Genomic DNA, 115,343 nt, shown 5'->3' with positions numbered 1-115,343 from the left:
GTTGGCGTCCGCGCCCCAGCCCATCAGGGCCAGGCACGCCAGTCCCGTGAGCGCGATGCCTGCGCCCACGCCGGCGTACGTCACTGCGGACGCCGAGGCCTCGCGCGCGTCGCCGGCGGGGACCGGCCGCCACGCCACCACGCAGATGAAGGCGCTGGCGCTGGCATAGCCCGCGGCCAGCCGCAGCGCCGACCAGCCGGCCACGTTGTTCACAAGCGGCATGGCAAGCGTCAGGGCGGCCACCGCGGCCAGGCTGGCCGCCAGCGTGGCGCGCAGCCGGCGTACGGGCCAGACAATCGCGGCCAGCGCGCCCAGCAGGTAGCCCGCGTAATTGGCCGAGGCCATCCAGCCGCCCTGCGCGAGCGACAGACCAGACTCCTGCGCCATCAACGGCCAGACCGGCGTGAAGGCGAAGCGTCCGATGCCCATGGCGGCCGCCAGCGCAAGGGCCGCAGGCCACGCCAGACGGGTGGCGCTGGCCGAGGGGTCGAGGGAAGGGTAAGCAGGCGTTGACATGGCCTCACTCTACGGCTGTACTAATATCTTGAATAGTGAATTATTAAGAACGTGAGTTCCCAAAATGAGAAACTTGGATCTCGACGCGTTGCAGATCTTCAAGACGGTTGCCGACCAGGGCGGGGTGGCGCGCGCCGCCGCGCACCTGAACCGGGTGCAGTCCAACGTCTCGACTCGCCTGAAGCAGTTGGAGACGTCGCTGGGAACGCCGCTCTTTCGCCGGCAGAACCGCCGCCTGGTGTTGTCGGATCAGGGTCGGGTGCTGCTGTCTTATGCGGACCGGCTGCTGCGCCTGTCCGACGAAGCGCAATCGGCCGTCCGGGACGGCGCCCTGCAAGGCGTGCTGCGCATCGGCACCATGGAAAGCACGGCGGCCGCCCGCCTGCCGCCCATCCTGGCGGCCTATCACGAGGCCTGGCCCAAGGTGCGTATCGAACTGGTTACCGGCACGTCGGGCGCACTGGCCGCAAAGGTGCGCAATTACGAGATCGAGGCTGCGTTCGTGGCGCAGCCCTTTCCCGCGGACGGCCTGGCAGCGATGGATGCGTTCAAGGAAGAATTGGCGCTGATCTCACCGCTGGCCTGGGCGCCCATCCGCAGCGCGAAAGATCTGGTCAACCGCAGCGTCATCGCCTTTGCGGCGGGCTGCTCGTACCGGCGGATCCTGGAGTCGTGGCTGAACCAGGAGGGCATTGCGCCGGACAAGGTGATGGAGTTTGCGTCGTATCACGCCATCGTGGCGTGTGTGGCCGCGGGGACCGGCGTGGCGATCGTGCCGCGGTCGGTGCTGGCGGTGCTGGGGGCGGAGCATTCGGTGCGCGTGGGGGCGCTGTCTGGTTCCCACGGGCATGCGCTGACCCAGCTTGTCTGGCGTGCCGATGATGACACGCCGGCGTTGCAGGCCCTGCGGAGCCGGCTGCAGGCGCCGCAGGATTGACCGATGCGCGCGAGGCCGCGCGCATCGTCAGGGGCCGCGATCAGAAGCGGTAACCGATGCCCAGCGTGGCCACCCACGGATCGATCCGGGCGGTGCCGACGCGTTCGCCGTCCAGCGTCACCTTGGACTTGATGTCGATATAGCGGATGTCGGCGTTCATGAACCAGCGATCGTTGATCTTGACGTCCGCGCCCAATTGCGCGGCCACGCCCCAGGAATCGCCCAGCTTCAGGTTCGAGCCCTTCAGCGCGCCTTCGCCCTTGGTGTCGAAGAAGTGCGTGTAGTTGATGCCCACGCCGATGTACGGCTGGATCATGCTGTCGGGCAGGATGTGCCATTGCAGGCTGAGGGTGGGGGGCAGTTGCTTGGTGGAGCCGATCTTGCCCAGGTTGCTGCCGTTGACGTCATGCTGGAAGGGCCAGGCGCCCAGCAGTTCGATGCCGATGTTGCGGGTGGCCATGTAGGCCAGGGTGAAGCTGGGGCGCACGTTGTTGCTCACATCCAGCTTGACGCTGCCGTCGAGCACCGAGCCATTGTTTTGCGAGGGGCGGACTTGCGTCACGCCAACGCGGAACAGCACGTCGCCCGCTTCGTGGGCATGGGCAGGTGCGGCAAATGCGCCGGCAGCGATCAAACCGGCAATGGCGGTGGCGCGGATACGCCCGTTCAGCGAAAACATTTTCTTCTCCGATCTTTCCGTGTGGGGTGAGCCGACAGGTTCTCAGACCGCCCCGTCCCCCAACTTGACGTGTGTCAAATCGTGAAAAGACCGTTTTTAGAAAGTGGTTATGCCGCAACAGGAATGTGTGTTTTCGCCGCACAAAACAAACGCCGCCGGCGCGCAAGGCGTCCGGCGGCGTTGATAGGTCGTGTTGCGATCAACGCGGCAGATCGCTGCTTCCCATGAGGTAGGCGTCGACCGAACGCGCGCACTGGCGGCCTTCGCGGATGGCCCAGACGACGAGCGACTGGCCGCGGCGCATGTCGCCGGCGGTGAAGACCTTTTCCACGCTGGTGCGGTAGTCGTCGGTGTTGGCGCGCACATTGCCGCGGCCGTCGCGATCCACGCCGAACGCGTCCAGCACGTTCTGCACCGGCGACACGAAGCCCATGGCCAGCAGCACCAGGTCGGCCTTGATCTCGAATTCCGAGCCCTCGACCTCGCGCATCTTCATCTGGCCGGTGGCGTCGTCCTTGAACCATTCGACGCGCGCGCCGACCAGTTTTTCGACCTTGCCGTTGGCGCCCTTGAGCAGCTTGGTGGTCACCGACCAGTCGCGCTCGCAGCCTTCCTCGTGCGAGGACGACGTGCGCATCTTCAGCGGCCAGTACGGCCACGTCATGGCCTTGTTCTCGGACTCAGGCGGCTGGGGCATCAGTTCGAACTGCGTGACCGACGCCGCGCCGTGGCGGTTGCTGGTGCCGACGCAGTCGGAACCCGTGTCGCCGCCGCCAATCACCACCACATGCTTGCCCTTGGCCAGCGTCTGGTTGGTGAGGCGGTCGCCCGCCACGGCCTTGTTCTGCTGGCGCAGGAAATCCATGGCGAAGTACACGCCTTCCAGCTCACGGCCAGGCACGGGCAGGTCGCGCGGCGTCTCGGAGCCGCCGCTCATCACCACGGCGTCGAATTCGGCCATCAGCGATTGCGGCGTGCGCACGGTCAAGCCATCGGCCACCGGATCCTTCGGGTTGCCGACGTAGGTCGACGGCGCGAATTCCACGCCCTCGGCTTCCATCTGCGAGATGCGGCGGTCGATCTGGTGCTTTTCCAGCTTGAAGTCGGGGATGCCGTAGCGCAGCAGGCCGCCAATACGGTCGCTCTTTTCGAACAGCGTCACCGAGTGGCCCGCTCGCGCCAGTTGCTGCGCGCACGCCATGCCGGCAGGGCCCGAGCCTACGACGGCGACCTTCTTGCCCGTCTTGCGCGCCGGCACTTGCGGCGCCACCCAGCCTTCGGCCCAGCCCTTGTCGATGATCGCGTGCTCGATGGACTTGATGCCCACCGCGTCGCTGTTGATGTTCAAGGTACAGGCGGCTTCGCAGGGCGCCGGGCAGATGCGGCCCGTGAACTCCGGGAAGTTGTTGGTGGAGTGCAGGACGTCCAGCGCGCGGCGCCAGTCCTGCTTGTACACCAGGTCATTCCAGTCCGGGATGATGTTGTTGACCGGGCAGCCGTTGTTGCAGAACGGGATGCCGCAGTCCATGCAGCGTGCCGCCTGCTGCTTGGCCTGGTCATCGGTCAGGTGCAGCACGAATTCGCGCCAGTTCTTCAGCCGCTTCTGCGGGGCCTCGGAGGCCTCCTGCAGGCGCTGGTATTCCATAAAGCCAGTGATCTTTCCCATGGTATCCCTCACGCAGCCATTTGTTGCGGGTTGGCTGCACGCCACATTTCACCCAATGCGCGGCGGTAGTCCGTCGGCATGATCTTCACGAATTTGCCGCGCGAGGCTTCCCAGTCGCCCAGGATCTCGCGAGCACGGTAGCTGCCGGTGTAGCGGAAGTGGTCTTCCACCAGGCGGCGCAGGATGGTCTCGTCCGTCTCGCGTTCGCCACCGCGCTGCGCGCTGTGCCAGATGTCGATGTTGTTCAGCGACTGCTGCTCGGCGTGCGGCACGACCGATTCCAGTTCCACCATCGACAGGTTCACGCGGTGCTTGAGCGTGCGGTCCGGATCCCAGACGTACGCCACGCCACCGGACATGCCCGCCGCGAAGTTGCGGCCGGTGGAACCCAGCACCACGACGGTGCCGCCAGTCATGTATTCGCAGCCATGGTCGCCGGTGCCTTCCACCACGGTGGCAGCGCCCGAGTTGCGCACGGCAAAGCGTTCGCCGGCCACGCCGTTGAAGAACGCTTCACCGGCCAGCGCGCCGTACAGCACGGTATTGCCAGCGATGATGTGGTCGGGACCGAAACCGCGGAAGTCGTTGGGCGAGCGCACGATGATGCGGCCGCCGGACAAACCCTTGCCCACGTAGTCGTTGCCTTCGCCCACCAGGTCCATCGTGATGCCGTGCGCCAGGAACGCGCCAAAGCTCTGGCCGGCGGTGCCGTTGCACTGGATGTGGATGGTGTCGTCGGGCAGGCCCTCATGGCCGTAGCGCGAGGCCACGGCGCCCGACAGCATGGCGCCGATCGTGCGGTTGCGGTTGCGCACCGGCACGATGAACGAGACCTTCTCGCCCCGCTCCAGCGCCGGCTTGCTGCGCTCGATCAGCAGGTGATCCAGCGCACCCGCCAGGCCGTGATCCTGCTCTTCGGTCTGGTGCACTTCGGCGTCGGACTGGGTCTGGTGGAACACGCGGGTGAAGTCCAGCCCTTGCGCCTTCCAGTGCTCCACGCCCGAACGCATGTCCAGCAGATCGGCGCGGCCGATCAGGTCGTCGAACTTGCGGATGCCCAGCTGGGCCATGATTTCGCGCACTTCCTCGGCGATGAAGAAGAAGAAGTTCACGACGTGCTCGGGCTTGCCCTGGAATTTCTTGCGCAGCGCCGGATCCTGTGTGGCCACGCCCACCGGGCAGGTGTTCAGGTGGCACTTGCGCATCATGATGCAGCCTTCGACGACCAGCGGCGCGGTCGCGAAGCCGAATTCGTCGGCGCCCAGCAGCGCGCCGATGACGACGTCGCGGCCGGTCTTCATCTGGCCGTCGGCCTGCACGCGGATACGGCTGCGCAGGCGGTTCAGCACCAGTGTCTGCTGCGTTTCGGCCAGGCCCAGTTCCCAGGGCGTGCCCACGTGCTTGATGGACGACACCGGCGAGGCGCCCGTGCCGCCGTCATGGCCGGCGATCACGACGTGGTCGGCCTTGGCCTTGGCAACGCCCGCGGCCACCGTGCCCACGCCGACTTCGGACACCAGCTTGACCGAGATCGAGGACTTGGAATTGACATTCTTCAGGTCGTGGATCAGCTGCGCCAGATCTTCGATCGAGTAGATGTCATGGTGCGGCGGGGGCGAGATGAGGCCCACGCCCGGCACCGAATAGCGCAGCTTGGCGATGTACTCCGACACCTTGTGGCCAGGCAGCTGGCCGCCTTCGCCGGGCTTGGCGCCCTGCGCCATCTTGATCTGGATCTGGTCGGCGGACGACAGGTACTCGGCGGTCACGCCGAAACGGCCCGAGGCCACCTGCTTGATCTTCGAACGCAGCGAGTCGCCCTTCTTCAGTTCGACGTCGGCTTCGATGCGGTCCGTGCCCAGCACCGAGGCCAGCGTGTCGCCGTCCTTGATGGTGCTCTTGCCTTCGCGCATTTCGGCGCGGTAGCGCAGTTCGTCCTCGCCGCCTTCGCCGGTGTTGGACTTGCCGCCGATGCGGTTCATGGCCACGGCCAGCACCGAGTGCGCTTCGGTCGAGATCGAGCCCAGCGACATGGCGCCGGTGGCAAAGCGCTTGACGATTTCCTTGGCCGGCTCGACGTCGTCCAGCGGGATGGCGCGCGACGGATCAAAGCGGAACTCGAACAGGCCGCGCAGCGTCATGTGACGGCGGCTCTGGTCGTTGATGATCTGCGCGTACTCCTTGTACGTGCGGTAGTTGTTGGCGCGCGAGGCGTGCTGCAACTTGGCGATCGAATCCGGCGTCCACATGTGCTCTTCGCCGCGGACGCGATAGGCGTATTCGCCGCCGGCGTCCAGGTCGTTGGCAAGCACGGGGTCGGCGCTGAAGGCGGCGCGGTGCTGGCGCAGCGCTTCCTCGGCAACCTGGAAGATGCCGATGCCTTCGATGTTGGAGGCGGTGCCGGTGAAGTACTTGTTCACCAGGGCGCTTTGCAGGCCGACGGCTTCGAAGATCTGCGCGCCGGTGTAGGACATGTACGTGGAAATGCCCATCTTGGACATGACCTTGTTCAAGCCCTTGCCCAGCGCCTTGATGTAGTTCTTCACGGCCTTTTCGGGGTCATTCATCTTGCCCAGCGATTCGAGCGCCAGGTAGGGGTGAATGGCTTCGGCGCCGTAGCCGCCCAGAAGCGCGAAGTGGTGCACTTCGCGGGCCGAGCCGGTCTCGACGACCAGACCCGTGTTGGTGCGCAGGCCGGCGCGGATCAGGTGCTGGTGCACGGCCGAGGTGGCCAGCAGCGCGGGGATGGCCACGCGCTCGCTGTCGACCAGGCGGTCCGACACGATCAGGATGTTGTAGCCGCTGCGCACCGCATCGACGGCGCGCGCACACAGTGCCGCCACGCGGGCTTCGATGCCTTCGGGGCCCCAGGCGGCGGGGTAGGTGATGTCCAGTTCGAAGCTGCGGAATTTCTTGCCCGTGACCTGGTCGATGTCGCGGATCTGCGCCATCGCAGCAAAGTCCAGCACCGGTTGCGACACTTCCAGGCGCAGCGGCGGATTGACGTTGTTGATGTCCAGCAGGTTCGGCTTCGGACCGATGAAGGACACCAGCGACATCACCAGCTGTTCGCGGATGGGGTCGATCGGCGGGTTCGTGACCTGCGCGAACAACTGGCGGAAGTAGTTGTAGAACGGCTTGGCGCGGTCCGACAGCACGGCCAGCGGGGCATCGTTGCCCATCGAGCCGATCACTTCCTCGCCGGTCGAGGCCATGGGTTCCAGGATGAACTTGTAGTCTTCCTGGGTCCAGCCGAACGCCTGCTGGCGGTCCAGCAGCGACACGGCCGATTGCGTGGCCACGGCCACCTGGCGCGGCGCCGGCAGCGATTCCAGCTTGATCTGCAGGCGTTCGATCCACTGGCGGTACGGACGGCTATTGGCCAGCTGCAGCTTGATTTCGGCGTCGTCGATGATGCGGCCCTGTTCCAGGTCGATCAGGAACATCTTGCCCGGCTGCAGGCGCCACTTCTTGACGATGCGGTTTTCGGGGATCGACAGCGTGCCGGCTTCCGAGGCCAGGATGACCATGTCGTCATCGGTGACCAGATAGCGGGCGGGACGCAGGCCGTTGCGGTCCAGCGTGGCGCCGATCTGGCGGCCATCGGTGAACGCGACCGCTGCCGGGCCGTCCCACGGCTCCATCATGGCGGCGTGGTACTCGTAGAAAGCGCGGCGGCTTTCGTCCATCTGCGTGTGCTGTTCCCAGGCTTCCGGGATCATCATCATCATGGCGTGAGCCAGCGAATAACCCGAATTGACCAGCAGTTCCAGGCAGTTGTCGAACGTCGCGGTGTCCGACTGGCCTTCGTAGACGATGGGGTAGAGCTTCTTCAGGTCGTCGCCCAGCACGGCCGACTGCATCATGCCTTCGCGGGCGCGCAGCCAGTTGAAGTTGCCCTTGACCGTGTTGATTTCGCCGTTGTGGGCAATCATGCGGTACGGGTGGGCCAGGGGCCAGGCGGGGAACGTGTTGGTCGAGAAACGCTGGTGAACCAGCGCCAGCGCGGACACCGTGCGGGTGTCGGCCAGGTCGCGGTAGTAGCGGCCGACCTGGTCGGCCAGCAGCAGGCCCTTGTAGACCACGGTGCGCACCGAGGCCGAGGGCACGAAGTATTCCTTGCCGTGCGCCAGGTGCATGTTCTGGATGGCGTGGCTGGCGGTCTTGCGGATCACGTACAGCTTGCGTTCCAGCGCGTCGGGCACCATCACGTCGGCGCCGCGGCCGATGAAGAGCTGGCGGATCACGGGTTCGCAGTCGCGGACGGTGGGCGACATGGGCATGTCGACATCCACCGGCACGTCGCGCCAGCCCAGCACGACCTGGCCCTCGGCGCGCACCGAGCGCTCCAGTTCCTGTTCGCAGGCCAGGCGCGAGGCCGTTTCCTTGGGCAGGAACACCATGGCCACGCCGTACTCGCCGGGCGGGGGCAGGATGATGCCTTGCTGGCTGAGTTCGTCGCGGTACAGCGTGTCGGGGATCTGGATCAGGATGCCTGCGCCGTCGCCCATGAGCTTGTCTGCGCCGACCGCGCCGCGGTGGTCCAGGTTCTCAAGAATCTTCAGACCCTGCTGGATGATCGCGTGGCTTTTCTTGCCCTTGATGTGGGCAACGAAGCCGACGCCGCAGGCATCATGTTCGTTCTTGGGGTTGTACAGGCCCTGGGCCGAAGGCAGGCCGATGCGGGTTGCATCGATGGCAACTGCCTTGGAGGTGGGACAGGATTCGGTCGGGGTAATTTGGGGCATGGCGCGCTCCGCAGTGGGCCTGCGTCTAATGTTGCAGTGCAGGAGTCGGACAATACCCCCGACGCAAGTAGGGTGCAACAGGAACAAACGGGGTATGACCCTAATTAAATAGGTGCGCCGTCATAGTGCATGAATATAGGGACATAACAACAGCCGCGCCGTTATTGGCTGTCGCCGGAGCAGGTCTTTTGTCGCAGTGACTCGGGCGTCCAAAGCGGTGCAAAATCACGCTATACGTCCCTATTTAAAAGCATGTTTTTCTGCGCGCGATCAACCTCAGGTGTGGGGAAATTGCACCTTTTCGTCGCGCAGATCCCGCAATGATGTGAGTCAAGCGCGCGCGCGGATCGCGCTTTTGCGGCGCAGATGTCGCCAAGCGCACGAGCAGATCGTGTTTTTGCGGCGCCGACTCCGCGGGTTGCCCGAATGCCTTGCGGCGGCAGCGCGGCAACCGCAATGTCCGGACGCAGACAAACAAAACCCGCCGTGATGGCGGGTCGGGGGGTCAGGAGTTGTTGACCGGTGGCGTGGTGGTCGGTGGCGTCGGCGGGCTGGACTCATTGTCCGCGGGCGCCGCGGCCGGTTTCTTGCGGGGCCGGCCACGCTGGCCGGGCGCCACACGCCGGCTGGCCGTATGAGCCAGGCTGGCAATGAAGCTGGGACCGCCCAGCGCCCACTGGCCAGAGACCGCCTGGTCGATGCGTTGGGTTTCCTCGCGCGACAGCCCATCCTGAAGCCGCTTGCGGTAATTGGCCTGCCGGTCGAACGGCGTGTTGCCGCAAGCCCAGTAGTCGGCGTGATCGGACTGCCATTGGGCCGGCGCGGCGCTGGTGTTGCCGGTATGGCTGGACGCGGACGACCAGGGCCACGAATCGGGGTCCTGCGAAGCGCCGCTGCGAACCGGATACGTTTCCAGCCAGACCAGCGAGGGCAGCACCCACGCGCCGGGTTCCAGCAACGCCGACCGGTATCGGCCGGCGAACACCCGCCCGCCGCGCAGCCGCGCCGCAAGATTGCGGCCCAGCGTCTGCATCAGCCGAGGCAGGCCTTCTTCGTCTGCGGGCGTGGCAAGCAGCAGGATGCGGTCGTTGGCGAGGAGCCAGCCGTGCACCGATACGCGGTGCCGCTGGGCCGACTCGCCCAGCCACGTGGCGAGCTGATTCAGGATGTCGGCGGGCGCGGGTTGCGATGGCGCCGCCAACGGCTGAATAAAGTTGGCCTGCACCAGTTGGGGCAGCCCAGGGGCATACAGACGGGGCAGACGGGCCATAGTGTCAGGGCTTGCGTATCAGGAAGAACGGGTTGTCTTCACACACGGTATATAAATAGTGCCACGGTGGGCGCTGGTCAAGTGCCGTGATCACAATCTGAGCGCGGAATCGTATTTTTTTGTGGCGAGCGCTCATTGAGGGGCAGGTTAACATTCGGCGACGGAACGTCGCACCGTGGATTCCCCTAACCCGCCGACGTTTTATCCACCTCGATTTATTCTTTTCCGGAGCAAGCCCATGGCCGCGTCCCTCGAACTCATCTCGCAGCATCGGTGCTTCGGCGGCACGCAGCGCTACTACCGCCACGACTCCACCGAGATCGGCCTGCCCATGCGGTTTTCCGTGTACGTGCCGCCGCAGGCCGAGCACGGCCCGGTGCCGGTGCTGTTCTACCTGGCGGGCCTGACCTGCACCGAAGAAACGTTCATGATCAAGGCCGGCGCGCAGCGGCTGGCATCGGAATTGGGCGTCATGCTGGTGGCGCCCGACACCAGCCCCCGCGGCGCGGGCGTGCCCGGCGAGGACGAAAGCTGGGACCTGGGCACCGGCGCCGGCTTCTATGTCGACGCCACCACGACTGCATGGCGCGATCACTACCGCATGTACAGCTACGTCACGCAGGAACTGCACGGCATCGTCACCGGCGGCGCACTGCCGGGGGATGCCTCGCGAACCGGCATCTTCGGGCACTCCATGGGCGGCCACGGCGCGCTGGTGCTGGCGCTGCGCAATCCCGGCAAGTTCCGTTCGGTGTCGGCGTTTGCACCGATCGCGGCGCCCAGCCAATGCCCGTGGGGCAAAAAGGCGTTCGGCGCTTACCTTGGCGCGCAATCCGAAGACTGGGCGGCCTACGATGCGTCCGCCCTGATGCGCGGCCTACAGCAGCCCTTCCCCGGCGGCATCCTCATCGACCAGGGCGAAGCCGACCAGTTTCTGGCCGAACAGTTGTATCCCGAGGTATTCGAGGCGGCCTGCGCCGCCGCCGGACAGCCGCTCACCCTGCGGCGCCAGGCCGGCTACGACCACGGCTATTACTTCATCTCGACCTTCATCGAGGATCACATCCGGTTTCACGTCGAACGGCTTGGAAAACCGGGCGCCTGAAGACGCGCTTCTATACTGGGAAGCCTGCCGCGGCGGGTGGCGGCTTCCTGCGCCCGCCGCGCTGTGCGACGCGGCGGCTTGAATAGGAACGCCTGATTTGATCAACGGAATTGCTCCCTTCGCCTGGATCCTGCTGGGCGCCGTCATCGTCCTGTTGCCCGGCATCGTCATGCTGCTGGGCAGGGGTGGTCCCCGCGACGAACGCGGACGCCGCATGTTCCAGTTCCGGCCGGTGCGCCGCGCATGCGGCCTGCTGCTGGTATGCCTGGGATGCGTATCGGGCCTGCTCGCGCTGTCGCTGGTGCAGTTCGTTCGCCTGACTACCGACCAGCCGGTCGCCCGCATCGACATCCGCCAACAGGCCGAGGGTCAGTTCCAGGTCAATGCCAATGCCCCGGGCATCGGCGACAAGCAATATGTACTTTACGGCGACCAGTGGCAGATCGACGCCCGGGTCGTCCGCTGGAAACTGCCGGCGCTCATGGCCGGTGTGCCGCCCCTGTATCGGCTGGAGCGCCTGTCGGGCCGCTACAGCGATGCCGCCCGCGAAGCGACGGCCACGCGCTCGGTGCATCCCCTGGACGACTGGCCCGCGCCGGACCTCGGATCCCTGAAGAAAAGTTTTCCGAACTGGTTCCCCTTTGTCGATGTCCAATTTGGCAGCGGCGCATACATGCCCCTGTTCGACGGGGCCCGTTACCAGGTCTTCATGGACCCGCGCGGCGCGCTCTTCATCCGTCCGGACGGCGAAGCCACCGCCGAAGGGCTGAAGCGCCTCGGGTGGTGAACCGCCCCGGCTCTCGAATAAACGGGGACGCGTCGCGGAAATGAAACTTTGACGCGTCGCAATAGTCGAATTAGCACTCCTATTACTTGAGTGCTAACATCGAATTCATGTCGTTTTCTCGCCATCCGGAGACCCCCGCTATGAAGCAACCCAGTACCTCGTTGACCGCCTCCGGCAACGCTCTGGCGTTGGCCATCGCCAATCCGGGCGCTCTCGGTACGATCGACGCTTATATTTCCGCGGTCAACCGCCTGCCGGTGTTGTCCGCGGATCGCGAAACGGAACTCGGCCGCCGCCTGCGCGACCAGGAAGATCTGGGCGCCGCCCGCGAGCTGATTCTTTCGCACCTGCGTCTTGTGGTGTCCGTGGCCCGTCAGTATCTGGGTTACGGCCTGCCCCACGCCGACCTCATCCAGGAAGGCAACGTCGGCCTCATGAAGGCCGTCAAGCGTTTCGACCCCGAGCGCGGCGTGCGCCTGGTGTCCTTCGCGGTTCACTGGATCAAGGCCGAAATCCACGAATACATCATCCGCAACTGGCGGCTGGTCAAGGTGGCCACGACTAAGGCGCAGCGCAAACTGTTCTTCAATCTGCGCAGCATGCGTCCCGACGGCCAGACCCTGGATCCCGAACAGGTCGACCACATCGCTCGCGAGCTGAACGTGCGCAACGAAGACGTGAGCGAAATGGAAGTCCGCATGTCCGGCCGCGACATGTCGCTGGAAAACCAGGACGACGACGACGACAGCTACGCGCCGATCGCTTACCTGTCCGATGAAGGCCGCCAGGAACCCACGCGCGTGCTGGAGCGCGCTGCGCGCGATCACCTGCAAAGCGCCGGCCTGACCACCGCGCTTGAAGCGCTGGATCCGCGCTCGCGCCGCATCGTCGAAGCCCGCTGGCTGCAGGACGACGGCGGCGCCACCCTGCACGAGCTTGCGCAAGAGTTCGGCGTGTCGGCCGAACGCATTCGCCAGATCGAAGCGGCGGCGCTCAAGAAGATGCGCGGCAACCTCGCCTCGTGATGGCTGTCCCGCGCATGAAAAAGGCCGCACATTGCGGCCTTTTTCTTTGGCGCCTGACATTGCGCGCCGCTTTCAGCATCCGGCCGATGACAACGGGACGGCCAATAAATTGATACAAATTCGGGGTCAAATTTTCTGCGTTCGCAGAAACTTAATGAGGAAGGCGCCGCCTAACTTCATGTAGACCGCGAACTTCGGTTAGCAGTCTTGTCATCCGTCTCGGCTTCTCCTCTTTCCCCTCCCCTATGAGACGGATGCTTGCGGGGCACCTAGCATATCGGTGCCCCGTTTTTTATGCGCGCTCGGAACGCAGCGCCCATAAAAAACGGCGCCTGTTTCGACGCCGTCCTCGCATAGATCAAGCCGCGCGCGCGCTGTCTGGCGGTTGCAGCGCGGAGTGCCACAGCGCGTCCTGCACGCGGCGCACGCCGGTCGCCATCGATCCATCCTGATAAAGCTTGATCCACCGGTAGCCCGGCGCCATGTTGTCGACGATGTGCTTGCCGTCGCGGATGCTGAACTGAAAGCATGTGGACGGCGTGGCCAGCATGCGCAGGTTGTGGCGGCGGCGGTCGAACTCGTGGTGCACATGGCCCCACAGCAGCACGCGCACCTGCGGAAACCGTGCAAGCAGTTTGAAGAGCGCCTGCGGGTTGTCGATCATCATCGAGTCATGCCAGTGGCTGTCGATCTGCATCGGGTTGTGGTGCATCGCCACCAGCGTGTGGCGGTTGGGCGCCTGGGCCAGCGCCGCTTCCAGCATGTCGAGTTCACTGTTGCACAGATGGCCGGCGTTCGAGCCGGGCACCGTCGTGTCCAGCGTGACGACGCGCCATGCGCCCACGTCCGTCACCGGCATCGACCAGTCGGACAATTCCTGGCGCAGGACGGACGGTTGATCGTGATTGCCCGGCAGGCAACGGATCGTTGCACGATCCAGCGCGGCCGATTCGGACAGGATACGCGCAAAGCGCTGGTAGCCCGCGGCCTCGCCATCCTGCGACAGGTCGCCGGTGGCGAGCAGCAGGTCGGGATGTTTGCCATCGGCCTCGATCTGGCGCAGCACGGCGCGCAGGCTCGCGTCGGTATTGACGCCCAGCATCGACGTTTCGGGCTCGCCGAACAGATGGCTATCGGTCAACTGGACGAGCATCGCGGGCGCGTCGTGGCGCCGGGTCAAGGTGTGGATGCGTGCCACGTGCCGCTCCTGCAAAAGTTCGCGTGATGCCACATTACCCAAAAAACATGGCGCGGCACGTTTCGCAAGCGTCCATTGGGGTAACGAAACGTGCATTCTCCACGATTCCCGTCACGTCCCGACCGCGAGCGCCGGAAAAAAGCCGCTATTCTTGTGGAACTTTCCACACGCACTACGATCGGGACGCGGCGCTACCCATGGATGTTGGTTTTCTTGTATTTGGTCTTGCGGGCCTGCTCACGCTGGTCTGCTTCATGCCGCCCCTGGCCGGCCGCGTCAAGCTGCCCTATTCGGTGCTGCTCGCCATCGTTGGCTGTCTGCTCGGGATCGTGATTCACGTGCACGGCTGGGCGCCGGCCTGGATCGGCGACTTTCTCGATTCGCTGGAGCGCTTCGAGATCTCGTCAGAGACCTTCCTGATGGTGTTCCTGCCGGTGCTGCTCTTTGAGACGGCGCTGTCGATGAACGTGCGGCGTCTGATGGACGACATCGGTCCGATCCTGATGATGGCCATCGTGGCCGTGGTCGTCTGCACGGTTGTGGTCGGCGTGACGCTGGACGCCATCTCGCCTTATGGATTGGTGGTGTGCCTGTTGCTCGGCGCCATCGTGGCCACGACCGACCCGGTGGCGGTGGTTGGCATCTTTCGCGAAGTGGGCGCGCCCAAGCGACTGACTACGCTGGTCGAGGGCGAGAGCCTGTTCAACGATGCGGCGTCCATCGCGCTGTATTCCGTGCTGCTGGCGGTGCTGAGCGGCAAGGGCGAATTGTCCGTCAGCGGCATCTTCAACGACTTCATCGTGCACTTCATCGGCGGCGGCGTGGCCGGCTTTGCGATGGGGCGTCTGGCCTGCTTCCTGTTTGCCTGGCTGCGCGGCTTTCCTACTGCCGAGATCACGCTGACCCTGACGCTGGCCTACCTGTCCTTCTTCATCTCCGAGCATTACCTGAACGTCTCGGGTGTGGTGGCCACGGTGATCGCGGGCCTGGTGGTGGGTTCCACCGGCCGCACGCGCATGTCGCCGACCACCTTCGAGCATCTGTCCAGCGCGTGGGAGCAGTTTGGCTTCTGGGCCAACTCCCTCATCTTCCTGTTTGCGGCCATGCTGATCCCCAAGCTGATGGCCGCGGCCGATTGGCAGGAACTGGTGCTGGTGGGCGTGGTGTTCGTGGTGACGCTGGTGGCGAGGGCGATTGTGGTGTTCGGGCTGCTGCCACTTTTGGGTCTGACGCGGCTGGGCACCAAGGTCAGCAATCCGTACAAGGTGGTGATGCTGTGGGGCGGCCTGCGCGGCGCCGTGTCGCTGGCGCTGGCGCTGGCGGTGACCGAACAGACCGGCGTGCCTGAAGAGGCGCGCCAGTTCATTGCCGTGGCGACCACGGGCTTCGTGCTGATGACCTTGTTCGTCAACGGCATCAGCCTGCGGCCGCTGATCCGGATGCTGGGGCTGAACCAGCTGTCGCCCGTCGAGCGCACCATCCGCAACCAGGTGCTGGCCGTGGCGCTGGAAGACCTGCAGGGCAAGACCGAGGAAGTGGCCAAGGCCGAGCATATCGGCAACGAAGTGCGCGACCGCATCCGTGCGGTGTTCGACGCCAGCCTGGCCAGCGTGCACGACGGCCGGGTCAGCCAGATGACCGACGAGCAGCGAGTGGCCGTGGGCTTGGCGATCGTGGCGCAGCGCGAAGAGGAAATGTTCTTCGACATCCTGAAGGCGCAGATCGTGGACTGGCGCATGGCGGAAACGCTGCTGGCGCGGGCCGAGCGGCTGGAAGACGCCATTCGGCTGGGCGGCGTGGAGGGCTTTGAGCGCGCTATTGCTGCCGACGTCCGCTATTCGACGGGCTTCCGGCTGGCGCTGCGGCTGCATTACGTATTCGGATTCCAGGGATGGCTGGCGCGCGAGCTCGGCCAGCGCTTTGCCAACCTGATGAGCAAGCGGTCGGTCGCGCAGCGCCTGATCGGCTTTGCCCGCGAACAGATCACGCCGCTGCTGGGCGAAGAGGCCACGCAGCGCATCGTGTCGCTGCATCAGCGCCGCCTGGACCTGATCGAGAACGCGATGCAGGCGCTGAACCTGCAATATCCGTCGTACGCCCAATGGCTGCAGGAAAGTTACTTGGGCCGCGTGGCGCGCGAGCTTGAACGCATCCGCTACCGCGACATGCTTGAGCAGTTCCTGATCAGCGGCGAAGTCTATGCCGACCTGACCGAGCAACTGAAAAGCCGCTGGGCGCACATCGACAAGCATCCGCCGCTGGACATCGAAATGAGTGCGGCCGAACTCATCAAGCGCGTGCCGCTTTTTGAAGGCCTGTCGCCCGATTCGCTGCGCGCCATCAGCAAGCTGCTCAAGCCGCGCCTGGCCCTGCCCGACCAGCGGGTGTTGACCAAGGGGCGGCACGGCGAAGAGATGTGCTTTGTGGCGTCGGGCGCGGTGGCGGTCCATCTGCCCGACAACACCATGATCGAGCTGGGTAGCGGCGAATTCTTTGGCGAACTGGGTCTTTTGGGCGAAGAGCAATTGACGCCGGACGTGACATCGCTGGGGTACAGCAAGCTGCTGATGCTGTCTTCGCGCGATTTCCATGCGCTGCTGGCCCGCGACGAAAACCTGCGCGATCGCATTCAGGTCGTGGCCAAGCAGCGTCTGCGGGCGATTGAAGTCTGGAAGCAGTTTTCGCAGGCTTCCGCGGCGGCGGCGGCCACGCCCGCGCCGGTGGCGGGGCCTAGCTCCGCGCAGGCGGCCGAAGCGGCGGAAGCGGCTGGCGCAGGGGGGCCGCCGGAAGGCGAGGACCTGCGGGCGGCGCGTGAACTGCGCGGCGAGCCGGCTGACGGCGGAGAGGTGCTGGGCGCCAATGCGTCGGGCGCCGGTGCCCCTGGTGTCAAGGCCCCGGTTGCCAATGCACCCGTTGCCAGCGCGCCGGACGCCAATGCCCCGGACGCGAACGCCCCGGGCGCCGACGCGCCGGGCGCCGCTGCGCCGAGCGGCCCCGTGCTGGGAACGCCGGAACCAGCGTCCCGCTAGCCGCACTCTGCCGGGCGCGCCACCGTGCGCGTGCCGGCAGTTTCATATGAAGGTGACTGGGCCCGCCCCGTAGGCGTGACCCGATTCAGCGATTCAGATCGTGATGTCGCCGGCGGCCTGGCGCCGCATGATGTCTTCGACCAGCACCAGGGCCGCTTCCAGCGTGAATTCGCCTTCGGCGATATGGTGCAAGGCCGTCGCGACGTCGACGGTGGCGATTTCCATGACCTCGCCATCACGGTTGGCGGGCCGCGCGTCCGGCGCAAGGATGCACGTGCTCGTCAGCACATCTTCCACCTGATAGCCCTCGGGCAGCCGGCGGTGGATGCGCAAAATCGTGCGCAGCGGCGTGCGGCGCGCGAGGTCGGGTTCGTCCAGGCCGGCTTCTTCGCCGCATTCGCGCACCAGCGCCAGTTCCAGATCCTCGCCCCTTCCTGCCAGTCCGCCGACCAGCGTGTCCCACATACCGGGATCGGTCGACTTGCTGAGCGAGCGCCGGGCGACCCACAGCTTGCCGTCGGGCGTCCACGCATTCAGATGCACGGCCTTGGTCAACAGACCGAGCGGCCGCACGGCGGCGCGTTCGATGACGCCCAGCGGCTCGTCGCCATCCAGAACGTCCAGCAATTCATCGCGCCAGCCGCGCAGGCAGTTGGCTTGGCGCAACAGTTCCGCGGCCTGTTCCAGCACGGCGTCCAGCGCATTGCCGGGGGCAAGACCCTCGCCGATGCGCAGCGCAGTGTCGTCCGCGTGCGTTTGCGGCGCATCGCGCAGCGCATCGCAGGCTGCGTGCGTGGCCCAGCCGCAGCGGCGCCCCGCTATATATAAAGCGCGCGCGCCTTCTGGGGCGGGCTCCTGCGCGCGGGCGCACAGGGCGGCATACAAATCGGGCAACTGCTTTTGCATCGTGGCGCCAAGGAGATGAGGTTGCTGGCGATTTTAAGCCACCCGGTTTACGGCCCGTAGTCAAGGGGCGAGCGCACATGGGGGCGGGCCGCATGAATTCAAGAGCACTAAATTACATCTGTTTGCGCGTCCGCTATAATCCGCCAGTTTCTTTGTGATTTCGAGAGGGAACGACAGGGCCGCTCTATCTCCCTGCATCGCCCTGCCATCTAATAATTGCGTGTTGCCCGTATTCCGGTGACTTCCGCCACCAGCAAATGGGCCTTCGCGCCGTATTTCGAGGTAAGCATGAAGAAGTGGAGAGGGATACTGGGGGCTTGTGCGATGCTGATTGGCGGCGTGGCCGGTGCCCAGGTGCAAAACATGCCCGGCGGTCCGAAGGTCAATCAGCTGAACCTGCATGAAGGCGTCACCGCGATTTCGCGCGACATCATGTGGCTGCATTGGTTGCTGCTCACGATCTGTATTGTGATTTTCATCGGCGTCTTTGGAGTGATGTTCTACTCCATCTGGGCGCACCGGAAGTCCCGCGGCCACAAGGCGGCGACCTTCCACGAACACCTGGGCGTCGAAGTCGCCTGGACCGTCATCCCCTTCATCATCGTCATCGCCATGGCGCTGCCGGCCACCAAGACGGTCGTCGCCATGAAAGACACTTCCAGCGCGGACCTGACCGTCAAGGTCACCGGCTACCAATGGAAGTGGGGCTACGAATATCTGGACGGCTCGGCCGCCGGCATCAAGTTCCTCTCCACGCTTTCCACGCCGCGCGCCCAGATCGAGAACCGCGAGCCCAAGGGCGAGTTCTATCTGATGGAAGTGGACAACCACCTGGTCGTCCCCGCCAACAAGAAGATCCGCATCGTTCTCACGGCGGCCGACGTCATCCACTCGTGGATGGTTCCGGACTTCGGCGTGAAGCAGGACGCCATCCCCGGGTTCCTGCGCGACACCTGGTTCAACGCCGAAAAGCCTGGCATCTATCGCGGCCAGTGCGCGGAATTGTGCGGCAAGGACCACGCCTTCATGCCCATCGTCGTGGAAGTCCTGGCGCAGCCCGACTACGATAAGTGGGTTGAAGACCAAAAGAAGAAGATGGCGGCAAACGCCGACGATCCCAATAAAGAGTGGACGGAAGCTGAACTGGTTGCCCGCGGCGAAAAGGTTTTCGCGGCAAATTGCGTGGCCTGCCACCAGGCCAACGGCAAGGGCATTCCCGGTTCCTTCCCGCCGCTCGACGGAGACAAGGTTGTTCTGGGCCCCAAGGGGGAGCAGATCAACACCGTGCTGAAGGGCAAGCCCGGCACCGCCATGGCGGCGTTCGGCGGGCAGCTCAACGATGTCGAGATCGCAGCGGTCATCAGCTATACGCGCCATGCCTGGAGCAACGCCGGCAAGGGGCAGGACCCGACGGTTCTTCCGAAGGACATCACGCCCGCGCGCTGATTGCGCGTGGGCCGTTCCTTCACCGGTAGAACCGGTTCCGTTTAGTCAGAGATACCCTGCCGCCCCGTTGAACGGGGCTGGCACTCAGCAGGAAGGAGTCCATCATGAGCAGCGTCACTGTAGACCACGTGTCGCCGGGCCACGGCCACGGTCACGATGACCACCACCACGGCGTGCCCACGGGCTGGCGCCGGTGGCTTTTTGCAACGAACCACAAAGACATCGGGACGATGTATCTCATCTTCTCGTTCGTCATGCTTCTGGAGGGCGGCACGCTCGCCCTTCTGCTGCGCACCGAGCTCTTCGAGCCCGGCCTGCAGTTCTTCCGCCCCGAGCTGTTCAACCAGTTCACCACGATGCACGGCCTGATCATGGTGTTCGGCGCGATCATGCCGGCCTTCGTGGGCTTTGCGAACTGGATGATTCCGATGCAGATCGGCGCATCCGATATGGCGTTCGCGCGGATGAACAACTTCAGCTTCTGGCTGCTGCCGGTCGCCGCGATCATGCTGACCGCCTCGTTCTTCGTGCCGGGCGGCGCCACCGCCGCGGGCTGGACGCTGTACGCGCCGCTGTCGCTGCAGATGGGCCCCGGCATGGACCTGGCCATCTTCGCCATCCACATCATGGGCGCGTCGTCCATCATGGGCGCGATCAACATCATCGTGACCATCCTGAACATGCGCGCGCCCGGCCTGACGCTGATGAAGATGCCGCTGTTCTGCTGGACCTGGCTGATCACGGCGTTCCTGCTGCTGGCTGTGATGCCGGTGCTGGCCGCGGCCATCACCATGGTGCTGACCGACCGTCACTTCGGCACGGGCTTCTTCAATGCCGCCGCCGGCGGTGACCCGGTCCTGTACCAGCACGTGTTCTGGTTCTTCGGGCACCCCGAGGTCTACATCATGATCTTGCCGGCGTTCGGCATCGTGTCGGCCATCGTGCCCGCGTTCGCCCGCAAGAAGCTCTTCGGCTACGCCTCGATGGTGTACGCCACCGCCTCCATCGCCGTGCTGTCGTTCATCGTGTGGGCGCACCACATGTTCACGACGGGCATGCCGGTGACCGGTCAGCTCTACTTCATGTACGCCACCATGCTCATCTCCATCCCGACCGGGGTGAAGGTGTTCAACTGGGTCGCGACGATGTGGCGCGGTTCCATGACGTTCGAGACGCCGATGCTGTTTTCCATCGGCTTCATCTTCGTGTTCACGATGGGCGGCTTCACGGGCCTGATCCTGTCCGTGGCCCCGATCGACATCCAGGTCCACGACACCTATTACGTGGTGGCGCACTTCCACTACGTGCTGGTGGCCGGTTCCCTGTTCGCGCTGTTTGCCGGCGCCTACTACTGGGTGCCCAAGTGGACGGGCCGCATGTACAGCGAAAAGCTGGGCAAGCTGCACTTCTGGTCGACGCTGATCTCGTTCAACGTGACCTTCTTCCCGATGCACTTCCTGGGTCTGGCCGGCATGCCGCGCCGTTACGCCGACTACGCCGCGCAGTTCACGACGTTCCATCAGCTCGCCACCATCGGCGCGTTCTGGTTCGGCCTGTCGCAACTGATTTTCCTGGTTGCGATCTTGCGCTGCTACATGGGCAAGGGCGAACCGGCCCCGGCCAAGCCGTGGGAAGGCGCCGAAGGACTGGAATGGACGGTGCCGTCGCCCGCGCCGTTCCACACCTTCGAAACGCCGCCCGAAGTGAAGTAAATCCCTATCCATGTTCCAGGTAGCACAGCAATGACACCCGAGCAGCGCCGCCGTAACAAGATCGCAGGACTGGTTCTTCTGGTTTTCGTCGTTGCCGTGTTTGCCTGGACGGTGATCCGCGGTTCGGCCTTGCTGACCGGCAAGGCCGTCGGCTAGGAGCCGGGGCCATGAGCGACGACCTTCGCGAAACGTCTCAGCGCAAGCTGAGTTTCCTTCAGACGATGAAGGCGGTGGCGTGGGGGTTCTTCGGCGTGCGCAAGGGCGCGGGCTACCGTGAGGACAGCGCCAAGCTCAATCCGGTTCACGTCATCGTGGCCGGACTGCTGGCAGCGGCAATCTTTGTGACTGTGCTGGTTTTAATTGTTCGTTGGGCCGTATCCAGCCTGACTTGAATTACCTAAATCTAAATCTGTACCAGGGAGAAAGCCATGAGTGCAAGCCACTCGGTTCAAGGTAAAGAGGCACCGTACTACTTTGTCCCCGCCGACTCGGGCCATCCCGTGCGCATGGCCGTGGCACTGCTCTTCATGGGTCTGGGAGCCGCGGCCTGGGTCAACGGCGCGGACTGGGGCAAGTGGTCCGTGCTGGTGGGGTTCATCGGCGTGGTCATCGTCATGTATTACTGGTTCGGCGATGCCATCCACGAGTCCGAGACCGGGCTGAACAGCAAGCGCATCGACGGTTCGTACCGCTGGAGCATGAGCTGGTTCATCTTCTCCGAGGTCATGTTCTTTGCGGCGTTCTTTGGCGCGCTCTGGTACACGCGCACGATCACGACGCCGTGGCTGGGCGACATCGACCACCGCCTGATGCTGTGGCCGGATTTCCAGGCCGCGTGGCCGAACCTTGGTCCGGCTGGCGTGGTGGAACCGTTCCAGACCGTGGGGCCCTTCTGGCTGCCCACGATCAACACGGCCCTGCTGCTGAGCTCCGGCGTCACGCTGACCATCGCCCACCATGCGCTGCGTGAAAACCACCGCGGCAAGGCGAAGTTCTGGCTGGCGGCCACCGTCATCCTGGGCTTTGTGTTCGTGGCCTGTCAGGCGTTTGAGTACATCCATGCCTATCAGGACCTGAACCTCAAGTTCAACTCGGGCGCGTACGGGTCGCTGTTCTACATGCTGACCGGCTTTCACGGGTTCCACGTGATCCTGGGCGCCACGATGCTCACCGTCATCCTGATCCGCCTGATCCGCGGCCATTTCACGCCGGACCATCACTTCGGGTTCGAAGGCGCGGCCTGGTACTGGCACTTTGTCGACGTGGTGTGGCTGGGCCTGTACCTGTTCGTGTACTGGTTCTGACGTCGTGGTTCTGATCGCGGCCGGCGGCGCCGGCTGCGGTTGCAGCACGGGAAAGCGCGAAGGGATGGCTGGGCGGCAAGCCGGCATCCATCGCGCTTTCAGGCTATTTGGAGGGGCGCGCCGGCAATGCGGTGCAGGACCCGGGGAACCGGGACCCGCGCGGCCTATCTAAAACCGGTGCTTTCGATCCAGCCCATGTGATGGGCGAACAGCACGAACAGGAACAGGGCGACCGACAGGCCGATGCGGACCGTCAGCGCGTTGACCGTGCGGTTGGTGGTACCTTTGTCCCGCATCAGGTAGACCAGGGCGGATGCCAGACTGGCCAGTATCCCGATGAAGGCCAGAACGACGAAAACGCGCATTGTGGTCTCCCGACTATTCAGATTCAGCAACGACAGATGTCCCGACCGCATTCCACCCGCTACACGGTAGCCGCCTTATTGCTGCTTGGCCTGGCCGTGATGGTCCTGGTGTCGCTGGGGCAATGGCAGTTGCGCCGCAGCGATGAGCGACGCGCCATTCTGGCCTCGATCGAAGCGGGCCGCAAGCAAGCGCCGCTGGCGTTGACGCCGTCAACGCCGCCCGCCGACATGACGCCCTGGCGCGTGGCGCAAGCAAGCGGCACGTGGCTGCCGCAATTCAGTGTACTGCTGGACAATCGCAACCATGAAGGCCGGCCGGGCTACTGGCTGGCCACGCCGCTGCTGCTGGACGCGGCCACGAATCGCGCGGTGCTGGTGCTGCGGGGCTGGCTGCCGCGCGTCATCCAGGGCCAGGGCGAGCCGCAACTGCCGGCCACGCCCGAGGGCGTGCAGACCGTGCAGGGCGAGCTGTCGGTCCGCGTGCCGCGCATGTTCGAGCTGTGGTCGCTGAGCGGCGCGGAAACCTCCACCCTGCCCGCGGCGCTGCCGGTGGCGGGCGGCACGGTGCCGCAGGTGCAGAACCTGCCGCTGGACGCCTATGCCCGCGCGACCGGACTGAATTTTTTGCCTACGGTGCTGAGCCAAGGCGGCCAGGCCGATGATGGCCTGGTGCGCGACTGGCCCCAGCCCTCTGTCGATTTCCAGCAGAACACGTCGTACGCGGTACAGTGGTTCGCTTTTGGCGCAATTGCCGCCATTGCATGGCTGGTGGTGCTGGGGGGCGCCATCCGCCGCTCACGCCAGCGCGTGGACCAGCAGGCCCAGGCGCGCATGCGTGCGCGCAGATGACCAACGCTAATCCAGGATAAAAAGTGGCTCGCGACATTCCAACCAACAAGCCTGCAGTCAAGCGTTCGCTGACGCCCATGGTGCTGGTGTTCCTGTGCTCGCTGGCGCCCATCGTGGCGGCGTTCGTGGTCTACCTGAACCCGCAGTGGTGGCCCACCGATTCCAGCAATTACGGTACGCTGCTGTCGCCCCAACGGCCCATGCCCGCGGCGTCCGAACTGCGTCTGACCACGCTGGACGGCAAGCCCTTCGATCTGGAAAGCCTGAAGGGCAAATGGCTGCTGGTGGCCGCCGACGGCGCGGCCTGCCCCGAAAGCTGCGCGCGCAAGCTGTTCATCACGCGCAACAGCCACGCCAGCCAGGGCAAGAACGTGGATCGCCTGGCGCGCGTCTGGTTCATCACGGATGACGCGGTGGTGCCGGACAAGGTGCTGGAGGCCTACAAGGGCACGGTGATGGTGCGCGTGGATCCGGATCAGCTGGCGCGGTTCCTCCTGGCGCGCGACACGGCCGCCGGCCAGCCCGGCCTGCAGGATCCGATCTGGGTGATCGATCCGCTGGGCAACCTGATGATGCAGTATCCCGCCGAGGCGGATGGCGTGCGGGTGCGCAAGGACATCAGCAAGCTCGTCTATAACTCGCGCATTGGTTGAATGTAGGTTTTTGATTTGAATATGGAACGCATCAAAGCGCGTTATCGCAAGCTCGTCTTCTTTACCTGGTTCCTGACGCTGGACCTCATCATGTTCGGCGCCTTCGTGCGCCTGACGGATTCCGGCCTGGGCTGTCCGGATTGGCCCGGCTGCTACGGCAGCGTCACGCCGATCGGCGCGATGGGCGACATCCACGAGGCCTCGCAGGCCATGCCCTTCGGGCCGGTGACGTTGTCCAAGGCCTGGATCGAGATGATCCACCGCTATGTCGGCGCCATCCTGGGCATGCTCATCATCGGCATCGTCTACATGGCGTGGCGCTATCGCCGCGAACTGGGCCGTTCGCCCGCGCTGGCCATCACGACGCTGGTCGCCGTGTGCGTGCAGGGTGCGTTCGGCGCCTGGACCGTGACCCACAAGCTCATGCCCGCTGTCGTGACGGCCCATCTGGTCTTTGGCCTGTCGGTGCTGGCGCTGATGACCTGGCTGTCTTCGCGCGAGCGTCCGCATCTCCCGGTGAGCGCGCAGGCCGTGCGCTGGAAACCGTGGGTGGCGGTCGGATTCGGACTTCTGCTGGTGCAGGTCACCTTGGGCGGCTGGGTCAGCACCAACTATGCGGCGCTCGCCTGCATGGACTTTCCCACCTGCCACGGGGTGTGGGTGCCGGAAATGGACTTCCACGGCGGCTATTCCGTCATCCGGGGCCTGGGCGAGCTGCCTTCCGGCGAAATGATCTCGCAGCCCGCGCTGACGGCGATTCACTGGGTGCACCGCAATTTCGCTTTCGTGGTGTTCGTCTACCTGGGCATCCTGGCGTGGCGGCTGCGCGCCGCCGAGCCCGGCCTGCGCGGCCCGGCCACGCTGATGCTGGCCCTGTTGGCCGCGCAGCTCTTCACGGGACTGACCACCATCTTCTTCCAGTGGCCGCTGCTGATCGCCGTGCTGCACAATGGGGGCGCTGCGGGACTGACGCTGGCGGCGGTGGTTTTGATGGTGCGGCTGGCGTCGGCCGGCCGCGAGCCGGTGGGGCGGTACGACCCCAATTTGGTGCGCGTTTAAAATGAGGTCCACTATGACCAGTCTTGCCGCTCCTCAATCCGGATTGCTCCGCCAGTACCTCGTTCTCACCAAGCCGCGCGTTACGCAGCTGGCGGTGTTTTGCGCCGTGATCGGCATGTTCCTCGCGGCGCCCGGCATTCCCGACATGCGCCGTGTGCTGTTCGGCACGATCGGCATCTGGCTGCTGGCCGCTGCCGCGTTCGCCATCAACTGTCTGATCGAACAGGAAGTCGACGCCCGCATGCTGCGCACCGCGCGCCGGGCCACGGCGCGCGGCACCATTTCGGCATTCCAGGTGCTGAGCCTGTCGGGCCTGTTGGGCGGCGCGGGCATGTTCGTGCTCTACAACATGGTCAACCCGCTGACCATGTGGCTGACGTTCGCCACGTTCGTGGGCTACGCCATCATCTACACCATCATCCTCAAGCCGCGCACGCCGCAGAACATCGTGATCGGCGGCCTGTCGGGCGCAATGCCGCCCGCGCTGGGCTGGGCCGCCGTTGCGGACTCGGTGCCGGCCGAGGCCTGGGTGCTGGTCCTCATCATCTTCATCTGGACCCCGCCGCACTTCTGGGCGCTGGCGCTCTATCGCAATCACGATTACGCCAAGGCCGGCCTGCCCATGCTGCCGGTGACGCACGGCAACCAGTTCACCCGGCTGCACATCCTGTTGTATAGCCTGGCCCTGATGGCGACCACGCTGTTGCCCTACGCCATCCGCATGAGCGGCGAACTCTATCTGCTGTCCGCCCTGGTGCTGGGCGGCATGTTCGTGTCCTACGCCTGGCGCCTGTACCGCGCGTACAGCGACGAGCTGGCCCGCAGCATGTTCCGTTTTTCCATTCTCTACCTGGCGCTGCTGTTTGGCGCGCTGCTGGTGGACCACTGGGTCGGCCTGTTGCGCTGATCCCCTGGAGGTTGTTGATGTCCGTGTTTTCCGCCAGCCGCCGGCTGGCCCTGCGACTGGGCGCAGCTGCCGCCGTCGCCGCCGCCCTGGCTGCCTGCGGCGAAAGCAAACCCGTGTTCAAGGGCAGCGACATCAGCGGCACGCAGTTGGGCCGCGCCATGGAACTGCCCGATCACAACGGCAAGATGCGCCAGCTGTCGGACTTTTCCGGCAAGGTCGTGGTCGTGTTCTTCGGTTTCACGCAGTGTCCAGACGTGTGCCCCACGTCGCTGGCCGAACTGACCGAAGTCATGAAAAAGCTGGGTCCGGACGCCGATCGCGTGCAGGTGCTGCTGATTTCGGTGGACCCTGAGCGTGATACGCCCGAGGTGCTCAAGCAGTACGTCACGGCATTTGATCCGCGGTTCCTGGGGCTGACCGGCACGCCGGACCAGGTGAAGAAGGCGGCGGCGTCGTTCAAGGCGTATTACGCCAAGGCGCCCACCAAGGACGGCAACTACACGATGGACCACACGGCCGCGTTCTACCTGCTGGACGGCAAGGGCGAGTCGCGCGTGCTGGTCAACAACAATGTCGGGGTTGACGCCCTGACGCATGACATCCAGGCGCTGCTCAAGGGATAACGGCGGGGTCGATTGCGGCGGAACTGGCCGCCAGCCTGCTCAGGCCTTTGCAGCCGCCCAGGCCGCCCGCGCCGCGCGCGCTTTATCGCCGAGTTCGGCGGCGGCGATTTCGCGTTGATGGCTGATGATCATCAGCGCATAAGGGGTGGCCAGCGCGGCCGCCTCGGGGCACAGGCGAGACTCTTCTCCCACTGATGGCGACGTGTTGCGCCAGTAGTTGATTGCCTGTTCCAGTTGGGTCAGCGTGATCGAATCCATGGGGCCTATTGTCCACGAATGCCCCACCCTGTCCACCCTCCATCTGCCCTGCAATGAAGGGTCACCATCGCAACATGCCGAAACCGCGCGCGGGTGCTATACCACTGCCGGTTAGTTACGATGGAGCATCGTCATGAATACCTCGACCTCTTCCGCGTCGCCGCGCCGCGGCTTGCATCCGCTGCTTGCCGCCGCGGCGATCGCCGTCATCGTCATGTGTTCGGTAGGCGTCGCTGCCGTGCTGGGCTGGCTGCCGTCGCCGTCGGCCAATCCGCACGCGGAGGCCGCCGTCGCCGAGGCCGGGCCCGAGGACGCCAACCTGGCGCCGGCGCCGGCTGCTGAACCGCCCACCGCCGCGAATACCGCACCGCCGGGCGCGGGCAGGCCCGCCGGCCAGATGCATCAGGCGCAGCAATCGCAGCCATCGCAACCCGCCCAGCCCCAGCGTGCGGCCGCAGCGCCGGCGCAGCAGGCCTGCGCGACCTGCGGCGTGGTCCAGACCATCCGCCAGGTGCAGGTGCCCACCAAGGACGACAGCAACCATCTGGTCGGCACCATCGCGGGCGGCGTGGCCGGCGGCGTTGTGGGTAATCAGTTTGGCGGAGGCAACGGCAAGACGGCGCTGACGGTGCTGGGCGCGGTCGGCGGTGCTTTGGCAGGCCGTGAAGTTGAGCGTAATATCAGACAGCAACAAACAGTGACGCACTATGAACTCACGGTGCGCATGAATGACGGCAGCACGCGCCAGTTCCGCAGCGCGCAGCCGTTCGCGTTCGCCTCCGGCGACCACGTGCGCGTGGAGAACAATCAACTGCTGCCCGGGTGACCCCGGCCGCCGGCAGCAAGCACCCGACTATGGAGACACCTGGAATGAGCGACCAATACAACAACCCGTTCGTCCTGCCCGGCATGGGCCAGAGCTCTGATTTGTCGGGCAACCCGCTGCTGGCCAGCATGGAGATGATGCGTCAGGCGTGGGCCGGGTTGACCGGTCCCGGCGGCCTCGCCAGCAGCCTGCCCATGGCCCCGCCGATGAATTTGGAAGACCTGGACCGCCGCATCGCCGAGCTTCGCTCGGTGGAAAACTGGCTGCGCATGAATCTCAGCATGCTCTCGAGCACCATCCAGGGCATGGAAGTGCAGCGCTCCACCATCAGCACCTTGCGCGCCTTCGTGGACAGCGCATCGCGTATGGATATGGGCGCAAGCCAGGACGGCGCCGCGGCGTCGCCGCTGGAAGTTGCGCTGGGGTTGAAGCCGGCGCCAAAAACGGCGGGGTCTGCCAGTGCCGCTTCTGCGCAGTCCAGCAATGCGACCCCTTCAAGTGAAAAGGAAAACGGCGCCGCGCAGTCGGGTGCTCAACCGGAAGGCGCGGGCGCATCGGCCGGGAGCGGACCGGAATCGGCCGCCGCCATGAGCGAACAGATGGGCGCCGCGGCGCAGTCGGCGTCCAAGGCGTGGTGGGACCTGCTGCAGCAGCAGTTCAATCAGATCGCAGCGGCTACCGCTGCATCCATGCCGGCCGGCGCACCGGGCGCAGCAGGCGCGCCGGACGCCGCAAAGTCCAAGTCCAAGTCCGACTCCGAGGCCCCCAAGGCGTCGGCCCAGCCGGACGCCAAGACCGGAAAGCCGTCCGCCAAACCCGCCGCCGCGCGCAAGCCGGCCGCCGCCAAGCGCACGGCCAAGACCGCCAAGAAAAATGGGCCTGCCGACGGCAAGCCCTGAACCCATCCTTCAATCGACACGCGGGTAGGCCGCAAGGCCGCCCGCCCGTCTCTCAACCTACTGGAACCTATGCTTAATGTTGTGATTCTTGCCGCCGGACTGGGTAAACGCATGCAGTCCGACCTTCCCAAAGTGCTGCACACGCTGGCCGGCAAACCCATGCTGTCGCACGTGCTGGACAGCGCGCGCCAACTGAAGCCCGCGCGCATCATTGTGGTGGTCGGCCATGGCGCTGAACGCGTCAAGCAGGCGTTTGAAGGCCAGCCGGACCTGCACTTCGTGCTGCAACAACCGCAACAGGGCACGGGTCACGCCGTGCAACAGGCCGTGCCGCTGCTGCTGGAAGGCGACGGCAAGGACGACGTCACGCTGGTGCTGTATGGCGACGTGCCGCTGGTGCAGCCCGAAACGCTGCAGCGTTTGCTGGACGCGCGCGGCCAGGGCGCCGCCGTGCTGACCGAAGTGCTGGCCGATTCCACCGGCTACGGCCGCATCGTGCGCGACGCCAACGGCAACGTGTGCCGCATCGTCGAACACAAGGACGCATCCGACGCCGAGCGCGAGATCAAGGAAGTGAACACCGGTATTCTCAGCGCGCCCACCGCGAAGCTGAAGAACTGGCTGACCCGCATCGACAACAACAACGCCCAGGGCGAGTACTACCTGACCGACGTGGTTGGGCTGGCCGTGGTCGACGACGTGCCCGTGGGGGCGGCCCAACCGGGCGCCGGCTGGGAAACGCTGGGCGTGAACAGCCGCGTGCAGCAGGCCGAACTGGAGCGCCGCTGGCAGGCCGAGCAGGCCCGCCGCCAGCTCGAAGCCGGCGTCACGCTGGCCGACCCGGCGCGCTTTGACGTGCGTGGCACGCTCACCTGCGGCCGCGACGTGTTCATCGACGTGGGCTGCGTGTTCGAAGGCCAGGTCTCGCTGGCCGACGGCGTGCGCGTGGGCCCGCATTGCGTGCTGCGTGATGTCAGCGTCGGTGCGGGCACGCAGATCGAAGCCTTCAGCCACCTGCAGCAGGCCGAAGTCGGCCGCGATGCGCGCGTGGGTCCTTATGCCCGCCTGCGTCCCGGCGCCGAACTGGGCGACCGCAGCCACGTCGGCAACTTTGTCGAGATCAAGAAAAGCGTGCTGGGCGCTGACAGCAAGGCGAACCACCTGGCCTACATCGGCGATGCCGACATCGGCGCGCGCGTGAACGTGGGCGCGGGCACCATCACCTGCAACTACGACGGCGTGAACAAGCACCGCACCGTCATCGAAGACGACGCTTTCATCGGCTCTGACACGCAGCTCGTCGCGCCCGTGCGCGTGGGCCGCGGCGCCACGCTGGGCGCCGGCACCACCCTCACGCGCGACGCACCGGCCGACAAGCTGACGGTGTCGCGTCCCAAGCAGGTCACCGTCGACGGATGGCAGCGCCCGGTCAAGAAGTCGTGACGCAGGAACAGGAAGCGGCCGCGGGCGGCGGGGTCAAGCCCGCGCCGCCCGACGGCCTGCCGGCGCCGCGCCGGTACTGGGCGGCGGCCACCGTGATGACGGGCATCAGCCTGTCGGTGCTGGACACCACCATCGCCAACGTGGCGCTGCCCACGATCGCCAAGGATCTGAACGCGCTGCCCGCGCAGGCGGTGTGGATCGTCAACGCCTATAACCTGGCCGTCGTGATGGCGCTGTTGCCGCTGTCCGCGCTGGCCGAGCGCATCGGCTTTCGCCGCATGTTCACGTTCGGACTGGTGCTGTTCACACTGGCCTCGCTAGGCTGCGCGCTGGCCGGCACGCTGTGGCAATTGACCGCCGCGCGCGTGTTCCAGGGGCTGGGCGCCGCCACGCTCATGTGCATGTTCGGCGGGCTGGTGCGCAACATCTATCCGCTCAAGATGCTGGGGCGGGGCATCAGCATCAACGCCACCACGGTGGCGGTGATGTCGGTCCTGGGCCCCACCATCGGCTCGGCGATTCTGTCCGTCGCGCCGTGGCCGTGGATCTTTGCCGTCAACCTGCCGATCTGCGCGCTTGCCATGTTTGGCCTGCGCCATCTGCCCGAAGTGCCGCGCAACGATGTGAAGCTGGACTGGATCAGCGCGCTGCTCTGCATGGCGACGCTGGGCGTGTTCATCTCCGGCGTGGACATGATGGGCGAGGATCTGCTGCGCGGCATCGGTCTGGTCGCGATTTCAGCGGTGGCGGGTATTGTGCTGGTGCGACGCGCCAGCCAGCAGACCGCGCCGCTGGTGCCGGTGGACCTGCTGCGCATCCGGCCGCTGGCGTTCGCGGTGGGCGCGTCGGCGTGCACCTTCGCCGCGCAGATGGCCTCGTATGTGTCGCTGCCGTTCTACTTCCAGCAGGTGCTTGGCCGGCCGTATCTGGAAGTGGGCATGCTGATGGGCGCGTGGCCGGTCGGCACGGCCATCATCGCGCCGCTGGCTGGACGCCTCTCCGACCGCTATTCCGCCGCCACACTCAGTGGCATTGGCGCGGCCACGATGGTCGCGGGCATGCTTTGGCTGGCGCTCCTGCCGTCCACGGTGTCGAACTGGCCGGTCATCGCCGGCATGTTCGTGGCGGGCGTGGGCTTCGGTTTCTTCCAGACGCCGAACAACCGCGCGCTGCTCTCTGCCGCGCCCCGGCTGCGCAGCGGCGCGGCGGGCGGCTTGCAGGCCACCACCCGGGTTTTCGGGCAGAGCTTCGGCACCGCGCTGGTGGCCATTGCCTTCAGTGTCAGCGCGGCCCACGGGCCGGGACTGGCGCTTGTGCTGGGCACGGTGTGCGCGGCGCTGGCCGTGGTGGTCAACACCGTCCGCTTCAACAAGCTGCGGACTTAGCAGCCGCTGGCGCCGGCTTGAACCCGCTCGGACCCTCGGGCGCGGGCCGCTTCTATAATGGCGGCCGGCGCCCGGTTTCACTTTCCGGGCGCAAAGATTACCTATTTGAAGGCGCACAGGCATGAAAATCACGGTCGTGGGTACCGGTTACGTAGGATTGGTGTCGGGAGCGTGCCTGGCCGACATGGGCAACGATGTCATGTGCCTGGACGTGGACGCGGCCAAGATCGCGCTTCTGCGCCAGGGCGGCATTCCCATTTACGAGCCGGGCCTCGAAGACCTGGTGCGCCGCAACGTGCAGGCCGGCCGGCTGCATTTCACTGATGACGTCGCCCAGAGCGTGGCGTTTGGCGACGTCCAGTTCATCGCCGTGGGCACCCCGCCCGGCGAAGACGGTTCCGCGGACCTCAAGTACGTGCTGGCCGCCGCGCAGAATATCGCCCGCCACATGACCTCGCGCAAGCTGATCGTGGACAAGTCCACGGTGCCCGTCGGCACGGCCGACAAGGTGCGCGCCGTGGTCGCCAAGGAACTGGCCGAGCGCGGCGTGGACCTGCCGTTCACGGTGGCGTCCAATCCGGAATTCCTGAAGGAAGGCGCGGCCATCAACGACTTCATGAGCCCCGACCGCGTCATCGTCGGCGCCGACGACGACTACACGATCGGCGTCATGCGCCGCATCTACGAGCCCTTCCAGCGCACGCACGACCGCCTGATGGTGATGGACGTGCGCTCCGCCGAACTGACCAAATACGCCGCCAACGCCATGCTGGCCACGCGCATCTCGTTCATGAACGAGATGGCGAACCTGGCCGAAGTCCTGGGCGCCGACGTCGAACAGGTGCGCCGCGGCATCGGCGCCGATCCGCGCATCGGCTATCACTTCCTGTATCCCGGCGCGGGCTACGGCGGCTCGTGCTTTCCGAAGGACGTGCAGGCGCTGGTCAACACGGCGTCCGAGCACGGCCTGCCGATGCGCGTCATCGAAGCCGCCGAAGCCGCGAACCACGCGCAGAAATTCCGCCTGTCCGAGAAACTGGTCGAGCGCTTCGGCGAAGACCTGCGCGGCCGCAAGATTGCGTTGTGGGGCCTGTCCTTCAAGCCCAACACCGACGACATGCGCGAAGCGCCCAGCCTGACCGTCATCGCCGAACTCACGCGCCGCGGCGCCGAGGTGCGCGCCTACGATCCGGTGGCCATGCACGAAGCCGGCCGCGCGCTGGCTGGCCATCAGGGCGTCAGCTTCGCCACCGACATGTACGACGCGCTGGACGGCGCGGACGCCCTGCTCATCGCCACCGAATGGAAGGTCTTCCGCGCGCCCGACTTCGATCGCGTCAAGGCCCTGCTCAAGACGCCGCTCATCATCGACGGCCGCAACCTGTACACGCCGGCCGACGTGCGCGGCCTGGGCTTCGAGTATTCAGGCATCGGCCGCGCATGAAGATCCTGCAACTGAACTTCGAGAAAGGCTGGCGCGGCGGCGAGCGCCAGACGCTGTATTGCATGCGCGCGTTCCGCAAGGCCGGGCATGACGTCGAAGTGATGTGCCGCGAAGGCGCGCCGCTGGCCGAGCGCGCCCGCCAGGAAGGATTCGTCGCCCACACCGTGCGCAACGTGCCCGGACAGCTCGCGTTTCTGGCCGGCGCCGGCCGCTACGACATCATCCACGCGCAGACCGCCAACACCATCACGTGGGCCGTGCTGACCAAATGGCTGCACCGCCGGCCGGTCGTGTTCTCGCGCCGCACGTCGTTTGTCGTCAAGCCGGGCGACGAATGGAAGACCGGGTACAAGTGGCGCCACACGGATCTGTTTGTGGCGATCAGCGAGATGGCCGCCGGCGAACCGCGCCGCCTGGGCATCGAACCCGTCATCATCCGCAGCGCCGTCGAACCGCATCAGATCAACACTGAGAACGTCGCCAACCTGGTGCGCGAGTTCGACCTTGAGGGCAAGAAGGTCATGGCGACCTCCGCCGCCCTCATCCGCGACAAGGACCCCGTTACGCTGGTGCGCGCTGTCGGCGAACTGGCCAAGACGCGCCGCGACTTCGTCTTCCTGCATTTCGGCGCCGGCGGCGACCGCGAACAGCAGGCCAAGGACGAGGCCCGCAAGCTCGGCATCGAAGACGTCTACCGCTTTGCCGGCTTTCGCAAGGGCGTGGAAGACTTCTACAGCATCCTCGACGTCTTCGTCATGAGCTCCGAGGAAGAAGCGCTGGGCAGCAGTGTGCTCGACGCCTTCCTGCAACGTGTGCCTGTTGTTTCCACCGACGCCGGCGGCTTGAAGGAAAGCCTGGCCGACGGCCGCGGCGTGCTATGCGCCGTGGGCGATCATCAGGCCATGGCGGCCGGCATGGCGCGCTGCCTGGATGATGCGGCGTTCCGGCACGAGGTCACCGAACGTGCGTATGAGTACGTGCGCAATGAGCACGACGTGCAGAAGATGGGGAACCGGTATCTGGCGCAGTTTGAGCGGTTGGTGGGGCGGAAGTAGGCCGCTTCATCTGCCGCGTTTCTCTGCGGCTGTTGATAGCCGCACCTTATGCCGGCACTTCACCCCCGCACATCAATCCGCGTCTCGAACTTGGCGCGATGCACAGAGAAAAACGTGCGCACGTTGCGCACGTTGGCCTGCGCGGTGAAGGCGCGGTGCACCAGCGCGTGATACGCCGGCATGTCCTTCACCTGCGCGATCACCACAAAATCCGGACCGGGCGATACGCGGTAGCACTGCAGCACCGCCGGCTCCGTCAGCATGCTTTGCTCGAATGCATCCAGGCTTTCAGCCGCCTGCACGTCCAGCGTGATCTCCACAATCGCCGTCAGCGTGCTGCCCAGCTTCTCGGCCGACAGGATGGCCACCTGCCGGTCGATCACCCCTTCTTCCACCAATCGCCGCACCCGCCGCAGGCAGGTCGGGGGCGAGGCGTGCACCCGCGCGGCCAGATCCTGGTTGGTCAGCGAACTGTCTTCTTGTAACTGTTCAAGAATGCGCCGGTCCAGATCATCCAGTTCAGGCAGGGGAATGGACGTGTTTTGCATGATTAATTCAAAGTATCGATCTTGGCGAAAGATAATTTAATCACATTTGTGTAAGGGAATTAACTGCCAGATTGGCGCATATAAAGAAATCAAATTTCTTTAAGGGTCGCGCACAATGCGTCGGTACTGAACTTACCCGGAGTCACTCCTATGTGCGGCATTGTTGGCGCCGTCGCCCAGCGCGACATCACCCCGATCCTCGTTGAAGGCCTGAAGCGCCTGGAATACCGCGGCTATGACTCCTGCGGCGTCGCCGTCTACGCCGACGGCCATCTGCGCCGCACGCGCAGCACGCAGCGCGTGGCCGAGCTGGCCGACCAGGTTGCGCAGGACAAGATCCAAGGCTTCACCGGCATCGCCCACACCCGCTGGGCCACGCACGGCGTGCCCGCCACGCACAACGCCCACCCGCACTTCTCGCACCTGGGCAACGACGAGCCGCGCATCGCGCTCGTTCACAACGGCATCATTGAAAACCACGACGAACTGCGCGCCGAGCTGCAAGCCGTCGGCTACGTCTTCGAAAGCCAGACCGACACCGAGGTCATCGCGCACCTGGTGAATCACCTGTACTCGGGCGACCTCTTCGAAACGGTGCAGAACGCCGTGCGCCGCCTGCATGGCGCCTACGCCATTGCCGTGTTCTGCCGCGACGAACCGCACCGTGTGGTCGGCGCGCGCCAAGGCTCGCCGCTGGTGGTGGGCGTGGGCCAGAACGAGAACTTCCTTGCGTCCGACGCGCTGGCGTTGGCCGGCACGACCGACCAGATCATCTACCTGGAAGACGGCGACGTCGTCGACCTGCAGCTCTCGCGCGTCTGGATTGTGGATGCCGCCGGCAAGAACGTCGATCGCGAAGTGCATACCGTGCACGTGCACACGGGCGCCGCCGAGCTGGGCCCCTATCGCCACTACATGCAGAAGGAAATCTTCGAGCAGCCGCGCGCGGTCGGCGACACCCTTCAGGACATCGAGTCCATCACGCCCGAACTCTTTGGCGACGAGGCCTACAAGATCTTCAAGGAAGTCGATTCCCTGCTGATCCTGGCCTGCGGCACCAGCTACTATGCCGGCCTGACCGCCAAGTACTGGATCGAATCCATCGCCAAGATCCCGGTCAACGTCGAAATCGCCAGCGAATACCGCTACCGCGACAGCGTGCCGAACCCGCGCTCGCTGGTCGTGACGATCTCGCAGTCAGGCGAAACCGCCGACACGCTGGCCGCGCTGAAGCACGCGCGCTCGCTGGGCATGGAAAACACGCTGACCATCTGCAACGTGTCCACCAGCGCCATGGTGCGCGAGTGCAAGCTGTCGTACATCACGCGCGCCGGCGTCGAAATCGGCGTGGCCTCGACCAAGGCCTTCACCACCCAGCTCACTGCGCTGTTCCTCTTGACGCTCGCGCTGGCGCAGACGCGCGGCAAGCTCACGCATGAGCAGGAAGCCGAGCACCTGAAGGCCCTGCGCCACCTGCCGTCCGCCATCGGTTCGGTGCTGGCGCTGGAACCGCAGATCATGGCCTGGGCCGATCGTTTCGCGTCCAAGGAAAACGCGCTGTTCCTGGGTCGCGGCATGCACTACCCGATCGCGCTGGAAGGCGCGCTCAAGCTCAAGGAAATCAGCTACATCCACGCCGAAGCCTACCCGGCGGGTGAGCTGAAGCACGGTCCGCTGGCGCTGGTCACCGAGCACATGCCGGTCGTCACCATCGCGCCCAAGGACGAGCTGCTGGAAAAGCTGAAGTCCAACATGCAGGAAGTGCGCGCGCGCGGCGGCGAGCTGTATGTGTTTGCCGACGCCGACAGCAAGATCCAGAGCGCCGAAGGCATGCACGTGATCCGTATGCCCGAACACTACGGCAAGCTGTCGCCGATTCTGCACACGGTGCCGCTGCAGTTGCTGTCGTATCACACGGCATGCGCGCGGGGGACGGATGTGGATAAGCCGCGGAACCTGGCTAAGAGCGTGACGGTGGAGTGATGCGGTAGCGCTGCGCAGCGCTTATCCAAATGTGAACAGGGCCGCGTATACGCGGCCCTGTTCACATTTGGCACGTGGATTTGCTCAGCATGAAAACGACAAATAAAGTCGATCGCGCGTGCCTCAAGGTTGCTTTGCCTAACTACGTGCGGCATCGTCGACGCCAGCCTCGACTACATGCATCCCCAGCTCACGCGAGCGTTTGCTGAGATTGCCGAGTCGTACCGTGGCGGGGAGTTTTCGCAGGAACAGGGGGTGGGACTGGAAACAGCGGCGCGCGCTATGCAATAATTGATAACGATTCCTATTTGTTTATAGCGCAGCCCGTGGCCTCGACACGCGATAGCCGGTTTTCCACCATTTATAAGAATGACCACCCGTGGCTGGAGCGGCGGCTGCGCAATGGCCTGCGCAACCGCGAGGACGCGGAGGACGTGGCGGGCGAGACGTTTACGCAGTTGCTTTGCCTGCCAGCGTTGGAGCAGCTAAACGAGCCGCGGGCCATGCTGGTCACGATCGCCCGGCGCATTACGTGGCGGCTGTGGCGGCGGCGCGAGCTGGAGCAGGCCTGGCTGGAGACGTTGCGGTTGCAGCCGGAGCCGCTGGAGCCGTCGGCCGAGGAGCGGGTGCAGACCCTGCAAGCCTTGCAGGCGCTGGATGTGGCGCTCGAGGGGCTGTCTGCCAAAGCCAGGATGGCGTTTCTGTATAGCCAGCTCGATGGGATGACGCATGTGGAAATTGCGGCGCGGCTGAAGGTATCGCCGACCATGGTGCGCAAGTACATCGTGCAGGCCTTGAACCGTTGCTGCGAGGTGTTTTGGGTATGACGGCCTTGGATGCGCGCACCCGCGAGGCGGCGATCGAGTGGCAGGTCTGCTTGTCCAGCGGGCAGGCCAGCGATGCAGACCGCGCGGCGTTTGAACGATGGCTGGCGGAGAGCCCGGGCCATGGCGCGGCGTGGCAGCGGCTGAACGCAGCGCTCAATGGTACGTTGCATGCGCTGCGGCCAGGGCTGCTGGCCGACGGCGATGCGCTGCGGCGTTCGCTGGTGGGGCCGCAGCTGGCGCAGCGCCGGCGGCTGGGGAAGCTGGCGCTGGCGGGCGGGGCGCTGCTGCTGGGAGCGGGCGTGGCGGACCGCTATGTGCCGTTGCAATCTCTGGCGGCGGGCTATGTCACCCGCACCGGTGAGCGCCGGCGGGTGGCTTTGCCGGACGGCAACACCATGGAGCTGGATGCGCGCAGCGCGGCGTCGTGGGAGGGGCCGCACGTGGTACGCGTGTCGGCCGGGGCGGCGATTTTTGAGTTGGGGGGCAGCCAGGAGTTGCAGCTGCGGCTGCCGCAAGGCGAGGTCAGGCTTGCCCAGGGGCGCGTCATGGTGCGCTGCGCTGCCGGGCGCAGTTTCTGCCTGGCATTGAGCGGGACCGCCGTGGTGACCACGCTAGCAGGCGTGCGCCAGCCCCTGGCGCCGGGGCAGAGCGTGTGGTTCGATGCGCGGCAGGTGGATGCGGTGCAGAACGGTCAGGCACACGCCGCCGCTTGGCAGAACGGCGAGTTGGAAGTCCATGACGAGCCCCTGCAAACCGTGGTGGATGCGCTGGCCCGTTACCGGGCGGGCTGGCTGCGGATGTCGCCGCAGGCGGCGCGGCTGCGCGTGACGGGGCTGTTTCCGCTGGACGATGGCGACCGGGCGCTGGAGGCGCTGAGGAATACCTTGCCGATCCGGATGCAGCGGGTGAGCCGCTGGTACGTGATGATCGATCTGGCCTGACTATTTCACGCGCCGGGTGTTTTTTTGATGGTGCCGATGCACATACAGGGAACGCGTACTCACGCAACCACGGAGTGATCCATGCTTTCCCTGAGGTTTCCGGCCGCCTGCGTCATCGCAGCCGCCGCCTGCACCGCCCATGCCCAGGCGCTGCGCCAATACGATTTGCCTGCGGGCCGGCTGGATGTGACGCTGACCCAGATCGCGCGCATCGCGGGCGCGGTGATCTCGTTTCGGGCGGATCTTGTGGCGGGCAAGTCCGCGCCGGCCGTCTCTGGCCGGATGTCCTTAGAAGAAGCCACCGCTCGCGCCCTGGCCGGAAGTGGGCTGGAGCTGCGGCGTACGCCGGACGGCAGCCTGTCGGTAGCCCCGGCTAACACGACGACGCTGGCGCCGGTGTCGGTGGAAGCGGACACGCTGGGCGTGACGGAAGGCACCCATTCCTACACCACGACGGTCATGGCCACGGCGTCCAAGTTCGCGCTGTCTCCGCGCGAGACGCCGCAGTCGGTCAGCGTGGTGACGCGCCAGCAGATCGAGGACCGGGGGTTTCAGTCGCTGGACGATGTGGCGCGCGACACGACCGGGCTGACCACGCGCCAGATCGGCGGCGGGGAACGCACGCAGTTCTTCTCTCGCGGGTTCGAGATCAGTTCGTTCCTGGCTGATGGGGTGCCGCTGGGCTACGACTACGACACGCAGGGCGTGGCGACGTTGGCTATGTACGATCACGTCGAGGTGCTGCGCGGCGCGGCCGGGATGATGACGGGGGCCGGCAATCCCTCGGGCACGATCAACCTGGTGCGCAAGCGCGCCACGGCGGTGCCGCAGTTCTCGGTGACGGCGAGCGCCGGCAGCTGGGACAATTACCGGGGCGAGGTCGACGGCTCGGGCCCGCTGAACGAGGCCGGCACACTGCGCGCCCGGGGTGTGGTGGCGTATCAGGATTCCAATACCTTCAAGAAGGCCTACGAGCACCAGCGCCAGCTCTTCTACGGCACCATCGAAGCCGATCTCACGGCAAACACCACGCTCAGCGTCGGCGGCTACTACAACCGCGAGGACAACCCGGGCGCGGACTGGAATGGGCTGCCCACGCGCCGAGACGGCAGCTTCTACGACTTCAATCGCTCGATCCGCTTGTCGCCGGACTGGGCCTATTGGAACAAGGAAAACACCAGCTTCTTCGCCGAGCTCGACCACCGTTTCGAGAACGGCTGGTCCGGCAAGCTCACCGCCCGCACGTTGCGCGCCAGGATGAACATGCTGGGCAGTTATCTGTACCCGCTGGAAGACTCGACGTTCTTCGGGCAGGGCCTGGGCCAGTATGCCTATGACAAAACCCAGTACAGCGTGGACGGCTACCTGAGCGGCCCCTTCTCGCTGCTGGGGCGCACGCATGAATTGGTGTTGGGCGGCAGCTTCCTGAAGAACAAGGACGACGACGGCCCCGGCGGGTGGCCGTTGGACTACAACATGACGGTCGACCCGGAACACTGGAACTCCAGCGCCGTGGAGAAACCCGCGTTCGTCTACCCCTGGTCGCGCAAGGGATACCAGCGCCAGATGAGCGGCTACGCCACCACCCGCCTGAGCCTTGCCGACCCGCTGACGCTAATCCTGGGCGCTCGGTTGGACTGGTATGAGTACGACATGACGCTGAAGTCCGGCGACTACGTCAGCCCGCCTGCGGACTATAAGGTCAAGCACGAGCTGACACCCTACGCGGGCCTGATCTACGACCTGGACCGCCACCATTCCGTCTACACCAGCTGGACCAGCGTGTTCCAGCCGCAGAGCAGCCAGTCAACCAGCGGCGCGCCGCTGGACCCGGTCATCGGCACCAATCTGGAGGCCGGAATCAAGGGGGCGTACTACGACGGACGGCTCAACGCCAGCGCGGCGGTGTTCCAGATCCGACAGCGCAACCGACCGGTCGCGCTGGCCACGTCCGCGTGCAGCCCGGGGGTGATCGAATGCTATGCGCCGTCGGGCAAGGTGCAAAGCCGGGGGGTGGAGTTTGAAGTGGCGGGCGCACTCACGCCGGGCTGGCAGGTGGCTGCCGGCTATACCTACAACCAGTCCAAGTACCTGGAGGATTCGGGCAGCCTCCGGGCGGGCGCGCCCTACGACACGCAGACTCCGCGTCATCTGTTCAAGCTCTCGACCATGTACACATTGCCGGGCGCGCTGAATGCGTGGCGAGTGGGGGGGGCGGTTCGTGTGCAAAGCGCGATCAGTGTGCCCGCGTATAACGTGCGCCAGCCGGGGTATAGCGTGTGGGATGCGGTGGTGGCGTATCGGGCCTCACCAAATCTGGATCTGCGCCTGAACGTCTATAACCTGCTCGACAAGTATTACTACCAGGCGATCGGCAGCACCCAGGACAACAACCACTTCGGCGCGCCGCGGTCGTTCTTGCTGACGGCGAAGTACACGTTTTAAGTGTGACGCAACGTGCGCCTGTACCTCGCCAACATTCGCCAGCCATCGACAGGACGAACGGCTGGGCGTGCTCCCACGCGTTCGTTCGTATTCCTGAAACACCGCTACGTTAGATGTTCGAGCACTCGTTCGATATATGGCGCCGCCAAAGTTCAATGTGCTTTTTTGTGCGCCGTGATTTCGTCTGCAGCAACTTCTATGTGAGCTAGAATCTCTAATGTATTGTTACAATTGGGATTGTCGCTAGCTTGTTTGCAACAGTCAGCGCTGTTTCCTCCCCGCTCATTGCTTGTCTGATCTTAGGAACTACGCATGGATTTGCAAGACGACGATTCTTTGGTCGCCGCAGTCAATCACGTATTGGGTGCCCACCGAGATGACCGACATTATCGGAATTGGACACGGGCGTTGGCTGAACATATCTCCTCAGTACAGCAAGCTGACGAAAGCGTGTTTCGTTCTGAGAGCTTTCAACGAAACGTGTGGGACAGCGAGGCAATTTCAGCGACGGGGCAGGGATTCATATCGACCCGCGCATTTTGGTCGGATGTCGCAATCGTGAATCGCTTGTGGGAGGTTCGGAACCTGAGCGAAGCGCTCGATAAGAGCGCCTTTACCATGGAGTTGCAACGGCTTTGGGACGAACTGGTAGAACGAATAAAGCACCAGGGTTCAAGGGTGCCTCGGCTCAAACTGGCACGTGTGTTTGCGGCGTTGCAGCCGCGGCACTTTACAAGTCTGGCAGATGGGAAGGTGCTAGATAATCTGGGTAAGCGTATGGGCGTGGGCAATCTTAGAGATGGCCGTGCGCTACTCAACCAGCGAATACTGGACCGAATCGATAGCGTCTTGTCACGCATCGAATTTTTGCAGGATGAGCCGCTGGATTTGGTGCGAATGAAGCTACCTTGGTTGCTTTTCAAGCGAGACCGAATTCAGACGGATGATGAGGTCACAATCGACACCGGAGAGGTGTCAGGCCAGGGCCAGTTACGCCCATTACCTGCCGAGCGTCGGCGTCGGGGCATGCTTGCCATTGGAGGCTCCATCTCGTCTGTGCTGGCGATGCTGCAGTTTGTCAAGGACGGCTGCTCGCGCGAGGATTTTCGCGAACATGTGCGCGCGGTAAATCCGAAGTTATCTCCAAGCTCCGTGAACACGAACATTAATGCGCTTATCGCAGAATGGGGAGTGCTGGCAGCTGATAACGACAGAATGACATTGACCTCGCGAGGGATGGCGTTCTTAGAGTCTGGCGATCCCGACGATGTTTCAGATTGGTTGTTAACGCAAATTCTCGGTCTCGACAATCTTCTGATATTGCTAGGCAAAGGTCCTCGAGAGCAGAAGACTTTGATCACCGATCTTCAACAGGTCAATCCGGGCTGGAAGACTAATTTTGCTCCCACCGCAATGTTAGGCTGGTTGCGAGCAATGGAGCTTGTTGAGGCCACCGCCGATAAAAAGTTGGCTCTAACCTCTCGCGGCAGGGAGTGGACAGAGAGAATTCATTGGGTGCCCGGTGTGCTGACTGCGACTCGTACGCCGAGCGAGGAAGGCAGTCCGGAGCAAGAGTTTCCGCTGCGCGCTCTTGTGAGGCCGAGCGTAGACCAGATCATGGCGATGTTTCCTGAAACGTTGGTCTTCGACAGGACGTTAGTGGCGCAATTAGATGCCGCACTGTGGAGTCACGAGCGCCGTCATTTCGTCGTGCTAAGCGGCTTGAGCGGTTCCGGCAAGACGCAACTGGCTCGAAGCTATGGCCATGCGTTGCGCGGGCAATCTTCCTCGGCGACGTCAGACGGCGTTTACGTATTGCCAGTGCAGCCGGGTTGGCACGATCCGAGCCCGTTGCTGGGATACGTAAATCCACTAAACACAGAACGGTATGTGCGAACAAGTTTCTTGAACTTCCTGCTTGATGCGGTTCGTGACCCTGAGCGTCCCTACACTGTCGTGCTTGATGAGATGAACCTTTCTCACCCCGAGCAGTACTTGGCACCGCTGCTTTCGGCGATGGAGACGGGAGATCAGATAGATCTGCATGCTCAGGATGAGGATGTCGATGAAATTCCATCGAGCGTTGCATATCCTTCTAACCTACTGATTGTTGGCACCGTCAACATGGACGAAACAACGCATGGTTTGAGCGACAAGGTACTGGACCGTGCATCGGTTATTGAGTTCTGGGAAATCAATACGGACGCGTATCCTGGTTGGGAAAGTTCCGGCCTAGATCCCACTCATGTCGTTAATCTTCAGCGCGTGATGAAACAGCTATGTGCTGCGTTACGGCCAGCGCGGCTTCATTTCGGATGGCGAACCATCGGCGATGTGATCGGATACGTGCGGGCAGCGCTCGCTGGAGGGGTCATCGAATTTTGGCCGGCGGTTGACCACGCGATTTATGCCAAAATTCTTCCCAAGCTGAGAGGTGAGGACAGTCAGCGTTTTCGTACGGCATTGGCGGAAACCAAGACGCTACTTGCCGACTATCAGTTGCCGATGGCGCAGGACAAAGTCACGCAGTTGTACGATGATTTAAGCCGTTTGGGCAGCGCCCGCTTCTGGCGGTGATACGTCAATGCTCTGGATTGAAGATCTTTCTGGGCAATCATGGCAAGTCCATCCCGGTTGCGTTGCCACGGGGTTTGTGGAGGGCGAAGCTTATTCAATTCGTACTGAGACGCCCCATGCCTCCGTCGTAGTGGACGATCTTCCTCTGACCCGAAACCCAATTCAGCAGACCTGGCGTTGGATGCCTGGTTTCTATGGCGGCAGGGTTGATGCGGAAATACTGGACGAAAAGGGCCGCTCAATAGCCACCTACAGCTTAGAGGTCGGGCCTTCTGGCGAAAAGTTAAGTCAATCTGAGTTCATGTTTATGGTTCATGAAATTCTGGCCGCCATGCCCTCGTTACTCCTCGGGGACGGTGGTGGGCTTCCTCTTTTCGACCAGGAAGGGGATTCCGTATCAACGGAAGTTGCTTATGCTCGCCTGAGGCGCTATCTCGGCCCCTGCCTATCGTCAATGCGAGTGGTTTGCTCGCAACCCTTACTAAAACTCCAATCGCAACGGCGGGTCGTTCGCCCACATCAGATGCGGCGACTAGATGTGAGAGCTGCGCTCGAACTCTCGCGTTCGCCTTTCGCCGCAGAGTTGTCGGGTCCCGATCGGGGCACGTGTGGAGCCCTTCCCCCCGTGACCGCACAGTACGTGCAACACACTTACGACCACGCGGCGAACCGAACAGTCGCTTTCATGGTCGATCGCTTGATAGCCAGAGTGGCGGCGCTACGCGACCGAATCTCTCGTATGTTGAATGATCAGGACCAGGATGTGAGCGCTAGAGCCATCCGTCGCCTCCAAATTTTGATTGAATTTGATAGTCGGCTGCGGGAAGTTAGGCGAGCGCCAGTTTTTAAAGCCGTAACCCGACTTGAGGTTTCAGCGGCGGGCTTAAATGCAATTGCTGCGCAACCGGACTACGCCCAAACGTTCCAGTTGGCGTGGAAATCTCTAAATAGGGGAGTGCTTGGCGGGGATGGAGAGGAGTCGTTACCGATAGGACCAACCTGGCAGATCTACGAGCGATGGTGTTTTCTACAAGTATGCAACCTACTAAAGCAACTCGTCCCAGACGCGGGCTGGCAGTTTTCCGGGCAAGGCGTTGACCGTGAACCCCTGCGCATGCGCGGTCAAGCAGGTGGGGGCACGGCAATTATTCACCTTCAACCCACATTTCACGCATGGGATCAAATGCCCACATCGCGATTCAAAAGTTTGTCGCGCCAGCGTGAGCCGGACATTGTGCTAACAATCGAGTCTTCGCACAGTAGGCGCTTTCTAGTACTGGATGCCAAGTATCGCGCCAGTAGAGGAAACGTCCTGGACGCAATGCAGTCGGCCCACATTTACCGGGACAGCCTAACTTGGCAAGAGGAACGTCCTTGGGCCAGCTACCTCCTGATTCCAAGAGGTGGATCTGTTCGATGGCTTGCAGACACTACATTCCAACGAGAATTTCATGTTGGAACGATTGAACTGGCGCCGGATAAGGATGTCTCTCCCCTTGTCTCTTGTCTACGGCGCTTTTTAAATGCCTGAAGCCGCTCGGAAATCAGATATGCATCTAATACCTTGGTGCGATCAGCGAACGTGGACGGCTCGATAACTCTAAGAAAGCATTGCGAGCCAATGCCCACGGGCGTGTGCGAGCGGTAAGAACGTCGGGAGTTCATCACCCCGCGCTGCCCACAGCAAAACGGCATGGTCGTACGCGTGGGCTGCACGTTGAAAGAACAATGCATGAATTGGACTCGCTTCTAGACGATCCAGCATGCCGGCCGCGTTCCACGGGGCTGCTTACGCTTTTACAACCACCGGCGCCCGCAACAAACGAATGACAGGAAGACGCTCGGGCGAAGGCGATTGCGTTAGCCGATTGCCCTGTGCAGTTTCTGAATGGTCATTGCAGCCCACCTGTCGCAACACAAGCCTTACACCATCGTTCCATAAAAAGAACGATGAAGTCAAAAATCGCCATCTACCGCCAGATTGTCCCGAAGAATATAGTTCTGTTCATCGCAGCAACGCGCTGCAAGCAACACCCCAAACCTACTTCTTCAAGGACACTGACATGACCAACACCACCGCCAAGCTCGAAGTGCTGACCCCCGAAAACAGCCAGATCATCTTCATCGATCACCAACCGCAAATGGCCTTCGGCGTGCAGTCGATCGACCGCCAGACGCTCAAGAACAACGTCGTGGGTCTGGCCAAGGGCGCCAAGGCGTTCGACATTCCGACCATCATCACCACCGTCGAAACCGAGTCGTTCTCCGGCTATACCTACCCCGAATTGCTCGATGTCTTCCCGGAAAAGAAAGTGCTGGAACGCACCTCGATGAATTCGTGGGATGACCAGAAGGTGCGCGACCAGCTCGCTGCCAATGGCCGCAAGAAGGTGATCGTGGCGGGCCTGTGGACCGAAGTCTGCAACACCACCTTCGCCCTATGCGCCATGCTGGAAGGCGAGTACGAGATCTACATGGTTTCCGACGCGTCGGGCGGCACGTCGAAGGAAGCGCACGACATGGCCATGCAACGCATGATCCAGGCCGGCGTGGTGCCGGTGACGTGGCAGCAAGTGCTGCTGGAATGGCAGCGCGACTGGGCCCGCCGCGATTCGTACGATGCCGTGATGGAAATCGTCAAGGAACACTCGGGCGCGTACGGCATGGGTGTGGACTACGCCTACACGATGGTGCACAAGGCCGCGCAACGTACGCAGACGAAGCATGAGGCGATCGCGCCCGTCGCTGCGCCGGTTATCGCTCGCTAAATCCCCAGGCCCGCGGCCGATGCCGCGGGCTTTTTTTCTCGTATTGACCGGCAGCCCCGGAGCCTCCCATGACGACCGCCGACACCCGCCCCGCCGACGCCCAGCCGTCCTCGCCTTTCGCCTATTCCGCCTTCTCCGTGATCTGGGTTGCCACCGTGCTGTCCAACATCGGTACCTGGATGCATGACGTGGGCGCCGGATGGCTCATGACGTCGCTGTCGCCGTCGCCGATGTTCGTGGCGCTGGTGCAGACGGCGGGCGCGCTGCCGGTCTTCCTGCTGTCGCTCCTGGCCGGCGCGCTGGCCGACACGATGGACCGCCGCAAGCTGTTGCTGATGGTGCAGATCGCCATGGGATTCATCGCCTTGGCGCTCGGTCTGGTGGTCTGGTTCGGTCTGACCACGCCGTGGGTGCTGTTGGGCTTCACGCTGCTGATGGGCATCGGCACCGCGTTGTCGGCGCCGGCCTGGCAGGCCATCGTCCCCAGCCTGGTGCCGCGTCCTTCGCTGCAGCAAGCCATCGCGACCAACAGCGTGGGCATCAACGTGAGCCGTGCGATCGGCCCGGCGCTGGCCGGCGTGCTGATCACCAGCCTGGGCGTGGCGATTCCGTTCTTCGTCAATGCGCTGAGCTTCATCGTGGTGGTGGCCGCACTGATCTGGTGGAAGCCGCCGGTTGCCGCCGAAAAGCGTCTGCCCCGCGAGCAGCTGTTTCATGCCATGCGTGCCGGCCTGCGCTTTGCGCTGCACAGCAAGCCGCTCAAGTCCACGCTGGTCCGTGCCGTCGCATTCTTCCTGTTTGCCAGCGCCTACTGGGCCCTGCTCCCGGTGATCGTGCGCCAGGTGCTCAATGGCGGCGCCATGCTCTACGGGATCATCCTGGGCTGCGTCGGTGCGGGTGCGGTGATTGGCGCGATGGTGCTGCCGCCGCTGCGCAAGAAGCTCGGTCCTGACCGCAGCGTCATGGCGGGTACGCTGGGCACGGTGCTCACGCTGGTGGTCTTTGCGGTGATCCCGCATCCCGTGGTGGCCGGTGCGTTCAGCTTCCTGGCCGGCGCGTCGTGGATCATGGTGCTGACCTCGCTCAACGTATCGGCACAGGTTGCCCTGCCGGACTGGGTGCGTGCTCGTGGCCTGGCGATCTTCGTGACGGTGTTCTTCGGCTCGATGACCGCAGGCAGCATGATCTGGGGCCAAGCCGCGGTGCATGCCGGCGTCCCCGCCGCGATGCTGATCGCCGCCGCCGGCTCGGTGATTGCGATGCTGCTGACCCGCAAGGCCAAACTGCAGTTGGGCGCCGACCTGGACCTCGCACCGTCGATGCACTGGCCCGAGCCCCTGATCGATCAGCAGGTGTCGCATGACCGCGGCCCGGTCATGATCACGGTGGAATACCTGATCGATCCGGCACGCGGCACGGACTTCGTGCAAGCCATGCAGCATGCCGGCGCCGAACGCCGCCGCGATGGGGCCTACGCCTGGGGGATCTTTGAAGATGCGGCGCAGCCGGGCCGCTACCTGGAATACTTCCTGGTGACGTCGTGGCTGGAACACCTGCGCCAACATGAGCGTGTGACGCACGCCGACGCGGACCAGCAGGCCGAAGTGCGCGGTTTCCACATCGGAGATGCGCCGCCGAAGGTGTCTCACTTCGTGGCACCGCAGCAGTCCTAAGCATTGTTGTTATCGAATGCGGCTCACTCGAGCCGCATTTTTTTATGCCTGGATGCAATGCGGGGCATCATCTCGGGGTGAAGCTGATCTGCTCAACGTTCCTGAGATAGCGCCTTGAGACTTTCAAGGCGTTCCATCTCCTTTTTCTCTTTCTCTTTTCTAGCGCCTTCGCGATGCGACTTGATGGCGAGGAACATGCACACGCCCAGCACGCCGAGCTTGAACGTACCGAAGGCTAAAGGGACCCAGAAATTCATCATTTCCTCAAAACGCTGCTTGAGCAGCTTGATCGCTACGCGCGGACGCTGAACCGGACCAGGAACGCGTGGAGCGAGTGCTAAAATCCATACAAGATTGCCAATTCTACTGCCAAAATCCATACAAGCAGTTGAATTGTCCGGCCCGTACCTCCTTGCCACCTGCGGAAGTGGCCAAAAACCCAAAAAATCAAACATGGCTCTCTCGCGTCGTCTGAAAAAAGCAAGCCTGTCGTGGGTGCGGCCCCTGACCCCCGGCGCGGGCTCGCGGTATCAGCAAATCGCCACGCAGATCGTCACCGCGGTGGAGGATGGAGTTCTCCGGCCGGGTGATCGCCTTCCCACGCAGCGTGAACTGGCCCAGACATTGGGCGTCGATCTCACGACCGTCACGCGGGCGTATTCGGAAGTTCGCCAGAAAGGGATTCTGGAAGCACAGGGGGCCGGCGGGACTTATGTGGCGTATGCCGGGTCGGCAACAGGCGGCACGATCGATCTGGGGATGAACATCCCGCCGTTGCTCGGCAGTGCCGCGTTTTCGCAGATGCTTGCAGAAGGCAGCGGCTCGACGCAGGCCGCGGCAAGCTCGATGGATCTGATGAGCTATCACGTGGGGGCGGGAGACGCGCGGCACCGCGCAGCCGGCGCGAAATGGCTGCAGCCGGTGCTGGGCAGCGTGGACACTGACCGGATCGTGGTCTGCCCCGGCGCCCAAACCGCGATCGCGGCACTGCTTCTGGCCAAAAGCCAGGCCGGGGATGCGATTGCGTGCGATGCGCTGACCTACCCTGGCTTCCTGGCTGCGGCCCGCCTGCTGCAGCGCGTGGCCGTCGGGGTGGAGTCGGATGCATTCGGCATGGACCCCGCCGACCTCGAGCGCGTGTGCCGAAAACATCGTCCGGCAATGCTGTACTTTAATCCGACGATTCAGAACCCGACCGCGCTGACGCTGTCCTCCGAGCGGCGAACAGAGCTGCTGCGGGTGGCCAAGAAATTTTCGCTGCCGGTTATTGAAGATGATCCGTACTGGCTGTTGGCGGAGCAGCCGCCGAGCACGATGTTTTCGGTGGCCGCCAACACGTCGTCGACGCCGGTTTACTACGTGTCGACGCTATCGAAATGCATCGCGCCCGGCCTGCGGACCGCATACCTGGTCGTACCCGCCAGCGAGCCGTTGACGCCCGTGCTGGATGCCCTGCGCTCGCTGGCGCTGATGCCCACGCCCTGGATGACGGAGATGGCGTCGACGTGGATCGAATCGGGCGCTGCGGATGATTGGATGGCGCAGGTCAAGCGTGAGCTGCAGCATCGGCAAGCCATTGCCGCGTCGATCCTGCCGGGGGAGATTCAGGCCGACCCGAACGGGCTGCATCTCTGGCTGCAGTTGCCGGGTCATATCGATCTGTACCGGCTGATTCAAACCGCGCTTGAACAAGGTGTGAGTGTCACGGATTCGGCGTCATTTTCGACGGGGGCGTTCAGTCCCTTGGCGCTCCGTGTGTCGTTGGGGGGCGCGATTGATCGGACACGTTTGACGCACGGGCTGAACCGGTTGGCGGACTTGCTCCGGGGCGATATGGCCGGGCGGGTTTCAGACATTGTCTGAGTTGCCGAGGCGTTCAGTCCCCGTCCTCGGCTTCAGGCCTTGCGGGAACGCCTTTAGGATTCACGAGCGGTCGATGCGCCCGCGTCGACGGCCCGTTGAATCGCCCCTTCGAATCCCGCGTGGATCGCGGCAGCGCTGCGGCGGTAGTGCCGTTGTAGTCCAGGAATTGGTGGGCCACGTCGCCGGGCTGATGGTGTTCATCGCCAAGTAACTGCGCAGCATCGCGAACCACGTCCAGTGCGGCCCGCAACGCAACGTGCTCGGGCCGCCCACGCGAAACGGCGACATCCGTGTGTTCGATTCAACTCCACGCGGTGAGGGTTAAGGCGGCCGGCTGCCTGGCGTGGGCTGTCGGCGGGACTAATGCATCTGCTCGAAAAAATGGTACTCCGCTCGAGCGTGCACCCGCCGCGTCTCGTTCACAGCGTAGCCATCTGCCCCGGCAACCACAGCGCCAACTGCGGCACTGCCAGCAGCAGCACAATCATCAGCAACAGCATCGCCAGGAACGGCAGCACGCCCACCACCACATCCATGAACTTCCCCTGCCCGCGCACGCTATGCACCACGAAAAGATTCATGCCAAACGGCGGCGTGAGCTGGCCCATTTCGCACAGCACGATCAGCAGCACCCCGAACCACACCGGGTCATAGCCCAGCGCGATGACGATCGGTACGGTGAGCGGCGCGGTGGTGACCAGCATGGCAAGCGTGTCCATGAAGCAGCCGAGCAGGATGTAGAACAGGATGATGGCCAGCATCATGCCGAGCGGCGGCAGGTCCAGGCTGGTTACGGCGTTCACCAGCAAGGTGGTGAGACCGATCGAGGACAGCACGAAGTTCAGGAAGAACGCGGCCAGCGTGATCAGGATGATCATGCCGGTGGTGCGCAGCGTGGCCTCGAAGGCGCGGCCCAGCATTTCCCAGGTCAGCACGCGCTTGTAGGCGCACAGCAGGGTGGCGGCCACTACACCGAGCGCGGCCGATTCGCTGGCGGTGGCGATGCCGCCGTAGATCACGCCGATGACCAGCGCGAAGATCGCGAGCGGCGGCAGCAGGTGCGGCAGGGCGGCGATGCGTTCGGCCCAGGAGACCGCGGGGCGTTTGCCGGCGAGGCCCGGACGCCACAGGCACAGGCCCACAATCAGCGCGATGAACAGCCCGGTGAGCAGGATGCCCGGCAGCGTCGCGGCCAGATAGAGCTTGGGCACCGACACGTTGGCGATCAGCGCGTACACGATCATGTTGATGGAGGGCGGGATCAGGATGCCGAGCGTGCCGCCGGCCGCGATCGAGCCCAGGAACAGCGGCGCGTTGTAGCCCGACTTGCGTTGCTCCGGCAGGGCCAGCGTGGCGATAGTGGCGGCGGTGGCGACGCTTGAGCCGCTGGTCGCCGAGAACATGGCGGAGGCGCCGATGTTGGCGTTCATCAGGCCGCCCGGCAGCCACGAGACCCATTTGGACACAGCGCCATACATGCGGCCGGCGACGCCGGAATGCACCAGCAGCTCGCCCATCAAGACATACAGCGGAATCGCGACCGGCAGGAATTCGGCGCTGGTGCCCCAGGCCAGTTCACCGATGGCGTTGGTCAGTTTCAGCGGGGAATAAACGCCGGCCAGGCTCATGCCCAGCAGGCCCACGGTGGCGGCCGCGGTCACGCTCAGCGCCAGCAGGCCAAGCAGCATGGAAATCGTCATTATCAACATGGCTCACTCCTGGGGTTGCGTGCGCGCGGGCACCGGTGCGTCAGCGGTTTCTTCTTCGATGCCCTCTTCCACCGAGTGGATGCCGATCAGCGCATTGACGGCCTGCCAGCGGCCGCGCATCACGCGGCCCAGCGCGCAGGCGCCGAGCACCACGATGGTGAGCAGGAAGAACGCGTAGCCGGCGAACCAGAGCGACTGCGGGATCCATTGCGGTACTTGCAGCGGCGTGTTGGACACGGACTGGAAGGCGATGGAGTCGGCCAGCACGAACCATGCGTGCCACGTCAGTGTGCCAACGAACACGCCCAGGCAGGCCAGCGCGAACAGGTCGAGCACGACGCGCGTCTTGGCGGGCAGATGCGTGTAGACCACGTCGACCCGGATGTGCGAGCGGCGCAGCAAGGTGATGGGAAAGGCCCAGGCGCTGGCCACCGCCAGCGTGTAGCCGGCCAGCTCGTCGGCGCCGCCGAGCGAGACGCCCGCGATCTTGCGTGCGACCAGGTCGGCCACGATGAGCCAGGACACGAGCAGCAGCCCGAGGCCGCCTATCCAGGCGCCGATGCGGGCCACGCGGTCGAGCAGGCGGAGCGAACCGTGCGTTTCTGTCGTCATGAGAGTTCCTTGAAGTTCAGCGCAACGTCACGCCCAGGGACTGTCCCACGGACGCGCTCCAGTTGGCGGCGCATTCCTCGCCGCAGCGCCGCGCCCAGCGGCTTGCCATCTCGGTGGCGACCTCGCGCAATGTGGCGCGCTCGGCCTCGGTGGGCGCGGTGGCCTGCATGTCGGCCTGGGTGTGGATGCGGCATTCGCCCTGCCCCGTGTTGCAGGCCAGCGCATAGTCGCCCTCGCGGCCGGTCTCGTCCCACAGGCGATCTTCCAGCACCTTCGCCTCCTTGAGCATGAACTGCTGCACGGCGGGATCCAGCTTCTGCCAGCGGCGTTCGGCGATGGCGTAAAAGCCGATGGACCAGTCGATGGGAAGTAGATAAAGGTTCTTGGCGACGTCGTACCACTTTGCGGCGTTGCCCGAGCCGATGCCGGTCACTGCGCAATCGACCACGCCGGTCTGCAACGCAGGAATGACCTCGGCAAACGGTATGGTCACCGGCGACGCGCCCAGCGCGCGCACGTACTCGGCCATGTTGCTGCCGCGGGTGCGCACCTTGCGGCCCTTCAGATCGGCCAGGGTCTTAACCGGTGCGCGGCAGAAGAACACCTGTGCGGTGTACGGCACCGTGGCCAGCAGCCGCACGCCGTGGCGTTTGAGCATGCGCTGTTCCAACACCGGGCGGTAAGCGGCCACCATTTTGCGCGCGGTGGCGTAGTCGGTCGCCATGCCGGGCAGGTCGACGCCTTCGAAGGTGGGGTCGTCGCCGCTGACGAAGGCGAACACGCCCATGCCGACGTCAAGCGCGCCAGCACGCATCAGGCGCACGATCTCAGGGCCTTTCAGGCCGCTCTCGGACAGGCCGATCAGTTCGGCCGTGACCTTGCCGCCGGAGGCTTCGGGCAGGGTCTTTTCCCAGAACGGCTTTTCAACCGCGCCGAAGGTGTAGTTGTGACTGCCGCCGCCGACGACCGCGAAGTGGGTTTCGGGCAAGGCGGCGGTCTGCGCGCGGGCGGGTCCGGCCGCGGCGAACGAGGTTGCCGCGGCCGCCAGCAGCGCCGCCAGAATGCTTCGTTTCATGTTTTTCCCCCTGTTTGTGTATGGGCACGCGCGCCGCGCGCGCCCTGCCACGGCATCGGGTTATGCCGTGGTCGCTTGCGCACGCGTGTCGGCGCGCACGCGATGCCAATCGGAATGACGCTGGAAGACCTCGGCCAGATACAGCGCCAGCCGGTCTTCGCCGCCCGGGCAGAGAATCTGCAGGCCGGTGGGCAGATCCGCGTCGTCGCGGCCGTTGGGCACCGAGACGCCGCACATCTGCAACAGATTGCCGATGCGTGTGTAGTGGACGGGCGCGTTGCCGTGATCGACCTCGTCGAGCGGCAGCGCGGTGGTGAGCGTGGTGGGCGTCAGCAGTCCCGCCACGCCCTGCAGCCGCGACTCCATCGCCGCTTGCAGGCGGTCGCGCTCGCGCAGCGCGGCGAGGTAGCGCAAGGCCGACACGTCGAGGGCAGCAAGCAGGCGAGGCCGCACCGAGTCGTCAACGGGAAGGTCGAGGTCGGTCATCTCGCGCTCGAACGACGCCACGCCTTCGGTCATCATGATGTCGCCCGTCACGGCCTTGAACTCGGACAGCGTGGCGGGCGGCGTGATTTCGACGATCTGCGCGCCAAGGCTCTGATACAGCGCGATGGATGCTTCATAGGCGCGTCGCACGGCGGGCGTGACGTCATTGAGGAACGCCTCCGGCAGACGGCCCAGCGTGGCGCCGGCAATGCCAAAGCGCGACGCGTCGAGCGGCTCGCGCCACTCGCCGGGCTCAACCGGCACCAGCGCGTCGAACACCAGGCGCGCGTCCGCGGCGCTGTGCGCGAAGATACCTACGCTGTCGAGCGTCTGGCTCAGCGTGACCACGCCGTGCGCCGAGATGCGGCCCACGGTCGGCTTGAAGCCCGTGATGCCGCAGTAACTGGCGGGCACGCGCACCGAGCCGCCGGTATCGGTGCCGATGGCGGCCGGCGCCAGGCGTCCCGCGACCGCAACCGCGGAGCCGCTGCTCGATCCGCCGGGGATGCGGTGTACGCGGTCATCCCACGGATTGCGCGGCGTGCCCATGTGCTGATTGGGCCCCCAGGCGCCCATGGCGAACTGCACCATGTGGGTCTTGCCCAGGATGATGGCGCCGGCGCGCTGCAATTGCCGCACCAGCTCGGCCGTGTGCGAGGCAACGGCGTTGGCGTGGATGGGCGAGCCGATGGTGGTGGGCTGGCCAGCGATGTCGATCAGGTCCTTCAGCGCTATCGGCACGCCGTGTAGCGGGCCGAGCCAGATGCCCTGGTCCAATTGCAGGTCGGCTGCGCGCGCGGCGGCCAGCGCCTCGTCGGCGTATACGGCCACGTAGGCGTGCAGCCAGCCGTCGAGCGCGGCGATGCGCGCAAGGTAGTCACTCACCAGCGTTTCGGATCGCAGCTCGCGGCGGCGCAGCCGCTGCGCGAGGTCGGTGATGTCGAGGTCGATGCTCATGCGTTTGCTCCTTGGGCTGCCGCGATGGCGCGTTCGATCAGCGCGCGCGAGCCCACGATGTCGGGGAATTTCTCGCCGGCACGCAGGCGCGCCAGCGTGGTCTGCTCCTGGGTCTGGAAATCGATGGCCTGCTGCGCGGCGGCGCGCACGGCGGCGCGATCAAGCACCAGCACGCCGTTTTCGTCGGCCAGCACGGCCGCGCCGGGCCGCACCGTGACGCCACCGCAGTGGATCGTGCCGCAGAATTCGCCCTCGTGACCCAGCAAGCGCGTGGTGATGGGAGAAGGCCCGCGCGACCACACCGGCATGCCGTGCTGTCGCAATTCGCCAAGATCGGTCACAAGGCCGTCCACAATGATGCCGGCCACGCCGGCCTGCTTGGCGGCGTAGGCCATGGCGCCGCCGAAGGCTGCGGTCACGGCCTCGCCAGCCCGGTCGATCACCAGCACGTCGCCGGGACGCACGCAGGCCATCGCATGATGCAGAATGCCGCCATCGTTGCCGGGCATGCGCACGGTCACGGCTGGCCCGGCGATGCGCACGTCCTGCTGATGTGCGCGGATGTCGCCGCGCATGAAGCCGGTGGTCTGGAAGTGCCCGATGGTGGCCGGCTCCGCCTTCAGCAACAGCGCCAGATCTTCATGCGGCAAGGCCTCGGGCATGGGATGAATCAGATACATCGCTTGTCTTCACTACAATGAAAAAGGCTCGGAAGCCGGTGAAAAAAAGGTATCACGCGGGCTTTCCGGGCCAATAATCAAAGTTTCGGCGCAGTTTGAAAAAGAGTTCTTATCATGCGGATAACCCTAAGCCAGCTTGAGGCCTTTTACTGGACCGCCAAGCTGGGCAGCATCCACGCGGCCGCGCGCCATCTGCACGTGACGCAGCCGGCCGTCTCGGCCCGCATCCGCGAACTTGAAGGCGCGTTGGAGGTGCAGCTGTTTGATCGCTCGCGCCAGCGCGTGACGTTGACCGATGTGGGGCAGTCGGCGTTGCGTCATGCAGAGAGCGCGTTGCACAGCACGCGCCAGCTTGAACACTTTGGCAAGGATCGCAGCCTGGGCGGCAAGTTGCGGCTGGGCGCGGACGAGTGCTCGGCCAACGTAGGCCTGACCGCAGTGATCGCACAGCTCAAGGAACACTACCCCTCGCTCGCGCTGGAGATGACGGTGGACGTGGGGTCGGTGCTCAACAGCAAGCTCAACGCGGGCGAGCTGGACATGGCGCTGCTGACCAATCCGGCCACGGGCGACACCATCACCGACGTGTTCGTCGGCTGGATGACGTTTCATTGGGTGGCCTCGCCCACGCTGCACATCACGGCCGATCCGTTCCGCGCAGAGCACGCGCGCGGCCATCACATCGCCACGCACTCGCCGCCTTCCACGCTCTACACCGTGGTTGAAAACTGGCTGGCGTCGGGCGGTGTCGATATGTCTGGGCCCAGCACCACCAATTCGCTGGCGCTGATCTCGCGCCTGATCGCGGCGGGCCATGCCATCGGCATTCTGCCGGTGCCGCTTTTGCAGGACATGCTGACCATGGGCGTGTTGCGCGCCCTGCCCGCCGATCCGCCGATTCCGCCGGCGCGCTTCTATATCTCGTATCTGACCGCCTCGCATGGTGCGCACATCGACTCGATCGTGGACATCACGCGCGACACGCTCATGCGCCTGAACTTCCTGGCGCCCATCGACGCCGCGCCCGCGAACGCTGGCCAGGCATGACAACGGGGCCGCGCTAGCGGCCCCGATCTGCCTTCAAGTGATCGCGCACGGCACGGGCCGCCCGGACCGTGCAGCGTCACGCATCAATCGATGCGCGCGCCGGACACCCGCACGACCTCGCCCCACTTCTGCACCTCGGCGTCAACCAGCGTCACGAATTGCTTGCGATCCGTAAGCTGTGGAATCACCAAGCCGACGGCGCCCAGCTTTTCCTGAATGGCGGGCGACTGCATGGCGGTGCGGGTGGCCTCGAAGAGTTGCTGGAACACCGGCGCCGGCACACCGGCCGGGGCGGACAGGCCAAACCAGTATTCGGACGAGAAACCCGGATAGCCGCTTTCCGCCACGGTGGGCGTGTCGGGATAGGTGGGATTGCGCTTGGCGCTGCCAATGGCAAGTGCGCGCAGCTTGCCGACGCGCACGTGCGGCAGCGCCGTGTCCTGATTGACGAACAGCACGTCCACGCGACCCGCCAGCACGTCGTTGATGGCAGCCGAGCCGCCGTTGTAGGGCACATGCATGATGTCGAGCTTGGCGCGCTGCTTGAGCATTTCCATGCCCAGATGGCCGGTGGTGCCGTTGCCCGACGAGGCGTAGGAGTATTTGCCGGGCTCTTTTTGCACCAGCGCGACGAACTCGGCCAGCGTCTTGGCCGGAAAGCCGGGTGCGGTCACCAGCACGTCGGCGCCGAAGGCCAGGATCGCGATCTGGTCGAGCTGATCGAGCTTGTAGGGCAGCTTGCTGTAGAGGCCCTGGTTGGTGGCGATGCCCACGCCCGACACGAGTAGCGTGTGGCCGTCGGGGCGCGCCTGGGTCACGTACGCGGTGCCGATGTTGCTGTTGGCGCCGCCCTTGTTCTCGACCACGATGGTGGTCTTGAGCGCCTTGCCCATCTCGGAGGCGAGCAGGCGGCCGATGAAGTCGGTGCCTCCGCCGGCGGGGAACGGCACGACCAGGCTGATGGGCTTGTCGCCCGGGAAGTCCGCGGCCTGGACTGGCGCGGCGGTCATGCCCAGCGCCAACCCGGCGATCAGCGCCGGCGCCATCAACTTCAAGAACGTGCTGCGAACGGACGATGCCATCCCCGCCTTGCGGCATGCTTTTCCCACGGCGTGCATGGTGTGATTCCCTTGAGTGTTATGAAGCGAGCTTTGAATTGCAGGGAAAAATTAGCACGCGGGTTCGGGCGGCAAGTAATCACAATTGGCCGCTGATTTGAGAGATTTTTCTTATTACGGGTAATCCCGGCGTGGGTTGTCCGGTCGGTTGGAACCAGGGTCGCTGGACGAAAAAAAAAGGGGTCGCTCAACCATGAACGGACCCCTTTCCATTGCGCGCGGCGACGCTATCCCGCTGCGCCGCCTGCTGCCTGCTTCATCAACCCGCCAGTTCCCGGCGAATGATCTCCGCACCCGCGCTCAGCGCATTCAACTTGCCCTTGGCCACCGCACGCGGCAACGGCGCCATGCCGCAGTTGGTGCACGGGTACAGCTTGTCGGCGTCCACGAACTTGAGCGCCGTGCGCAGTGTGTTGGCGACTTCTTCCGGGGTTTCGACGGTGTGGTTGGCCACGTCGATGGCGCCGACCATCACCTTCTTGCCGCGAATCAGTTCGATCAGGTCGATGGGCACGTGCGAGTTATGGCATTCCAGCGAGACGATGTCGATGCTGGACTTCTGCAGCTTGGGGAACGATTCCTCGTACTGGCGCCATTCCGAACCCAGCGTCTTCTTCCAGTCGGTGTTGGCCTTGATGCCGTAGCCGTAGCAGATGTGCACGGCGGTTTCGCACTTGAGGCCTTCGATGGCGCGTTCCAGCGTCGCGACGCCCCAGTCGTTCACTTCGTCGAAGAAGACGTTGAACGCAGGTTCGTCGAACTGGATGATGTCGACGCCGGCGGCTTCGAGTTCGCGGGCCTCCTGGTTCAGGATCTTCGCGAATTCCCAGGCCAGCTTTTCGCGGCTCTTGTAGTGCGCGTCGTACAGCGTGTCGATCATGGTCATGGGACCGGGCAGCGCCCATTTGATCGGCTGTTTGGTCTGCCGGCGCAGGAACTTGGCGTCTTCGACGAAGACGGCCTTCTGGCGGCTGACGGCGCCGACGACGGTGGGCACGCTGGCGTCATAGCGGTCGCGGATGCGGACGGTTTCGCGTTTTTCGAAGTCAACGCCGTCCAGATGCTCGATGAACGTGGTGACGAAGTGCTGACGCGTCTGCTCGCCGTCGCTGACGATGTCGATGCCGGCCAGCTCCTGTTCTTTCAGCGCGAGGATCAGGGCGTCCTGCTTGCCTTCGATCAGTTGTTCGTCTTGCAGGCTCCAGGGCGACCAGAGCTTTTCGGGCTGGGCAAGCCAGGAGGGTTTGGGCAGGCTGCCGGCGGTCGAGGTGGGCAAAAGCTTTTTCATGGCGGGTGTCCGTCTGTGTTCGTTTATTGGTGGGAGTGGCTGGCGGCCCATTGATCAAGCACGTGCTTGTACGGCTTGATGAAGTGCGCCTCGGCAAACTTGCCCTGTTTGACGGCCAGTTGGCTGCGTTCGACGCGGTCGTACACGATCTGCGTCAGCGAATAATCCTGGTTCTTCAGGCTGGGTTGGTAGCGCTTCCCGGCCGCGGAATTGGCGTTGTAGATTTCCGGGCGATAGATGCGCTGGAACGCTTCCATCGTGCTGATGGTGCCGATCAGCTCAAGATTGGTGTAGGCGCCCAGCAGGTCGTCCTGGAAATAAAACGCCAGCGGCGCAACGCTGTTCGGCGGCATGAAGTAGCGCACTTGCAGCCCCATCTTTTCGAAGTACTGATCGGTTGGGGAGAATTCGCTTTGCTGATATTCCACGCCCAGGATCGGGTGGTGGTTGTCGGTGCGGTGATAGGTCTTGCTGCTGGAAACGCTGATGCAGATGACCGGCGGCTTCTTGAAGTTTGCCTTGTAGGCCTCGGATTCAACGAAGTGCTTGAACAGCTTGCCGTGCAGGTCGCCGAAATCGTCCGGCGTGCTGAACGTGGATTTGTTGTCGTTGTATTCGGGCAGCAACACGCTGAAGTCGTAGTCGCGCACGTAGGACGAGAAGTTATTCCCGACGATGCCGTCGATGCGGTTGCCGGTCTTCTTGTCGACGATGTTGGTCTTCAGCACCTCGATCAGCGGAAACGCATTGGCATTGCCGTTTGCGCCCAGCGTCATCTCGGCGGTGATGATGTCAAGCTCAACGGAATAACGATCGCCCGTGGGGTTGTCCCAATGCGCCAGGTCATTGAAACGGCTGTCGATCATCTTCAGCGTGTTGCGCAGATTCTGCTCGCGGCTTTCGCCTCGGGCCAGATTGGCGAAGTTGGTCGTGATGCGCGTGCTGTCCGACGGCTGATAGTTTTCATCGAAGCGAAGGCTTTTGATGCTGAAGGTGAAGTCTTTGTTCATGATGGTCGGATGCAAAAGTGCTGCGATAAGCGTGAATTCAGGGTGAACGGGGCCGGCGTTCGCGGAGGCGTTTCTGCGCGGCTTGCTGTGAAAGCCGCTGGGCCTGGGCTTCAGGCCGCGATGGCTTCCACGGCCGCGGCAGATCGCATCTGCCGGGTCAGTTCGACCAGCGGCAGTGCGCGTTGGACGGCCAGTCCGGCACGCTCAATCAGCGCGTCGTTCTTAAGCCGGTAGTCGACGAAGTCCTCGTCGGTGGCGTAGATGCCGAGCGGCAGCGTGCGCGCCTGAAAGAAGCTGAACAACGGCCGCAACTGGTGGTCGATGATCAGCGCATGGCGTTGGCTGCCGCCGGTGGCGGCCAGGAGGACCGGCTTGTCGATCAGCGCGTCCTGATGAATGAAATCGAAGAAATGCTTGAACAGGCCGGTATAAGAGCCGCGATAGACGGGCGTTGCCACCACCAGGACATCGGCTTGCTCCACCGCGGTCAACTCGCGCTCGACCGAGTCGGGCAAGTTCGAGCGCCACGTCGCGCCGGCAAGCTGCGGGGCGATCCGGCCCATTTCGACCAGGCGGGGTTCGCAGGGGATTTCATTGGCGATCAGCGTCAGCAGTTCCTCTGCCAGGGCGGTGGTCCTGGAGGGACGTTGCATGCCGCCGGAAACGGCGACCAAGCGTAGGGGGTGTGTCATCTTTGCTTCCATGAAGCCAATCGGCGCGGAGGGAGTCGACTTGCCATGGAACGTGCGTGTTGATCGGGTCAACGTGCGGAACACAGCGGCAAACAAGAACGCAATGCTAAATATCAAAACCCATGACGTAAAATGGTTTTATTTCACAAATCCATGAATCTAGATCATAAGAATGCTTGAGCGTATCCATCTGAGCATCGTGCAGCAGGTCGAAAAACAGGGTTCGTTGACGGCCGCGGCTGGCGTGCTGAACCTGACCCAGTCGGCGCTGAGCCACAGCATGAAGAAGCTGGAGGTGCAGCTCGGCACCGATATCTGGCTGCGTGAGGGAAGACGTTTGCGCCTGACGCAGGCGGGCCAATATCTGCTGGCGGTGGCGAACCGGGTGCTGCCGCAGCTGGACCTGGCCGAAGAGCGGCTGGGCCAGTTTGCCCAGGGCGAACGCGGCGCGCTGCGCATCGGCATGGAATGCCACCCATGCTATCAGTGGCTGCTCAAGGTGGTGGCGCCGTATCTGGCCGCGTGGCCGGACGTGGATGTGGACGTCAAACAGAAGTTCCAATTCGGCGGCATTGGCGCGCTCTTCGGCTACGAGATCGACCTGCTGGTCACCCCCGATCCGCTGTTCAAGCCGGGGCTGAAGTTCGAACCCGTGTTTGATTACGAGCAGGTGCTGGTCGTGGCCAAGGGCCATCCGCTGGCGTCGGTTTCCTACGTGAAGCCCGAGCAACTGACGCAGGAAGTGCTCATCAGCTATCCCGTCGATATCGAACGGCTGGACATCTACAACCAGTTCCTCTTGAAGGCCGGCGTCACGCCCAAGCGGCACAAGGCGATCGAGACCACCGACATCATGCTGCAGATGGTGGCCAGCGGCCGCGGCGTGGCCGCGCTGCCGCGCTGGCTGGTCGAGGAGTACGCGGTCAAGATGGATCTGGTGCCGGTGCGCTTGGGTCCGCGCGGTATTCCCAAGCAGATCTTCCTGGGGTCGCGCGAGGCGGACGACGCCCTGGATTACCAGCGGGCGTTCATCGAGATGGCGCGTCAGCCTGCCGCAGCGAAGGCCGCCACGCCGGACGTCTAACGGGGACACATAAGCGGGGGGCTTGGCATCCCTTCATCTCCTTAGCGAAAAGAGGAAGTGAGGCTCCTGGCGGGAAATCTGCAGGGCGGCTTCGGCCGCCCGCAGTTAAAGGGGACAAATCTCAACGCTTAAACTCGCAGCATTTGTATCTGGTGGCTGCCCTATGAGGCATGCGACGCAAGCATTGCGCCGCGCCCCGCAAGGAGTCATAGCGTTGAACATTCAAAAATCCGGCGCGCCCTCTGCGATTGTGTACATCGTGGACGATCACGCCGAGGTCAGCGACTCGCTGTTTCGCTTACTGTCGTCCATCGGGATCTACGCCGAAACCTTCGACTCGATCAGCGCCTTTCAGGCGGCGGCGCGGCCGCCGGTGCCTTCCTGTCTGATTCTGGATCTGCAATTGTCGGATGGCGACGGCCTGGCATTGCAGGCGCGTATGCGTGAACTGGGCGATCACATTCCCATCGTGGTGGTCACGGGCTTTGGCGATATCCGCCAGACGGTCAAGGCCATGAAGGCTGGCGCCATCGATTTCCTGGAAAAGCCCATTTCCGAGCAGCGGCTGCTGGATTCCGTGCACCGCGCACTGGAGTCGGACGTCGCGCGTCGCGCAAAGGAGCAGGAGTTCGAAAAGGTCATGGCGCTTTATCGCTCGTTGACCGCGCGCGAGCAGCAGGTGATCGAGTTGATCGCGTCCGGCTGCCTGAACAAGGAAGTCGCCGAGCAGTTGGGGATCAGCGAAGTGACGGTCAAGGCGCACCGGGCCAGCGCGTACCGGAAGATGCAGGCGCGCAGCTTTGCCCAGCTGGTGCAGATGATCATGAAGGTCAATCCGCGCGTGGCCGCGCACGCGCCTGCCTCGCGCGACGATGCCGAGGCCGGCGACGGCGAATGACTCAAGCCTGCGCGGGCAGCGAAAAATAGAACACCGCGCCCGCCGGGCTGTTGGGCCGCGCCCACATCTGGCCGTGATGCAGCTGGATGATCTCGCGGCAGATGGCAAGACCCATCCCCAGTCCCTTGGTCTTGGTGGTGAAGAAGGGATCGAACAGTTTCTTCACCGACGCCGCGTCGATGCCGCTGCCGGTATCCAGCACCTCCACAAGCACTTCCTCGTCTGAGGCAAGCCGGGTGACGACGGTCAGTTGCCGTGCAGAGGGCTCGTGCTTCATGGCGTCGACCGCGTTGACATACAGGTTGAGCAGGACCTGCTGCAGCTGAACGCGGTCCCCGGACGTGTGCAGCGCTCCATCAGCCAGGTCCAGGATCACTTGGACGTCGCTGCAATCGAGCTCGCTGCGCAGCAGCGTCAGCGTTTCCTTCACGAGCCCGTTCAGTTCGATCGGACCAAAGGCCGCCGGCGCCTTCTTGATCAGCGCGCGTACCCCCGAAATGATTGAACCGGCGCGTTGGCCGCTGCGCACGATGCGCCGCAAGGACTCCGCGACTTCTTCGGTGTTGGGCGGCGTGCGCGCAATCCAGTTCAGCGCCGCCTGCGCTTCGGTCAACACGGCCGACACCGGCTGGCTGACATCGTGCGCGATGGATGCCGTCATCGAGCTGACGGTGGTCATGCGCGTGACGTGCGCGAGATCCGATTGAATCTGCTGCATCTTGGCCTCTGCCGCCTTGCGTTCGGACAGGTCCAGGACAAACGACACGCCCTGGTTGTCGTCGGCGGCGAACCGGGCGGAGCCCAGCAGCACGGGCACGCGGCGGCCATCCTTGCGGATCAGTTCGGTCTCGACCGGCTCGGCGGTCTCGCGCAGCAACAGTTCATGCAGGGACACAGCGCCGCTGCGTGACACCAGCGCCGTCCATCGCAGCCGGCCCGCGCCCACGTCCTCGCGGTCGTAGCCGGTCATGGACAGGAACAGGTCATTGGCTTCCAGCACTTGTCCGTCGTCGCGCCAGAACCAGATGCCGATGATGTTGGCTTCGACCAACCGCTGTATCCGGGCCTCGCGCTGCGCCAGATCGCGATACAGGCGCGCGCGTTCGATGGCAATGGCGGCTTGCGATGCCAGCAGGCGCAGCACGGCGGTCCGGTGCGGCGCGAATACGCCGCGCGCCAGGGTGTTTTCCAGGTACAGCACGCCGATGGATTTGGACTGGGTGGTCAACGACAGGCACAACACGGACGGCAGCCGCGCGGCGCGCACGTACGGGTCGCCGGTGAACGCGCCCGTCGCCCACGCGTCGTCGAGGACGATGGTCTCGCCGGTCCGCCAGCCGTAGTTCACGATCTGCTGCGGCAGACCGGCTTCGTCCAGCGATTGGGCGCGCTGGCTGATCGTCACGGAATCGCCGGATGTGGTCGCGATGGCGCGGGCATACAGTTCGCCGTCCGATTGCAAGACAAGCACGCCACGCGTGGCGCCGGCTTGTTCCAGCGCGATCTTCATCAGCTTGTCCAGCAAGGTCTGCAAGTCCAGCGCACTGGCCAGCGCGCGGGAGATGTCGATGACGGTGGCCAGATCCAGGCTTTCTACCGGGGTTTCGATGGTGGAGCCCTGCGCGGCGCTGCTGCGGTCCACGAACAGCGTGGGATACAGGGCGTCGATTTGCCTGACCTTGCCCGAAGCGCCCCAGTGCTGATAGCACGCGCGTGCATGTTGCAGATACGTGTGCGCAATGCGCTGCTGGCCGCGGCCCTCGAAAAAGCGCGCGGCGCATTCATTGGCCAGTCCTTCGACGTGCACGAGGCCGTGGTCGCTGGCGCAGTGGATGGCGTCGTCGTAGCGTTGCATCGCGTCCAGCACGTCGCCATTCAGACGCGCGACTTCGGCGTCGATCAGCAGCTGCTGGCTCTGGAAGTTGGACGGGCTGGATGCGGCCCACGGGCGCAGCTTCTCAAGATGGACCTTTACGGCGACCAGCGCCGCGGCGCGTTCCGACGGACACGCCGGCACGGGACACCAGGCGCGGGCCAACGCGGAATAGAAGTGGAATTCCATCTCCTCGATGAACGCCAGCGACGTCCAGACGAACGCGGAGGCTTCCTGGCTGGCGCGCACGGCGCTGGTGAAATCGCCAGCGAAAACCCGGGCCTGAAGCTTGCGCAGGTAGTGCCAGCAGGCCGTGACGTTCCGGCCGGGCTCGGCCTGGATCTTCCGTTCGAATTCAGCCTCGCTGAAACCGGCGTCGTCCAGCGTGCCGAATTGCGTCGTGAGGCCCTGCAGCATCTTGGCCAGCTGAAGCTGCGACGTATACCGGTCCAGGACTTCAAGACCCGCCTTGCGCGCGAAGGCTAGGCCGCGGCTGGCGTCGGCGCGGATGGTGTTCAGCGCGCCGCCGGTGGCCAGCATGTGCGTGACCATACTGTTCAGCGCGAAGGACGCATAGGTCCAGTCGCCCTGCAGGCTGGCCAGTTCGAAGGCGGTTTGCAGCAGGTCGCGCGCCTGGCTGACGGGCTGCGACCACGGCACGATCTGGCCGCCGAACACCTGATAGACCCGCGCGCTGAAACGGACCTGTCCGCGCTGCTGGACCAGATCGACGCCCAGCTTGCCGAAGGCGTAGCCGTCTGCGTAGTCGCCGGTGCGCGCGGCAAGGATCATGCCCAGCCACGCATAACCAAGGCTGGACGCATCCGTATTGCCATGGCGCAGGCTCAGGTTGGCCATGCGCAGAATGACGCGCTCGCGCAGATTCGCAAAGAGCGTCCAGGCCGGGGGCAGCAGCGCGGTCAGCACGCCCATCGTGCCTTCCGCGTCGGCGTCCTGCATCTCAGGGAGGCCGAGCAGGGCAGCCGCAGGCCGGCCGTCGCGCAGCGTATTGAACTCGGCGTACTCGCTGGAGACGGCTTCATCGGACGGGCTATCCGTCCAGTCGATGCCGGCGCGGCGCAGGTAGTGCAGCCCGGCGTCAATGGCCTCGTGCCGCTCGCCTAGCGCCATGAATACTTCCACGCGCAACTGTGTCACGCGGGCCAGTTCCGGCAATGGCCCCTCGCGCTCTCCCAGCCGGGCCAGCCGATGCTTGGCGCTCGCCACCGCGCCCCTGCGGAACTCGCATTCCGCGCGGGTGATCTCGATGGTGAAGGCCAGCGCCGGTTGATGCTGCCTGCCGTCGTCGGACAGGAACGCCGAGGCGGCCTCCAGATATCGGATGGCCGCGGAATAGTCGGCGGTGTCCTTGGCCAGCGCGCCGGCCAGGGCGTTCAGATGGGCAAGCCGGACGCGTTCTTCCTGGCTGTGCACCAGTTGCCATGCCCGGTTGAACTGGTCGACCAGTTCAAATGCCTGCGCCTTCAGTTGTTCAGGTTCGAGGTCCTGCGCAAGCCGCCGGCCGATCGCCAGGTGCGTGGCCGCGCGCTGCCGTTCGGGAATCAGCGCATAGCTGGCCGCCTGCACGCGGTCGTGCGGAAAGCGGTACACGTCGCCGGTCCGGAACACGAGGCTCTGCCGCTCGCATTCGCGCATGGCGCTGGCCACGTCGAGTCGCGGCCAGTCCAGCGCGAGCGCAAGCTTGTCGAGCGACGTGTCATGTCCCAGGCAGGCCATGTGTTGAATGGCTTCGCGGCTGTCCGCCGGCAACCGCTCGACCTGCTGGATGATGATGCCGACCACGTTGTCGGTATAGGCCTGTTCGCGGATGGCGTCCGCATCCCAGATCCAGCGCTGGCGGCGCGGGTCGTAGTGCAGCAGTCCCTCGGCCGCAAGCGTGGCCAGGAAGCGAAGCATGAAGCACGGATTGCCGGCCGTCTTGGCCTGCACCAGGCTGACCAGCGGATCGATCCACGGCGACTTGCTTTGCAGCGCATCGGCGATCAGGCGGGCGGAATCGCGCTCGTGCAGGTTGGTGAGCGCAATCTCGGTCAGGGGAATCGTGTTGGCGCGCAGGCTGTCAATGAAGGCGGCGAGCGCGTGGCGCGGCGTTATGTCTTCGGCGCGGTACACGCCCACGACCAGGATGTTCTGCAGATCCATCTGCGCCAGCTGTTCAATGACGCGCAGCGTGGCGGCGTCGGTCGACTGCAGGTCGTCCAGGAACAGGATCAGCGGATGGCCTGGCGACGAGAACGCGCAGAACAGATGCTGAAAGGCCAGGCGCAACCGCGCCTTGGCGTCGCCTTCGGCCAGCAGGCCCGACGCGTCCGGCACGATCATCGCCAGTTCGGGAATCAACGCGAGCAAGCTGTCGCCGCCCGCGGAGACCACCACGCGCAGCTTTTCGCGCCACTCGCCCAGATCGCTCTCGTTCTTGGCAAGCACGGCCTGAAGCAGGCCTCGCGCCGCCTCGACCAGCGCGGCGTAGGGACCGGCGTGGCTGTGAGGATCGCCCTTGCCCTTGGCGAGCAGGGTGTACTGGCTGCCGACGACGCGATGCAGTTCTTCGATGAGGATGGACTTGCCGACGCCCGGTTCGCCGGAGATCAGCACCACTTCGGCGCGGCCCGATCCCGCCACCCGGCCCATGGCGCCGAGCAGGATGTCCAGCTCGGTGCCCCGGCCGTACAGCGTGGCCGGCACGCGCACGCGCCCGGGGTGATCGTAGCGGCCCAGCACGAAGTCCGGGGCGGCGCTGGGGCCGGCCGTCAGCGTGGTCAGGCAGCACTGCAGATCCGCGGCAAGCCCTTCCGCCGTCTGGTACCGGTCGTCCGCCGATTTCTCGAGCAGCTTCATGACGATGGCCGAGAGCTCGGCGCAGATGCCGGGGTTGCGCTCGGCGGGCGCCACGGGCAGGCGCGCCGTATGGCTGTGCAGCCAGGTCAGCGCCGATTCGGCTTGGAACGGAAGCTCGCCGGTCAAGGCTTCGTAGAAGACGACGCCCAGCGAATACAGATCGGATCGCGCGTCGGCGCGGTGGCCGGAGCGGCCGGACTGTTCGGGGGCCATGTAGGCCGGGGTGCCGACGATGTCGCCCGGCGTTGAGGCGAGCGCCGTCTGGTAGGCGCCGAGCGGCGTGGAAAACGAAAAGCCGGTCAGGTGAGCGGCGCCGTCCTGCTCGTTGAACAGAATGTGCGCCGGCTTGAGATTCCGATGGATCAGCCCGGCGCTGTGCATCTTGCCCAGCGACATCGACACCGCGATGGCGAAGCGGAGAAATGCCGGGGCGGGCATCGCCCGCGAGTGGTGCATGGCCAGCGGTTGTCCGCCGGGATCCTGCAGGTACAGGACGGTGGAGCCGCCGACGCGCGCCAGCTCGGTCGGCACGGCCGCCCAGGCCGGATGCAGGTAGTCGCGCAGGCCGTATTCCTGTTCCAGGAGGTGCCGCGCGCACTCCGAGCTGTCGTTCGGCCTGAGCCAGACGGCCAGCTTCGAGGCGCCGCGCCCGAAGACCCGGTCGCCATCCACCCACAGAACCTCGAAGCGGGCTCCGTTGACTGCCTCGAAGCGAGGAGCGCTATCCATGTCACACCTAAGCCGCGGCCTCTCGGCGCGCGGCATCAAAATCCCTGTCGGCGCAATTCTAGTCAGGAATCATGCTTCGCTTGTAACGGTGTGTGCGGGCAGCGCCGGTCTCATCCTGCTGCCCGTTATTGCGGGATGGGGGCGACGAAGTGCGACACCCGCGGCGGGATGTCGCCGATGTGGAAGGCGCGCACTTCCGCCTGCTGGTCCGCGTCGGCGTGGGTGACACGCTCGTGCTGGCGCAGGTGCTCCAGCCACGACATCACCAGGAAGTATTCAAGGTAGCGGCCGGGCTGGGCGGCGTCTTCAAAAATGCCCCACGCATACGCGCCGTCGCGGCGGCGTTCGGCGCCGGCATGCTGCATGGCTTGCACGAAGTCCGCGCCGCGTGCCGGATCGATCAGGTATTCCACGGTAATCATCACCGGGCCGCGATCATGCGTGACGTGCTGGCCGATCAGGGGCTCGGGCCAGTGCATCGACGGCGCGAGGTCCAGGTCGGCGCCCAGTTGCAGCTTGGCCTTGCGGGTCAGCAGCATCGCCACGACCGAGCCCGCGGCCGCGATCAGCAGGGCCGTGGGAACACCGGCGCGTACGGCGGTCTGCCCCCAGATCATGCTGCCGGCGGTCATCGAGCCGAAGAACACCGTGACGAAGATCGCCAGCCCGCGTGCGCGCACCCAGTCGGGCAGCGCCACCTGGGCGGACACGTTGAGCGAGGTCAGCACCATGATCCACGACGCGCCCGCCAGAAAGCTGAACGCGCCGGCGACGACGGGATGCGGCACCACCGCAAACACCACCAGCGTAAGCGCCGTGCCCAGCGTGCCGGCCATGACGCTGCGGTCCGGGCCCAGCTTCTTGCGCAGCGGCGGTAGCACCATCGCACCGATCACGGCGCCCGCACCGACGCAGCCCAGGATGATGCCGTAGAGCAAGGCGCCACCCTGCAACACCTGGCGCACGATCACCGGCAGCAAGGCCCAGTAGGCGCTGGCAAACAGGAAGAACGCGACGGCACGGACCAGCGTGGATTTGAGCGGCTTGCTGTGCAGCGCGAAACGCAGGCCAGCACGCATGGCATGAAACAGTTGTTCGCGCGGCAGGCGTTTTTCAGCGGCCGCGGGCGGCTTCCACCAGATCAGTGCGGCCACAACCACGATGAAGCTGACCGCGTTCACAAAGAACGGAATCGCTACGCCCAGGCTGGTGATCAGCACCCCGGCCAGCGCCGGACCAATGGCGCGGCTGACGTTGATGCCCACGCTATTGGTCGCGATGGCCTGCTGCAGCGAAGGACGCGGCACGAGGCTTGGGACGATGGCTTGCCACGCGGGCGCCGACAGCGCCGTGCCGATGCCCATCAGCAAGGTAAAGCCCAACAGCACCCACGGCGTGGTCAGACCAAACCAGACGACCAGGCCCAGCGCCAGCGCGATGAAGCCCATCGCGATCTGCACCATCAGCAACAGCTTGCGGCGGTCCATCGTGTCGGCCAGCGCGCCAGCCAGGAGCGACAGCAGGAACACGGGCAACGCGCCCGCCGTCTGCACCAGCGCCACGAACATCGGCGACGGCGACAGCGAGGTCATGAGCCAGCCCGCGCCCACGTCGTGCATCCAGGTGCCGATGTTCGACAGGACGGTAGCCACCCAGATCACCGTGAAGGCGGAGTAGGCGAAGGGAGAGGAAGGCGGGGCTGGGTCAGCGGGTCGGATGTCGGCGGTCGTCATGGCGGGCAGGCTGCGGAAGAAAGCAAAAAGGCCCGCGGCCGCTGCGAGAGCGGCTGCGGGCCCGTGGGGCATCAGCGGGCGATGACGGGCGCGGCGACGGGCGCGATGGCGTCGTGGGCGGTCTGCGTGCGCTGGCCGGCCTTGTGCACCATGGTGTAGGCGTAGTCCACGCCCATGCCGTAGGCGCCCGAGTGTTCCTTCACGATTTCCATCACGGCATCGTAGGAGTCACGGTGGGCCCAGTCGCGCTGCCATTCCAGCAGCACTTGCTGCCACGTGACCGGCACGACGCCGGCCTGGATCATGCGTTGCATGGCCATGTCATGCGCTTCCTTGGACGTGCCGCCCGACGCGTCGGAAACCATGTAGATCTCGTACTCGCCTTCCAGCATGGCGCACAGGGCGAACGTGGTGTTGCAGACTTCGGTCCAGAGGCCGGCGACGACAACCTTCTTGCGGCCGTTGGCGGCCAGCGCGTCACGCACCTTCTGGTCGTCCCACGAGTTCATCGAGGTGCGTTCCAGGACCTTCTGGTTCGGGAACACGTCCAGCAGTTCGGGGTAGGTGTAGCCCGAGAACGACTCGGTTTCGACGGTGGTGATGGTGGTCGGGACGCCGAAGACCTTGGCGGCCTTGGCCAGGCCGACGGTGTTGTTCTTCAGCGTCTGGCGGTCGATCGACTGCACGCCGAAGGCCATTTGCGGCTGGTGATCGATGAAGATGATCTGGCTGTTCTGCGGGGTCAGGACTTCGAGCTTTGCTTGGGACATGAAAATCACCTGGAAGATTGAATCAGAGGGGGGGACGCATAGCGCCTGGCTGCATGAAGATGCCTCATTCGCCCGCTGTGTCGCGAGCTTTAACGAGAACGTCAGGATATGGGAAACGTTCGCATTTCGACATTGTTCGAAGGTATGGCGCGTCCCCCTTCAAGTAGGGTCAGGCGGGGGGCGCTTGATGCCCAGGGTGGCCAGGGCGGCGACGACGGGCGGCAGGACGAAACACCACATGAGCGACGCCCAGTACAAGAGCGCGGCGACGGCGCAGCCGGACGCAAAGGCCGCCAGGGCGGGCAGCATCTTGCGCAGGCGGCCGACGGCGGCCGTGCGGGCCTCGCCGGAGACGCCCTTGCAGAGGTCGGCAAGGTCGATCATCACCTGCGTGGTGGTGCCGGTCATCAGCGTGGACGGCGGCGCGCTGCCCAGGTGCATGCGCTGGATCGCATTCTGGATGCCCATGGCCGCGACCAGCAGCATGCCGCCCATCACGGCAAAGGGCGCGTCGCTGTCGGAAAACGGGCCGTAGGCGATGAGGACGGCGGCCGCGGCAGCCAGCAGCAGCACCTTCGCGCACATGAGTTTCGACATGGCCGTGTCCGCAGCAGCGAGGCCGGACGCAAACAGGCGCGTCAGGACGACGACGGCACAGAAGAGCGGCAAGGCCAGGAGCTTGGCAAAGGCGCCGGTCGTGCCGTGGACGAAGGCGGCGCCCAGCGTGACGAAGTTGCCGGTCACGTGCGCCGTGAAAAGGCCATTCAACGCCAGGAACCCCGCCGTATCGACGTATCCCGCGTTAAAGCCCAGGAGGCCGGTGAATCGGGGAGATACGGGTGTCTGTTCCATGATGTGCAAGGTAAGCGTGGAAGGCGCAGTGCCCGTTGGACCGGCGGCGCGGCCAGCGCGGCGGGCACTGCGAAAGAGGCCGTTACCGCCGTTCGTTCAGGTCCTGCCAGATCACCAGCAGGAATCCGCCCACCAGACCAAGGTGCTCGAAGAACGAGTTGGCGGCGAAAAAACGCGCCTGGCCGGGCGGCATTTCCCAGAACTGCAGGGCAACGAACGTGGCGATGAGGGTGAAGATCGCCAGCCCCAATGCGCCGATCCAGCGGTGCCAGCCGATCAGGATCATGAGCGAGGCAATGAGCTCCAGCGCGATCACGACCACGGCGAAGAACGGCGCGGGCGTGAGCCCGAAGTGGGTCATTTCCGCGATGGCGCTCGGAAAGTCGGTCAGCTTGACCAGCCCGCCCTGCAGATACGCGGCGCACAAGCCCAGATAGGCGACAAAGCGGGCAACGTGGCCCCCAAGAACGGGGCGCGCGATGCCGGCCAGCGAGGTTGAAATGCTCGACATGGATTCAGTCCCTTACACGGCCCAGCACGAGCAGCCCAGCGCGCCGAAGAACGACTTCTGGTCGGAGGCCGGCACGCTGGACGCCCACGCATTGGCGTGGCTGTGGCCATGCAGGCCGCACGCGCTGGCGCAACCGCACGCGGCGGCAAAGCGCTTGTAGTCCAGCGAATTGCGGCCCGCGCCTTCCGGGTCGCCCCAGGCGGCATAGCCGCCGAACAGGCGCGTGGGCGACCAGTCGGGCATGGCGGGCGGCGGCGCGTTCTCGTCGAGCTTGGCGAAGTCGCCCGCGCCGTAGACCACGCGCCCGCCCACCACGGTCAGGTCGGACGTCAGGAACGAAATCTCTTCGTCCGCCACCGTGAAGTAGTCCTGGGACGGGACCATCAGATCGGCGAATTGGCCCACCTGGATGCGGCCGCGCTTGCCTTCGTCGTTGGAGAACCACGCGACGTTTTCGGTCCACATGCGCAGCGCCGTCTCGCGGTCCAGCAGGTTTTCGTGCGGATACAGCGGCATGCCGCCCACGGTCTTGCCCGTGGTCATCCACGACAGCGAGATCCACGGGTTGTACGACGCGACGCGCGTGGCGTCCGTGCCGGCGGACGTCTTCACGCCCTTTTGCAGGATGCGCTTGACCGGGGGCGTGGCCTGCGCGGCCTTCGCGCCGTAGCGCTCGACAAAGTATTCGCCCTGGTAAGCCATGCGGTGCTGTACGGCAATGCCGCCGCCCAGCGCGGCGATCCGGTCGATCGACTTGTCCGAGATCGTCTCGGCGTGATCGAAGAACCAGTTGATGCCGGTGAGCGGCGTGTCGCGATGCACTTTCTCGAAGACGTCCAGCGCCCGCGAGATGGTTTCGTCGTACGTGGCGTGCAGGCGCCAGGGCCATTTGTTCTGGACCAGGACGCGCACGACCTCTTCCAGCTCGCCTTCCATCTCCGGCGGCATGTCCGGGCGTTCGACGCGGAAGTCCTCGAAGTCGGCGGCCGAGAACACCAGCATTTCGCCCGCACCGTTATGGCGGAAATAATCGTCGCCCTGCTTGTACTTCACCGAAGACGTCCAGTTCAGGAAGTCTTCCTTCTCGTGCTTGGGCTTTTGCGTGAAGAGGTTGTAGGCGAGGCGAACGGTCAACTGGTTGTCGTCGGCCAGCTTCTGGATGACGGCGTAATCGTCCGGGTAGTTCTGATAGCCGCCGCCGGCGTCGATGACGCCCGTGACGCCCAGCCGGTTCAGCTCGCGCATGAAGTGGCGCGTGGAGTTCAGCTGATAGTCGAATGGCAGCTTCGGACCCTTGGCCAGCGTGGAATACAGGATCGTGGCATTGGGCTTGGCCAGCAGCAGGCCCGTCGGATTGCCGTTCGAATCGCGGATGATCTGACCGCCTTCGGGGTCGGGCGTGTCCCGGGTGTAACCCACCACGCGCAGCGCCGCGGCGTTCAGCAGCGCGCGGTCGTACAGATGCAGCAGGAACACGGGGGTGTCCGGCGCGACCGCATTGATTTCCTCGATGGTCGGCAGGCGCTTTTCAATGAACTGGTGCTCGGTGAATCCGCCCACCACGCGCACCCATTGAGGCGCGGGCGTGTTGGCGACCTGGCGGCGCAGCATTTCCATGGCGTCCGCCAGGGACCGCACGCCGTCCCAGCGCAGCTCCATGTTGTAGTTCAGGCCGCCGCGCACGACGTGCGTGTGGTTGTCGTAGAGCCCGGGCAGGACGCCTTTCTTTTTCAGGTCCACCAGCCGGGTGTTCGGTCCCGCCAGGCGCAGGACTTCCCGGTCGCTGCCCACCGCGACGAACTTGCCGGCCTTCACGGCGACGGCGCCCGCTTCCGGGTTGGCGCGGTCCAGCGTGGTGAAACGGCCGTTGTAGAAGATCACTTCCGGGGGGCCGTCCGCCAGCGGCGTGCCGGTCTGGTTCTGCGACCCGGCATTCGCCCGGCCTGCCCACATGCTGTTGAGCGCAAACGCTGAAGCCAGCGAAGACGCCGCTCCCAGGACTTGTCGACGCGAAGCCATGCCACTCTCCTCGATTAATTTCGCGGTGGCTAGGTTTTCATGGCGCCCGCCGGGGCGCAATCCGACATTAGGTTCGTCACCCTATACCATCGACGAATGGCGCAGGCACGGCATGCACGCGTATCGTCTTCCGGTTTGCGTGCTGCCTTGCAGTTCCGGGGTCGCTCGTATCCCGTGCCCATGGGTTCATCGCGCAGGATTCCCACGGAAAGCACAGGAGCATGAGATGAAGGTTGGCCGCGACGCGCGCAAACGGGTTCTGGTTGGTGGATGCGCGGTGGCCGCGCTGTGTGGCGCAGTGGGCAGCGCGACGGCGCAGTCATCCGTCACGCTATACGGCCGGCTGAACACCGCACTGGAATACGCCTGGATCAGCGGCGGCGACAATGCCGGCTCCGGCTCGCGCATGACGAACAACCGGTCGGTTTTCGGCCTGCGCGGCGAAGAGGACCTGGGCAATGGTCTCTCGGCAATCTTCCAGATCGAAAGCGGCATCGCGCTCAACACCGGGCAAGGCGAGATCGCCAGCCGGAACACGCGGCTGGGGTTGGCATCGCCCTACGGCACGTTCTTCCTGGGCAATTGGCACACGGCCTACACCGAGTCGACCATGAAAATGGACCCGTACTATCCGATGACGGCCGGGTACATGGCGCTGATGGGCAACGGTTCGGCCCCCAGCTCGGGCAACGTCGAGAACACAAGTTCGTTTGACCGGCGCCAGAAGAACTCGCTGCATTTCCGGTCGGCCGACTGGCACGGCCTGAGCGCGGGCTTCACCTGGGGCCTGCCGCAGGAGCGCATGACGACGCCGCGCAATCCCCAGCTCTTCTCGTGGTCCGCGGCCTACAAGGAAGGTCCGCTGGCGCTGGTGGCGGCCTATGAGCTGCACAGGAACTACCAGATGGCCGATTCGCACGACGATGCCATCAAGCTGGGCGCCTCGTATTCGTTCCCGACCACCACGATCAACCTCGTCGTCGAGCAGCTGCGCTACCAGACGCCCACCGGCGATCTGCGCCGCAAGGGTTACTACGTGTCGCTGGTGCAGAAGCTGGGTTCAGGCAGCCTCAACGCGTCCGTCGGCTACGCCGCCAACGGCACCGGGCCGTCCACGCAACAGGTGGGCTATGTCCGTAGCGGCGAGAACACCGGCGCGGTCCAATACACGCTCGGCTACGAGCAGCCCTTGTCCAAGCGCACGTCCGTGTATGCGTACTACTCGAAGATCAAGAACCGTTCGAACGCGGCCTACGATTTCGCCATCAATGAACTTGGCGTGACTGCCGGCGCCAGCCCGCAGACCATTGCGCTGGGGTTGCGGCACAGCTTCTAGCCTTGGCGAGGCTTAACGATTCATTAATTGTTGCCTCGCTATAGTCGCGCTCGTCAGCCGGCGCGGCGCCCGTCAGTGGGGCCAGCGCTGCAATAGCGCGAGTAGTCATGAGCCGGTTGCCGATCACAACAAAGGCGAATGATGAATCTTGCAACCATGAAAGTGAGGTCTCGCCTCGCTATCGGTTTCCTCTTGCTTATCCTGGCGCTGCTGGTGCTTGGGGGCCTGTCCCTGTATGCCGTGCGGACGCTGGACAAGTCGATGTCCGACATCGTCAACGTGAACAACCAGCAGTTGAAGCTGGCGTTGCAGATGCGCGAGCTGGTGCAGGGCCGGGCCATCGTGGTGCGCAACATCGTGCTGTACACGGACCCGCAAGCCGTGGCAAATGAGATCAGCCGATCGGAAGACATGGCGACGCGCTATCGCCAAGCCAGCGAACAGCTAGCGAAGATGTTTGCCGAGGACGAAGGGACGCTGCCCGCCGAGACCGATCTGCTGGCCGCCGCGCAGCGTGCGCAGCAGGAAGCGACGCCCATCTACATGCGCGCCCTTGAAGCGGGGCGGCAGAACAATGCGCAGGAAGCCGCCCGGATTCTGCGTGAAGAGCTGCGCGCCAAGCAGGACGCCTGGCTCGACCAGTTGATGGCGCTAGCCAACCTGGAAGCCAAACTCAGTGACGAATCGGCCGCAGAGGCCGCGCAGACGTCAGCGCGCCTGCGCAATGCAATCGTCGTGATCATGGCGATCGCCGTACTGGCCGGTGTGCTGTCGGCCTGGCTGATCACGCGCAGCATCCTGCGTCAGCTTGGCGGCGAGCCTGCCGATGCGCAGAAGCTGGCAGGCGCCATTGCAAGCGGCGATCTCACCACGGCGCTCACGCTGGACGGACGCGACCGGTCGAGCCTGATGTATTCGCTGGAGACGATGCGCATGCAGCTGGCGACGACGGTGGGGACCATCATCAGCGCGGCGGAGTCCATCTCGACGGCGTCCGCCCAGATTGCGGAAGGCAACGCCGACCTGTCGCAGCGTACCGAGGAACAGGCCGCGTCGCTGGAGGAAACGGCCGCCAGCATCGAGGAAATGACCTCGACCGTGCGGATGAACCAGGACAACGCGGCCAGCGGCAGCAGTCTCGCCGTGGATTGCAGCCAGCTCACGGTTGAGGCGGGCCACGTGGTGGGCCAGGTGGTGGACGCGATCGGTGCGATCTCGACCGATGCCGAGCGCGTCGGCGAAATCGTCTCGGTGATCGACAGCATCGCGTTCCAGACGAACATTCTTGCGCTGAATGCGGCGGTGGAAGCCGCGCGGGCCGGCGAACAGGGCCGCGGCTTCGCAGTGGTGGCCACCGAAGTGCGCGCGCTGGCGCAACGCAGCGCGACGGCAGCAAAAGAGATCAAGGGCCTGATCGAGAATTCCAAGCGCGCCGTGCAAGGCGGCGAGTCGCTGGCGGCCACGGCGGGCGACCAGATGCAGAAGGTGCTGGACGCGGTGGCCCGCCTGAAAGAGGTGACGGTGGAAATCGCCTCGGCTTCGGCGGAGCAGACCAGCGGCATCGAACAGGTGAACGTGGCGGTGTCGCAGATGGACACGATGACGCAGCAGAACGCCGCGCTGGTCGAGGAATCGGCCGCGGCGGCAGGCGCAATGGCCACGCAGGCGAAGGAGCTGCTGCAGGCCGTGGCGCGCTTCAAGACGGAGCGGCGAACCACTGCAGCGCATCCGGGCGCGCGCTACGAGCCGCTGGCGCTGGCCGCGCCCGCGCACGCCTGAGCCGGCGGCAGACCTTTATGATGCGGCATGCGCGGCAAGCCCGCCGCGCCGCGCAGAGGCTGCCAACGCCCACACAGGGGAACTGACATGCGGGTGCTGTTGGTCGAGGACGACGCGATGTTCGCGGACGCTCTGACGCTGGCCCTCGAGGAGCTGGACTTTGCGGTGACGTTGGTGCAGGAAGTCGACGCCGCCAAGGTGCTGCTGCTGGAGCATGCCTTCACGATCGTGCTGCTCGATATCGGTCTGCATCGCGGGTCGGGGCTGGACGTGCTGCGCTTTCTGCGCCGGCGTGGCGACGCGGTGCCGGTGATCCTGATCACCGCGCGGGATGCCTTGAGCGACCGCATCAAGGGACTGGATCTGGGCGCCGACGATTACGTCATCAAGCCGTTCGAGCCCACAGAGCTCTTTGCACGCATGCGCGCGCTGCTCCGGCGCAGCGGCGTGGCGGGCGACAAGGTGCTGGCCTGGCGTCATGTGAAGCTGGACCCGGGGCGCCGCGAGGCCTTTGTCGACGAGGCGCCGACGCGCCTGTCCGAGCAGGAGTTCCGCACGCTGGAGATGCTGCTCAGGCATCCCGACCGGCTGGTGTCCACCGAAGAACTGCGCGCGCATCTCTACGGCGTCGACCGGCCCGGCGAAAGCAATACGATCGCCGTGTTCATTCACGCCCTGCGGCGCAAGCTGGGCAAGGACGTCATCGAGAACGTGCACGGCCAAGGCTATCGCCTCGCCCGGGACAGCAGCTGATGCGCCGGGTCACGAATTCGATGCGGGCGCAGATTCTGCTGGGCATCTTCAGCGCGCTGCTGGTGTCTTGGCTGGTGCAGTTCGGTCTGTACTGGAACAGCCTGACGCGGACCGAGTCCGGGGCGCGCGATCATGAGCTGAGGGCGGTAGTCGACAGCGTTGCGTTCTTTCTGGCGATGGTGCCGGTGACGCAGGACATCACCCGCGACCTGCCGGTGCCCCCCTTCCTGTTGCGCCAGTCCATCGGCAAGACCGAGATCCAGGTCTGGGACCGCGTGACGAACCGGCTGGTGCTGGCGTCGACGGACGCGCCGCGCACGCAGATGGCGCAGGTCGATTCCATCGGGTTCTCGTGCGTCCTCTTCGGCGGCGACACCTGGCGCGTTTATGCGGGACTGGACGAGACGGCCCGCTTCGAGATCGTTGCCGCGACGCCGACGCGCGCGTTCTACGCGGGGCTTGCCGACCGCTTCGAGTTGGGCTCGATCATCACGCTGCTGATGTTTGCGGGGATCGGCAGCGTCACGATGTTCGTGGTCTGCCGTTCGACGCGCAAGCTTGGCCGCGCCGGCCGGGAGATCGCGCAGGCCAGCGTGACCGATGGCGTGACGGTTGACGAACGCGCGGTGCCCGCCGAAGTGGGACCCCTGATACGCGCCATCAACGAGCGGCAGCGGCGGGTGCTGACGCTCGTCGAGAACGAGCGGCGATTCATCGGCGACGCCGCCCACGAGCTGCGCACGCCGTTGGCGGTGCTGGCCGTGTACGCGGACACGGCATATCGGGTCAACGATCCCGTCAAAGCGAAGATGCTGATGCAGAAGATCGCCGAGACGACCCGCCGCAGCGCGCGCATCGTCGAGCAGCTGCTGGATTTGGCGCGCACCGACAGGAACGACATCGTGCTCGAACCCGTGAATCTCGCTTCCGTCGTGGGCTTTGTCCTGCGGGACATGCAGGCGTCGTTCGTCCATCGCGGCCAGCAGCTCACCGTCGATGCCGTCCCGGGCCAGATCCTGGGCCAGGTCGACGCGCTGGGCATCCTGGTGCGCAACCTGCTGGACAACGCAGGCCGGTACAGCGGCGACGGCAGTTCGATCCGGGTAGCGGTGGAGCGGGCGGCCGACAGCGTCACGTTAGTGGTGTCGGACAACGGCCCGGGCATCGCACGGCCGCTGCGCGAGCGCATCTTCGACCCGTTCTATCGTGGGCCCGGTGCGCCTAGCCACGGCAGCGGACTCGGGCTGGCCCTGGTGGCAAGGATCGCCCGCTCGCACAATGCGCGCGTCACGTTGGAGGACGGCGCCGAGGGGCGTGGCGTGTGCTTGAGCGTGACGTTTCCGCTGCCGGACGCCGTGGCCGCCGCTTCACCCGCGGAATAGGCGGTTGGAGAGAACATGGATACGCCCGATTGCCGCAGTGAGACACGGCCACCGTTCGACGGGCTGCGCGCTTATCTGCGAGCCGTCCAAAGCCGGGACGACTTGCAGCGGATCCGGCAGCTTGAGCAGCGAAATGGTGGACTGAAGCGGTCCGTGGAACGCTTGATGGCGGGGCACGGCACTTCCACGCGGTGTCCTGAATGCGGCTCCAGAACCGTGAGAATCCGTACGGCTTCTTCACCAGCGGCATTAATCAGCCGACTGAAACGCATTTTTCGCTTGGGCACGCAGCGCCGGCCGGATTAATCAAAAAGGTAATGGTCGACCGATCTGTCGTGTCATTTTGTTTCCGAAACGTAGGTGAATCGCGTTCCGGTAATTGGCACAGGCAGGACAACGGATGGTATCCAAATCGTGCGTTACGCCGCGCAGAGATGGTATCCATTCAACGAATATAAATACTTTGGATAACCTGTCCGTCGTGGTTTCTACAAATATCGGTCGTATGCCGTAGACCTATTTTGATAATTAACGGGATATAACCCCGTTTATTAACGGGGACGTAAAAAGAACCGTTATACAGTGCCTCCTTTTTTCGAGAGCTGACCCTAGATTCACGCCGGCTGCATTATTACTTGCCGATACTTTTTAAACATATCGGCAATGTGTGAAAGGAAGCTCGATTAATCCGGAGGATTGAAGTTTTGGCATACGGCACAAAGAAGTGGCTGACGGCGACGCTCGCCCTGAGCGCGTCCTACGTGGGGAACGTCACCGCTGCGGACCTGACCATCGGGTCGGGCAATACGCAGGTGTTTGACGGGTCGGCCAACTTTCCCGGCGGCATTGATGTCAACGGCGGCACGGCGGTTATCGGCGGCAATGGCGGCGGTGCGGGCGTGGCGATCGGCGGCAACGTCAATGCCACGTCGAACGGCACCGTGGCGGGTTTCGGGTCGATTGGTGGCGACTTGAACGTGACGGGAAATTCCCGCGTTGCGCCGGGATACTGGGTGGACACGCCGACGGGCGTCTCCAACGGCAATCTCGTGGTGAACGGCAATCTGTCGATCAACAACGGCGTCTTTGATTTCGAAACCGGCTACGCCGGACTGCCCATCACGCAACCCGGCACGGGCGACAACATCAAGGTGGGCGGCAACGTTGCCCTGAACAACGCGACGCTGAACGTGAAGGTCAGCACGCACGGGGTCAACGCGGGCTTTTACCGCATCATGTCGTACGGCGGCACGTTGAGTGGCGGCCTGACGCTTGGCACGGTCTCCGGCGACTCGGCGCCGGCCGCGACGATCCAGACGTTGACGGGCGACAAGCACATCAACCTGGTCCTGGGTCCCAGCACCACCAATCTGTGGAACGGCAATGGCGCGGCCTCCGCGGCCACCGCGGGCGGCGGCAGCGGCACGTGGACCGCGGCGAGCGGCAACTGGAGCAGCCCGACCAACGCCACGGGCGCCCTGCCCAGCGGCGGCTACGCGATCTTCACGGGCGCGGCGGGTACGGTCACCGTGGACGGCAGCGCCGGTCCGGTGCGTGCGTCGGGCTTGCAGTTCGCCACGGACCGCTATCGCCTGCAAGGCGCGCCGATCACGCTGGCGGGCACGGGCGGCAACCCGCCCGTCATCGTCGTCGGCGACGGCACGTATGCAGCCGGCCAGTTCGTCGACATCATCGACAACCCGCTGCAAGGCACGGAAGGCTTTGTGAAGACGGGCGTCGGCTCGATCATCCTGAACGGCGACAGCAGCAACCTGACCGGCCCCATCTTCATCGCCGACGGCGCGCTGGAGATCAACGGCAAGCTGAACGGCCCGATGGACATCGGCCGCGAAGTGGTGCTGGCAGGTGTCGGCCAAGTCGGCAGCACGACGCTGTACCCGACGGCGGTGATTTCGCCGGGTAACGACGGCATGCCGATGGGCACGCTGACGGTCAACGGCAATCTCAACTTCGGCCAGGACACGATCTATCGCGTGCACGCCGATCCGACCAGCACGCTGAGCGACCGCATCCATGTGACCGGCGTCGCCACGCTGGACGGCACGGTCGCGCATGTGGGGCCCAATGGCAACTACGCGCCGCGCACGACGTACAACATCCTGACGGCGGACGGCGGCATTCAAGGCCGGTTCACGGGCGTGTCGAGCAACTACGCGTTCCTGACGCCGTCGCTCAGCTATGACGCGAAGAATGCTTTCATGACGCTCTCGCGTAACGACGTGCCGATCGGCAGCGTGGGCGGTTCGGAGAATGAAACGAACGTGGGCGGTGCGCTGGATCAGGAAGCGCCGCCTTCGACCGGCAATGGGTCGGCCTCGGCGGGCAATGGTTCCGCATCGACGGGCAATGGCTCGGCGTCGGCGGGCAACGGCTCCGCATCGACGGGCAACGGCTCCGCATCGACGGGCGATGGCTCGGCGTCGACGGGCAACGGCTCCGCATCGACGGGCAACGGCTCGGCGTCGACGGGCAACGGCTCTGCATCGACGGGGAACGGCTCGGCATCGACGGGCAACGGCTCGGCATCGACTGGCAACGGTTCCGCAACGACGGGCAGTGGCTCGGCGGCGACAGGCACCGGCAACGGCAATGAATCCGCCCCGGTCGTCACCACGCCCGTCACGCCAGTCACGCCCGGCGCCGACTCGTCGCTGATCGCCAGCGGCAATGGCGCAGGCAAGACGACGGGTGCAAGCCAGGTGACGGCGGCCGTGCTGGCCATGTCTCCCGCGCAAGCGCGCGCGGCCCTGAAGCAACTGTCCGGCGAAGCGTACGCCAGCACCGGCAGCGTGCTGCAGGCCCAGGGCGACGCGGTGACCACCCTGCCGCTGTCGCATCTGCGCGGCAACCTCGACGCGCCGATGCGCGCGGGCCGGCCGACGGCGCAGCTGGGCGCGTCGTCATCCGACGCCTTGCCGCAAAGCGGCGCATCGCCGATCTGGGCGCAGGCCTTCGGCAACTGGAGCACCTTCCGTGGCGACGGCAACGCATCCACCGTGCATCAGTCCGCGGGCGGTCTTTTTGTCGGCGGCGACGGCGACGTGGGCGGCGGTTGGCGTCTGGGCGGCGCGGTCGGGTACACCGGCAGCCACAACTCGATCTCCGACGTGTCGTCGCGCATGAGCGTGGACAGCTACACGGCCACGGTCTTCGGCGGCAAGAATTTCGAAGCCGGTCCCGGACATGTGCGCTTTATGGTGGGCGCGGCCTACACCTGGCACGAGATCGATTCCAAGCGCAATATTGCGGCCGGCAGCCTGAACCAGCGCCTCGAGTCGTCGTATAACGCGTCGTCGACGCAGGTGTTCACGGAACTGGGCTACAAGCTGCCGCTGGGCGACGCCTACGCCATCGAACCCTTTGCCGGCGTGGCATGGAACCAGGTCCGCACGCGCGATTTCCAGGAAACGGGCGGCAGCGCGGCCCTGCGCGGCGAGGGCAGCAAGGACGATGTGACGAGCACCACGCTGGGCTTGCGCGGCGCCATGCTGATCGGCACGGATGACGCGCCGGGCCGCCTGACGGCAACGGTGGGCTGGCGCCATGCGATGGGCGATGTCAAACCCACGCAGAAGCTGGCTTTCGAGGGCGGCAGCACCTTCACGGTGTCGGGCGTTCCCATTGCGCAGAACGCGGCCGTGCTGGGCCTGGGCGCAGAAGTGGCGATCACGCGCAACACGACGGCTGGCGTGGCGTACGACGCGCAGTTTGGCGGCGGCAACCGCCAGCAGTCGGGCATGTTCAAGCTGATGACGCGCTTCTAAGGTGCAGGGAGCGCGGCCGGTTCAATGCCGATGCCTGAACGGCAACGGGCTTGAATCCGGGCTCGTTCCTTTGCATGCGCGACGCGCTGAGGGCAGGGTCTTACGGCCCTGCCCTCAGCGCGTTTTCTTTTGGACTTCCGACTTCGGCATTCCGGCCGGCAACGGCAGCCCTTCGGCTCTGGCTAGGCGTTCCATCGCAACTTCCAGGATGGCGCGTGCCTGCCCGGCTGCGCGTCCGAGTTCGCTGTGCAGTTGCGCGTCGTCTTCGTTGCGGGACGCGCACTGGACGCTATAGCGTTCAAAGCTGCCCACCATCAGCAACAGGTCGGCCAGGTGCTTCGGGCATTCGCAGGCAAGGCCGCTACCGGACGCCATGATGGTCAGGAGCGCATGCTCGTCAAAGCGCAGCTCCAGCGTCGGATGCTGCGGCGCGGTCGGCAGCCGCTCGCCCGCCAGCGCGGACCGGCACAACTGCAGCAGCTCGCCGGTGTCGGCGGGAACGCGGGCGGCCAGGCAGCCGTGCGCGCGCAACGCGCGGATGGTCGCGCTGGCGCAGAACCGGTACAGCACCACGACGGCCGCTTGGCCGCATGCTTGCGCAGCGGCCACGATCAGCGGCAAGGCGCTTTCGTGCAACTCGGACTGTTCGATCACCAGAACCTCGACGCGGGTGTCCTGCGGCGTGAGCGCGACCTGTTCAAGGTGGGGCCAGCTATGTTGGACGATCACGTCCAGACCGTCGCGTCCGCTGCCGGCAATGCGCCGCGCCAGGTTGGCGCCGACCACGCCCAGCCTCAACGGCCCGTGCGCCTTGGGCTGGTGCGCGGCGGCGCCCGCCAGTTCCTGCAACTGATCCACGGACATGGGTGCAAGCACGCCGATGGCGTGACCTTGATCGACCAGCTGCTTGAGCAGGCTGAGCCGCCGGACCTGCTCGGCGGAATAGAGCCGCTGGCCACGCGCCGAGCGTTCCGCGCCCGACAGGTTGTAGCGGCGTTCCCAGACGCGCAGGGTTTCGGGCGACAGTCCCGCCAGCCGCGCCGCCACGCCGCTGCGGTAGGTGACGCGGCCGTCATCCGGTTGCTTGGATTCCATGGTTTTAGTTGACCCGATATTGAACCGATAAGTTTGAATAATAGCGGTTCAAAACATGGACGAGAAGCCGTCCGACGCGTAAATTTTCTCCTCAAGCGGTTCACTTTCGATCTCAACGCCGCTTTGCGCAAACCCCGCTTTTCGCGGATGTTAACGGGACAAGGAGTCAATCATGAAACGTCTTCTGGCAGGTATTTCGCTCACCCTGGCGCTGGGCACGGCGCAGGCCGCCGACATCGTCGACACCGCCAAATCCGCGGGGTCGTTCAACACCCTGGTGACCGCCGTGCAGGCCGCCGGCTTGGTGGACACGCTGAAGGGACCGGGTCCGTTCACCGTGTTTGCGCCGACCGATGAGGCTTTCGCCAAGGTGCCGAAGGACAACCTCGACGCGCTGTTGAAGGACAAGGCGGCGCTGACCAAGGTCCTGACCTATCACGTCGTGCCGGGCAAGGTCATGGCCAAGGACGTGAAGGCAGGCCAGGTGAAGACCGTTCAAGGCAGCCCGCTGACGGTGACGGTCAATGGCGGGACGGTCATGGTGGATAACGCGAAGGTCGTGAAGACGGACGTGGTGGCGGATAACGGCGTCATCCACGTCATCGACACCGTGCTGATGCCGAAGTAATTGGGCTGCAACGAAAGGGCTGCAATGCGCGGCCTGCAATGCGCAGGCTGCAACGATGTCGGCCTTGGTAGGCCACCGTGACGGTGCGTGGCCTACCTTTTTTGCTTTAGTCCGTATGCCGGTCCAGCGACATCGTCAGCCGGATATTGGGGCGTATCAGACGACAGCGTGGATCGCGCTGCAAGCGCTAACGGTTCAGGCCGGCGGGTACGGGCGGACGGTTCCATCCGCCTCGCGCTTGCGATGCGCGAAGTTCAGCGTCACCATCAGCCCCGCCACCATCGAAAACAAATGCTTGAGGGTGTGGCCGCTGAGGAACGCGAAGGCATCAAAAATCTGATGATCGAGCAGCTCGGCAGCCTTGGCCAGCACGTAGAACCCGATCGCCGCGCCAAAGTACAGCCGTTCCCGCATGGGTGTGCCGTTGCGCCATTGCAGCAGCGGCACCAGCACCAGCGGCATGAACTGCACGAAAAGGTACGGACGCAGATCGCCCGTCGACGTGTGATCGGTGTACCACCACCACGCCACGCTGCCCACCGCCAGCGTGGTCCACAGCACATCGACCCAGCGGCCGTCGCCCACGGTTTCGCGCCACACGGCGGACAGGATGCCGGCGCACAGCAGCGCAATGGGCAGGCGGTCCCAGATCAGGCGCGCATTGTCCGGCACCAGGTGATACCACCCCGACCCGAAGGCGGTCAGCAAAAGCGCAACGAAGAACACCGTATAGCCAGGCCGGATCGCGTCCAGCGCAGGGTGCCGGCGCGAGTGCAGCACCAGCGCCAGGCCATACCACCCGACCACCGCAAAGCCCAGGTTGGACAGCACATCGCCCGCGTTGGGAATGCCCATCCACGAGCGCTTGTCCGCAAAGTCGTGATAGTGCTCAAGCTGCGGAATCGGCCCGTAGAGCGCCAGGCCCAGCGCCACCAGGATCACCACCGTCCACGGCAGCACGCGGCGCGAGCGGGGGGAGGACATCGTTGCGGCAGATCGAGTGCTCATGCGGATTCATCCCCGGCAGGCGGGTGTGCCGGCTAGCAGTGATAGTAAAGGTGCCGCCCGGCCGCCTCCAGCCCTTCCAGGGCCCGTCCTTCAGCTTTTTTATGTCCTTGTGTATCCGCCCGCGCGGCGCGTACATGCCGACACCCAACGTCCGGCGGCCTGCGCCACAGTGACGTCCAGCAGTCATGTCCCCTTCAACACGACTTTCTGGAGCATCACCATGTCGGAACCGGTAAACGTCCAGCGGCGCCGCCTGCTGGGTACCACTTCTTCGCTGGCGGGCGCCAGCCTGCTGGGCCTCGCGCTCGGCGGCAACGCGATCGCCAAGTCCGTGGCGCAGGCCCCCCAAGGCCTCGTCCCCACGTTCAACAACATCCGGCAGATCCGCGCCGGCACGCTCGACGTGGGCTACGTGGACGCCGGCCCCGCCGACGGCCCCGTCGCCATCCTGCTGCACGGCTGGCCCTATGACATCCACAGCTTCATCGACGTCGTGCCGCGCCTGACCGCCGCCGGTTACCGCGTCATCGTGCCCCATCTGCGCGGCTACGGCACCACCCGGATCGTGTCGCCCGACACCCCGCGCAACGGCGAACAGGCCGTCGTGGCCGTCGACATAATTGCGCTGATGGACGCCCTCAAGATCCGCAAGGCCGTCGTCGCCGGCTTCGACTGGGGCGCGCGCACCGCCTGCATCATGGCCGCGCTGTGGCCCGAGCGCTGCGAAGCGCTGGTGTCCGTCAGCGGCTACCTCATCGGCAGCCAGGAAGGCAACCGCAAACCGCTGCCGCCGCAGGCCGAACTGCAATGGTGGTACCAGTTCTACTTCGCCACCGAGCGCGGCGCCGCCGGCTACGCTGCCAACGTCGACAGCTTCAACAAGCTGATCTGGCAACTGGCCTCGCCCCAATGGCGCTTTGACGACGCAACGTTTGCGCGATCCGCACGCGCCTTCAACAACCCCGACCACGTCGAGATCGTCGTGCACAACTACCGCTGGCGGCTGGGGCTGGCGCAGGGCGAAGCGCAGTACGACGCGCTCGAGACGCGCCTCGCGCAACTGCCCAAGATCGGCATTCCGTCCATCACCATGGAAGGCGACGCCAACGGCGCCCCGCATCCGCCACCCGCTGCCTACGCCGGCCAGTTCACCGGCAAATACCAGCACATCGACGTCGGCACCGGCATCGGCCACAACCTGCCGCAAGAGGCGCCCAAAGCGTTTGCCGACGCCGTGCTCCGCGTCACGCGCCTGTAGCGCAGAAACGCGTCACACCGCATCACACCGCGACACCACGCGCCGCTCAACCGGCGCGCGGCAGCCAGTCCGACACCGTCGCAAGCACCTGCTCGGGCATCTCCCGGTGCGGCACATGGCCGCAGTTCTCGAAGATAACCGGCCGCGCGCCCGCCAATCGCGCAATGCGCTCGGCGTGCACCGTGGACCCGTATTCATCGTTGTCGCCATGCAGCGCCAGCGCCGGACACTTCACCTGCGCCAACTGCGGATCCAGCGTCCAGTCCGCGAAGTCCGGCGACAGCCACGTGTCGATCCACGCGCTCAGCACCCAGGCCGCCTTCTCGCCGTGATACTTCTTCAGGCGGTCCAGCTGTCCCGGCTGCGCGAAAGACTCCCGCGCCTGGCGGATCCCTTCCAATGTGCGTTCCTCGGCATAAACCTGCGCCGACTCGGTAATCAGCGCGCGGCAAGACTGCGGATAAGCCGCAGCGCTGGCAATCGCCATCCCCCCACCCACGCTGTGCCCGAACGCAGCGAACTCTTCCAGTTCAAGCGCCTCGCGCACGGCGCGAAATCCCTCGATAGCCTCGCGCACCACAAAGTCCACGCCCAGCGTGCCCTTGTACGGATCGGACCGGCCGAACCCCAGCCGGTCGTAGGCAATGACCTCGCGGCCCGTTGCGCCCGCCAACCGCTCCGGAAAGTCGCGCCACAACTCCACGCATCCAAGAGAGTCGTGCATCAGCACGATCGGCACGCCGTTGTCGGGAGACGAACCGGACGCAGCGGGCGTCCAGCGCCGCACGAAAAGCTGGCCGCCGGCGGCGGGGACGAAGACATCTTGGGGTTCGACGGAAGACATCAAGGATTCTCACGAAGTAGATGGCACGGGACACGTCAAGAATGCGGCGGCGCTACGCCAGCCGCCTCCCGGGGACAGTGCGAAATAGTAGCGTAGGCGCAGGCCACCGCTTCATCGCAGCCTGCACTGAACCTCATCAGCGGACTGAAGACATCCGCGCCGACGGCCAACAGCACACCGAAGCACAACACTCGAAAGCGCACCACCCCGCCAGCGCGCAGCGCACACCGCCACGACGCCCCACGAACCCGATGCCGGGTTGCCGCCGTCCGGGCGGCAGCAACCCGGCGGCCCCGCAGATTTCCTGCCCTGAACACAGGTCTTGTAGCGCCCATACCAAAGACCCTGGCAGCACGGCGTCGTGGTCACCGGGGAGGCGAGCGCCGTCGATGCGCCCGAGGGAATCGGAAGGCAGTCGCCGGAGGCGACAACGACGATGACGACGGGGGAGTCCGGAGCGAAGGCTCCGGACCGCAATCGTGGGCGATCGCCTCCCCGGTGACCGCGGCGTCGGGCGACCTACGAAGATCCACGTGGCAGCAAGATCACCAACCGCGAAGCCCTCACACGCCCGTCGCCCGCCCGACGTTCAACACCCTCACCCATCACACCGGTATCAAAGCCGTGACGTTAAGAATGCAATTGCTACGGCCTCACGGCGTACGGTGGCCGCAAGCACAACATTTGTCGCATTACACCCGCCGCCCGCACGCCGATCCGCGCCAGCGCGCCGCTACGATGGCCGCACTCACCACCGCACCAGGAGCCAGTCATGAAGATCCCTTTCCGCCACCTAGCCGTCGCCGCAGCCCTCATCGCGGCGCAGTGCTACGCAGGCGCCGCCAGCGCCCAGTGGCTCGATGCCGTAAAGGGACAGATGGAGAGCCAAGGCAGCTCAACCCAAAGCGGTACAACCCAAGGCGGCATCCTGCAAGGCCTAGGCAACAGCCTGCCGCTCTCTTCGCTCACCCCCGCCTCAGCCGGCAACGCAGCCGGCGTGCTCGAGTTCTGCATGAAAAACAACTACCTGGCCGGCGGCGATGCCCAGGCCCTGAAAGACAAACTGATGGGCAAGATCGGCGGCGGCTCAACGCAGAAAGCCAAATCGGATTCCGGATACCTAGCCGGCCTGCAAGGCCTCCTAAACGGCAGCGACGGCAAATCGGTAGACCTGAGCGGCGGCGGACTGAAAGAGGAACTCACCCGCAAGGCATGCGATCAGGTCCTCAAACACGCGAAGTCGTTCCTGTAATCAGGCGCACACAGCGGTGCGCCAGCCTTCGCGCGCCGCCGTCACGTCACCGTCCCAAAAATATCCTCCCGCGCCGCACGGCTCAACGCCACCACCGCCGGATGCTCCAACCGCTGGTCGGTCGTGATCGCGTAGAACTGCTCCTTCACGTCCGCCGCGTGCCCGATCACACGCACCCGATACTGCTTGCATAGATAGGCCGCCGTCGCCGTCGGCGCCACAAACAGCCCCGTTCCCGTCTGCCCGAAAGAATTCATCAGCGCACTATCGTCGAATTCACCCACGATGCGCGGCCGGATGTCATGCTCATCGAACCATTGCAACAGCCGCGGCCGGATCGCGGCGTCTTCGCCCGGCAAGAGGAACGGCGCCTGGTCCAGCAGCGCCGGAAACGTCCCCGTCAGACTGTCCAGCAATGGCGGCGATCCAAAGAACGTCAGCCCGCATTCCCCCAGCAGATGGCTGAACCCCCGCACATTCAGATTGTTCGGCATCGGCCGATCCGCGATCACCATATCGAAGCGATGCACCGCCAGATCCGCCAGCAAATAGGGCAACCGTCCTTCGCGGCAGATCAGCCGCACGTCCTGGTCCAGATGCAATGCCGGTTCGATCATCCGGTACACCATCGCCTTGGGCATCCCCTCAGCCACTCCCACCTTGAATTCCAGCGCACGCCGCGCCGGACGCTCGCGCAGGTCGTCCAGCAGTTCGTCGCCCATCGTGAAAATGCGATCCGCATACAGCAGCGCATGGCGGCCGACATCGGTCAGTTCCAGACCGCGCCCCGCGCGACGGAACAGTTCCGTGCCGAGTGTGGATTCCAGCTCCTGGATCTGGCCGCTGATCGATTGCGGCGTGCGCTGAAGCTGCTGTGCCGCGCGGGCGATGCTGCCCGCCTTCGCGACCGTCCAGAAATAGCGCAGATGCTTGTAGTTGAGAGTGACCATGGCTGATCAATCCAAAAAATCTGACTATCGGGTCATCATAATGCGGATTGTTGGAGGAATCGCCCCGCACTAGACTGGCCTCGTGCGATTGCAGTACCTGTTTTCCCATTGCGTGGCGCACGCGGCGCGATGGAAGGAGGCGCCTCTCATGAACCGGGTCGAAACTTTTGCCACGCTGCCGATGTGGGCGGGGTTCGTGGGATTCGTGCTGATCGTGCTGGCGCTGGACCTCTATGCGTTCGGGGGTCGTCGCGCCCACCGCGTGTCCTCGCGCGAGGCGCTCTGCTGGGTGGGCGCGTGGATGACGCTTGCCACGCTGTTCGGGGGCCTGATGTGGTGGTATCTGGACGCCACCCTGGGCCGGGCGGTCGCACATCAGAAGGCGCTGGAGTTCTACACCGGTTACCTCATCGAACTGTCCCTGTCCGTGGACAACATGTTCGTGTTCTCGCTGATCTTCACGTACTTCGCCGTGCCACTGGAACTGCAGCGGCGCGTGCTGCTGTACGGCGTGCTGGGCGCCATCGTCATGCGGATCAGCATGATCCTGGCCGGCGTGTGGCTGCTGTCCCAGTTCGTGTGGCTGTTCTATGTGCTGGGCGCCTTCCTGATCTTCACGGGCTTGAAGATGCTGTTCACCGCCGGCCGACAGCAGGACATAGCCCGCAATCCGCTGGTGCGCTTTCTGCGATCCACCATGCGGATCACCAAGGACTATCACGGCCAGTCGTTCTTCGTACGCATCGACGGGTTGCGCTACGCGACGCCGATGTTCGTGGTGCTGATTGTCATCGAAGCGACGGACGTGGTTTTTGCCGTGGACAGCATCCCCGCCATCTTTGCCGTGACGACCGATCCGTTCATCGTCTTCACATCCAACATTTTTGCCATCATGGGCCTGCGGGCGCTGTATTTCCTGCTGGCGGACATGGTGGCGCGGTTTCACTATCTCAAGTACGGCCTGGCATCGGTGCTGGTCATCATTGGCGGCAAGATGCTTGCCGAACAATGGGTCCACGTGCCGGTGCACTGGTCGCTTGGGGTGGTGGGCGTGATCCTGCTGGCGTCGGTGGGCGCAAGCTGGGTGATGCCCGGAAGGGGCGCGCACAAGCCCGCGCGCAACGAAGCCAGGAAGTCATGAACCGGAGGTCTGCCATGAACACGATCATTCTTGCCACCGACGGCTCGCTGCACAGCGATGCGGCGGCCCGATTTCTGGTGGAAAGTCCCTTGCTGAACCGCGATTTCGTCGTGCACGTGGTGCACTGCGAGCCCGATGTGGCCGGTGACGTGAAGTCCTTCATCGGCAAGGCGGACATCGACGCCTGGCACCACGAGGAAAGCGGCAAGGCGATGCAATCCGTGGTCGGCATCCTGACCGCCGCCAACGTCGGCCACGAATGCCACGAGCTTGTCGGCTTCACGCCGGAGAAAATTGTCGAGTATGCAAAGCAGATCGATGCCGGGGCGATCGTGATCGGCTCGCATCATCACAGCCCGCTGATCAACGCCATCCGCGGCTCGGTCAGCGGGCGGATCCTGGCGCACTCGCCCTGTCCGGTGATGCTGGTCTGAGGCGGCGGTACGGCGCAGAGCGCCGGTCCGTTTTGACACGCCGATCCCGCGGCGCGGGCCGCGGGGGCGTGGCAGTGGTATCTTCTGCGAATCTTTCGCTTTGCACCCTGCGCCCATGTCCGACGTACCCGTTCCCGCCGATTCGCCCGTTTCCGACGGGCCGGCTGCACCCCACCGGCCCTTCATCCAGAATGCCGGCACCCGGCGCACCCTGCATTTCACGCAGCAGGAGATCCAGAGCAGCATGTCGCTGCTGAATCCGGATGCGCTCGAAATCGAATACACGCGGATGATGATGGGCTTCGTGCTGTTCAAGCCAGAGCCGGCGGACATCCTGATGGTGGGACTGGGGGGCGGATCGCTGCCCAAGTTCTGCCACCGTTATCTGACGGGGGCGCGCGTCACGGTGGTGGAAATCGATCCCGCCGTCATCGCGCTGCGCGACGCCTTCATGGTGCCGCCGGACAGCGCGCGCTTTCAGGTCATCCAGGCCGATGCGGCGCAGCATCTTGCCGGGCTGACGGACGCCGCCGATGTGATCCTGCTGGACGGATTCGTGGCCGGCGGCATTCCGGATGCCCTGTGTTCCGCCGGCTTCTACGCCGACTGCCATCGGGCCCTGCGCGACGACGGCATCCTGGTGATCAACTTCCACGTCAACCACCCCATGCATCACGAATACCTGGACCGCGTGCGCGACGCGTTCGGCTCGTCGATGTTCGAGGTGGTCGACGACGACATGACCAACAGCATCGTGTTCGCCTGCAAGGGCAACCTGCTGGACAACCCGGCGGCCGCGCAACTCACGCGGCCAGCCACGATGCCCAAGGATGCCTGGCGCCAGCTCATGCCGACGATGCGCGTGATCGGGGCGACGCTGGAACTGCGCTGATTCTGGCGTTGCGCTAGGCCGTATCGCTCAGCATGATGGAAAGCAGCTCCCGGGTGGCGCGCGACAGGGCGCCGGGCGTCTGCGCGCCACCTTTCCCGCCGAGTGTTTTCGTCAGGTTCGACACCGTCTGCGCGACAGCGTCGTCGTCCAGCACCTTGGGTCCGGTTTCTTCTGTTGGGACGGACGGCGGCGTGATGTGTTTCTTGGCCGCCTTCAGCAGCTCCGCCACCGGATCGGCCTTGCCCCGCGCGTTGACGCGGTCGGTCATCGCGGTGGCCAGGCTTTTGCCGCCGCTGCGGGTACGCAGGCCGGACCGCTCGCTGGCGGCTTCCCACGCGCCGCGCTGCGCGGCGTAGGCCGTCAACAGCGCGAAGCGGTCCGCGTCGATGAGCAGCGGCGATTCCGCCACCGCGATCAACAGGGACTGGTACGCGGCGCTCGCGGCCGTGGCGTCGTTGCCGATCAGCGCCTTGGAAACGTCCTTCCACAGATGATGGAACGGCAGCGTGGTGGCCGCGGCGAACATGTCCGCGCCCAGCGTTGCGCGCTGCTCAAAGGCCAGGACCAGATAATCGACGTCGTTGACCGGCTCCGGTTTGCCTGCGCTGTTCTGGCGGTGCAGCACGCCATCGACGAGTTGCAGCCCCGACAGCTTGTCCTGCGAATCCGCGCCCGCCAGGACGCGGTAGCCGCTGCGCCGCAATGCGTCGCCATCGTAGACGCCAAAGCGCACGCTGACGCCGTCGGTGCCGAACAGTTTGGCAAGCGGCGTGAGCAGGCTTTCGCCTGTCTTGACGATCGCCCCGCCGACCGGGCCGCCTAGCATCGTGACCGCGGTGGACACGAAATCCAGGATGCCGCGCGACAGGCTGCTGTCGGCGAAACGGCACAGCGCCGCGTACATCTCCAGTCCATCGCTGGCGTACGGGACGTTGCGCGCGACATAGACATCCCGAAAGGCGACACGGCGCGCCCCGGCGTCGGGCGCCGCCGCGCCCAGCGCCTGCTGGATGAGGTCGTAGCCGACGATGTAGGGAATCTCGCGCCGGGTGCCCTCAGCGCCGTAGCGCAAGAAGAATGTGCACAGCGGCAGGAATTGGCTGAGATAGTTGCCCGCGTCGCACAGGCGCATTTCGACAAGCCGGACGCTGAAGTAGCACTGGCCGGGCACGAATGCGGCGCCGTCCATGCCCGCAGCCAGCGCGGGCGTGCCGCCGGGCGGCTCGATCTCCGCGTAGAAGTTGCGTCCCGCAGGCACGGTCGGCAGCAGCGCGCCCGCCCCGTCGCCGCCAGCCGCCTTGCCGCCGATGCCGCGCAGCATGCCAAATATTCCGTCCATGTCAGCTCCTTGTGCGGCGTGGCCGCCACGCGCTCAGTCGCGCACGATGGCCATTGCCGATGCCCACGTCGGCAGGTCGCCCGCGTCGCCCTGCGCGGCCTTGCACGCATAGCGGTAGGCCTCCGCCAGGTCCTTGGGCTGCGTGGCGTCCAGGTACACGTCGTAAAAGCGCTGGATGTAGCGGGCGCAGGATTCTTCCTCGACCTGCCAGCGAAAGGCCAGCACGCCGGCCGCGCCCGCGCGCATGACCTCCAGCGCGGTGCGCACCGACGCGCCGCTGCACGAAGACAGCACCAGCAGCTTGCACTTGCCCGCCTCCATCCACTGCCCGATCAGCCGGATCGACAATTGCCAGGCCTCGCCGTCCTCGCCGGGCAGCACCAGCATCGTGCTTTCGCCTTCGGACACCGAATGGCCGGCAAAGTGGAAGATGTCGTAGTTGCCCGTCCGCAGACGTTCTTCGATGCGGCGTTGCAGGTCCGCGCCCACGAGCCCCGCTTCATCGGCGGCACGCACGTGGTCGATGATCAGGTGCCCCGGCGCGCGCGCGGCCAGTTCCGCAAGGTGCTCGCGCTCCTTGGCCACGGATTGCAGCGGCCCGAACTCCATCGCCGGCAGCGCGGGCCCGCCGTCCTCGCGCCGGAAGGTGACGGTGCCGAAAACCGAACTGGCGTCCATGAACAGCATCCTCACTGGCTGGCCGGGCGTGCGCGCGTCCGGCTCCCAGCGCGGCGCGGGCGCCGTGCCGTCCAGATGCAGCCGCCGCGCCATCGGCAGTTCCAAACACAGGTAACGTCCGCTGTCGGCGCCGAACTCGCGGCCCATCTCGAATGGCAGGTTGAACAGGCGCGACACCTCCTGGCTCGCCAGGTTGAATTCAAAGCGCAGGTCCAGACCCGCGAAGGCCCCCGCGCCCGGCGACACTTCCTCGTCGCGCGCCCGCTGGATCAGCTTGGCGACCGGCGCGCCCAGGCTGTGGGTCACCATGGCGCTGAAGACATCCTCGCCCACGCCGCTCAGGTCTTTCAGCCATTGCGGCGCCTTGGTCTCGCCCAGATAGGGACTGAAGGTCTCGATACGGCCCACCAGCGCGGAGATGCGGTCGCGCTCCTTGTACGGCATGTCCTGCGACGAATACTCGTGGCGTCCCATCTGGATGCGGTAGGTGATCGAGTGCTCGCCCACGCGAATGATCAGCCGCCGCCGGCGTTTGGGCGCCAGCGGCGTCAGGCAGGTGAGCACGGTGGCGACTTCCGCGCCGCTGTTGACGCCGGCTTTCGCATCGTTGGTCCACATGAAAACCTGGGGACGTTCCAGCACATAGCGCTGCACCAGTTCGGGCGGGTCGACCGCCAGCACCAGCAGCGGGACCGACGAGCGCGCGGCGATCCATTCCAGCAGTTCCACGGCTGCCGCGCCGGGCTTGCCGCGTTTGCTGGCCGTGGAGCCGAGCCGGGCGTCGATGATGACGAGCCGGGGTTCGATGCGGGGCGTGGACATGTCCCATGATTCGAGCTGCGTCTTGGCGCTTTCCAGCGACGTGCGGCGGCGCAGCTCCGCGCCGACGAACGGCGCAATCGCGGGGTACTGCTGGACTAGGCGATGCAACTGGGCAAGGTTGTTGGCCCAGTCGTCCTCGTGCTCGTCGTTCATGCTGGCCAGCAGAATGAAATTCGGTCCGGCGGCGTCTTGTTCCATGATGGCGATTCCATGATCCCGATGGCCTAGCCGGCGCGCAGCGGCAGGATCAGCGTGAACGCGCGCCACGGCGGCGTGACGGACTCGTAGGCCTGCGGCGGCGCATCCGATAGCGGCGGGTCGGTGACAAGCGCGCCGCCGTGGTCGATCACCGTTTCCTGGATCTGCGTGATGGCGATGCTGGCGCCGTCGTGCGCCGCGCGTTCGGCGTTGAGCAGCGCGTCGTCGGGCACGGCGTGCACCGGCGGGTCGGACTCCCACACCTGCTCCTCGCTCAGGCCAAAGCGGATCTCGCAGCCGTCCGGCCCGGTGTCCAGGTCGATCGTGACGCGGGCGTCGTCCGCGTTGCGACAGCGCAGCAGGTAATCGATCATCGACCGGAAGGCCGCGGACAGCGCCTGCGCATCGCCCGACACGGTCGGACCGTCGCGCGAGGGCGAGTGGTTCGTGAACGCGATCCGGCGCTGATCGCGCGCGGGCAAGGCGGTCACCACCTCCTGCAGGCGCGCGCCCAGTTCCACGTCGCTATGCATGGCGCGCGTGCGCCGCCGCGATTCGCTGGCGCTGGCCAGCCGCTCGAACGTGATGTCGGCCTTGCCGATTTCGGCCACGATGCGTTGGCTCAGGTCCTGCGCCTGCGCCGCAACGACGTCCGCCGGCGCGCCCTGGCGGGCGTCGTCGTGCAGCAGCACGGTCTGCGACGTCAGGCTGCACGCCAGCGACAACGAGGTGCGTGTCTGCCGGGCCACTTCGGCCACGGTCTCGCGCAGATAACGCAGGTCGCGCGCCCAGCCCAGATCCGCGATGTCGGTGAAGAACCAGATCGACATGTCCAGACTGGGATCCAGGTCGGTCCGCGTGGCCAGCACGGAGCGCGGCTGCCCGGTACTGTCCAGCAGCTCGATACGCTCGCGCTTGACGGTAAAGGTGGAGGTCAACACGCCCAGCGTCGCTTCGTCGCCCGCGATGGCGTAATCGGTGATCGACGGCGATTCGGTCTGGCTGCGTCCGCGCCGCGGTTCCGCGCCCAGCATGTCGGTCGCCACGCGGTTCATCTCGATGACGGCGCCCTCGCGTCCCACAAACACCACGGCCTGCTCGGTTTCCGCCATGAGGCTTTGCTTGGTCTGGCTGAGCAGATGCTGGGCCAGGCCTTCTTCCAGCGACGCGATGATCTGCATCAGGTCGTCGATATCCGGGCCCTTGAACGCGTGCGACACCGAGGACTCCACGTCCAGCAGCCACCGTATCCGGCCGTTCAGATGGATGGGGACGGTCATGGCCGAGCGCAGCGGCCGCTTCGGGCCGCCATAGCCGTGCTGCGCGTAGATGGGGTTGCCGATGTCGTCCACCGCCAGCAGGCACCCCTGCGCCAGCGTCGCGCCCAGCATGCCCTTGTCGGTGGGTTGCTGATAACCGGGCGGCAGCGCATACGCGGGCGCCAGGCTGTGCTGCGTGACGACTTCGAACCGGTTGTCCTGGCGGTTGACGCGGTACAGCGCCACGTGGTCCCACGAGAAATGCTGCGCGAGCTGGACGATGATCTCGTCGGCCGCCTGGCGCAGCGAGGCGGCGGCCATCACCTTGCGCCGCAGGGAATCCGCGAACTCGGCGCGCTCGTCGTCGCGTTCCTTTTCAAAGCGCATCAGCACGGGTTCAAGGTCCAGCGTGCGCAGCATTTCCAGATGCCGCTCCCCATACGCGCCCGGCTGCCGCGAGCACAGGCTGAGCGCCGAGCTGTAGCCGTCCGCGCGCGTCACGGGCAGTGTGACCGAGGCCTCGATGCCCAGGTCCTGGTAGCAGCGCACGACCTCGTTGCCGGGCTCGGGCATGTTCTCCCGGACGAACGCGCCGATCTCGTCGACCCACGTTCGCCCGGAATCCAGGAACGCACGTATCGTGGGCGGCAGGTCCATCCAGCGCGCGGGCCACAGCTCCACGCCTTCCGGGCGCACGGCAATCGCGCGAAACAGTGACACGTCGTTGCCGTAGATGCCGAACACCGCGTGTTCGAACGGGATAAGACGCCGGATCTGCTCCAGGATGCGGTCCAGCTTGGCGCGCCAGCCGCCAATTGCCGGGTCCAGCGCGATGCGCCGGATCTCGTCGCGGGCGGATTCCAGCGTGCGCGACTGGATGACGGCAATCACGCCCAGCAACTGGCCGTTCGGCGCGGGATCGGGCGTCATGACCAGCTCGAACTGCCGGTCGGCGTCGTCCGGGACGGGAATGGCGATGGTCACGGCGACCATGGCATCGCCTTCCGTGTCCTCGATGCAGCGCAGGATGGCGCGCTGCACCGGTCCGCCGTCGGACGGCCGGAAATGCGCCGCCAGCCGGGTGCCGCACAGCGCGTCGCGCGGCAGGCCCAGCGTGCGCGCCGCTTCGGGGTTGGCAAAACGGATCACGCCTTGAATGTCCAGCCGGAACACCGCGTAGGGCGTGCGCTCGAACCGGTGGGCCTCGGCGTCGCGGAACGGCGAGCCGTCATTGACCAGCACGATGAGTTCGCCGCTGTCCAGCGTGCACAGCGGGATGAGCTGCGCGGGCACGCGCGCGCCGCCGGGGCGCCGATACACGACGTCGACGGCGCCGTCGCCCATGCGCAGCGGTTTGGCAAGGCCGTAGACCTGGCTGACGTGGCGGCCGACGAGCGCATCGCGCGCCAGCGGCAGGACGCTGCTGGCCGCCACGATCTCGCCGGTGGCGGCCAGCACGAGGCAAGGCACGCCGACCTGGGACAGCACGCGGGCAACCTCCGCGGGCTCGCCAAACAGGGAAAACTCGCGCAGCGCCGGGTCCCGGGGAAGCGCCGGGGCGTCGCGATAGGGTTCCATCTCTGTCATGACAAGACCTCTTCACCTGCCGTCACCGCTTGATGAACGCGATGACCTGCTGTTGCGTGCCCTTGTCGTTGTCGAATCCGCCGTGCGTGCTGGACGCCACCGGCGCCACGCGGGCGGTGGCGGACGGGCTGCCGGCGGGCGAGACGTGGACCGCATCGCACGGAATGGCGGCCTCGCGAAAGTAGCGTTCCATGCCCAGCAGCGGCGTGGTGGTGCCGCCTTCGAACGATTCGCTGACCAGGTACAGCAGCGAGCGCCGGTACGGCCCGCAGGTCGGGTCGTCTTCTTCGGCGCGATCCGACAGATGGAATTGCTGATAGCGCTTCACGCGGCTGCCCAGGTGTGGCACGACCAGGTCCTGGAAGGTCTTCATCGTGACGGCGGGCGCCATCAGGCTCAGCGATTCCAGTTCCCCGCCGTCCGCGGTCAGGCGCTTGACGAAGTGGCTGGCGACGATGGCGCCCGCCGAATGGCCCACGATGTGCAGCCGCACGCGGCCACGCGCGACGTGCGTCTTGAAATGCTTGTACAGCAGGATCATCGCGGCCTCTTCGCCGCCGTTGATGGCCGGCTCGCTCATGGCTTCGGCGTTCTGCTTCATCTCGCCCCAGATCACCGTGCCGGGGAGCGCCAGCCAACGCTCAAGCCGCTGGTTCCACCAGCGTTCCAGCCGCTCGCCGATGCCGCCGGTGGTGCGCGGCACATTGCTCGCCGCGTCGCGGATGATGTTCTTCACGGTGCTGATGAAGTCCGTTTCCCACATCAGAAAGACGGGGAAGATCTGGTTGTCGTACAGCAGCGGAATCCATTCGGCGGCGGCCTCGGCCGCGTCGTTCTCGCCGACCAGGCCGCCGTGCGCGTAGACGCAGACATCCATCGGCTTGTCCTTCAGATTCCAGCGTTCGCGCGCGGCGCCCATGTGCACGTCCACGATGGCGCGCAGGTCGTCCTGTGTGGTGCGAAAGGCCCCGCTATTGCTGAGCTTGCCGTTGTTGCCGACGTTGACGATGAAGGGCGTGAGCTCGCGGTCGCGCAGCACCTTGCCCGCCGCCAGCGTCACCTTCTGACCTTCCGTGCGCAGGCTGATGCTGTTGGCGATCCGCTCGTGCTCGTGCGTGACCACGCCCAGTTGCACGACCCAGCAGTCCATTGCGTTGCGCAGCCAGTCGTCATAGGTCAGCACGGCCATGCCGTGCGTGCCCCATTCCTCGCCCCACGAGTTCTGGATCAGAAAGCCGTCCTGCGTGTAGCCGACGATGACGAAGGCGTGGCCCTGCATCGCCATGTCCTGGCCGGTGGCCGGAATGACCCAGAACGGCCGGGTGACGGGCGTGGGCTCGTCGTCGTGCGGCGTGACGCCGTGGCCGTCGTCCCAGCCGTCGTGGCAGCCCGCGCTGGCGTACAGGATGCCGACCTCGTTCAGCGCGGCGTGCATTTCCACGATGCTGCGCGTGTCGATCCGGTAGTAGGCGCCCAGCGGCCGCTTCACGGCGTCCAGCCACCAGTCGTCTTCGGGGCGCTTGGCCGCCGGCGGCATGTCGATGGTGGGAAACAGGCCCTGCGCGCAGGCGCCGTGCCGGAACCAGCCCTTCAACGCGCCGCGCAGGCTGGAGCCGCTGTCGTCGACCGATCCCGGAAACTCGTCATAGCGCCGGGCCATGGAATACAGCATGTAGGGCGAAATGGCGGGGCGCGAGTCGCGCTCGGACTTGCGCAACAGGTATTCGACCACCGTGGACAGCGCAAAGCCGGTGCAGGCCGACGTTTCGCCCTGGTGCTTCACCGTCAGTCCCATCACGGGAATCATCTCTGCCTTGGGCGTGACGGAAATGTTGGGCCGGAACAGGATGTCGCGCGCGTCGAAGGCATCGGGCTTGGCGGACCGCTCAAATAGCCGCGCGGCCGGGGCGTCATCCTGTTTGCGGCGCTTGCGGGCCTTCGCGGGCGGATCTTCCGGCGCCGGGGCGGACGCTTGCGTCACGCGTTTGGGCTTTTTCTTTGCCGCGGGCTTGGCCGCCGTGCGCGCTGCCGCCTTTCGGGTCGCCATGTCGTTCTCCCAATGCCGGCGGCCGGCTAGGACGCCAGCTTCAAGCTGGCGATGTAGCGCGGCGCGTCGGCGGCCAGCTTGGCCTCTACGTCGTCGCGCAGCTGTTCATACAGGGCGGCGTTCAGCGTCAGGCGCTGCGCGCAGGCCCAGAAGTTCACCTGGCGCGCGCCCCACTGCGCAAACAGGAAACGCTTGCGGCTGTCCACGGCGCGAAAGTAGTAGGCGCCCAGCGCCATCGACAGCCCGCCGCCGCGATCGCGCTGCACCGCGCCCAGCTGGAAGTTGCCGCCCGACTGCGACGACGCGTGAAAGTCGAAGAGCTTCACGGTGTCGTCGTCTTCGGCCAGCTGGCCCAGCGCGGTCACGGCCTGGTCCAGCACCGCCAGCTGATCCCGCCGCGTGACGGCCAGCAGCAGGTCGACGGCCACCTGGTCCATGCGGAACTCGCGCTCGTCTTCCTCGTGATGGGTGAAACTCATCTGCCCGCTGGTCCACCCCAGGTTCTCCAGCACTTCCACGTAGGTCTGATACCAGGCCTGCGACTGGGTGAATCTGTCATGCGCGGCGCTGGCCGCGCGTTGCGCCAGCTGCAGTGAATACAACACGTCGCCGCGTTCCTGCTCCTGCAGACCCGCCGCAAACGACAGCACGCTGCCGGCGTTGATGCTGGCCTGCGGCGCCTGCCGTGCGGTCTTGCCCGCGGCGCCGGCACGCAAGACGGCGCCAGAACGCTTGGCGGGCGCGCGCCGCCGCGCGACGGGCATGCCGGGCGGCTCCAGCGTCTGCACCGCCAGGTCGTTCAGGTAGCCGTGGATACCAACCGCGTTGACGCCGTGGTCCGGCATGGTCGAGGTGGGCGCGGCGCTTTTGGATGCACGGCGCGCGGCCGGACGCGGCGGCGGGGCGGGCGACACCAGCGCGCCGTCCTCGGAAAACGTGGCGGCCAGGATGAAGTCCGCTTCCGCCGCGGAATAAGCGGGGTCCCAGTGCGAGTTTTCGGGGACGTGGCAGTGGCCGAAATGCCCGCTGGCCGAATCCCAGATGGCGGGGTCGCGGTTGTGGCCGCCGGGATCCTTGCCGTTCTTCGCTGGCAGCGGGCGGCCAGACGGCCACTTGCGGGGGATGCCGTGCTGTTCCTCGATCCAGCGGCACAGGCGCGCCACGTTGGTCAGCGCGCGGCTGTCCTTGGGCAGATGCGCGAATCCCACCAGCTCGATCTGCACCGCCGAATCGCGGTTGGTCTGCACGCCGCCCGCATCGTTGCGCAGCGCTCGCGCGCCTTCGGCGGTGTCGACGTGCTGGAAGATGGTGGTGGCGTCGACCGTGAAGTGGGGGTCGGAGCGGTTGCGTTGGAACGCGTCCATCGCACCCTGCGCGGTGCTGCCCTCGGTGGTGTGGTGGACGATCTTGAAGGGGCCGCCAAGATGAGGCCCGCACGAACCCGATATGGGCCGCCACGTCGCAAAAGGACATCGTGCCATCGATGGTCTCCTGGGAACGGGCGCGGGTGTTCTTGGCAAGACGACATGACGACGATGATGCGGCGCCCATTGCAGGGATATATATGCGGACCTCATCCGCCTTGCTAGTAGCCGAAAGTATTAATCCTTGAATTTGCAATGGTGCTTACGCATCATCCGGCCCCGCTTGCGCTCGTCCAGAGGGATGAGGCGCGGCGGCCGGGGGCATGCGGCGGCGCTCAGGCCGCTTTCTGGATCCGCACCGGAATCGACTTGTAGCTGGGCGTGCCGCTGGCCGAGTCCTGGTAATCCAGCGGGCACAGGTTGTTGGCTTCCGGGTAATAGGCGCCGACCGAGCCCGCCGCGATGTCATGCTGGATGGCCGTCAGCCGCAGCCGCCGGTGCGTCTGGCCGGGCAGGCTGGTGACGATGTCGACCTCGTCGCCGTGCGCAATGCCGTAGCGCGCCAGGTCGGCGGCATTCATGAACAGCACGTCGCGCCGGCCGAACACGCCGCGATAACGGTCGTCCATGCCGTAGATCGTCGTGTTGTACTGGTCGTGGCTGCGCAGCGTGGTGAGCCGCAGGATGTTGCCTTCGACGATATCCGGATCTTCGCGCAAACCCGCGAACGGAATGAATTCCGCCTTGCCCGACGCTGTCTTCCAGATGCGCTCGGTGGGCGGCAGCGGCAGCCGGAAGCCGCCCGGAATTCGGATTCGTGCGTTGTAGTCGCGGAAATCCGGATAGATCTTTTCGATCAGGTCGCGGATGCGGTCGTAGTCCTCGATCAGGTGCGCCCAGTTGACGCGGCTGTTCGGCAGCGTCGCCTGCGCCATGCCGGCGATGATGGCCGGTTCCGAACGCAGGTGCGGTGAGGCGGGCGCCAGCTTGCCGCGCGAGGCATGCACCATCGACATCGAATCCTCGACCGTGACCGATTGCGCGCCGCCGGCCTGCACGTCGCTCTCCGTGCGGCCCAGCACCGGCAGGATGATCGACGCCTTGCCGATCAACAGGTGCGAGCGGTTCAGCTTGGTGTTCAGATGCACCGCCAGGTCCAGTTGCCGCATGCCGCGCTCGCAGGCCTCGGTATCGGGCAGCGCAATCGCAAAGTTGCCGCCCAGGCAGATCAGCGCCTTGGCGCGGCCCGCGGCCATCGCCTTCATGGCTTCGACCGCATCATGGCCGGTGCGGTTGGGAGGCCGGAAGCCGAAGGTCTGCTCGACGTGGTCGAACATGGTGTTGTCGATCTTCTCGGTGATGCCCACCGTGCGGTTGCCCTGCACGTTGGAGTGCCCGCGCAGGGGACAGATGCCTGCGCCCGGCTTGCCGAAGTTGCCGCGCATCAAGAGCAGCGCGGCGATCTGCTGCACGTTGCTCGTGCCTTTTTCGTGCTGCGTGATGCCCATGCCGTACGTGACGATGGTGGCGTTGGAACGCGCATAGGCCTCGGCCACCAGCTCCAGGTCGCGTTGGCGCAGTCCGCTGGCCTGTTCGATGTCGGTCCAGCTCGTGGCGTCCAGGTCCTGCGCGAAGGCCTCGTAGCCGTTCGTGTGCCTCGAAATGAATTCGTGGTCGAGCGTGTTGCGCCCGTCGCGGTCCGCGTCCATCAGCGCCTTCATGATGCCCTTGAGCGCGGCGGCGTCGCCGCCGACCTTGACCTGGTAGTACGTGGAGGCGATGGCTGTGGAGCCGAAGGTGCCCATCTCGATCGGGTCCTGCGGATCGGCAAAGCGCTCCAGCGAACGCTCGCGCAGCGGGTTGAACACGATGATGGGCACGCCGCGGCGTGCGCATTCATGCAGGGTGCCCATCATGCGCGGATGGTTGGTGCCGGGGTTGTGCCCCATCGAGATGATGAGGTCGCACTTGTCGAAGTCGTCCAGCGACACCGTGCCCTTGCCGATGCCGATGGCCTTGGGCAGCCCGACGCTGGTGGCCTCGTGGCACATGTTGGAGCAGTCGGGGAAATTGTTGGTGCCGAATTCGCGGGCGTACAGGCTGAAGAGAAACGCGGCCTCGTTGGATGCGCGGCCCGACGTATAGAACTCGGCCATGTCCGGGTCCGGCAGGCTGGCCAGCGTCTGGCCGATGCGTGCAAAGGCGGCGTCCCATTCGATGGGCTGGTAAGTGTCGCTGGCGGCGTCGTAGGCCAGCGGATGGGTCAGGCGGCCTGCGTTCTCCAGGTCGTGATCGGTCCAGGTCAGCAGTTCGGTCACCGTGTGCGCGGCAAAGAACTCGGGCGTCACACGCTTGCGGGTGGCTTCCCAAGTGACGGCCTTTGCGCCGTTTTCGCAGAACTGGAACGTGGACGTATGCGCCTTGTCGGGCCAGGCGCAGCCGGGGCAGTCGAACCCGTCGGGCTTGTTGGTGCGCAAGAGCAGCACGGGCGCTTCGGCAATGCGCATCTGGTTGGCCACCGCCTGCGCGGTCGCCTTCAACGCCCCCCAGCCGCCCGCCGGGGCGTCGTAGCGGTGGATGCCAGTGGGTTTGCCTTGGGACATGCGGATCTCCGGATTTCAGGAAGCGGTGCGCGCGGCGGCGGGGGCGTCGGCAAGCCGCGCGCCGCGGGCGGCGAGGTAGCGGCTGGTCAGGACCGAGCCGGCCACGGCCACGATGATGGGGACAAGAAAGGCCTGGTCGACCCGGGTGAATTCCAGGATCAGCACCACCGCGGTGAGCGGCATGCGCATCGACGAGGCCAGAAAGGCGGCCGCGCCCACGACGGCAAATGCGCCGGGCGGCGAATCGGGCCAGGCCAGGCTCCATAGGCCGCCCAGCACGACGGCCATTGATGCGCCGACGGCGATGGCGGGGGTGAGCAGACCGCCCTCCGCGCCCGCGCGCAGCGTGCAGGCGACCACAACCACCTTCATCACGGCCAGCGTGGCGGCCAGGGCGATGGTCAGTTCATTGTCGAAACTCAGTTGCGCCGGCCCCTTGCCGTTGCCCAGCAGCGCGGGAAGATAGATGGCAAGCAGACCGATCAGCGTGAAATTGACCAGGCAGGCCACGGGCAATTGCCAGCCCCGGGCGGCCTGGGCGCGCGCCGCGGCGGTCAGCCGCTGCCAGCCGTGGGCCGCGCATCCGAACAGCGGCCCGGCGGCGATCGCCCAAACCACGAGGCTGGCGTTGATCTGCATGGCAGGTACGGCGTACTGGATGTCGTTGCCCAATCCCGCCCAGGCCACCACCGCGCCAATGCAGCAGGCAATGAGCGCCGCGACGACAGCGGGCCAGGCGAACGAGCCCAGTAGGACTTCCAGCACGAAGAGCGCTGCGCCGAGCGGCACGTTGTAGACGGCGGCCAACCCCGCGCCGGCGCCACAGGCGATGACGATCCGGTGCTGCGCGGGGGCAAGCCGCAGCAGCGCGGCCAGCCGGCCGCCCGCCAGCGCGCCGACTTCGCGCGGCGCCACCTCGCGTCCCAGCGGCGATCCCAGGCCCACCGTGATGATCTGCAGGATGGCGTGCGCCATCGTTGTCGCCGGGGGCATGGCTTGCGTGGGGTCTGACACCGCCTTCTTGACGCTGACCAGGGGACGGCCATAGCGATAGATCAGCCACCATCCGCCGCCGGCCGCCAGGCCGCACAGCACCAGCGCCAGCACGCGGCGCGGGCCGCTGGCGGCCTGCACGCCTTCAAGAAAGGATTCGTGGCTGATGATGTGGCCGCCGCCGTAGCCGTACGCCAGGTGCTGGACGGCGTGCAGCAACATGCCGAGCAGCATGCCGCCCAGACCGGCGAACAGGCCGGTCAGGACGACCGCCAGGAGAAACCGCGGGCGCAGCCAGGAGGGATCGTCGGGCGTTGGATCGTTCATACCAGGAGGGGCTCCCGTCGTTGGCGCGCTGACCGAAGGGCCGTGCAAAGGCGGGCGCGCGCTGCGATGAGGCAGTGTATGGCCCGGCGCCGCCGCGCTGGGCGTCCGGCGCCCGAAAACCATACTTATTGGTTAGGCGGTAATCCGCAGTTTCCTTGTTGAGCGTCAAAAAGGACCGGAATTTGGGCTTTATTTCAAATAGTATCTAAGTAATTCAGTACATATACTCCGGGTTCAATTCAATGGACGGACGCCGCCCGCCGCAAATGGCGCCAGGAGCGGCCTGGAGAAAAAGATGTTGAACAAGGTTGTAAAGATCGGGGCATTGGCCTTGCTGTCGACGGTTGTGGCAGGTTGCGCCACCGAGCGTTCCCAAGCCGTGGCCGTGCCGGCCGTCGCGGCGGCCAGCAAGCCGTACGCGGGCGTGCGCAGCCCCATTTCCGTCGGCAAGTTCGACAACCGCACCAATTACCTGCGCGGCGTGTTCTCGGACGGCGTGGACCGCCTGGGCGGCCAAGCCAAGACGATCCTGGTCAGCCACCTGCAGCGCAGCGGCCGATTCCAGGTGATGGACCGCGACAACCTGTCCGAAATCGCCCAGGAAGCCGCGTTCAACAAGAAGGCCGCCCAGATCAAGGGCGCGCGCTACGTCGTCACGGGCGACGTGACGGCCTTCGGCCGCAAAGTCACCGGCGACCAGCAACTGTTCGGCATTCTGGGCCGCGGCAAGGAACAGGTGGCCTATGCCAAGGTCGACCTGAACGTGGTGGATGCCACGACCTCGGAAGTGGTCTATTCCGCGTCCGGCGCCGGCGAATACAGCCTGTCCAACCGCGAAGTCGTGGGCTTTGGCGGCACCGCCGGCTACGACTCCACGCTGAACGGCAAGGTGCTGGACCTGGCCATCCGTGAAGCCGTGGACCGCCTGGTCGACGGCATCGAACAGGGCGCCTGGCAGCCCGCCCGCAACTGACGGAGGCCGGGATGACCATTCATACCCACCAACCCCGCACGGGCGCCGCGCGCGCGGGCCGCGCACTGGCGATCGCCGCCCTTGCGGGCGTGCTGTCGGCCTGCGTGCAGCAGCCCAAATCCATGTATAGCTGGCAGTCCTATCAGGGCTCGGTCTATTCCTACCTGAAGGACGACGGCGGCGATTACGCGACCCAGACGCTCGCCATGGAACAGAACATCGAGACGGCGCGCGCGTCCAACGCCGAACTGCCGCCCGGTTTCCGTGCGCATCTGGGCATGCTCTACATGAAGATGGGCGACGGCGACAAGGGCGTCGAGCAGATGCAGGGCGAGAAGGCGGCCTTCCCGGAAGCCGCGCCGTTCATGGACTTCCTGCTGCGCAACGCGGGCAAGCCGCAGACGGTTGCCGCGCAGGGGGCGGGTACGGTGGCTGCGGGTTCGCCCGCCGCAGGATCGCCCGCCGCGGGATCGCCTGCCGCGGGATCGCCCGCCGCAGGATCGCCTGCCGCAGGTTCGCCCGCTTCGGTCAAACCCGCTGCCGCCGCGCCGGCCGCGCCCGCCGAGGCCGGCACGTTGAAGAAGGGATCGTGATGATGAACAAACTCATGCGCGCCGGCCTCGTGGCCATCGTGGCGCTGCTGACCGGCTGCGTGGCGCCGCCCCAAAACAACGTCGACTACACCGCGTTTCGCGAAAGCAAGCCGGCGTCGATCCTGGTGCTGCCGCCGCTGAATACGTCGGTCGACGTGTCGGCCACCGCGGCCGTGCTGTCGCAGGCCACGCGCCCGCTCGCCGAATCCGGCTACTACGTGATTCCGGTTGGCGTCATGGAAGAAACGTTCAAGCAGAACGGCCTGACTTCGCCCGACGACATCCACGAGCTGCCCGCCGTGAAGCTGCGCGAGATCTTCGGCGCCGATGCGGCGCTGTACATGACGGTCAAGCAGTACGGCGCCAGCTACGCCGTCCTGGCCAGCACCGTTACGGTCTCGATCGACGCTGAACTGCTCGACCTGCGCAACGGCGCCAAGCTCTGGAGCGGCTCCAAGCAGGTGGTGCATGCCAACAACAATAGCAACGGCGGCCTGATCGGCATGCTGGTGCAGGCGGTGGTGGATCAGGTGGTCAACAACCTGACGGACCGCAGCTACAGTGTGGCCGGCATGACGAACGCGCAACTGCTCAGCGCCGGCACACCTGGCGGCATGCTGTACGGGCCGCGCTCGCCGCGCTACGAAGCCCAGTAAACCGGCCGGATGACGGCTTACCGCCCGCGCGCCAATTCTGGCGCGCGGGCGGCTTCGTTTGGGGCGTGTGGATTTACCGCGCCCCGGACACCGGATAGTCCGTCAACCCGCGCGCATCGCCGCCGAACAATGTGTTCCTGTCATGCTCGGCCAGCGGTACGTCGTTGCGCAGGCGGTCGGGCAGGTCCGGGTTCGCCACGAATGGCCGGCCGAAGGCGATCAGATCCGCCCAGCCTGCCTGCAGCGCATCGCGTGCGCGCTCGGCCGTGTACTTGCCGGCGTAGATCAGCACGCCGGGATACACGCGGCGCAGCGCCTCTTTGAAAGACAGCGGCATGTCGGGGGCGTCGTCCCAGTCGGCTTCGGCGATGTGGATGTAGCCCACGCCGATCTCGCCCAGGCGCTTGGCGGCCGCGGTGTACGTGGCGACGGGGTCCGCATCCACGCAGCCGTTCAGCGTCGTGAGCGGCGCCAGACGGATGCCGACGCGGGCCGGATCGCCCAGGGTTTCAACCAGCGCGCGCGCCACTTCGTCCAGGAAGCGGATGCGGTTTTCCAGCGAGCCGCCGTACGCGTCGGTGCGGTTGTTGGCCTCGGAATCCAGGAACTGATTGACCAGATAGCCGTTGGCCGCGTGCAGCTCGACGCCGTCAAACCCGGCCGCGATCGCGTTGCGCGCGGCCTGGCGGTATTCCTCGACGATGCCCTGGATCTCCGTTGCCGACAGCGCGCGCGGCGCCGAGGCCTGCACGAAGTTGGGGCTGCCGTCTTCGTTCTGGATGAAGACGTTGACGCCCTCTGCCTGAATCGCAGACGACGACACCGGCGCCTGTCCGCCCAGCAGGCTGGTGTGGCTCAGCCGGCCCACGTGCCAGAGCTGGGCGTAGATGCGACCGCCGGCGGCGTGGACGGCGTCGGTCACGCCGCGCCAGCCGGCCACCTGGGCGGTCGTGCATAGGCCGGGCGTGCCGGCGTAGCCCTTGCCCATCGGCGAAATGTACGTGCCCTCGCTGACGATGAGGCCGGCGCCGGCGCGCTGCGCGTAATAGCGCGCCATCAGCGCGTTGGCGCAATCGCCGGGCTGCGTGGCGCGCGAGCGTGTCATCGGCGGCATGACGACGCGGTTGGGCAGCGTCAGGCTGCCCAGCGCCAGCGGTTGGAACAGCGGATCAGTCGTGTGCATGGTTGAATTCCGTTCAGTTCAGTCGCGTTCGGTTCTGTCCGCTTCGGGTTAATCCCACGCCGCGGCCAACCCTTCCGGGCTGACTTCGCGGCAGTTGCGTTCCAGCGCGGCGATCTGCGCCATGTCGTCGTCCGTCAGGCGCAGGTCCTGGGCGAGCAGGTTGCTGGCCAGGTTGTCGCGCTTGGTCGACGACGGGATCACGGCATAGCCCAGTTGCAGGGCCCAGGCCAGCGCGACCTGCGCGGGCGTGGCTTCGTGGCGCTGCGCGATCTGGCCGATGACCGGATCCTTGAGCACCTTGCCGTATGCCAGCGTCATGTACGAGGTGACGTGAATGCCCTGTTCCTTCAGGAAAGCGGTCAGCGTGCGGTTCTGCAGGTAGGGGCTGAGCTCGATCTGGTTGGTGGCGATTTCTTCGCGGCCGACGGCGGCGATGGCGGCGCGCGTTTGTGCGATGGGGAAGTTGGAAATGCCGATCTGGCGGGTCAGACCTTGCGCCTTGGCGTCGGCCAGCGCGGTCATGAATTCGTCGACGGAAACGCCGTTGTCCGGCGCGGGCCAGTGGATCAGCGTCAGGTCCACGTAGTCGGTGCGCAGCTTGGCCAGGCTGTCCTTCAGGCTGGGGACGAGCTTGTCCTTCGAGTAATTGGGCACCCAGATCTTGGTGGTGATGAACAGGTCTTCGCGGGCCACGTTGGACTCGGCGATGGCCTGGCCGACGTCGGCTTCGTTCTCGTAGATCTGCGCGGTGTCGATGGCGCGGTAACCGACGTCCAGCGCGTTGCGCACGGAATCGATGACGGTCTGGCCTTGCAGACGGAAGGTGCCGACGCCAAAGGCGGGGATGCTCATGTAAAACTCCTGGGGGTGTGCGTGGCCGAACGTGCAGTGTTCGGGAATGGACGTAGTGTGCCCGCCGTATCCTTGCGGAAAAATACCGGTATCGGCGAAATACTTTTGATAAAACGTCAAATATGAAAACCACCCTCGACGAAATGCAGGTCTTCATCGCCATCGTGGACAGCGGCTCCATCACCGCCGCCGCCGACGTGCTGGGCCAGACCATCTCCGCCACCAGCCGCACCATGAGCCGGCTGGAAGAAAAGCTGCAGACCACGCTGATGCGGCGCACGACAAGGCGGCTGGCGCTGACCGAAGAAGGCAAGGCCTACCTGGAGCAGGCGCGCCGGATCATCGCGTCGGTCGAGGAGGCCGAAGAGCTGATGAACCTGCGCCGCAACCAGCCCGCGGGCCTTTTGCGCGTGGATGCGGCGTCGCCCTTCATGCTGCACGTCATCGCGCCGCTGGTGCCGGCCTATCGCAAGCGCTATCCGCAGGTGGAGCTGGAACTCACCAGTAACGAAGGCAACATCGACCTCTTGGAGCGGCGCACCGATCTGGCGTTTCGCATCGGGCGTCTGAAGGACTCGTCGCTGCACGCGGTGGCGCTGGGCACGAGCCGCGTGCGCGTACTGGCCAGCCCGGGTTATCTGGCGCGGCACGGCACGCCGCGGCGCGCAGCGGATCTGGCCTCGCACGTGCTTCTGGGCTTCGCCCAACTGGAACCGCTGAACGAATGGCCGCTGCTGGATGCGGACGGCCAACCGGTGCATATCAAGCCGCAGGTGCGCGCCCACAGCGGCGAGACGCTGCGCCAGCTTGCGCTGAACGATGGCGGCATCGTGTGCCTGTCCGACTTCATGACGCGCGGCGACCGCGCAAGCGGCGCGTTGCAGCCGCTGTTCGTAAAGCATTTGCTGGAAGTGCGGCAGCCGATCAACGCGGTGTACTACCGGAATACCGCGATCTCGTCGCGCATCAAGTCCTTCATTGATTTCGTGGTCGAGACGGTGGGGACGCGCGGATTCGAGGAGTAGCGGGCGCGCGAAGATGTATCCAATGGCGACCTCGGCGGTGCATGCGCCAGCGGGATCCTTATACTGTCCCCGTTTTTATTTCGAACCCTGGACACGCATGAGCCTCTTCTCCCGTTTCTTCGGCCGCAAGGAAGCCTCCACCGACGCCGCTGATCCCGCGGATTCCAACGCCCTGCTGGCGAATCCGGACATCGCGCAGCCGTTGAGCCTGCAGGTCCTGTTCGCCGCGCCGCTGGCGATTTCCGAGGCGGCGCTGACCGATGCGTTGCGCGCGTATCACCCGACGATGCAACAGGCGCGCGCCGAAATCGCGCCCGACATGCCGGAATTCATGGGCATGGTCGGCTGGGACAAGCACGTCGTGCGGCTGGTGGGCTTCAATGCGCCCTACCCCAAGGACGCGCTGGAAATCTGTGTGGCGCCGTCTCACTATCCGGCCAAGGTGAAGGACGAGGTCCGCGCGCATGTGAGCCACATCATCCTGTATTACGCGGGCTACGAGACCGATCCGCTGGAGCAGTACGTGGCGATGGCCGCGGTGGCGGGGGCGTTGGCTAATTTCAAGGCGCTGGCGGTGCTGAACGAACATGCGCACACGTCGCTGCCGGCCGGCGTGTTTGCCGACGAGTCGCTGGGCGACGAAAGCATGGACCTCCTGCGCACGCTGCCGCTGAACATGCTGTATTGCGGCTTCGTGAAGTATGAAGTGGAAGGCGTGCAGGGCGTGTGGATGCGCACCTATGGCGGCGATGCGTTCGGCCTGCCGGATTTCGCGGCGCTCGCGACGGGCCATGACGAGGGCGAGATGTACTCGACCATGTTCAACAACATCATGGGCTACATGCTGGAAAGCGGCGCTGAGCTGGCTGCCGGCCACACCATGCAGATCGGCGAGGATGCCTACATGAAGCTGCGCGAGCCGGCCAAGGAGGAGTATTACCTGGACGGTCCGGGGCAGGTGCTGGTGGCGGAGATCATCTCGGCGGATCAGATCAACACGCCGGAATAAGTCAGGTCCGCGCGTGCCGCGATTGGCACGCCGCGATCGGATGGGCCGCGATCGGTCGGGCCGCGTCAGGTCGGGCCGCGTTGGACCGAGTCACTCCCGGCTCGGTCAGAGCAGGCCCGCGCTGCGGGCCCGCGCCACCGCCTGCGTCCGGCTGTCGGCGCTGAGCTTGACGTTCAGGTGGCGCAGATGCGTGCGCACGGTGCTCTCGGAAACGAAGAGCTGCCGCGCGATGGCGCTGTTGGAATGACCCTCGGCCAACAGGCGCAGCACGCGCAGCTCCTTGGGCGTAAGGCCTTCCGCGCACGGTGATTCGGCGGCCGGTGTGATCGGAGCGGCTGCGTAGGGACCGACCTGCGCCAGGTAGCGCTGCCACCACGCACGCGCGCCTTCTGACGCCAACCACGCATTGCCGGCCGCTGACGCGGCATGGCGTTGCAACAGGCCGGCCAGCGCCGCACCCTCATCCACCAGCACGCGGCACAGACCTTCGGATTGCGCCGACTGCAACAGCGGCGCAAGCTGCGCCGCTGCCGCACCATCGTCCTGCATCCGCGACAGCGCCACCGCGCGAAACAACTGAAGCTTGTACGCGCGCCGCACGCGCCGCGCCGCCAACGCCTTTGTGATGTCCTGATCCAGTTCACCCAGCGCGGCGGCGGGATCGCCGTCATACGCCGCGCAACGCAACCGTCCCAGCCGCGGATACAACAGGTCGTTGGCCGGCAGCCGCAGCGCTTCCACGCGGCGCCACAGGTCGGCGTCATCGGCGCGCAGCAGTTCGTCGCGCGCGGCCTGCGGATGGCCCTGCATCAGCAGCACGCGCGCGCGCTCGACGCGGGCGCTGGCCGCGATGCGCGGCAGGCCGCGCTGGTGGCCCAGATACTCCAGTTCGCCCAGCAGGTAGAAGGTCTGTTCGGGATCGCCTTCATAGAACGCCACACGCGCCTGCATCAGATAGCCCAGGATCAGATGATCCGGCAAGCCGACGTCGCGCCCCAGCGGCACATACACCTGCAGCAGCCGCGCAGCCTGCGCGAGGTCGCCGGTCTCATACACCCACGCGGCATACAGCACGCCGGCCCAGGCGTTGCCGTTGGCCTGGCCGTAGGCGCCCTTTCGCGTGGCGCGCACCGCCATGCGAAAGCGCGCGCCCGCCTGGCGCATGCGCCCTTCCTGCAGGTCGATGATGCCCTCGACCGCTTCCGAGTACATCAGGTTGAAGGTGCTGGCGCTGCGGCTTTGCGCGCGCCGCGCGGTGTCCAGCAGCGCGCGCGCTTCGTGGTAGCGGCCCAGGACGGCGCTGACGTTGGCCATGGCGTTGGCCAGCGCGGTGTCGGTGAACGACAGGGCGTCGCCCAGCGAGGCGACGCTGGGCATCCCGGCGGCGTAGGCTTCTTCCTGACGATCCATCATGGACAACAGCAGCGGCTGCAACGCGCGCACGTGTGCTTGCACCGCGGGATCGGCGCTGCCGGCCAGCTTCAGGTCCGCCATCAAGTCGGACGCCTCGCCGGGACCGCGCGTGAAACAGGTGGCCCATATCTGCATGGCCTGCAGCAGCGGCCGCGTGGCAAGCACGGCGGCGGGCAGCTGGCCCAGCCAGCGCGACAAGAGGCGCATCCGGCCCTCGGCCAGCAGCGGCTCGGCGTGCGTCTGCAAGAGCGCCAGCGCTCGGCCGAAGTCGCCGCCGTCGATGGCGTGGTCGATGGCCGGCACGGGCCGGCCCTGCGCCTCATACCAGCGCGAGGCCGCAAGGTGCAGGTGCGCGATGTCGCCCGGCGCCTGCGCGCGTAGCTGCGACTGCAGGTAGCTGGCGAAAAGGCTGTGATAGCGGTAATGACGTTCGTCGGTGGCGGTGCGCGTCAGCAGCACGTGGCCGTCTTCCAGTTGCTGCAGCAGGTCCGCGCAGTCCAGGTCGGGCACGAGGGCCTGGCACAGCGGCGCGCTGAGCTGCTTGAGGATGCTGGTGCGCAGCAGGAAGCGGCGCAGCGCGGGCGTCTGGCTGGCCAGCACGTCCTGCGCCAGATAGTCGGCCACGGACTGGTCGCTGCCGGAGAACCGTTCGATGAAGGCGGCGGCCGACGGCTGCCGCGCGAGCGAGGCGGACGCCAGGCACAGCGCGGCCGCCCAGCCCTCGGTCTTGCGATGCAGCAGCTCGACCTCGGCAGGCGTCAGCATGGGTTGGCGGCGCGCGAAGAACTGCGTGGCCTCGTCCACCGAAAAGCACAGTCGCGCGGCGTCGATCTCCAGCAGCTGATTGGCCGCGCGCAAGCGGCCCAGCGCCAGTCCGGGCGTGTGCCGCGAGCCGATCAACAGTCGGCCGTGCGCGGGCAGGCGCCCGATCAGGTCCTGCACCAGGTCCAGCACTGCGGGGGCGGTGATGGCTTCGAACTCGTCCAGCACCAGGGCGAACGGCGCCTCGTGCGAGGCCACGGCCTCGACCAGCGCCAGCGCCAGCGTGTCTTCCGAATCGTACACAGCGAAGGCCGGGCTGGCGTCGCCGGACAGCGCGCCCAGCGCCGCCATCAGACAACGCAGAAAGCGCGAGAGGTCGTTGTCGGCGCGGTCCAGCGTCAGCCACGCGGTGCGCATCGGCGCGGCCTGAAGACGCGCCTGGCATTGCGCCAGCAACGTGGTCTTGCCGTAGCCCGCGGGGCCGCGCGCCACCACCACCTTGGGTCCTTCCGGACGGCAGATCGCCTCGCACAGCGCAAGCCGGGCGACATGATCGCCATGCGCGGCCGGGGCATTGAGCTTGCCGCTGGCCAGCGCGTGTTCCATCGAGAACGAATGACGCATGGGCTGCCTGTTCGAGGACTGCGGTTTGCGGGATCGTTGCGGGAAAACCCGCGATGCGCGCGAAAAATCGTCGCTTTGGACGACGGCGAAATCGCGTGCCTACGATACAAAAGGACGCTCCCCGGAGCAATACGCACACCGCCGCAAAGACGGCGTAAACCGATAACGGAGACAAGTCCATGGCAATCCCCAAACTGACGCTCGCGCTGGCGGGCGCGATCCTGGCCGCAAGCGGCGCGCACGCGCAGAACGCGGCGGCCCCCGTGAAGATTGGCATCATGGCCGACATGAGTTCGGCGTACTCGGACATCGGCGGCAAGGGGCTGGTCGAGGCCGCGCGCATGGCGGTGCAGGACTTTGGCGGCTCGGTGCTGGGCAAGCCGATCGAGCTGGTCTTTACCGACGGGCAGAACAAGGTGGACGTGGCAAGCGCCGCCGCGCGCCGGTGGTTCGACCAGGACGGGGTGGACATGATCACCGACCTGCCGACGTCCGCGCTGGCGCTGGCGATCAGCGAACTGGGCCGCGAAAAGAAACGCGTCGTCATGGTGACCAGCGCGTCCACGTCCGAACTGACGGGCAAGGCGTGTTCGCCCTACACGGTGCACTGGACCTACGACACCTACGCCCTGGCCAACGGCACCGGTGCGGCCGTCACGGAACAGGGCGGCAAGAACTGGTTCTTCATGACGGCGGACTATTCGTTCGGCTACGCGTTGCAGGGCGACGCGTCGGCGGTGATCGAACGCAACGGCGGCAAGGTGCTGGGCGCGGTGCG

Annotated in this window: 90 protein-coding genes (2 of these 90 only partly in view); 50 read left to right on the top strand and 40 right to left on the bottom strand. The window is 65.4% G+C overall.

Features of this window, described 5'->3' with window-relative positions:
• Positions 1-516: the start of a YbfB/YjiJ family MFS transporter gene (locus KW836_RS02505; protein WP_218342371.1), read on the bottom strand. The gene continues 714 nt to the left of window position 1, outside the view; only the first 516 of its 1,230 coding nucleotides appear in the window; it begins with the start codon at positions 514-516; the stop codon falls past the left edge of the window.
• A 64-nt stretch (positions 517-580) separates the two neighbouring features.
• Between KW836_RS02505 and KW836_RS02500 the strand changes: the two genes are divergently transcribed.
• Positions 581-1,453: a LysR family transcriptional regulator gene (locus KW836_RS02500; RefSeq protein ID WP_218342370.1), complete on the top strand. Its 873-nt coding sequence runs from the start codon at positions 581-583 to the stop codon at positions 1,451-1,453.
• A gap of 40 nt (positions 1,454-1,493) precedes the next feature.
• On the opposite strand, the gene KW836_RS02495 is transcribed toward KW836_RS02500, so the two are convergent.
• The 4 genes from KW836_RS02495 to KW836_RS02480 form a co-directional block, all read right to left on the bottom strand.
• Complete coding sequence (locus KW836_RS02495; protein ID WP_218342369.1) at positions 1,494-2,132, bottom strand: OmpW family protein; 639 nt, start codon at positions 2,130-2,132, stop codon at positions 1,494-1,496.
• A 199-nt stretch (positions 2,133-2,331) separates the two neighbouring features.
• Positions 2,332-3,798, bottom strand: a complete 1,467-nt coding sequence (locus tag KW836_RS02490) for a glutamate synthase subunit beta (RefSeq protein ID WP_056320351.1) — start codon at positions 3,796-3,798, stop codon at positions 2,332-2,334.
• A gap of 8 nt (positions 3,799-3,806) precedes the next feature.
• Entirely contained in the window at positions 3,807-8,546 is a 4,740-nt protein-coding gene (locus tag KW836_RS02485; RefSeq protein WP_218342368.1) for a glutamate synthase-related protein, read from the bottom strand.
• Positions 8,547-9,051: 505 nt separating this feature from the next.
• Complete coding sequence (locus tag KW836_RS02480; RefSeq protein WP_175123892.1) at positions 9,052-9,816, bottom strand: hypothetical protein; 765 nt, start codon at positions 9,814-9,816, stop codon at positions 9,052-9,054.
• 238 nt (positions 9,817-10,054) lie between these two features.
• Between KW836_RS02480 and fghA the strand changes: the two genes are divergently transcribed.
• The 3 genes from fghA to rpoH all read left to right on the top strand — a co-directional run bounded on the left by fghA (position 10,055) and on the right by rpoH (position 12,733).
• Positions 10,055-10,921, top strand: coding sequence for an S-formylglutathione hydrolase (fghA, locus tag KW836_RS02475; protein ID WP_218342367.1), 867 nt, complete (start codon positions 10,055-10,057; stop codon positions 10,919-10,921).
• A gap of 97 nt (positions 10,922-11,018) precedes the next feature.
• Positions 11,019-11,708: a hypothetical protein gene (locus KW836_RS02470; RefSeq protein WP_105236942.1), complete on the top strand. Its 690-nt coding sequence runs from the start codon at positions 11,019-11,021 to the stop codon at positions 11,706-11,708.
• Positions 11,709-11,848: 140 nt separating this feature from the next.
• Positions 11,849-12,733, top strand: coding sequence for an RNA polymerase sigma factor RpoH (gene rpoH, locus KW836_RS02465; protein WP_175137069.1), 885 nt, complete (start codon positions 11,849-11,851; stop codon positions 12,731-12,733).
• Between the two features lie 358 nt (positions 12,734-13,091).
• On the opposite strand, the gene cpdA is transcribed toward rpoH, so the two are convergent.
• Complete coding sequence (cpdA, locus tag KW836_RS02460; protein ID WP_218342366.1) at positions 13,092-13,931, bottom strand: 3',5'-cyclic-AMP phosphodiesterase; 840 nt, start codon at positions 13,929-13,931, stop codon at positions 13,092-13,094.
• A 197-nt stretch (positions 13,932-14,128) separates the two neighbouring features.
• Between cpdA and KW836_RS02455 the strand changes: the two genes are divergently transcribed.
• On the top strand, positions 14,129-16,960 hold the full coding sequence (locus KW836_RS02455) for a cation:proton antiporter (protein WP_255595075.1): 2,832 nt from the start codon (positions 14,129-14,131) through the stop codon (positions 16,958-16,960).
• 93 nt (positions 16,961-17,053) lie between these two features.
• On the opposite strand, the gene KW836_RS02450 is transcribed toward KW836_RS02455, so the two are convergent.
• A complete protein-coding gene (locus tag KW836_RS02450) occupies positions 17,054-17,866 on the bottom strand; it encodes an NUDIX hydrolase family protein (protein ID WP_218342365.1) in 813 nt (270 codons plus the stop codon).
• Between the two features lie 288 nt (positions 17,867-18,154).
• On the opposite strand from KW836_RS02450, the gene coxB reads away from it, so the two are divergent.
• The 5 genes from coxB (at position 18,155) to KW836_RS02425 (ending at position 22,328) form a co-directional block, all read left to right on the top strand.
• On the top strand, positions 18,155-19,312 hold the full coding sequence (gene coxB, locus KW836_RS02445; RefSeq protein WP_175137072.1) for a cytochrome c oxidase subunit II: 1,158 nt from the start codon (positions 18,155-18,157) through the stop codon (positions 19,310-19,312).
• 104 nt (positions 19,313-19,416) lie between these two features.
• Complete coding sequence (gene ctaD / locus KW836_RS02440) at positions 19,417-21,024, top strand: cytochrome c oxidase subunit I (protein WP_175123886.1); 1,608 nt, start codon at positions 19,417-19,419, stop codon at positions 21,022-21,024.
• 30 nt (positions 21,025-21,054) lie between these two features.
• On the top strand, positions 21,055-21,180 hold the full coding sequence (locus KW836_RS02435; RefSeq protein WP_217467855.1) for a cytochrome oxidase small assembly protein: 126 nt from the start codon (positions 21,055-21,057) through the stop codon (positions 21,178-21,180).
• 11 nt (positions 21,181-21,191) lie between these two features.
• Complete coding sequence (locus KW836_RS02430; RefSeq protein WP_056565538.1) at positions 21,192-21,416, top strand: DUF2970 domain-containing protein; 225 nt, start codon at positions 21,192-21,194, stop codon at positions 21,414-21,416.
• A 36-nt stretch (positions 21,417-21,452) separates the two neighbouring features.
• On the top strand, positions 21,453-22,328 hold the full coding sequence (locus KW836_RS02425) for a cytochrome c oxidase subunit 3 (protein WP_218342364.1): 876 nt from the start codon (positions 21,453-21,455) through the stop codon (positions 22,326-22,328).
• A gap of 164 nt (positions 22,329-22,492) precedes the next feature.
• On the opposite strand, the gene KW836_RS02420 is transcribed toward KW836_RS02425, so the two are convergent.
• Positions 22,493-22,693, bottom strand: a complete 201-nt coding sequence (locus KW836_RS02420) for a twin transmembrane helix small protein (RefSeq protein WP_105236947.1) — start codon at positions 22,691-22,693, stop codon at positions 22,493-22,495.
• A 36-nt stretch (positions 22,694-22,729) separates the two neighbouring features.
• Between KW836_RS02420 and KW836_RS02415 the strand changes: the two genes are divergently transcribed.
• From KW836_RS02415 to KW836_RS02395, 5 genes are all read left to right on the top strand, one after another.
• Entirely contained in the window at positions 22,730-23,542 is an 813-nt protein-coding gene (locus KW836_RS02415; RefSeq protein WP_175123884.1) for an SURF1 family protein, read from the top strand.
• Positions 23,543-23,619: 77 nt separating this feature from the next.
• Positions 23,620-24,195: a hypothetical protein gene (locus KW836_RS02410; protein ID WP_175123983.1), complete on the top strand. Its 576-nt coding sequence runs from the start codon at positions 23,620-23,622 to the stop codon at positions 24,193-24,195.
• Positions 24,196-24,216: 21 nt separating this feature from the next.
• A complete protein-coding gene (locus KW836_RS02405; protein ID WP_175137074.1) occupies positions 24,217-25,254 on the top strand; it encodes a heme A synthase in 1,038 nt (345 codons plus the stop codon).
• A 13-nt stretch (positions 25,255-25,267) separates the two neighbouring features.
• Positions 25,268-26,161, top strand: a complete 894-nt coding sequence (gene cyoE / locus KW836_RS02400; protein WP_175123882.1) for a heme o synthase — start codon at positions 25,268-25,270, stop codon at positions 26,159-26,161.
• Positions 26,162-26,178: 17 nt separating this feature from the next.
• Positions 26,179-26,784, top strand: coding sequence for an SCO family protein (locus KW836_RS02395; RefSeq protein ID WP_175137075.1), 606 nt, complete (start codon positions 26,179-26,181; stop codon positions 26,782-26,784).
• Positions 26,785-26,823: 39 nt separating this feature from the next.
• Here KW836_RS02395 and KW836_RS02390 read toward each other — a convergent pair whose 3' ends face one another.
• A complete protein-coding gene (locus tag KW836_RS02390; RefSeq protein WP_218342363.1) occupies positions 26,824-27,042 on the bottom strand; it encodes a DUF3717 domain-containing protein in 219 nt (72 codons plus the stop codon).
• Between the two features lie 133 nt (positions 27,043-27,175).
• Here KW836_RS02390 and KW836_RS02385 point away from each other — a divergent pair, with 133 nt between their 5' ends.
• From KW836_RS02385 to KW836_RS02360, 6 genes are all read left to right on the top strand, one after another.
• A complete protein-coding gene (locus KW836_RS02385) occupies positions 27,176-27,868 on the top strand; it encodes a glycine zipper 2TM domain-containing protein (RefSeq protein WP_218342362.1) in 693 nt (230 codons plus the stop codon).
• A 44-nt stretch (positions 27,869-27,912) separates the two neighbouring features.
• Positions 27,913-28,767: a PhaM family polyhydroxyalkanoate granule multifunctional regulatory protein gene (locus KW836_RS02380; RefSeq protein WP_218342361.1), complete on the top strand. Its 855-nt coding sequence runs from the start codon at positions 27,913-27,915 to the stop codon at positions 28,765-28,767.
• Positions 28,768-28,836: 69 nt separating this feature from the next.
• The gene (gene glmU, locus KW836_RS02375; RefSeq protein ID WP_175137078.1) at positions 28,837-30,210 is read left to right on the top strand and encodes a bifunctional UDP-N-acetylglucosamine diphosphorylase/glucosamine-1-phosphate N-acetyltransferase GlmU; all 1,374 of its coding nucleotides are present in this window, start codon (positions 28,837-28,839) and stop codon (positions 30,208-30,210) included.
• Positions 30,207-31,595, top strand: coding sequence for an MFS transporter (locus KW836_RS02370; RefSeq protein ID WP_370632972.1), 1,389 nt, complete (start codon positions 30,207-30,209; stop codon positions 31,593-31,595). Before glmU ends, KW836_RS02370 begins: the two co-directional genes overlap by 4 nt.
• 121 nt (positions 31,596-31,716) lie before the next feature.
• Positions 31,717-33,039 (top strand): UDP-glucose/GDP-mannose dehydrogenase family protein, encoded by a 1,323-nt coding sequence (locus KW836_RS02365; protein ID WP_218342359.1) that lies wholly within the window; start codon positions 31,717-31,719, stop codon positions 33,037-33,039.
• On the top strand, positions 33,036-34,094 hold the full coding sequence (locus KW836_RS02360; protein ID WP_175123874.1) for a glycosyltransferase family 4 protein: 1,059 nt from the start codon (positions 33,036-33,038) through the stop codon (positions 34,092-34,094). The genes KW836_RS02365 and KW836_RS02360 overlap by 4 nt, the downstream gene beginning before the upstream one ends.
• Positions 34,095-34,153: 59 nt before the next feature.
• Here KW836_RS02360 and KW836_RS02355 read toward each other — a convergent pair whose 3' ends face one another.
• Entirely contained in the window at positions 34,154-34,642 is a 489-nt protein-coding gene (locus tag KW836_RS02355; protein WP_175123873.1) for an Lrp/AsnC family transcriptional regulator, read from the bottom strand.
• A gap of 150 nt (positions 34,643-34,792) precedes the next feature.
• On the opposite strand from KW836_RS02355, the gene glmS reads away from it, so the two are divergent.
• The 8 genes from glmS to KW836_RS02315 all read left to right on the top strand — a co-directional run bounded on the left by glmS (position 34,793) and on the right by KW836_RS02315 (position 47,856).
• On the top strand, positions 34,793-36,625 hold the full coding sequence (gene glmS, locus KW836_RS02350; RefSeq protein ID WP_218342358.1) for a glutamine--fructose-6-phosphate transaminase (isomerizing): 1,833 nt from the start codon (positions 34,793-34,795) through the stop codon (positions 36,623-36,625).
• A gap of 326 nt (positions 36,626-36,951) precedes the next feature.
• Positions 36,952-37,452 (top strand): sigma-70 family RNA polymerase sigma factor, encoded by a 501-nt coding sequence (locus KW836_RS02345; RefSeq protein ID WP_239216436.1) that lies wholly within the window; start codon positions 36,952-36,954, stop codon positions 37,450-37,452.
• Entirely contained in the window at positions 37,449-38,393 is a 945-nt protein-coding gene (locus tag KW836_RS28060; protein ID WP_218342357.1) for a DUF4880 domain-containing protein, read from the top strand. Before KW836_RS02345 ends, KW836_RS28060 begins: the two co-directional genes overlap by 4 nt.
• Positions 38,394-38,474: 81 nt before the next feature.
• Complete coding sequence (locus KW836_RS02335; RefSeq protein ID WP_218342356.1) at positions 38,475-40,838, top strand: TonB-dependent siderophore receptor; 2,364 nt, start codon at positions 38,475-38,477, stop codon at positions 40,836-40,838.
• 312 nt (positions 40,839-41,150) lie between these two features.
• Positions 41,151-43,415 (top strand): McrB family protein, encoded by a 2,265-nt coding sequence (locus KW836_RS02330; protein WP_218342355.1) that lies wholly within the window; start codon positions 41,151-41,153, stop codon positions 43,413-43,415.
• Between the two features lie 7 nt (positions 43,416-43,422).
• Positions 43,423-44,946, top strand: coding sequence for a DUF2357 domain-containing protein (locus KW836_RS28100; RefSeq protein WP_218342354.1), 1,524 nt, complete (start codon positions 43,423-43,425; stop codon positions 44,944-44,946).
• Positions 44,947-45,478: 532 nt separating this feature from the next.
• Complete coding sequence (locus tag KW836_RS02320) at positions 45,479-46,183, top strand: hydrolase (protein ID WP_105236975.1); 705 nt, start codon at positions 45,479-45,481, stop codon at positions 46,181-46,183.
• A 68-nt stretch (positions 46,184-46,251) separates the two neighbouring features.
• The gene (locus tag KW836_RS02315) at positions 46,252-47,856 is read left to right on the top strand and encodes an MFS transporter (protein WP_218342353.1); all 1,605 of its coding nucleotides are present in this window, start codon (positions 46,252-46,254) and stop codon (positions 47,854-47,856) included.
• 92 nt (positions 47,857-47,948) lie between these two features.
• Here KW836_RS02315 and KW836_RS02310 read toward each other — a convergent pair whose 3' ends face one another.
• Positions 47,949-48,311 carry a hypothetical protein gene (locus tag KW836_RS02310; protein WP_218343319.1) on the bottom strand — a complete coding sequence of 121 codons (363 nt, stop codon included), beginning with the start codon at positions 48,309-48,311 and terminating at the stop codon, positions 47,949-47,951.
• On the opposite strand from KW836_RS02310, the gene KW836_RS02305 reads away from it, so the two are divergent.
• Positions 48,310-49,719 carry a PLP-dependent aminotransferase family protein gene (locus KW836_RS02305; RefSeq protein WP_255595074.1) on the top strand — a complete coding sequence of 470 codons (1,410 nt, stop codon included), beginning with the start codon at positions 48,310-48,312 and terminating at the stop codon, positions 49,717-49,719. The two genes, KW836_RS02310 and KW836_RS02305, sit on opposite strands and share 2 nt — an antisense overlap.
• 419 nt (positions 49,720-50,138) lie before the next feature.
• Here KW836_RS02305 and KW836_RS02300 read toward each other — a convergent pair whose 3' ends face one another.
• From KW836_RS02300 to KW836_RS02280, 5 genes are read right to left on the bottom strand one after another with little or no spacing between them, the layout of a single operon-like run.
• Entirely contained in the window at positions 50,139-51,428 is a 1,290-nt protein-coding gene (locus KW836_RS02300) for a TRAP transporter large permease (RefSeq protein WP_218342352.1), read from the bottom strand.
• 3 nt (positions 51,429-51,431) lie between these two features.
• On the bottom strand, positions 51,432-52,040 hold the full coding sequence (locus KW836_RS02295) for a TRAP transporter small permease subunit (protein ID WP_218342351.1): 609 nt from the start codon (positions 52,038-52,040) through the stop codon (positions 51,432-51,434).
• 16 nt (positions 52,041-52,056) lie between these two features.
• Positions 52,057-53,115, bottom strand: coding sequence for a TRAP transporter substrate-binding protein (locus tag KW836_RS02290; protein WP_218342350.1), 1,059 nt, complete (start codon positions 53,113-53,115; stop codon positions 52,057-52,059).
• A gap of 60 nt (positions 53,116-53,175) precedes the next feature.
• Complete coding sequence (locus tag KW836_RS02285; protein ID WP_218342349.1) at positions 53,176-54,558, bottom strand: amidase; 1,383 nt, start codon at positions 54,556-54,558, stop codon at positions 53,176-53,178.
• Positions 54,555-55,238 carry an RraA family protein gene (locus KW836_RS02280; protein WP_175123860.1) on the bottom strand — a complete coding sequence of 228 codons (684 nt, stop codon included), beginning with the start codon at positions 55,236-55,238 and terminating at the stop codon, positions 54,555-54,557. The genes KW836_RS02285 and KW836_RS02280 overlap by 4 nt, the downstream gene beginning before the upstream one ends.
• A 114-nt stretch (positions 55,239-55,352) precedes the next feature.
• Here KW836_RS02280 and KW836_RS02275 point away from each other — a divergent pair, with 114 nt between their 5' ends.
• The gene (locus tag KW836_RS02275) at positions 55,353-56,285 is read left to right on the top strand and encodes a LysR family transcriptional regulator (protein WP_218342348.1); all 933 of its coding nucleotides are present in this window, start codon (positions 55,353-55,355) and stop codon (positions 56,283-56,285) included.
• Between the two features lie 83 nt (positions 56,286-56,368).
• On the opposite strand, the gene KW836_RS02270 is transcribed toward KW836_RS02275, so the two are convergent.
• The 4 genes from KW836_RS02270 to msuE all read right to left on the bottom strand — a co-directional run bounded on the left by KW836_RS02270 (position 56,369) and on the right by msuE (position 60,393).
• Complete coding sequence (locus KW836_RS02270; protein ID WP_255595073.1) at positions 56,369-57,367, bottom strand: tripartite tricarboxylate transporter substrate binding protein; 999 nt, start codon at positions 57,365-57,367, stop codon at positions 56,369-56,371.
• A 295-nt stretch (positions 57,368-57,662) separates the two neighbouring features.
• Positions 57,663-58,691, bottom strand: coding sequence for a methionine synthase (locus KW836_RS02265; RefSeq protein ID WP_218342346.1), 1,029 nt, complete (start codon positions 58,689-58,691; stop codon positions 57,663-57,665).
• A gap of 23 nt (positions 58,692-58,714) precedes the next feature.
• Positions 58,715-59,701, bottom strand: coding sequence for a DUF1852 domain-containing protein (locus KW836_RS02260; RefSeq protein ID WP_218342345.1), 987 nt, complete (start codon positions 59,699-59,701; stop codon positions 58,715-58,717).
• Positions 59,702-59,811: 110 nt separating this feature from the next.
• On the bottom strand, positions 59,812-60,393 hold the full coding sequence (gene msuE / locus KW836_RS02255; protein ID WP_175123853.1) for an FMN reductase: 582 nt from the start codon (positions 60,391-60,393) through the stop codon (positions 59,812-59,814).
• A gap of 172 nt (positions 60,394-60,565) precedes the next feature.
• On the opposite strand from msuE, the gene KW836_RS02250 reads away from it, so the two are divergent.
• Together KW836_RS02250 and KW836_RS02245 are read left to right on the top strand one after the other, a co-directional pair.
• On the top strand, positions 60,566-61,477 hold the full coding sequence (locus tag KW836_RS02250; RefSeq protein WP_218342344.1) for a LysR family transcriptional regulator: 912 nt from the start codon (positions 60,566-60,568) through the stop codon (positions 61,475-61,477).
• A 214-nt stretch (positions 61,478-61,691) separates the two neighbouring features.
• Positions 61,692-62,375, top strand: coding sequence for a response regulator transcription factor (locus KW836_RS02245; RefSeq protein WP_239216539.1), 684 nt, complete (start codon positions 61,692-61,694; stop codon positions 62,373-62,375).
• Between the two features lies 1 nt (position 62,376).
• Here KW836_RS02245 and KW836_RS02240 read toward each other — a convergent pair whose 3' ends face one another.
• From KW836_RS02240 to KW836_RS02215, 6 genes are all read right to left on the bottom strand, one after another.
• Positions 62,377-67,836: an AAA family ATPase gene (locus KW836_RS02240; protein ID WP_218342342.1), complete on the bottom strand. Its 5,460-nt coding sequence runs from the start codon at positions 67,834-67,836 to the stop codon at positions 62,377-62,379.
• A 125-nt stretch (positions 67,837-67,961) separates the two neighbouring features.
• Positions 67,962-69,569: an MFS transporter gene (locus tag KW836_RS02235; protein ID WP_218342341.1), complete on the bottom strand. Its 1,608-nt coding sequence runs from the start codon at positions 69,567-69,569 to the stop codon at positions 67,962-67,964.
• A 71-nt stretch (positions 69,570-69,640) separates the two neighbouring features.
• Entirely contained in the window at positions 69,641-70,339 is a 699-nt protein-coding gene (locus tag KW836_RS02230; RefSeq protein WP_218342340.1) for a hydrolase, read from the bottom strand.
• Between the two features lie 159 nt (positions 70,340-70,498).
• On the bottom strand, positions 70,499-71,191 hold the full coding sequence (locus KW836_RS02225; RefSeq protein ID WP_218342339.1) for a YoaK family protein: 693 nt from the start codon (positions 71,189-71,191) through the stop codon (positions 70,499-70,501).
• 82 nt (positions 71,192-71,273) lie between these two features.
• A complete protein-coding gene (locus KW836_RS02220) occupies positions 71,274-71,702 on the bottom strand; it encodes a DoxX family protein (RefSeq protein WP_218342338.1) in 429 nt (142 codons plus the stop codon).
• Between the two features lie 12 nt (positions 71,703-71,714).
• Entirely contained in the window at positions 71,715-73,604 is a 1,890-nt protein-coding gene (locus KW836_RS02215) for an amidohydrolase (protein WP_255595250.1), read from the bottom strand.
• A gap of 343 nt (positions 73,605-73,947) precedes the next feature.
• Between KW836_RS02215 and KW836_RS02210 the strand changes: the two genes are divergently transcribed.
• The 5 genes from KW836_RS02210 to KW836_RS02190 all read left to right on the top strand — a co-directional run bounded on the left by KW836_RS02210 (position 73,948) and on the right by KW836_RS02190 (position 82,756).
• Positions 73,948-75,057 carry a porin gene (locus tag KW836_RS02210; protein ID WP_218342336.1) on the top strand — a complete coding sequence of 370 codons (1,110 nt, stop codon included), beginning with the start codon at positions 73,948-73,950 and terminating at the stop codon, positions 75,055-75,057.
• A 156-nt stretch (positions 75,058-75,213) separates the two neighbouring features.
• Positions 75,214-76,836: a methyl-accepting chemotaxis protein gene (locus tag KW836_RS02205; RefSeq protein ID WP_218342335.1), complete on the top strand. Its 1,623-nt coding sequence runs from the start codon at positions 75,214-75,216 to the stop codon at positions 76,834-76,836.
• 87 nt (positions 76,837-76,923) lie between these two features.
• The gene (locus tag KW836_RS02200) at positions 76,924-77,589 is read left to right on the top strand and encodes a response regulator transcription factor (RefSeq protein WP_218342334.1); all 666 of its coding nucleotides are present in this window, start codon (positions 76,924-76,926) and stop codon (positions 77,587-77,589) included.
• The gene (locus KW836_RS02195; RefSeq protein WP_218342333.1) at positions 77,589-78,971 is read left to right on the top strand and encodes a sensor histidine kinase KdpD; all 1,383 of its coding nucleotides are present in this window, start codon (positions 77,589-77,591) and stop codon (positions 78,969-78,971) included. The genes KW836_RS02200 and KW836_RS02195 overlap by 1 nt, the downstream gene beginning before the upstream one ends.
• A gap of 704 nt (positions 78,972-79,675) precedes the next feature.
• The gene (locus tag KW836_RS02190) at positions 79,676-82,756 is read left to right on the top strand and encodes an autotransporter outer membrane beta-barrel domain-containing protein (RefSeq protein ID WP_218342332.1); all 3,081 of its coding nucleotides are present in this window, start codon (positions 79,676-79,678) and stop codon (positions 82,754-82,756) included.
• Positions 82,757-82,870: 114 nt separating this feature from the next.
• Here the strand turns inward: KW836_RS02190 and KW836_RS02185 are convergent, their stop codons facing one another.
• A complete protein-coding gene (locus KW836_RS02185) occupies positions 82,871-83,851 on the bottom strand; it encodes a MerR family transcriptional regulator (RefSeq protein WP_218342331.1) in 981 nt (326 codons plus the stop codon).
• A gap of 172 nt (positions 83,852-84,023) precedes the next feature.
• On the opposite strand from KW836_RS02185, the gene KW836_RS02180 reads away from it, so the two are divergent.
• Complete coding sequence (locus KW836_RS02180; RefSeq protein WP_218342330.1) at positions 84,024-84,479, top strand: fasciclin domain-containing protein; 456 nt, start codon at positions 84,024-84,026, stop codon at positions 84,477-84,479.
• Positions 84,480-84,674: 195 nt separating this feature from the next.
• Here the strand turns inward: KW836_RS02180 and KW836_RS02175 are convergent, their stop codons facing one another.
• Positions 84,675-85,487: a hypothetical protein gene (locus tag KW836_RS02175; protein ID WP_218342329.1), complete on the bottom strand. Its 813-nt coding sequence runs from the start codon at positions 85,485-85,487 to the stop codon at positions 84,675-84,677.
• A 220-nt stretch (positions 85,488-85,707) separates the two neighbouring features.
• Here KW836_RS02175 and KW836_RS02170 point away from each other — a divergent pair, with 220 nt between their 5' ends.
• Complete coding sequence (locus tag KW836_RS02170; protein ID WP_218342328.1) at positions 85,708-86,745, top strand: alpha/beta fold hydrolase; 1,038 nt, start codon at positions 85,708-85,710, stop codon at positions 86,743-86,745.
• Between the two features lie 46 nt (positions 86,746-86,791).
• On the opposite strand, the gene KW836_RS02165 is transcribed toward KW836_RS02170, so the two are convergent.
• Positions 86,792-87,589, bottom strand: a complete 798-nt coding sequence (locus tag KW836_RS02165; protein WP_218342327.1) for an alpha/beta fold hydrolase — start codon at positions 87,587-87,589, stop codon at positions 86,792-86,794.
• A 772-nt stretch (positions 87,590-88,361) separates the two neighbouring features.
• Between KW836_RS02165 and KW836_RS02160 the strand changes: the two genes are divergently transcribed.
• Positions 88,362-88,841: a DUF2501 domain-containing protein gene (locus KW836_RS02160; RefSeq protein WP_255595072.1), complete on the top strand. Its 480-nt coding sequence runs from the start codon at positions 88,362-88,364 to the stop codon at positions 88,839-88,841.
• A 41-nt stretch (positions 88,842-88,882) separates the two neighbouring features.
• On the opposite strand, the gene nhaR is transcribed toward KW836_RS02160, so the two are convergent.
• Positions 88,883-89,791: a transcriptional activator NhaR gene (gene nhaR, locus KW836_RS02155; protein WP_218342326.1), complete on the bottom strand. Its 909-nt coding sequence runs from the start codon at positions 89,789-89,791 to the stop codon at positions 88,883-88,885.
• Between the two features lie 148 nt (positions 89,792-89,939).
• Between nhaR and KW836_RS02150 the strand changes: the two genes are divergently transcribed.
• The 3 genes from KW836_RS02150 (at position 89,940) to KW836_RS02140 (ending at position 92,258) form a co-directional block, all read left to right on the top strand.
• Positions 89,940-90,932 carry a TerC family protein gene (locus KW836_RS02150; protein ID WP_218342325.1) on the top strand — a complete coding sequence of 331 codons (993 nt, stop codon included), beginning with the start codon at positions 89,940-89,942 and terminating at the stop codon, positions 90,930-90,932.
• 14 nt (positions 90,933-90,946) lie between these two features.
• A complete protein-coding gene (locus KW836_RS02145; RefSeq protein ID WP_175123803.1) occupies positions 90,947-91,366 on the top strand; it encodes a universal stress protein in 420 nt (139 codons plus the stop codon).
• 115 nt (positions 91,367-91,481) lie between these two features.
• Positions 91,482-92,258: a fused MFS/spermidine synthase gene (locus KW836_RS02140; protein ID WP_175185614.1), complete on the top strand. Its 777-nt coding sequence runs from the start codon at positions 91,482-91,484 to the stop codon at positions 92,256-92,258.
• A 13-nt stretch (positions 92,259-92,271) separates the two neighbouring features.
• Here the strand turns inward: KW836_RS02140 and KW836_RS02135 are convergent, their stop codons facing one another.
• From KW836_RS02135 to KW836_RS02105, 7 genes are all read right to left on the bottom strand, one after another.
• Positions 92,272-93,597, bottom strand: a complete 1,326-nt coding sequence (locus tag KW836_RS02135; protein ID WP_218342324.1) for a hypothetical protein — start codon at positions 93,595-93,597, stop codon at positions 92,272-92,274.
• Positions 93,598-93,630: 33 nt separating this feature from the next.
• Complete coding sequence (locus KW836_RS02130; RefSeq protein WP_218342323.1) at positions 93,631-95,295, bottom strand: CHAT domain-containing protein; 1,665 nt, start codon at positions 95,293-95,295, stop codon at positions 93,631-93,633.
• A 26-nt stretch (positions 95,296-95,321) separates the two neighbouring features.
• A complete protein-coding gene (locus tag KW836_RS02125; protein ID WP_218342322.1) occupies positions 95,322-98,141 on the bottom strand; it encodes a PAS domain-containing protein in 2,820 nt (939 codons plus the stop codon).
• 22 nt (positions 98,142-98,163) lie between these two features.
• Positions 98,164-100,188: a C1 family peptidase gene (locus KW836_RS02120; RefSeq protein ID WP_218342321.1), complete on the bottom strand. Its 2,025-nt coding sequence runs from the start codon at positions 100,186-100,188 to the stop codon at positions 98,164-98,166.
• A 26-nt stretch (positions 100,189-100,214) separates the two neighbouring features.
• Positions 100,215-101,669, bottom strand: coding sequence for a peptidoglycan recognition family protein (locus tag KW836_RS02115; RefSeq protein ID WP_218342320.1), 1,455 nt, complete (start codon positions 101,667-101,669; stop codon positions 100,215-100,217).
• A gap of 218 nt (positions 101,670-101,887) precedes the next feature.
• Complete coding sequence (locus KW836_RS02110; RefSeq protein ID WP_218342319.1) at positions 101,888-104,155, bottom strand: FdhF/YdeP family oxidoreductase; 2,268 nt, start codon at positions 104,153-104,155, stop codon at positions 101,888-101,890.
• A 15-nt stretch (positions 104,156-104,170) separates the two neighbouring features.
• Positions 104,171-105,475 (bottom strand): chloride channel protein, encoded by a 1,305-nt coding sequence (locus tag KW836_RS02105; protein ID WP_218342318.1) that lies wholly within the window; start codon positions 105,473-105,475, stop codon positions 104,171-104,173.
• 295 nt (positions 105,476-105,770) lie between these two features.
• On the opposite strand from KW836_RS02105, the gene KW836_RS02100 reads away from it, so the two are divergent.
• Genes KW836_RS02100 through KW836_RS02090 form a run of 3 tightly spaced genes read left to right on the top strand, consistent with a single transcriptional unit; the run spans position 105,771 to position 107,697 of the window.
• Positions 105,771-106,448: a CsgG/HfaB family protein gene (locus KW836_RS02100; protein WP_175123795.1), complete on the top strand. Its 678-nt coding sequence runs from the start codon at positions 105,771-105,773 to the stop codon at positions 106,446-106,448.
• 11 nt (positions 106,449-106,459) lie between these two features.
• Entirely contained in the window at positions 106,460-107,041 is a 582-nt protein-coding gene (locus KW836_RS02095) for a DUF4810 domain-containing protein (protein ID WP_218342317.1), read from the top strand.
• A complete protein-coding gene (locus KW836_RS02090; RefSeq protein ID WP_175123793.1) occupies positions 107,041-107,697 on the top strand; it encodes a DUF799 domain-containing protein in 657 nt (218 codons plus the stop codon). The genes KW836_RS02095 and KW836_RS02090 overlap by 1 nt, the downstream gene beginning before the upstream one ends.
• A gap of 73 nt (positions 107,698-107,770) precedes the next feature.
• Here the strand turns inward: KW836_RS02090 and KW836_RS02085 are convergent, their stop codons facing one another.
• Positions 107,771-108,880, bottom strand: coding sequence for an alkene reductase (locus tag KW836_RS02085; protein ID WP_218342316.1), 1,110 nt, complete (start codon positions 108,878-108,880; stop codon positions 107,771-107,773).
• A 48-nt stretch (positions 108,881-108,928) separates the two neighbouring features.
• Positions 108,929-109,732, bottom strand: a complete 804-nt coding sequence (gene dkgB, locus KW836_RS02080; RefSeq protein ID WP_218342315.1) for a 2,5-didehydrogluconate reductase DkgB — start codon at positions 109,730-109,732, stop codon at positions 108,929-108,931.
• A gap of 122 nt (positions 109,733-109,854) precedes the next feature.
• Here dkgB and KW836_RS02075 point away from each other — a divergent pair, with 122 nt between their 5' ends.
• Both KW836_RS02075 and KW836_RS02070 read left to right on the top strand, forming a co-directional pair.
• On the top strand, positions 109,855-110,757 hold the full coding sequence (locus KW836_RS02075) for a LysR substrate-binding domain-containing protein (RefSeq protein WP_175137126.1): 903 nt from the start codon (positions 109,855-109,857) through the stop codon (positions 110,755-110,757).
• Positions 110,758-110,854: 97 nt separating this feature from the next.
• Positions 110,855-111,766, top strand: a complete 912-nt coding sequence (locus KW836_RS02070) for a DUF4261 domain-containing protein (RefSeq protein WP_218342314.1) — start codon at positions 110,855-110,857, stop codon at positions 111,764-111,766.
• A gap of 105 nt (positions 111,767-111,871) precedes the next feature.
• Here the strand turns inward: KW836_RS02070 and KW836_RS02065 are convergent, their stop codons facing one another.
• Positions 111,872-114,565, bottom strand: coding sequence for a LuxR C-terminal-related transcriptional regulator (locus KW836_RS02065; protein WP_255595071.1), 2,694 nt, complete (start codon positions 114,563-114,565; stop codon positions 111,872-111,874).
• 179 nt (positions 114,566-114,744) lie between these two features.
• Between KW836_RS02065 and KW836_RS02060 the strand changes: the two genes are divergently transcribed.
• On the top strand, positions 114,745-115,343 hold the 5' end (the start) of the coding sequence (locus tag KW836_RS02060; protein ID WP_175185624.1) for an ABC transporter substrate-binding protein. The gene runs 628 nt beyond the window's last position; 599 of the gene's 1,227 nt are visible here — the first part of the coding sequence; its start codon is at positions 114,745-114,747; its stop codon lies off the right edge, out of view.

Source organism: Achromobacter sp. ACM05 (genome assembly GCF_019218915.1).
In the GTDB taxonomy this organism is placed as follows: Bacteria; Pseudomonadota; Gammaproteobacteria; order Burkholderiales; family Burkholderiaceae_B; genus Achromobacter; species Achromobacter animicus.
The sequence above is the reverse complement of the archived record's forward strand: the minus strand, read 5'-3'. Positions and strand labels throughout refer to the sequence as shown.

Bases quoted from the DNA above. Each gene is read 5' to 3' on its own strand.
- KW836_RS02500 (WP_218342370.1), top strand. From the start codon at position 581: ATGAGAAACTTGGATCTCGACGCGTTGCAGATCTTCAAGACGGTTGCC.
- KW836_RS02495 (WP_218342369.1), bottom strand. From the start codon at position 2,132: ATGTTTTCGCTGAACGGGCGTATCCGCGCCACCGCCATTGCCGGTTTG.
- KW836_RS02490 (WP_056320351.1), bottom strand. From the start codon at position 3,798: ATGGGAAAGATCACTGGCTTTATGGAATACCAGCGCCTGCAGGAGGCC.
- KW836_RS02485 (WP_218342368.1), bottom strand. From the start codon at position 8,546: ATGCCCCAAATTACCCCGACCGAATCCTGTCCCACCTCCAAGGCAGTT.
- KW836_RS02480 (WP_175123892.1), bottom strand. From the start codon at position 9,816: ATGGCCCGTCTGCCCCGTCTGTATGCCCCTGGGCTGCCCCAACTGGTG.
- fghA (WP_218342367.1), top strand. From the start codon at position 10,055: ATGGCCGCGTCCCTCGAACTCATCTCGCAGCATCGGTGCTTCGGCGGC.
- rpoH (WP_175137069.1), top strand. From the start codon at position 11,849: ATGAAGCAACCCAGTACCTCGTTGACCGCCTCCGGCAACGCTCTGGCG.
- KW836_RS02455 (WP_255595075.1), top strand. From the start codon at position 14,129: ATGGATGTTGGTTTTCTTGTATTTGGTCTTGCGGGCCTGCTCACGCTG.
- KW836_RS02450 (WP_218342365.1), bottom strand. From the start codon at position 17,866: ATGCAAAAGCAGTTGCCCGATTTGTATGCCGCCCTGTGCGCCCGCGCG.
- coxB (WP_175137072.1), top strand. From the start codon at position 18,155: ATGAAGAAGTGGAGAGGGATACTGGGGGCTTGTGCGATGCTGATTGGC.
- ctaD (WP_175123886.1), top strand. From the start codon at position 19,417: ATGAGCAGCGTCACTGTAGACCACGTGTCGCCGGGCCACGGCCACGGT.
- KW836_RS02435 (WP_217467855.1), top strand. From the start codon at position 21,055: ATGACACCCGAGCAGCGCCGCCGTAACAAGATCGCAGGACTGGTTCTT.
- KW836_RS02430 (WP_056565538.1), top strand. From the start codon at position 21,192: ATGAGCGACGACCTTCGCGAAACGTCTCAGCGCAAGCTGAGTTTCCTT.
- KW836_RS02425 (WP_218342364.1), top strand. From the start codon at position 21,453: ATGAGTGCAAGCCACTCGGTTCAAGGTAAAGAGGCACCGTACTACTTT.
- KW836_RS02420 (WP_105236947.1), bottom strand. From the start codon at position 22,693: ATGCGCGTTTTCGTCGTTCTGGCCTTCATCGGGATACTGGCCAGTCTG.
- KW836_RS02415 (WP_175123884.1), top strand. From the start codon at position 22,730: ATGTCCCGACCGCATTCCACCCGCTACACGGTAGCCGCCTTATTGCTG.
- KW836_RS02410 (WP_175123983.1), top strand. From the start codon at position 23,620: ATGGTGCTGGTGTTCCTGTGCTCGCTGGCGCCCATCGTGGCGGCGTTC.
- KW836_RS02405 (WP_175137074.1), top strand. From the start codon at position 24,217: ATGGAACGCATCAAAGCGCGTTATCGCAAGCTCGTCTTCTTTACCTGG.
- cyoE (WP_175123882.1), top strand. From the start codon at position 25,268: ATGACCAGTCTTGCCGCTCCTCAATCCGGATTGCTCCGCCAGTACCTC.
- KW836_RS02395 (WP_175137075.1), top strand. From the start codon at position 26,179: ATGTCCGTGTTTTCCGCCAGCCGCCGGCTGGCCCTGCGACTGGGCGCA.
- KW836_RS02390 (WP_218342363.1), bottom strand. From the start codon at position 27,042: ATGGATTCGATCACGCTGACCCAACTGGAACAGGCAATCAACTACTGG.
- KW836_RS02385 (WP_218342362.1), top strand. From the start codon at position 27,176: ATGAATACCTCGACCTCTTCCGCGTCGCCGCGCCGCGGCTTGCATCCG.
- KW836_RS02380 (WP_218342361.1), top strand. From the start codon at position 27,913: ATGAGCGACCAATACAACAACCCGTTCGTCCTGCCCGGCATGGGCCAG.
- glmU (WP_175137078.1), top strand. From the start codon at position 28,837: ATGCTTAATGTTGTGATTCTTGCCGCCGGACTGGGTAAACGCATGCAG.
- KW836_RS02365 (WP_218342359.1), top strand. From the start codon at position 31,717: ATGAAAATCACGGTCGTGGGTACCGGTTACGTAGGATTGGTGTCGGGA.
- KW836_RS02360 (WP_175123874.1), top strand. From the start codon at position 33,036: ATGAAGATCCTGCAACTGAACTTCGAGAAAGGCTGGCGCGGCGGCGAG.
- KW836_RS02355 (WP_175123873.1), bottom strand. From the start codon at position 34,642: ATGCAAAACACGTCCATTCCCCTGCCTGAACTGGATGATCTGGACCGG.
- glmS (WP_218342358.1), top strand. From the start codon at position 34,793: ATGTGCGGCATTGTTGGCGCCGTCGCCCAGCGCGACATCACCCCGATC.
- KW836_RS28060 (WP_218342357.1), top strand. From the start codon at position 37,449: ATGACGGCCTTGGATGCGCGCACCCGCGAGGCGGCGATCGAGTGGCAG.
- KW836_RS02335 (WP_218342356.1), top strand. From the start codon at position 38,475: ATGCTTTCCCTGAGGTTTCCGGCCGCCTGCGTCATCGCAGCCGCCGCC.
- KW836_RS02330 (WP_218342355.1), top strand. From the start codon at position 41,151: ATGGATTTGCAAGACGACGATTCTTTGGTCGCCGCAGTCAATCACGTA.
- KW836_RS28100 (WP_218342354.1), top strand. From the start codon at position 43,423: ATGCTCTGGATTGAAGATCTTTCTGGGCAATCATGGCAAGTCCATCCC.
- KW836_RS02320 (WP_105236975.1), top strand. From the start codon at position 45,479: ATGACCAACACCACCGCCAAGCTCGAAGTGCTGACCCCCGAAAACAGC.
- KW836_RS02315 (WP_218342353.1), top strand. From the start codon at position 46,252: ATGACGACCGCCGACACCCGCCCCGCCGACGCCCAGCCGTCCTCGCCT.
- KW836_RS02305 (WP_255595074.1), top strand. From the start codon at position 48,310: ATGGCTCTCTCGCGTCGTCTGAAAAAAGCAAGCCTGTCGTGGGTGCGG.
- KW836_RS02310 (WP_218343319.1), bottom strand. From the start codon at position 48,311: ATGTTTGATTTTTTGGGTTTTTGGCCACTTCCGCAGGTGGCAAGGAGG.
- KW836_RS02300 (WP_218342352.1), bottom strand. From the start codon at position 51,428: ATGTTGATAATGACGATTTCCATGCTGCTTGGCCTGCTGGCGCTGAGC.
- KW836_RS02295 (WP_218342351.1), bottom strand. From the start codon at position 52,040: ATGACGACAGAAACGCACGGTTCGCTCCGCCTGCTCGACCGCGTGGCC.
- KW836_RS02290 (WP_218342350.1), bottom strand. From the start codon at position 53,115: ATGAAACGAAGCATTCTGGCGGCGCTGCTGGCGGCCGCGGCAACCTCG.
- KW836_RS02285 (WP_218342349.1), bottom strand. From the start codon at position 54,558: ATGAGCATCGACCTCGACATCACCGACCTCGCGCAGCGGCTGCGCCGC.
- KW836_RS02280 (WP_175123860.1), bottom strand. From the start codon at position 55,238: ATGTATCTGATTCATCCCATGCCCGAGGCCTTGCCGCATGAAGATCTG.
- KW836_RS02275 (WP_218342348.1), top strand. From the start codon at position 55,353: ATGCGGATAACCCTAAGCCAGCTTGAGGCCTTTTACTGGACCGCCAAG.
- KW836_RS02270 (WP_255595073.1), bottom strand. From the start codon at position 57,367: ATGGCATCGTCCGTTCGCAGCACGTTCTTGAAGTTGATGGCGCCGGCG.
- KW836_RS02265 (WP_218342346.1), bottom strand. From the start codon at position 58,691: ATGAAAAAGCTTTTGCCCACCTCGACCGCCGGCAGCCTGCCCAAACCC.
- KW836_RS02260 (WP_218342345.1), bottom strand. From the start codon at position 59,701: ATGAACAAAGACTTCACCTTCAGCATCAAAAGCCTTCGCTTCGATGAA.
- msuE (WP_175123853.1), bottom strand. From the start codon at position 60,393: ATGACACACCCCCTACGCTTGGTCGCCGTTTCCGGCGGCATGCAACGT.
- KW836_RS02250 (WP_218342344.1), top strand. From the start codon at position 60,566: ATGCTTGAGCGTATCCATCTGAGCATCGTGCAGCAGGTCGAAAAACAG.
- KW836_RS02240 (WP_218342342.1), bottom strand. From the start codon at position 67,836: ATGGATAGCGCTCCTCGCTTCGAGGCAGTCAACGGAGCCCGCTTCGAG.
- KW836_RS02235 (WP_218342341.1), bottom strand. From the start codon at position 69,569: ATGACGACCGCCGACATCCGACCCGCTGACCCAGCCCCGCCTTCCTCT.
- KW836_RS02230 (WP_218342340.1), bottom strand. From the start codon at position 70,339: ATGTCCCAAGCAAAGCTCGAAGTCCTGACCCCGCAGAACAGCCAGATC.
- KW836_RS02225 (WP_218342339.1), bottom strand. From the start codon at position 71,191: ATGGAACAGACACCCGTATCTCCCCGATTCACCGGCCTCCTGGGCTTT.
- KW836_RS02220 (WP_218342338.1), bottom strand. From the start codon at position 71,702: ATGTCGAGCATTTCAACCTCGCTGGCCGGCATCGCGCGCCCCGTTCTT.
- KW836_RS02210 (WP_218342336.1), top strand. From the start codon at position 73,948: ATGAAGGTTGGCCGCGACGCGCGCAAACGGGTTCTGGTTGGTGGATGC.
- KW836_RS02205 (WP_218342335.1), top strand. From the start codon at position 75,214: ATGAAAGTGAGGTCTCGCCTCGCTATCGGTTTCCTCTTGCTTATCCTG.
- KW836_RS02200 (WP_218342334.1), top strand. From the start codon at position 76,924: ATGCGGGTGCTGTTGGTCGAGGACGACGCGATGTTCGCGGACGCTCTG.
- KW836_RS02195 (WP_218342333.1), top strand. From the start codon at position 77,589: ATGCGCCGGGTCACGAATTCGATGCGGGCGCAGATTCTGCTGGGCATC.
- KW836_RS02185 (WP_218342331.1), bottom strand. From the start codon at position 83,851: ATGGAATCCAAGCAACCGGATGACGGCCGCGTCACCTACCGCAGCGGC.
- KW836_RS02180 (WP_218342330.1), top strand. From the start codon at position 84,024: ATGAAACGTCTTCTGGCAGGTATTTCGCTCACCCTGGCGCTGGGCACG.
- KW836_RS02175 (WP_218342329.1), bottom strand. From the start codon at position 85,487: ATGAGCACTCGATCTGCCGCAACGATGTCCTCCCCCCGCTCGCGCCGC.
- KW836_RS02170 (WP_218342328.1), top strand. From the start codon at position 85,708: ATGTCGGAACCGGTAAACGTCCAGCGGCGCCGCCTGCTGGGTACCACT.
- KW836_RS02165 (WP_218342327.1), bottom strand. From the start codon at position 87,589: ATGTCTTCCGTCGAACCCCAAGATGTCTTCGTCCCCGCCGCCGGCGGC.
- KW836_RS02160 (WP_255595072.1), top strand. From the start codon at position 88,362: ATGAAGATCCCTTTCCGCCACCTAGCCGTCGCCGCAGCCCTCATCGCG.
- nhaR (WP_218342326.1), bottom strand. From the start codon at position 89,791: ATGGTCACTCTCAACTACAAGCATCTGCGCTATTTCTGGACGGTCGCG.
- KW836_RS02150 (WP_218342325.1), top strand. From the start codon at position 89,940: ATGAACCGGGTCGAAACTTTTGCCACGCTGCCGATGTGGGCGGGGTTC.
- KW836_RS02145 (WP_175123803.1), top strand. From the start codon at position 90,947: ATGAACACGATCATTCTTGCCACCGACGGCTCGCTGCACAGCGATGCG.
- KW836_RS02140 (WP_175185614.1), top strand. From the start codon at position 91,482: ATGTCCGACGTACCCGTTCCCGCCGATTCGCCCGTTTCCGACGGGCCG.
- KW836_RS02135 (WP_218342324.1), bottom strand. From the start codon at position 93,597: ATGGACGGAATATTTGGCATGCTGCGCGGCATCGGCGGCAAGGCGGCT.
- KW836_RS02130 (WP_218342323.1), bottom strand. From the start codon at position 95,295: ATGGAACAAGACGCCGCCGGACCGAATTTCATTCTGCTGGCCAGCATG.
- KW836_RS02125 (WP_218342322.1), bottom strand. From the start codon at position 98,141: ATGACAGAGATGGAACCCTATCGCGACGCCCCGGCGCTTCCCCGGGAC.
- KW836_RS02120 (WP_218342321.1), bottom strand. From the start codon at position 100,188: ATGGCGACCCGAAAGGCGGCAGCGCGCACGGCGGCCAAGCCCGCGGCA.
- KW836_RS02115 (WP_218342320.1), bottom strand. From the start codon at position 101,669: ATGGCACGATGTCCTTTTGCGACGTGGCGGCCCATATCGGGTTCGTGC.
- KW836_RS02110 (WP_218342319.1), bottom strand. From the start codon at position 104,155: ATGTCCCAAGGCAAACCCACTGGCATCCACCGCTACGACGCCCCGGCG.
- KW836_RS02105 (WP_218342318.1), bottom strand. From the start codon at position 105,475: ATGAACGATCCAACGCCCGACGATCCCTCCTGGCTGCGCCCGCGGTTT.
- KW836_RS02100 (WP_175123795.1), top strand. From the start codon at position 105,771: ATGTTGAACAAGGTTGTAAAGATCGGGGCATTGGCCTTGCTGTCGACG.
- KW836_RS02095 (WP_218342317.1), top strand. From the start codon at position 106,460: ATGACCATTCATACCCACCAACCCCGCACGGGCGCCGCGCGCGCGGGC.
- KW836_RS02090 (WP_175123793.1), top strand. From the start codon at position 107,041: ATGATGAACAAACTCATGCGCGCCGGCCTCGTGGCCATCGTGGCGCTG.
- KW836_RS02085 (WP_218342316.1), bottom strand. From the start codon at position 108,880: ATGCACACGACTGATCCGCTGTTCCAACCGCTGGCGCTGGGCAGCCTG.
- dkgB (WP_218342315.1), bottom strand. From the start codon at position 109,732: ATGAGCATCCCCGCCTTTGGCGTCGGCACCTTCCGTCTGCAAGGCCAG.
- KW836_RS02075 (WP_175137126.1), top strand. From the start codon at position 109,855: ATGAAAACCACCCTCGACGAAATGCAGGTCTTCATCGCCATCGTGGAC.
- KW836_RS02070 (WP_218342314.1), top strand. From the start codon at position 110,855: ATGAGCCTCTTCTCCCGTTTCTTCGGCCGCAAGGAAGCCTCCACCGAC.
- KW836_RS02065 (WP_255595071.1), bottom strand. From the start codon at position 114,565: ATGCGTCATTCGTTCTCGATGGAACACGCGCTGGCCAGCGGCAAGCTC.